At 57.7% G+C, this 92817-nt stretch carries 79 protein-coding genes and 3 pseudogenes (1 of these 82 running past the window's edge); 51 read left to right on the plus strand and 31 right to left on the minus strand.

Annotated features, from left to right (window positions below; translation table 11 throughout):
• Positions 1-502 carry the 3' portion of an efflux RND transporter permease subunit gene (locus tag NL64_RS02350; RefSeq protein WP_034146547.1) on the plus strand. 2687 nt of this gene lie to the left of the window's left edge, so the window shows 502 of its 3189 coding nt (coding positions 2688-3189); its start codon lies off the left edge, out of view; the stop codon is at positions 500-502.
• Positions 502-1923, plus strand: a complete 1422-nt coding sequence (locus NL64_RS02355; protein WP_034146548.1) for an efflux transporter outer membrane subunit — start codon at positions 502-504, stop codon at positions 1921-1923. The genes NL64_RS02350 and NL64_RS02355 overlap by 1 nt, the downstream gene beginning before the upstream one ends.
• Positions 1924-2111: 188 nt before the next feature.
• On the opposite strand, the pseudogene NL64_RS02360 reads toward NL64_RS02355, so the two are convergent.
• From NL64_RS02360 to NL64_RS02370, 3 genes and pseudogenes are all read right to left on the minus strand, one after another.
• Positions 2112-3059: pseudogene (locus tag NL64_RS02360) on the minus strand (HlyD family efflux transporter periplasmic adaptor subunit).
• Between the two features lie 4 nt (positions 3060-3063).
• On the minus strand, positions 3064-3264 hold the full coding sequence (locus NL64_RS02365; protein WP_034146549.1) for a DUF1656 domain-containing protein: 201 nt from the start codon (positions 3262-3264) through the stop codon (positions 3064-3066).
• Entirely contained in the window at positions 3254-5389 is a 2136-nt protein-coding gene (locus NL64_RS02370; protein ID WP_034146550.1) for an FUSC family protein, read from the minus strand. Before NL64_RS02370 ends, NL64_RS02365 begins: the two co-directional genes overlap by 11 nt.
• Before the next feature lie 212 nt (positions 5390-5601).
• Between NL64_RS02370 and NL64_RS02375 the strand changes: the two genes are divergently transcribed.
• The 3 genes from NL64_RS02375 (at position 5602) to NL64_RS02385 (ending at position 10016) form a co-directional block, all read left to right on the plus strand.
• Positions 5602-6657, plus strand: a complete 1056-nt coding sequence (locus tag NL64_RS02375) for a tetratricopeptide repeat protein (protein WP_034146551.1) — start codon at positions 5602-5604, stop codon at positions 6655-6657.
• 189 nt (positions 6658-6846) lie between these two features.
• Positions 6847-8349 (plus strand): ATPase domain-containing protein, encoded by a 1503-nt coding sequence (locus NL64_RS02380; RefSeq protein ID WP_034146552.1) that lies wholly within the window; start codon positions 6847-6849, stop codon positions 8347-8349.
• On the plus strand, positions 8349-10016 hold the full coding sequence (locus NL64_RS02385; protein ID WP_437176904.1) for a response regulator: 1668 nt from the start codon (positions 8349-8351) through the stop codon (positions 10014-10016). Before NL64_RS02380 ends, NL64_RS02385 begins: the two co-directional genes overlap by 1 nt.
• Positions 10017-10118: 102 nt before the next feature.
• Here NL64_RS02385 and NL64_RS02390 read toward each other — a convergent pair whose 3' ends face one another.
• The 5 genes from NL64_RS02390 to NL64_RS02410 all read right to left on the minus strand — a co-directional run bounded on the left by NL64_RS02390 (position 10119) and on the right by NL64_RS02410 (position 16661).
• Positions 10119-10496, minus strand: a complete 378-nt coding sequence (locus NL64_RS02390; protein WP_034146554.1) for a response regulator — start codon at positions 10494-10496, stop codon at positions 10119-10121.
• A gap of 77 nt (positions 10497-10573) precedes the next feature.
• Positions 10574-11755: a hybrid sensor histidine kinase/response regulator gene (locus NL64_RS02395; protein WP_034146555.1), complete on the minus strand. Its 1182-nt coding sequence runs from the start codon at positions 11753-11755 to the stop codon at positions 10574-10576.
• Complete coding sequence (locus tag NL64_RS02400; protein ID WP_034146556.1) at positions 11749-12342, minus strand: chemotaxis protein CheB; 594 nt, start codon at positions 12340-12342, stop codon at positions 11749-11751. Before NL64_RS02400 ends, NL64_RS02395 begins: the two co-directional genes overlap by 7 nt.
• A complete protein-coding gene (locus tag NL64_RS02405; protein WP_034146557.1) occupies positions 12339-13172 on the minus strand; it encodes a CheR family methyltransferase in 834 nt (277 codons plus the stop codon). Before NL64_RS02405 ends, NL64_RS02400 begins: the two co-directional genes overlap by 4 nt.
• A complete protein-coding gene (locus tag NL64_RS02410) occupies positions 13173-16661 on the minus strand; it encodes a response regulator (RefSeq protein WP_034146558.1) in 3489 nt (1162 codons plus the stop codon).
• 250 nt (positions 16662-16911) lie between these two features.
• On the opposite strand from NL64_RS02410, the gene NL64_RS02415 reads away from it, so the two are divergent.
• The 15 genes from NL64_RS02415 (at position 16912) to NL64_RS02480 (ending at position 38314) form a co-directional block, all read left to right on the plus strand.
• A complete protein-coding gene (locus NL64_RS02415) occupies positions 16912-17274 on the plus strand; it encodes a response regulator (RefSeq protein WP_034146559.1) in 363 nt (120 codons plus the stop codon).
• 153 nt (positions 17275-17427) lie between these two features.
• Complete coding sequence (locus NL64_RS02420) at positions 17428-22383, plus strand: hypothetical protein (protein WP_155292706.1); 4956 nt, start codon at positions 17428-17430, stop codon at positions 22381-22383.
• Positions 22384-22548: 165 nt separating this feature from the next.
• Positions 22549-24972 (plus strand): hypothetical protein, encoded by a 2424-nt coding sequence (locus NL64_RS02425; RefSeq protein ID WP_034146561.1) that lies wholly within the window; start codon positions 22549-22551, stop codon positions 24970-24972.
• Positions 24973-25115: 143 nt separating this feature from the next.
• Complete coding sequence (locus NL64_RS02430; protein WP_034146562.1) at positions 25116-26408, plus strand: glycosyltransferase; 1293 nt, start codon at positions 25116-25118, stop codon at positions 26406-26408.
• 164 nt (positions 26409-26572) lie between these two features.
• Positions 26573-26983: a hypothetical protein gene (locus NL64_RS30945; RefSeq protein WP_367379610.1), complete on the plus strand. Its 411-nt coding sequence runs from the start codon at positions 26573-26575 to the stop codon at positions 26981-26983.
• A 23-nt stretch (positions 26984-27006) separates the two neighbouring features.
• Complete coding sequence (locus NL64_RS30950; protein ID WP_367379611.1) at positions 27007-27441, plus strand: hypothetical protein; 435 nt, start codon at positions 27007-27009, stop codon at positions 27439-27441.
• A 173-nt stretch (positions 27442-27614) separates the two neighbouring features.
• Positions 27615-28502, plus strand: coding sequence for a phospholipase (locus NL64_RS02440; protein ID WP_034146563.1), 888 nt, complete (start codon positions 27615-27617; stop codon positions 28500-28502).
• A gap of 81 nt (positions 28503-28583) precedes the next feature.
• Complete coding sequence (locus NL64_RS02445; RefSeq protein ID WP_034146564.1) at positions 28584-29489, plus strand: AraC family transcriptional regulator; 906 nt, start codon at positions 28584-28586, stop codon at positions 29487-29489.
• Between the two features lie 321 nt (positions 29490-29810).
• Entirely contained in the window at positions 29811-31121 is a 1311-nt protein-coding gene (locus NL64_RS02450) for an ABC transporter substrate-binding protein (protein ID WP_034146565.1), read from the plus strand.
• Positions 31122-31229: 108 nt separating this feature from the next.
• The gene (locus NL64_RS02455) at positions 31230-32129 is read left to right on the plus strand and encodes a carbohydrate ABC transporter permease (RefSeq protein ID WP_253277053.1); all 900 of its coding nucleotides are present in this window, start codon (positions 31230-31232) and stop codon (positions 32127-32129) included.
• Between the two features lie 8 nt (positions 32130-32137).
• Positions 32138-32968, plus strand: a complete 831-nt coding sequence (locus tag NL64_RS02460) for a carbohydrate ABC transporter permease (protein WP_034146567.1) — start codon at positions 32138-32140, stop codon at positions 32966-32968.
• 152 nt (positions 32969-33120) lie between these two features.
• Positions 33121-34224 carry an ABC transporter ATP-binding protein gene (locus tag NL64_RS02465; protein ID WP_034146568.1) on the plus strand — a complete coding sequence of 368 codons (1104 nt, stop codon included), beginning with the start codon at positions 33121-33123 and terminating at the stop codon, positions 34222-34224.
• Between the two features lie 15 nt (positions 34225-34239).
• Entirely contained in the window at positions 34240-35712 is a 1473-nt protein-coding gene (locus tag NL64_RS02470) for a mannitol dehydrogenase family protein (protein WP_034146569.1), read from the plus strand.
• Between the two features lie 153 nt (positions 35713-35865).
• Complete coding sequence (gene xylB / locus NL64_RS02475; protein ID WP_034146570.1) at positions 35866-37362, plus strand: xylulokinase; 1497 nt, start codon at positions 35866-35868, stop codon at positions 37360-37362.
• Between the two features lie 13 nt (positions 37363-37375).
• Complete coding sequence (locus NL64_RS02480) at positions 37376-38314, plus strand: carbohydrate kinase family protein (RefSeq protein WP_034146571.1); 939 nt, start codon at positions 37376-37378, stop codon at positions 38312-38314.
• Positions 38315-38412: 98 nt separating this feature from the next.
• Here NL64_RS02480 and NL64_RS02485 read toward each other — a convergent pair whose 3' ends face one another.
• Positions 38413-39714: an OprD family porin gene (locus NL64_RS02485; protein ID WP_034146572.1), complete on the minus strand. Its 1302-nt coding sequence runs from the start codon at positions 39712-39714 to the stop codon at positions 38413-38415.
• A 342-nt stretch (positions 39715-40056) separates the two neighbouring features.
• Between NL64_RS02485 and NL64_RS02490 the strand changes: the two genes are divergently transcribed.
• Entirely contained in the window at positions 40057-40329 is a 273-nt protein-coding gene (locus NL64_RS02490) for a DUF2790 domain-containing protein (RefSeq protein WP_034146573.1), read from the plus strand.
• A 90-nt stretch (positions 40330-40419) separates the two neighbouring features.
• On the plus strand, positions 40420-40815 hold the full coding sequence (locus NL64_RS02495; protein ID WP_034146574.1) for a hypothetical protein: 396 nt from the start codon (positions 40420-40422) through the stop codon (positions 40813-40815).
• Here the strand turns inward: NL64_RS02495 and NL64_RS02500 are convergent.
• Positions 40812-41084 (minus strand): DUF1652 domain-containing protein, encoded by a 273-nt coding sequence (locus NL64_RS02500; protein ID WP_034146575.1) that lies wholly within the window; start codon positions 41082-41084, stop codon positions 40812-40814. The two genes, NL64_RS02495 and NL64_RS02500, sit on opposite strands and share 4 nt — an antisense overlap.
• A 306-nt stretch (positions 41085-41390) precedes the next feature.
• Here NL64_RS02500 and eco point away from each other — a divergent pair, with 306 nt between their 5' ends.
• Positions 41391-41873 carry a serine protease inhibitor ecotin gene (gene eco, locus NL64_RS02505; RefSeq protein ID WP_034146576.1) on the plus strand — a complete coding sequence of 161 codons (483 nt, stop codon included), beginning with the start codon at positions 41391-41393 and terminating at the stop codon, positions 41871-41873.
• A gap of 62 nt (positions 41874-41935) precedes the next feature.
• Here the strand turns inward: eco and ilvA are convergent.
• The 3 genes and pseudogenes from ilvA to NL64_RS02520 form a co-directional block, all read right to left on the minus strand.
• Positions 41936-42931 (minus strand): annotated as a pseudogene (gene ilvA / locus NL64_RS02510) (threonine ammonia-lyase, biosynthetic); the annotation flags it as partial.
• A gap of 463 nt (positions 42932-43394) precedes the next feature.
• On the minus strand, positions 43395-44318 hold the full coding sequence (locus NL64_RS02515; RefSeq protein WP_034146577.1) for a magnesium transporter CorA family protein: 924 nt from the start codon (positions 44316-44318) through the stop codon (positions 43395-43397).
• Between the two features lie 7 nt (positions 44319-44325).
• The gene (locus NL64_RS02520; RefSeq protein ID WP_034146578.1) at positions 44326-45900 is read right to left on the minus strand and encodes a RimK family protein; all 1575 of its coding nucleotides are present in this window, start codon (positions 45898-45900) and stop codon (positions 44326-44328) included.
• A 92-nt stretch (positions 45901-45992) separates the two neighbouring features.
• Here NL64_RS02520 and rimI point away from each other — a divergent pair.
• Positions 45993-46436: pseudogene (rimI, locus tag NL64_RS02525) on the plus strand (ribosomal protein S18-alanine N-acetyltransferase); the annotation flags it as partial.
• A 124-nt stretch (positions 46437-46560) separates the two neighbouring features.
• On the opposite strand, the gene NL64_RS02530 reads toward rimI, so the two are convergent.
• Both NL64_RS02530 and NL64_RS02535 read right to left on the minus strand, forming a co-directional pair.
• Positions 46561-47697, minus strand: a complete 1137-nt coding sequence (locus NL64_RS02530) for a PQQ-dependent sugar dehydrogenase (protein WP_034146580.1) — start codon at positions 47695-47697, stop codon at positions 46561-46563.
• A 50-nt stretch (positions 47698-47747) separates the two neighbouring features.
• Positions 47748-48092, minus strand: a complete 345-nt coding sequence (locus tag NL64_RS02535; RefSeq protein WP_034146581.1) for a hypothetical protein — start codon at positions 48090-48092, stop codon at positions 47748-47750.
• A gap of 193 nt (positions 48093-48285) precedes the next feature.
• Between NL64_RS02535 and NL64_RS02540 the strand changes: the two genes are divergently transcribed.
• On the plus strand, positions 48286-49146 hold the full coding sequence (locus tag NL64_RS02540) for a Ku protein (protein WP_034146582.1): 861 nt from the start codon (positions 48286-48288) through the stop codon (positions 49144-49146).
• A 118-nt stretch (positions 49147-49264) separates the two neighbouring features.
• Here the strand turns inward: NL64_RS02540 and lpxO are convergent, their stop codons facing one another.
• Complete coding sequence (lpxO, locus tag NL64_RS02545; RefSeq protein ID WP_034146583.1) at positions 49265-50164, minus strand: lipid A hydroxylase LpxO; 900 nt, start codon at positions 50162-50164, stop codon at positions 49265-49267.
• Positions 50165-50645: 481 nt separating this feature from the next.
• Between lpxO and NL64_RS02555 the strand changes: the two genes are divergently transcribed.
• Positions 50646-52232, plus strand: coding sequence for an ABC-F family ATPase (locus NL64_RS02555; RefSeq protein ID WP_080757843.1), 1587 nt, complete (start codon positions 50646-50648; stop codon positions 52230-52232).
• Positions 52233-52448: 216 nt separating this feature from the next.
• Entirely contained in the window at positions 52449-53636 is a 1188-nt protein-coding gene (locus NL64_RS02560; protein WP_034146586.1) for an MFS transporter, read from the plus strand.
• A gap of 24 nt (positions 53637-53660) precedes the next feature.
• On the opposite strand, the gene NL64_RS02565 is transcribed toward NL64_RS02560, so the two are convergent.
• A complete protein-coding gene (locus NL64_RS02565) occupies positions 53661-54698 on the minus strand; it encodes an alpha/beta hydrolase family protein (RefSeq protein ID WP_034146587.1) in 1038 nt (345 codons plus the stop codon).
• A 167-nt stretch (positions 54699-54865) separates the two neighbouring features.
• Positions 54866-55477, minus strand: coding sequence for an FMN-dependent NADH-azoreductase (locus NL64_RS02570; RefSeq protein ID WP_034146588.1), 612 nt, complete (start codon positions 55475-55477; stop codon positions 54866-54868).
• A 130-nt stretch (positions 55478-55607) separates the two neighbouring features.
• Between NL64_RS02570 and NL64_RS02575 the strand changes: the two genes are divergently transcribed.
• A complete protein-coding gene (locus tag NL64_RS02575) occupies positions 55608-56516 on the plus strand; it encodes a LysR substrate-binding domain-containing protein (RefSeq protein ID WP_034146589.1) in 909 nt (302 codons plus the stop codon).
• Positions 56513-56872: an MmcQ/YjbR family DNA-binding protein gene (locus tag NL64_RS02580; RefSeq protein ID WP_034146590.1), complete on the plus strand. Its 360-nt coding sequence runs from the start codon at positions 56513-56515 to the stop codon at positions 56870-56872. The genes NL64_RS02575 and NL64_RS02580 overlap by 4 nt, the downstream gene beginning before the upstream one ends.
• Before the next feature lie 113 nt (positions 56873-56985).
• Here NL64_RS02580 and NL64_RS02585 read toward each other — a convergent pair whose 3' ends face one another.
• Together NL64_RS02585 and NL64_RS02590 are read right to left on the minus strand one after the other, a co-directional pair.
• Positions 56986-57414, minus strand: coding sequence for a DUF1294 domain-containing protein (locus NL64_RS02585; RefSeq protein ID WP_034146591.1), 429 nt, complete (start codon positions 57412-57414; stop codon positions 56986-56988).
• Complete coding sequence (locus tag NL64_RS02590) at positions 57411-58241, minus strand: undecaprenyl-diphosphate phosphatase (protein WP_034146592.1); 831 nt, start codon at positions 58239-58241, stop codon at positions 57411-57413. Before NL64_RS02590 ends, NL64_RS02585 begins: the two co-directional genes overlap by 4 nt.
• A gap of 260 nt (positions 58242-58501) precedes the next feature.
• On the opposite strand from NL64_RS02590, the gene NL64_RS02595 reads away from it, so the two are divergent.
• From NL64_RS02595 to NL64_RS02635, 9 genes are all read left to right on the plus strand, one after another.
• Positions 58502-60136: a methyl-accepting chemotaxis protein gene (locus NL64_RS02595; RefSeq protein ID WP_034146593.1), complete on the plus strand. Its 1635-nt coding sequence runs from the start codon at positions 58502-58504 to the stop codon at positions 60134-60136.
• Positions 60137-60236: 100 nt separating this feature from the next.
• Positions 60237-60800 (plus strand): nicotinamide riboside transporter PnuC, encoded by a 564-nt coding sequence (pnuC, locus tag NL64_RS02600; protein ID WP_034146594.1) that lies wholly within the window; start codon positions 60237-60239, stop codon positions 60798-60800.
• Positions 60797-61327: an AAA family ATPase gene (locus tag NL64_RS02605; RefSeq protein ID WP_034146595.1), complete on the plus strand. Its 531-nt coding sequence runs from the start codon at positions 60797-60799 to the stop codon at positions 61325-61327. The genes pnuC and NL64_RS02605 overlap by 4 nt, the downstream gene beginning before the upstream one ends.
• Positions 61328-61679: 352 nt before the next feature.
• A complete protein-coding gene (locus NL64_RS02610) occupies positions 61680-62117 on the plus strand; it encodes a hypothetical protein (protein ID WP_034146596.1) in 438 nt (145 codons plus the stop codon).
• Between the two features lies 1 nt (position 62118).
• Positions 62119-62691, plus strand: a complete 573-nt coding sequence (locus tag NL64_RS02615; protein ID WP_034146597.1) for a hypothetical protein — start codon at positions 62119-62121, stop codon at positions 62689-62691.
• A gap of 51 nt (positions 62692-62742) precedes the next feature.
• On the plus strand, positions 62743-64281 hold the full coding sequence (locus tag NL64_RS02620) for a hypothetical protein (protein ID WP_034146598.1): 1539 nt from the start codon (positions 62743-62745) through the stop codon (positions 64279-64281).
• A 61-nt stretch (positions 64282-64342) separates the two neighbouring features.
• The gene (locus NL64_RS02625; RefSeq protein ID WP_034146599.1) at positions 64343-65023 is read left to right on the plus strand and encodes a C39 family peptidase; all 681 of its coding nucleotides are present in this window, start codon (positions 64343-64345) and stop codon (positions 65021-65023) included.
• A gap of 33 nt (positions 65024-65056) precedes the next feature.
• Entirely contained in the window at positions 65057-65818 is a 762-nt protein-coding gene (locus NL64_RS02630; RefSeq protein WP_034146600.1) for a hypothetical protein, read from the plus strand.
• A gap of 46 nt (positions 65819-65864) precedes the next feature.
• Positions 65865-67145: a hypothetical protein gene (locus tag NL64_RS02635; protein ID WP_034146601.1), complete on the plus strand. Its 1281-nt coding sequence runs from the start codon at positions 65865-65867 to the stop codon at positions 67143-67145.
• A gap of 52 nt (positions 67146-67197) precedes the next feature.
• On the opposite strand, the gene NL64_RS02640 is transcribed toward NL64_RS02635, so the two are convergent.
• Positions 67198-68523, minus strand: coding sequence for a sigma-54 dependent transcriptional regulator (locus NL64_RS02640; RefSeq protein WP_034146602.1), 1326 nt, complete (start codon positions 68521-68523; stop codon positions 67198-67200).
• Between the two features lie 343 nt (positions 68524-68866).
• Here NL64_RS02640 and NL64_RS02645 point away from each other — a divergent pair, with 343 nt between their 5' ends.
• The 3 genes from NL64_RS02645 to nhaB all read left to right on the plus strand — a co-directional run bounded on the left by NL64_RS02645 (position 68867) and on the right by nhaB (position 72286).
• Complete coding sequence (locus NL64_RS02645; RefSeq protein WP_034146603.1) at positions 68867-69133, plus strand: hypothetical protein; 267 nt, start codon at positions 68867-68869, stop codon at positions 69131-69133.
• A 283-nt stretch (positions 69134-69416) separates the two neighbouring features.
• Positions 69417-70730 carry a hypothetical protein gene (locus tag NL64_RS02650; protein ID WP_034146604.1) on the plus strand — a complete coding sequence of 438 codons (1314 nt, stop codon included), beginning with the start codon at positions 69417-69419 and terminating at the stop codon, positions 70728-70730.
• Positions 70731-70783: 53 nt separating this feature from the next.
• Positions 70784-72286, plus strand: coding sequence for a sodium/proton antiporter NhaB (nhaB, locus tag NL64_RS02655; RefSeq protein WP_034146605.1), 1503 nt, complete (start codon positions 70784-70786; stop codon positions 72284-72286).
• A gap of 129 nt (positions 72287-72415) precedes the next feature.
• On the opposite strand, the gene NL64_RS02660 is transcribed toward nhaB, so the two are convergent.
• From NL64_RS02660 to gnd, 3 genes are read right to left on the minus strand one after another with little or no spacing between them, the layout of a single operon-like run.
• Positions 72416-73237 carry a Cof-type HAD-IIB family hydrolase gene (locus tag NL64_RS02660; RefSeq protein WP_034146606.1) on the minus strand — a complete coding sequence of 274 codons (822 nt, stop codon included), beginning with the start codon at positions 73235-73237 and terminating at the stop codon, positions 72416-72418.
• Positions 73234-74757 carry a glucose-6-phosphate dehydrogenase gene (gene zwf / locus NL64_RS02665; protein WP_034146607.1) on the minus strand — a complete coding sequence of 508 codons (1524 nt, stop codon included), beginning with the start codon at positions 74755-74757 and terminating at the stop codon, positions 73234-73236. The genes NL64_RS02660 and zwf overlap by 4 nt, the downstream gene beginning before the upstream one ends.
• Entirely contained in the window at positions 74754-75734 is a 981-nt protein-coding gene (gene gnd / locus NL64_RS02670; RefSeq protein WP_034146608.1) for a phosphogluconate dehydrogenase (NAD(+)-dependent, decarboxylating), read from the minus strand. The genes zwf and gnd overlap by 4 nt, the downstream gene beginning before the upstream one ends.
• A 274-nt stretch (positions 75735-76008) precedes the next feature.
• Between gnd and NL64_RS30315 the strand changes: the two genes are divergently transcribed.
• The 4 genes from NL64_RS30315 (at position 76009) to NL64_RS02685 (ending at position 80927) form a co-directional block, all read left to right on the plus strand.
• Positions 76009-76185: a DUF6026 family protein gene (locus tag NL64_RS30315; RefSeq protein WP_172668634.1), complete on the plus strand. Its 177-nt coding sequence runs from the start codon at positions 76009-76011 to the stop codon at positions 76183-76185.
• Between the two features lie 199 nt (positions 76186-76384).
• Positions 76385-78130: a phosphoethanolamine transferase CptA gene (locus NL64_RS02675; protein WP_034146609.1), complete on the plus strand. Its 1746-nt coding sequence runs from the start codon at positions 76385-76387 to the stop codon at positions 78128-78130.
• A gap of 234 nt (positions 78131-78364) precedes the next feature.
• Positions 78365-80605 carry a TonB-dependent siderophore receptor gene (locus NL64_RS02680; RefSeq protein ID WP_034146610.1) on the plus strand — a complete coding sequence of 747 codons (2241 nt, stop codon included), beginning with the start codon at positions 78365-78367 and terminating at the stop codon, positions 80603-80605.
• A 106-nt stretch (positions 80606-80711) separates the two neighbouring features.
• Positions 80712-80927, plus strand: a complete 216-nt coding sequence (locus NL64_RS02685) for a hypothetical protein (RefSeq protein ID WP_034146611.1) — start codon at positions 80712-80714, stop codon at positions 80925-80927.
• A 131-nt stretch (positions 80928-81058) separates the two neighbouring features.
• Here NL64_RS02685 and NL64_RS02690 read toward each other — a convergent pair whose 3' ends face one another.
• From NL64_RS02690 to zapE, 3 genes are all read right to left on the minus strand, one after another.
• Positions 81059-81550, minus strand: a complete 492-nt coding sequence (locus tag NL64_RS02690) for a GNAT family N-acetyltransferase (protein ID WP_034146612.1) — start codon at positions 81548-81550, stop codon at positions 81059-81061.
• A 163-nt stretch (positions 81551-81713) separates the two neighbouring features.
• Positions 81714-82295: a DinB family protein gene (locus tag NL64_RS02695; RefSeq protein WP_034146613.1), complete on the minus strand. Its 582-nt coding sequence runs from the start codon at positions 82293-82295 to the stop codon at positions 81714-81716.
• Between the two features lie 18 nt (positions 82296-82313).
• Positions 82314-83432 (minus strand): cell division protein ZapE, encoded by a 1119-nt coding sequence (zapE, locus tag NL64_RS02700; protein WP_034146711.1) that lies wholly within the window; start codon positions 83430-83432, stop codon positions 82314-82316.
• A gap of 170 nt (positions 83433-83602) precedes the next feature.
• Here zapE and NL64_RS02705 point away from each other — a divergent pair, with 170 nt between their 5' ends.
• Positions 83603-84655 carry an aldo/keto reductase gene (locus NL64_RS02705; RefSeq protein ID WP_034146614.1) on the plus strand — a complete coding sequence of 351 codons (1053 nt, stop codon included), beginning with the start codon at positions 83603-83605 and terminating at the stop codon, positions 84653-84655.
• Positions 84656-84753: 98 nt separating this feature from the next.
• On the opposite strand, the gene speB is transcribed toward NL64_RS02705, so the two are convergent.
• Positions 84754-85713 (minus strand): agmatinase, encoded by a 960-nt coding sequence (gene speB, locus NL64_RS02710; RefSeq protein WP_034146615.1) that lies wholly within the window; start codon positions 85711-85713, stop codon positions 84754-84756.
• A gap of 13 nt (positions 85714-85726) precedes the next feature.
• Positions 85727-86818, minus strand: a complete 1092-nt coding sequence (locus tag NL64_RS02715) for a polyamine ABC transporter substrate-binding protein (RefSeq protein WP_034146616.1) — start codon at positions 86816-86818, stop codon at positions 85727-85729.
• A 101-nt stretch (positions 86819-86919) separates the two neighbouring features.
• On the opposite strand from NL64_RS02715, the gene NL64_RS02720 reads away from it, so the two are divergent.
• From NL64_RS02720 to NL64_RS02730, 3 genes are all read left to right on the plus strand, one after another.
• A complete protein-coding gene (locus NL64_RS02720) occupies positions 86920-87813 on the plus strand; it encodes a LysR family transcriptional regulator (protein ID WP_034146617.1) in 894 nt (297 codons plus the stop codon).
• A 259-nt stretch (positions 87814-88072) separates the two neighbouring features.
• Positions 88073-89545, plus strand: coding sequence for a nucleobase:cation symporter-2 family protein (locus tag NL64_RS02725; protein ID WP_034146712.1), 1473 nt, complete (start codon positions 88073-88075; stop codon positions 89543-89545).
• 59 nt (positions 89546-89604) lie between these two features.
• A complete protein-coding gene (locus NL64_RS02730) occupies positions 89605-90066 on the plus strand; it encodes an LEA type 2 family protein (RefSeq protein WP_034146618.1) in 462 nt (153 codons plus the stop codon).
• 14 nt (positions 90067-90080) lie between these two features.
• Here NL64_RS02730 and NL64_RS02735 read toward each other — a convergent pair whose 3' ends face one another.
• Positions 90081-91004, minus strand: coding sequence for a carbon-nitrogen hydrolase family protein (locus NL64_RS02735; protein WP_034146619.1), 924 nt, complete (start codon positions 91002-91004; stop codon positions 90081-90083).
• 84 nt (positions 91005-91088) lie between these two features.
• On the opposite strand from NL64_RS02735, the gene NL64_RS02740 reads away from it, so the two are divergent.
• Positions 91089-91997 carry a LysR family transcriptional regulator gene (locus tag NL64_RS02740; protein WP_034146620.1) on the plus strand — a complete coding sequence of 303 codons (909 nt, stop codon included), beginning with the start codon at positions 91089-91091 and terminating at the stop codon, positions 91995-91997.
• Between the two features lie 18 nt (positions 91998-92015).
• Here NL64_RS02740 and NL64_RS02745 read toward each other — a convergent pair whose 3' ends face one another.
• Entirely contained in the window at positions 92016-92270 is a 255-nt protein-coding gene (locus NL64_RS02745) for a hypothetical protein (RefSeq protein WP_034146621.1), read from the minus strand.
• A gap of 163 nt (positions 92271-92433) precedes the next feature.
• On the opposite strand from NL64_RS02745, the gene NL64_RS02750 reads away from it, so the two are divergent.
• Complete coding sequence (locus NL64_RS02750) at positions 92434-92751, plus strand: DUF883 family protein (protein WP_034146622.1); 318 nt, start codon at positions 92434-92436, stop codon at positions 92749-92751.
• Positions 92752-92817: the final 66 nt, after the last annotated feature.

Genomic DNA, 92817 nt, shown 5'->3' on the forward strand with positions numbered 1-92817 from the left:
GCTCGCGGCGCAGTACGAAAGCTGGAGCCTGCCACTGGCAGTGATCCTGATCGTACCGATGACCCTGCTGTCGGCCATCACCGGTGTGATTGCTTCGGGCGGCGACAACAACATCTTCACCCAGATCGGTTTGATCGTACTGGTGGGGCTTGCCTGTAAGAACGCGATTCTGATCGTCGAGTTTGCCAAAGATAAACAGGAAGAAGGCATGAACCCGCTGGCCGCCGTGCTTGAAGCATGCCGCCTGCGTCTGCGGCCGATCCTGATGACCTCCTTCGCGTTCATCATGGGTGTGGTGCCTCTGGTGTTCTCCAGCGGTGCCGGTGCCGAGATGCGTCATGCGATGGGTGTGGCGGTGTTCTCCGGAATGCTCGGGGTGACCTTCTTCGGTCTGTTGCTGACGCCGGTGTTCTACGTACTGATCCGTAACTTCGTCGAACGCGGTGAGGCACGCAAGGCCGCCAAAGCGCTGAAACTGCAAAATCAGCTGGAGTCGCATTGATGAGTTTGAAAGCCTTCCTGCCGAGCCTGCTGGTACTGGCGCTAAGCGCCTGTGCAGTCGGCCCGGACTACAAGACCCCAGCCACTGCCCCGGCGAACATCACCACCGCCACCGATGGTGCGGCCGGCCAGAAAAACTTCGACCGCTCGCGTTTCGAAGGCATTTGGTGGCAGCAGTTCGAAGACCCGACGCTCAACCAATTGGTGAAAGAGTCCCTGAAAGGCAACCGCGATTTGCGCGTAGCCTTCGCTCGCTGGAAAGCGGCACGGGCGATTCGCGATGACGTCAGCAATGACGCCATGCCGACCGTCACCAGCCGTGCCAGCGGTGAATTGGGTAAAAGCCAGATTCCGGGCGAGACCACCAATCGGGTCAATATCGAACGCTACGACCTGGGCCTGGACATGGCGTGGGAGATCGATCTGTTCGGTCGAATCCAGCGCAACCTGGAGTCGGCCAACGCCGAACAGCAAGCGTTCGAAGCGGATCTGTACCAACTGCAAGTCACCATGATTGCTGAACTGGTGGACTCCTATGGCCAACTGCGGGGTGCGCAACTGCGCGAGAAAATCGCCCTGGCCAACCTGCAGAACCAGCAAGAGTCGCGCAAGATCACCATCAGTCTGCGTGATGCGGGTGTTGGCGATCAGCTCGATGTTGAGCGTGCGGATGCGCGTTTGGCCTCTGTTGAAGCCAGCGTCCCGCAACTGCAGGCCGAGCAGGTTCGGCAGAAGAACCGCATCGCCACGCTGCTGGGTGAACGTCCGGACAAGTTGAGCGTGGATCTGAGCCCCAAAAACCTGCCGGCGATTGCCAAGGCTCTGCCGATCGGCGATCCAGGTGAGCTACTGCAACGCCGTCCGGATGTTCTCAGTGCCGAACGGCAATTGGCGTCGGCCACCGCCCGTATCGGCGTGGCCAAGGCTGATCTGTTCCCCAAAGTCAGCTTGAGTGGCTTCCTTGGCTTCACCGCCGGGCGTGGTTCGCAGATCGGTTCTTCGGCGGCTAACGCCTGGGCACTGGGCCCGAGCATCACTTGGGCCGCATTCGACCTTGGCAGCGTGCGCGCCCGTATTCGCGGCGCCGATGCTGACGCCGAAGGCGCGCTGGCGACTTACGAGCAGCAAGTGTTGCTGGCCCTGGAAGAATCGGAAAACGCCTTCAGCGACTACGGCAAACGCCAGCAGCGTCTGATTTCGTTGATTCGTCAAAGCGAGTCCAGCCGATCCGCTGCCGATCTGGCGGAAATCCGCTATCGCGAAGGCACGGTGGACTTCCTCGTCCTGCTCGATGCCCAGCGCGAGCGTCTGGCGGCGGAAGACACCCAGGCCCAGGCAGAAGTCGACCTGTACCGCGGCATCGTCGCGATCTACAAGGCACTCGGCGGTGGCTGGCAGCCAGAGACGGTTGCCAGCAAGTAACGTTTTTTAAAGAGCTCCTTTGGTTGGCCGCAACCAACCAATTCCTTTGCCCCGCGCCTCATTCGGTCGCGGGGCTTTTTTTGCTCACAACACAACTCCCTGTAGGAGCTGCCGAAGGCTGCGATCTTTTGACTTTTCTTTTTTAGATCAAGATCAAAAGATCGCAGCCTTCGGCAGCTCCTACAGGGTTAGCGGTGTTCCTGGACGGTCACGGTTGCCGTAGTTCCAGCCCGCAATTTGTCTTTACCGGCGTAGTCAGCATCGATTTTGATCCGCACCGGCACCCGTTGTGCCAGTTTGACCCATGTATAGCTGGGGTTGATATTGGCCAGTAGCCGCCCGCCGGGCACGTTTTCCCGGTCGGCAATGGCGAAGGCGATGCTTTGCACGGTGCCGCCAAAACGTTCGCCACTCATCAACTCGATGTCGACCCGGTCACCCTCCCTGATTCGCGGCAGCTTGGTTTCTTCGAAGTAGCCGCTGACATAAAACGAGTCAGCGTCCACCAATGCCACCAGCGGACCACCCGCCGTTGCGTAGTCGCCCTGGCGGGTCAGCAGATTGGTGACAAAGCCGCTGATCGGCGATTCGACTCGGGTACGTGCCAGGTCGTGCTCAGCCTCGGCCAGTGCGGCGATGGCCAGTTGCACGTTGGCCTGGGCAAAACCCAGGTTGGCCTGGTTGCGCAGCAAATCAGCCTGGGCCACCGAGACTTCGGTGCTGGATTTCTCCCACTCTTCGCCGGAGATCGCCGAGCGCTCCTTGAGGGTCCGCCGGCGACGTTCTTCGCTTTGACGCTGCCTGAGCAGCGCCTGGCTGGCAACAATGGTGGCCTCGGATTGCCCGAGTGAAGCTTTCGCCACTTCCACCGATCGTTTGGCGTGTTCCACCGCCAGTAGGTAACGCGAGGGATCGATCTCCAGCAACAACTGGCCCTTATCCACGTGCTGGTTGTCGTGCACGCCGAGTTTGACGATGCGTCCCGCGACATCGGCAGACAAGGTCACCACATCGGCCCGCACTCGGGCATCGCGGGTCCACGGCGCGCGGGTGTAATGCTCCCAGGCAAACTAGCCGAGCACAAATGCCAGCGCCACCACCGCCAGCGTCGTAAGTTGCGCAAGGATCTTCTTCACGGCATCAGGCTCCCATCAGCAGGATCAGCGTCGCGCACACGCAGGCGTACAACGCGCCTTCGAACAACGCTTCATGCCAGACAAACTGCAACACGCCGAGGCGCCGAAGGATCCAGTCCAGCACCAGGAAAACCGGCACTCCCAGCAGTAACGCCTGGGCGATGGGCGGCAGGTAGACGCCGCCTATTTCCAGATCAATGGGCAAGCGCAGGCACTCCTTGCAAGTTGACGGATTCGAAGTGTCGACGGTGGCGTTCAAGGAATGACACCACGATCAACAGCGCCACGCGCATGCGGAACACCGACCACAGGTGTTCATGGACGCTGGAATGCAGCGCGTCCAGTTCATCGCCCAATGCGTGCAGTCTGTCGAGCACGCGATCCACCTCAATGTCGGGCCGACCAGCAACCAGCCTCCCGATTTCGCGAACCGTGGCGAACAATCGACTTTGCATCTGCGGGTTGAGCAACGTGTTGTTCTGCGTCTGCTGCCTGAGCTGGTTCAAGGCGATGCCGAGCGCCATGCATCCCAGACTGACGTCGAACAGGTCTCGCGATGGCTTGTCCTGAATGGCGGGCAACAACCCCAGCATCATGGTCAAGCGGTCGACCATGCGACTCTCGAAGGCAAACTGGTTTTCATCGGTGGCCGGGGTTTTCAGCAAGGCGTAGACCTGCTCGCAGTTCTCCTTGTACAACCGGCGAATCCGCAACACCGGCCTGAAGGGGAATATCAGGGCATAGACACTCAATGCCAGCGTGGCCGCGCACACATAAGCGCCGGCAAACTCGAACCACTGGATCGCGCTGTTTTGTCCTGTCCCGGTGTTTTGCGGACCCAACAACAGACACGTCATCAACCCGAGCCCAATGCCCGTGCCGGTTGTGGCCGGGCTGGACAGGCCCACCGCAACCGCATACAGCAATGGTGCCAACAGCAGCGCCAATAGCTCAAAACTACTGATCATCGGCACCAGCGCAAACTGCAGAAAGGACGAAAACACCAACGCCAGCGCAAGCCCCCGGGCAAAGCTCTGGGCAGCCAACAGCGGCCGGGGAAACGTCGCCATCAAGGAACAAAGAATCCCCACCACCACCATCCCGCCCCGGGCACCGTCCCATCCGGTTTCAATCCAGATCAGCCCGGCCACCATCAATGCGCAGTAAGCGCGGATGGCGTTCATCGCCGCCAGGGTGAAATCCAGATGCAACGGGTTGGCCTGACCGCGATAAACACTGCTGGCCTTGCGTCCGCTCTGGATCACATCGCTCAATTCCAGAATCGTTTCCAGCTGCTGCAGCATGCGCGCCTGTTCCCAGCGCAACGACCATGACAGCGAGCGCAAAGTCGCTTTCAAGGGCTCGATCAGTTGCTCCGAACGGTAAGCCAGCGCGTCGAAACGCTTTTGTAACGCAGAAAACTGGCGCCGCTGCTCGCTCGACAGCGCTCGTCCTTCCCGGGCCAGTTCATCGAGAAAGACCAGTTCTTCGGTAAGCAAATGCTGTATTTCACTGGGGATCTCGCCTTCCCAGCGTTCCAGCAACAATTCGCGCTGATGGCGCAACGCGGTGAGCCTTGCCGTCAGCAGCACCAATTGATTGCCAAGCAATTGCACCAGATCGTCTGCACTACGCAACCGCGGCGCGTCGTAATACAAATGCCGGCGTACCCCTTCCAGAGCACTGATTTGCCCAAGCAGCTGCATTTGCCGACGATGAAAGTCGGCCTCGCTTTCCTCGGTACGAATAACGGCGGCGGCATGGGTCGCCAGCAACTTGATCACTTGGTCGATTCTGGCGAAGTAATCCTTGGCTACCGACTCCGGGCGCGCGGTGAGCAGACTGACGACACAGACACAGGCCACCGCCAGCAATGTCTCGGTCACGCGGGTCACGGCCAGCAAGAAGGTGCCATCCTGATCCGGCACCGCCAGCAGCCCCACCACGACCGCCGTATAGCCACTGAGCACAAACGCCTGGGAGCTGGTGTAGCGCAACAAAGTGCCACCGGCAGTGCACAGCGCCAGCCACAACGACAAGGTAATAATGAAAGGCAACGGGGCCTGGGGGAAAATCGCCATGATAATCACGGCAACCGCCGCGCCCACGGTGGTGCCGATGACCTGACCGAAACTGCGAGCCAGCACCATCCCGCCCAATGGCTGACTGATGATGACCACGGCCATGATTGACCACTTGGGCTGGTCGAGGTCGAACACAAAGGCCAGGTACAGCGTCAACAGCCCGGCGGCAATGGTTCTCAACGCGAACAGCAACACCCCGGGACCGGGGTGGATGATCGTCTTGAAGTATTGCAGTAGCGCCTGCATGGGAACGCTCGTGGACCGTTATCCAGAAAGCGTAGTCACAGCATCGGGGTCCCGACAGGTTTCAGTGTCGACGGCACTCGTAGGGCATTTCGTTGATCAATCGGATGGCCGCTTGGCCGGTGAAACCCCCTTAAAGAGGGTCAAGGTTTGACTCACAGCCCTCCCTGACCGAAGCTGACCCCTTTGCAAAAGCTTCCCAGCCCGGATTCTGCATGTTCAAGTCCCGCCGTTATCTACTTATCAGCCTTTGCGTCCTGTTCGCCATCGTCCTTGCATGGACGTTTCTGCGCAGTACTACCCCTGCAATACCGGAGGCCATCAAACGCGGTTACAGCGAAGCATTGACGAAGGCCCGTGCCGGCCAGCCGGGTGCGGCGCGGGTGCTTTACCAGCAACTGGCTCGCCCCGATATTTCACCGAAACGGCGCGTGTGGTTGCATGCCGAACTGCCCAACTACCCCAGTTCCGTGGCCCTGAAACTGGCGGATGCGGACTTGCAGCATGAGGCGCCCGAGGTACGTATTGCGGCGATCAAAAGCATCAGCGGCTTGGTGCCCAGTGGTCAGCGCAGTCTGTTGCTCGGGCCGCTGCTCGATGACAGTGACCAGAATGTGCGCTTTGCTGCGGTCAACGCTTTGCTGGGGCTGTCGCCGGATGATCTCGGCTTGTATTTCGGGCCTCTGGAACAGGCCATCGATGCCTGGCAACAGGTATTGAAAAGCGCCCCGGAAAGCGCTGAAAACCAATATCAGCTGGCCCGCTTGTACCTGCACAACGCCGAATTCAAAGAGGCACAACAGGCTCTGGAACAGACCTTGCGCCTGGCGCCCGACAACCTGCCGGCGCTGGTGATGCAGATTGAAGTGCTGGATAAACTCGGCCAGAACGACGCGGCCCAACAGCTGTTGGCCAAACAACTGAAGGCGCAACCCGACTCGGCGTATCTGCAACACGCACTGGGACTTTGGTTGTTGCATCACGATCAAAGTGAGTTCGCCCTGCTCGGCCTTTCCAAAGCGGTGGAACTTGAGCCTGACAACAAGGATTACCGCTACGACTTGGCCACCACGTTGCACGGAGAACAAGAGCTGGAAGCGGCGCAGAAGCAGTTGCAGGAAATCGTCCAGCGTCATCCGAATGACCGTAAGGCGCGGGTCTTGTTGATCAATTACTGGAAAGAAAGCGGACAACTGCAGAACGTGCAGATTCTGTTGGCGCAGCTTGAGCAGATGAACCCGGATGATCCGGCTTTGCAGCAGGGGCTTTAAAGCAAAGATCGCAGCCTTCGGCAGCTCCTACAGGGGAATACTTTCAACCTGTAGGAGCTGCCGAAGGCTGCGATCTTTTTGCTTACAAAAGGTTGAACGCTCGTCTCGGTCAATGGTCAAGTGAAACAGGCAGTCGATTGCGGCCTTAACGCCCGCAGCCTCGTTCCCCTGGTCAAAAGAGGGCATTTTTTGTCTACATCCAATGAGTTCATCAGTGCAAAAGCCGCCACCGGCATCGAAGGTCTGGATGACATTCTCGATGGCGGATTATCCCGTGGTCATGTGTTTTTGCTGGAGGGTGAGCCGGGTACCGGCAAAACAACCGTCGCGCTGCACTTTCTAATGGCCGGCGCCCGCGCCGGCGAACGCTCTTTGTACATCACCCTGTCCGAAACCGAGCGCGAACTGCGCCAAGGCGCGCGCTCCCATGGCTGGGAACTGGACGAAAGCGTGCATATCTTCGAGCTGACGCCGCCGGAAAGTCTGCTCAATGCCGAGCACCATCAATCGCTTCTGTATTCCTCGGACCTTGAGCTGGGTGAAGCGACAAAGCAGATTTTCGAAGTGGTCGAACGGGTCAAGCCGACCCGCGTGGTGCTGGATAGCCTGTCTGAAATTCGTCTGTTGGCGCAAAGCTCTTTGCGTTACCGCCGGCAGATCCTCGCGATCAAACACTACTTCGTGCGCTATGACGCCACGGTGGTACTGCTTGACGACCTGACCACCGAATCCCTCGATAAAACCGTGCACAGCGTGGCCCACGGGGTGATTCGCCTGGAAGAGCTCACGCCCAACTATGGCGCCGAACGCCGGCGGATCCGCGTGGTGAAGTACCGTGGTCAGAAATACCGTGGCGGCTATCACGACTTCACCATCATGGCCGATGGTGTACACGTGTTCCCGCGCCTGGTGGCTGCCGAACATCGCGGTCGTTATGTGCGCCAGCAGTTGACCAGCGGCATCGCGGAAATGGATGCGCTGCTCGGTGGTGGCATTGAAACCGGTTCGAGCACTTTGATTCTCGGGCCGGCGGGCACCGGCAAATCCCTGATCGCCATGGTCTTCGCTGCAGCCGCTGTAGCGCGGGGTGAAAAAGCGGCGCTGTTCATTTTCGATGAAGAACTCGGCTTGCTGTTCGAACGCATGAAGAACATCGGTATCGACCTCAAGGCCCTGCAAGGCACCGGCAACCTGATGATCGAGCAAGTGGATGCCGCCGAACTCTCCCCTGGCGAGTTCTCTCACCGGGTGCGTCGCTGCGTCGATGAGGGCGAGATCAAAACCGTGGTGATCGACAGCATCAACGGCTATCAGGCGGCCATGCCCGAAGAGAACGCCCTGGTGCTGCACATGCACGAGCTGCTGCTGTACCTCAATCGCAAAGGCGCGGCGACATTCATGACCGTCGCCCAACATGGACTGGTTGGCGATATGCAGGCGCCGGTGGACATTACTTACCTGGCCGACACCGTGATTTTGCTGCGCTACTTCGAAGCGGTAGGCAAGGTACGCCGGGCGATTTCGATCATCAAGAAGCGCACCGGCAGCCATGAATCAACCATTCGCGAATATCGCATCAGTTCCAATGGCATGACCATCGGCGAACCGCTGGATTCATTCCAGGGGGTATTGCGCGGTGTCCCCACCTATATAGGTGCGAGCAATCCGTTGCTCGGGGATGAAGCCCCGTGATGATCCGTGAAGCAACATCAGAACGAGCGATCATCCTGGCTCCACAGGGACGGGACAGTCAGGTTGCACTGATGTTGCTCAATGAGGCCGGGGTCGACGGGATCATCAGTAGTGATTTGCCGAAACTCTGCCGTGAACTGGAAGAAGGTGCCGGTCTTTTACTGATCGCTGCCGAGGCATTGTTGGGCTACGATCTTGAGCCACTTCTTGGTCTGATCGATCAACAACCTGCCTGGTCAGACCTGCCCATCGTCCTGCTGACCCACCACGGCGGTCCGGAACAGAACCCGGCGTCACGTTTCGGCCCGCAACTGGGCAACGTCACCTTCCTCGAACGGCCTTTTCACCCGGAAACCTTGATCAGTCTGGTGAACACCGCACTACGCGGTCGCCGACGACAGTACGAAGCCAGGGACCGGCTGGTCGACTTGAGTCAAAGTGAGCTGCGCCTGCAAAACACCCTCGAAACCCTTGAGCAGCAGGTTGAAGAGCGCACCGCACAGTTGCGGCACAACGAAGAGGTCTTGCGCCAATCGCAGAAAATGGAAGCGGTTGGCCAACTCACCGGCGGCATCGCCCACGACTTCAACAACATGCTGACCGGCATCATCGGCAGCCTGGAACTGTTGCGCCGGCGCCTGGCCCGTGGGCGCACCGAGGATCTGGACAGCCTGATCGACCTCGGCGTGACATCCGCCAATCGCGCGGCGGGACTGACTCATCGTCTGCTGGCGTTTTCCCGCCGCCAGTCACTGGACTCCAAACCGGTGGAGATGAACAATCTGGTGGTGTCCATGGGCGAGTTGCTGCAGCGCAGCATCAACGAAAGCATTCGCCTGGACATGCAGCTGAGCGAGCAACTATGGGTGGCCGAGGCCGATCCCAATCAGCTGGAAAGCGCCCTGCTCAACCTGGTCATCAATGCCCGTGACGCCATGCCCGACGGCGGCAATCTGGTGGTAACCACCGCCAACCGCAAACTGGACGCCGAGTTCACCAAACCCCACAGCAATTTACAGCCCGGCGACTACGTAGTTCTGAGCGTCACCGATAACGGCTGTGGCATGCCGGAAAGCACCATCAATCGTGCTTTCGATCCGTTCTTCACCACCAAGCCTATCGGTCAGGGCACGGGGCTTGGGTTGTCGATGATCTACGGTTTCAGCAAGCAATCGCGCGGGCACGTGGCCATTCAAAGCGAAGTGGGCGAAGGCACCACGGTCAGTTTGTTCCTGCCGCGTTTCGGCGGCGACCTGCCGCAGGACTACCCCGTGGACAATCATCATCCATTGTTCGCTCAGGACGGTGAAACGGTGATGATCGTCGAAGACGATCCGGCGGTGCGGGCGTTGGTCAGCACGGTGCTAAGTGACTTGGGTTACGCCTTTGTCGAGGCCTGCGATGCCGACAGCGCGTTGCCGATCTTCGATTCCACCCAGCGTATCGACCTGTTGATCAGCGACGTCGGGCTACCCGGCATGAATGGCCGGCAGCTGGCAGAAATAGGCCGACAGTATCGGCCGGGACTCAAGGTGTTGTTCATCACCGGCTACGCCGAACATGCGGCGGTGCGCGGTGGTTTCCTCGATTCAGGCATGCAGATGATCACCAAACCGTTCACCTTTGACCTGTTGACGGCGAAAGTGCGAGAAATGATCAGCGTCTGAAACATCCCCCTGTAGGAGCTGCCGAAGGCTGCGATCTTTTGATCTTGATTTAAGAAAGAACAAGATCAAAAGATCGCAGCCTGCGGCTGCTCCTGCACGGAATCAGGACAGCATGTCCTGCATGATTTCCTGCAACACATCCAGATCGAACGGTTTGCCCAGGATCGGCGCCTTGCGCGTGATCGGGCTGTCGGTCTCGCGAATTTCCTGCGGATAGCCGCTGATAAAAATCACCTTCAGTTCCGGTCGCAGTTTTACTGCCGGCTCGGCGATCTGCACGCCGGAGATTCCGCCAGGCAGGCGGAAGTCGGTGATCATCATGTCCAGGTGCGGCTTGCTGGCGAGGATTTCAAAAGCCTGCTCGCCGTTTTCGGCCTGCAGCACCCGGTAACCCTCCCCCGACAGATAGGCCGACAGCACCATCAGAATCGAGGGGTCATCTTCGACGATCAATACGACGTCTTGTGCATCTTCACTCATGGGAAGCCTTTGTTCGGTCAATAGCTGCTGATACGACCGTGGGGTCGTTCAGAGGTTGCGTTTATCTGGCTGTTTTCCTACAGCGGCAGACAAACGCGAAACAGGGCGCCTTCGCCAATCCGGCTTTCGACGGTAATGGTACCGCCATGGGCGGTCACAATCTGTTCGGAAATAAACAATCCGAGACCCAGCCCCGCAACCGCGTGTTTGGCTGTGACGCGCTCGAACTGCTGGAAAATCCGTTGCTGGTTTTCTTCGCTGATGCCAATCCCGAGGTCTCGCACCTCCACCCGGGCCTGATTGTTCTCACTGTACACCTTCACGGTGATCGGACTCTTGGCACCGTACCGCAAGGCGTTGGTCAGCAGGTTGGAAATCACCTGTTCGATGCGGAACTCGTCCCAGTTACCGACCACCGGTTGCTCGGCTTCAAGGGTTACGGAGGACTCGGCGGCATCGATCTGCGCGGCAAAGTTCTGCAACAAATTGCGCACCCGCTCGGACAGATCGAAGCGCGACGGTCGAATCGACAGCTTGCCAGTGCGAATCCGCGAGACGTCAAGCATGTCTTCAATCAGGCGGATCAGGCTCTTGATCTGCCGTTCGTCGCGATCAACCATCGCGTGCATCTTGTCGAGGGTAAACGCCGATGCGTTATCCCGGGCCAAGTGCATTTTGCGCAATTGGGTTTCGAGAATCAGGCCATTGAGCGGCGTACGCACTTCATGGGCAACGATGGACATGAAGTCATCGCGCATGCGCACGGCCTGCTCCAGCTCCAGTTGCGTGCTCTGCAACCGCTGGAGCAACGCCTCTTGCTCGCGGCGGCTCTGCTCCAGCGCTTCGACCTGTTGTTTCATGGCCTTGCTCTGGCGATACAAATCGACGAAGACGTTAACCTTGCTCTTGACCGCGTGGATATCCAGCGGCTTGTGCAGGAAGTCCACGGCGCCGCTTTCATAGCCTTTGAACGCGTAATTCAGTTCGCGGCCCGCGGCACTGACGAACACGATCGGGATGTTTTTGGTTTTTTCCGTGCCGCGCATCAACTCGGCCAGTTCAAAGCCGTTCATGCCGGGCATCTGCACGTCGAGAATGGCCATGGCGAATTCGTGTTGCAGCAACAACGACAAGGCTTCGTCCGCCGACAACGCCTTGTACACGATACGGTCTTCACGCTTGATCAGCGCTTCAAGTGCCAACAGATTTTCCGGCAGATCGTCGACGATCAGCAGTTTGGCCTGGATATTACTTAGCATGCGATTCGTTCCAGCTCGACAAGCAGACGGCCGATGCCGTGGATAGGGAGAATGTGGTCTGGCTGATGAAAGTCCAGTGCAGCCAGCGGCATGGTGGCGACCTGCGCCTCGTCCGGGTCCTGAATAATGGTCAGGCCGCCACGGTGCTTGACCTGCGCCAGACCGTGGGCGCCATCGCGGTTGGCGCCGGTGAGCAACACAGCGGCCAAGGTAGGGCCGTATGCATCCGAGGCGGACTCGAACAGGAAATCGATGGCTGGTCGGGAGTAATGCACGCGGTCTTCCAGGCTCAAGGAAAAACTACGGTCGTGCTCCACCGACAAGTGATACCCAGGCGCCGCAAAGTACAGCGTGCCGGGTTCCACCGGCGTCTTGTCATGGGCTTCCAGTACGGGCAGCGACACTCGCCGGGCGAATACCTCGGCCAAGTGGCTGCGGCGCTCGTCTGGCAAGTGCAGCACAACAATGATTGGCAACCCAAAGCCCTCGCGCAGCGGGGCAAGGATGGTCAGCAACGCCTCTACGCCGCCGGCCGATGCACCGATGACGATGGCTTCAATGGACGGCAAGCCCGTTTCACTGTTCATGATTTGCGGTAAATCCGTTCCTGTTTGACCAACGGTTCGAACTGATTGCCGAAGGCTGAAAAATCCGGGGTTTCCTTGCTGCCAAGCACCAGAAAACCACGGTAGCAAAGAGATTCATGAAACAAGCCGAACGCTCGATCCTGAAGTTTTTTATTGAAGTAAATCAATACGTTGCGACATGAAATTAATTGAGTCTCTGAAAAGACACTGTCGGTCGCCAGACTGTGATCGGCGAACGTCACGTTCTCACACAGCGACTTGTCAAAAATCGCGTAGCCATACGCCGCCGTGTAGTAGTCGGCGAATGAACGCTGGCCACCTGCCTGTTGGTAGTTGGAAGTGTAGGCGCGGACATTCTCCATGGAGAAAATCCCCTGCTTGGCTTTGTCCAGCGAGCGCGGATTGATGTCGGTGGCGTAGATGATGGTCCGATCGAGCAAGCCTTCCTCACGCAGCAAAATCGCCATCGAATAGACTTCTTCGCCGGTGCTGCAACCGGCGATCCAGATCTTGATCGATGGGTAGGTCTTGAGCAGCGGCACCACTTCCCGGCGAATCGCGAGGAAGTGCGACGGGTCGCGAAACATCTCACTGACCGGAATCGTCAGCAATTGCAGCAGCTGCATGAACGCCGTCGGGTCGTGCAGGACCTTTTCCTGCAAGGCCGAAATGGTGTTGCACTCGAACTGGCTCAGCGCGTGGCTCACCCGGCGCTTGATCGATGCGCCGGAGTAATCGCGAAAATCGTAGCTGTACTTGAGGTAGATCGCCTCGATCAACAAGCGCAATTCGATTTCGCTGTTCCGTTCGCCTGAATAATTGCGCTCCACTTAGATACGTTCCATTTTCGGTAACCACACACGAATCAGTGAAAACAGGCGATCCAGGTCGATGGGCTTGGCCAGGTAATCGTTGGCGCCCGCTTGCAGGCAGCGCTCCTGATCGTCCTTCATGGCCTTGGCCGTCACCGCAATGATCGGCAGCTTGCGCCAGCGCGGATCCTTGCGCAGTTCGATGGTGGCTTCAAACCCGTCCATCTCCGGCATCATCACGTCCATCAACACCAGATCGATGTCTTCGATTTCATTCAATCGTTCAATCGCTTCACGACCGTTTCGGCCAATGACCACGACTGCGCCCTTTTGCTCCAGTGCGCTGGTGAGGGCGAAGATGTTGCGTACATCGTCGTCCACCAGCAGCACCTTGCGCCCCTCGAATACCTTGTCGCGACTGCGCGCAGTCTTGAGCATCTTCTGTCGATCATGGGACAACCGCGATTCGACTTTGTGCAGAAAGAGTGTGACCTCATCCAGCAAGCGCTCGGGTGAGCGCGCGCCCTTGATAATGATCGAGCGGGAATACTTGCGCAGTTCGGCCTCTTCGTCCCGGGTCAGGTTGCGCCCGGTGTAGACGATGACCGGCGGGAACGAGCAGATTTCCTCGGTGGACATGCGCTTGAGCAGGTCGTTGCCGAGCATGTCCGGCAACTTGAGGTCGATGATCATGCAGTCGAAGATCGTGGTGCGCAGCAGCTCCAGGGCTTCCTGGGCGAGGCCGACTGCGGTGATCTCAATATCTTCGTCGCCGATCAGTCGGGAAATGCTGTCACGCTGCAAATCGTCGTCTTCCACCAGCAACACGCGTTTGACCTTCTGGGTCAGCTTGGCTTCGAGCCGGGCGAACACGTCTTTGAGTTCTTCACGGGTGGTCGGCTTGACCGCATAACCAATGGCGCCCATGTGCATCGCCGCTTCGACCCGATCTTCGACGGAAATCACATGCACCGGGATATGCCGGGTTTCGCCGTGTTCCTTCAGGCGTTGCAGCACGGTCAACCCGGAATGGTCCGGCAGGCGCATGTCCAGCAGGATGGCGTCTGGAAGGAACTGCCGCGCCAGGTCATAGCCTTCATCGGCGCCGTGGGCCACCAGGCACTGATAACCCAGTTCATGGGCCAGGTCGTAGAGGATGTGCGCGAAATTCGGCTCATCCTCCACCACCAGAATGCAGCGAGTAGTGAACGGTGCCTTGTTGCGGTCATCGTCGAAGCGGGGAATCTCTTCGGTGATCAACGGCGCCAATGCGGCGGGGGCTACGTGAGAGACCGTCGCCACCGCGACGGCGCGCATCGGCGCGGCAGGTTCTTCGCCTTGTTCAACGTACTGTTGCGGCAACACCAGGGTAAACACACTGCCCTGCCCCGGCGTACTGGTCACGCTGATGGAGCCGCCGAGCAACGCCGCCAGATCGCGGGAAATCGACAAGCCCAATCCGGTGCCGCCGTAACGCCGATTGGTGGTGCCATCAGCCTGGCGGAAGGCTTCGAAAATGCTTTCGTGTTGGTCGGCGGCGATGCCAATCCCGGAATCGCGGATGCTGAAGGCAATGCCATCGTTCGGCGCTGCGGCAACGCTCAGGCTGACGCTGCCTTTTTCGGTGAACTTCACCGCGTTGGACAGCAGGTTTTTGATGACCTGTTCCAGGCGCTGGCGGTCGGTGAACATCATTGCCGGTACGCCGTCCTGCAACTCGACGTGGAATTCCAGCTGCTTGTCCGCCGCCAATGGCTGGAACATCCCGCGCAAGCCGTCCACCAGACGCGCAACGCTTGTAGTCTCCGGGCGGATTTCCAGCTTGCCGGCTTCAACCTTGGAAATGTCGAGAATGTCGTTGATCAGGTTGAGCAGGTCATTGCCGGCGGAATAAATCGACTCGGCAAATTTGACCTGTTCGGCGCTGAGGTTTTCCTGGGGGTTTTCCGCGAGCAGCTTGGCCAGGATCAACGAACTGTTCAACGGCGTGCGCAGTTCGTGAGACATGTTGGCGAGGAATTCCGATTTGTACTTGCTGGAGCGTTGCAACTCCTCGGCGCGCTCTTCGAGCTGGGCCTGGGCCTGATTGAGTTCAGTGTTTTTCAGGTCCATGGCATCGCGTTGCTCGGCCAGGATCTCCGCCTGCTCAGCGAGTTGTTCGTTGGTCTGCTCCAACTCGACTTGCTGGGTTTCCAGGTGGGCCTGGGACTCCTTGAGAATTCGCGACTGTTCTTCCAGCTCTTCGTTGGCGGTCTTGAGCTCTTCCTGCTGAACTTGCAGCTCTTCGTTGAGTTGCTGGGTCTCGGCCAAAACTTCCTGCAAGCGTTGGCGATAGCGCGCCGCCTCAATAGAGGTGCCGATGTTGCCGGCAATCAGTTCGAGCAATTCAATGTCACGCTCGTCCAACGGACGCAGGAAACCCAGTTCGATAACCCCGTTGACCCGTTCATCTTCAGTGGTCGGCACCACCAGCACACTGCGTGGCAAACCTTCGCCGAGGCCGGAACTGACCTTGAAGTAGCCGCTCGGCACGTTGTCGAGACGGATCAGCCGCGCCTGATGCGCCACTTGGCCGACGATGCCTTCGTCGCTGTAAATCTGTTGATCGATGGCTTCCTGCTCACGAGAAAACCCGTACGACGCCACTCGCCGCAGACCGCCGTGTTCTTCGCGCACATAAATGGCGGCCACGGCGCTGCCCAGGTACTGCGCACAGAATTGCAGGATGTTGCGACCCAACACATTGAGAGACAGTTGCCCCAAGACTTGCTCGGCCAGTTCGGTCTGGCCATTGCGCAGCCAGGCTTGCTGCTCCAGGCGATGGGCACTGGCCTGCTGTGCCGCCAGCGTCGCGCCGTAGCTTTGCGACAGGCTAACCAAGTCGCGACGGCCGATATACGCCAGCAAGCCACTGATACCAGCGATGAACAACAGGTAAAGGGCGATGCTCCAGATCGTGGTGCGGCGCACTTCTTCATTGCGCGCGGCACGCAACTGTTGCTCCATGTCGATCACGTCTTCGAACTGCTTGCGAACCTCGTCGGTCAGGCGCTTGCCCTTCCCGGTCCGAACCGCACTGCGGTAATCGCCGCTGGTTCGCTGCAAGTCGATCATCGATTGCGCGTAAGCGCCCCACTCCTGTTGCAAGGACTGCAAACGGTGCAGGCGGTCGGTTTGAACCGGATTATCGGCGGTCAATTCAAGCAAGGTATTGAGCACGACTTCGACACGCGGTTTAGCGGTTTCGTAGGGTTCGAGAAACTTGTCGTCGCCACTGAGCAGGAAGCCACGCATTCCGGTTTCCAGGTCGACGGTCAGCTTGACCGCTTCATTGGCGTTATTGATCACCCGATCCGTGTGCTCGACCCACTGGATCGTCGACAACAAATAAGTAATCAGCGACACGAAAAAAACCGCACTGATAGCACCGACGCCCAGCGGCAGGCTGATGTTGCGGCTCAGGATTTTGCGGAATCGTTGCTCATCAACCGAAGACGCAGAGGTCATAGTCAAGCCTTGTCGAACTGGTGAAAACCAAGGAGTTTGCCCCAAAAGTGCCGAATGGATCCATTTTTCTGACGTGTTTTTGCGCAAAGTCCTACATTGAGCTGCTTCCGCGCCAAGGGAGCGGTTATCCTTCTGCTCTACTCTTTTTATATCGCGTTGGGAACTTGTCGGGATCCGCCACTTACTCATGCAAGAGGGCCGGCGATTTCGACCGACCGGCAACCGCCCATCATTTTTTGAGAATCCGACTATGTCCGCTAACGCCTCCATCATCCTTGTCGTCGAAGACGATGCCATCGTGCGCATGCTGATTGTCGACGTGCTGGAGGAGCTGGAGTTCAAAGTGCTTGAAGCGGATGGCAGCGAACAGGCGCTGGAGTTCCTCAACGATGAGGATCAGTACATCGATTTGATGATGACCGACGTAGGACTGCCGGTGATGGATGGCCGTGAGCTGGCCGTTCAAGCGCGGATGCTACGACCTGAGTTACCCATCCTGTTTGCCAGTGGTTATGCCGAAAGTATTGATGTGCCTGAAGGTATGCATGTCATTGGTAAACCATTTTCCATTGATCAGTTGCGGGATAAGGTCAAAGGGATTCTTGGCAGTTAATAAAAGCGTGCCGCCTGACACACGGAACTTTACACATATTCCCATCACTTTTTTAAGAAGCGTTTCGCTTATCTTTCTGCGCTTGATGCCTTGGTCGCCCGATTCCGTGGGGGGCCAGGATTTTCCTCGTCTTGCGAATCGATAAGAGTCCACATGCCTCCCGTTAATGCTAATGCAACAGCCTTCCTTACGGTTCCGAACTCTTTCCAGCCCGCTTTGCCGCCACCGGCCAATAAGCTTTCCGGTGCGCAGGTGCGCAATAGTCCGACGTCTCGAAATATCCAAATACTGCCTGAACGAACCTCTGCCGGGGGTAGTCCAGCACCTCGTGATTCGAAACTACCGATTTCATGCCCGAAATACAAAGGCCTGTTGGGCGCTAAAGATATCCCCGAGAGTTTGAAAGAAGGCTTGATATACGATCAGGAGTCCCTGGAAAAAAGCTGGTCAAAAGTCGTGACGCTGCTCCAAGAAAGGCACGTGTCGGAGAAAGATGTCTACCAGACACTCAAATCCGGTTTTCTGCAAACATCGACCGGAAGAGTACTGGCCCCACTGTTTGTCGAGTCGATCATGCGTTCGATCAGGCCGCTCGGGAACCTCAAGCCAGAAAAATTGCGTGAGTTTGTCGAAGTCATCTGTCTTTTGCCCCCAGCGCGGTGGGCAGATAGCTTCGGAGAAAACGTCAACTTTCCCCGAGGCAAATACGGTGAGGGCGTACATGGAATCATCCAGGATCAACTGACGTCTGCACGGGCGGAACGAGATCAGAAAATCGCCGCTGGCGAGTTGCTCGACGATGACACATGGAAGGTACTGCGTGCTTTCACACAGGAGATGCGTGAACTCATTCTCAATTCAAGTGAGGGTGGGCTTGACGTAACTTTGGAAAAACTCGAAGACCTTATTCATGTAAGGCCATCACCAAAAGAAGCAAAAATGCTGATGGACGATTTAGTCCAGGGCATGAGTGAAATCAACTCGAATGAGTGGGAGGGTTTGCTTTCTTTATTCCCAGCCATGGTGCAGACGCTCAACCATCGTTTAGAGGCGATTGAGATTGTCGATAATCGGCCTGACCGTTCTTGGCTTGAGGAAATAGCTGCGCTGGGCGTATTCAGCCCTATCTCCCCCAAGGACATCGGGGGCGCCGTAAACTCCATGGTGCTAACGGCTCACAATTTTGCCTTTGGCGTTACGCCTGAGCCAGCCTCCGCAGAGAAAACGCAGAGCGCATCACCGTCGCGGTTGCTGTCGACGATGCAAGAGATCGAAAAAAAATCCAGCTTTTATAATGAAGTGGTTACAACAGGGCCGGGCGTCCCCAAAGGTCTTGCGGCTAGAGTGCTGTATGCAGTAGACGCGATGCATACGGTGGGGCTGATGGACGTATTGCCAAATTTACAACTTAACCCACCCGCTACTCCAATAACTGCTCTCGCCATACTGCCAAAGTCAGCAACAGTCCAAACGCCCGTTACGCTGAAGGTGCAGGTGGAGGGACTGGAAGCGGCGGTCAATGAGTTTATAGCAACCATAAAGCCCCAAACGGGAACCGTTTCAGAGGAAAAAGTCAGCAATGACCCGGGGGCTGATCCGTCTCCCGCATCGGCGACACCTATTGAGATGCTGGAACAGTTGGCGCAAGCGGGTAGTGAAGTGATGGGCAAAATCGATCGTTTTCTGAGATTTCCGGAGGTTTCGGCCTCGCCTCCTGAAAGCATACCGTTGAGGGTGCTGGGCTCAAATGGTCCAGCACTCAGCGCCATGGAAGCGGATGAGGAATATGATCCTCTGCACGCTGAGCCAACCTATGCAGATACCGTTAAACCATCCCCATCATGGCGAGAGACCCTTGCCCCTGCAATCAATCAGCTAGTCTCCCAGCTAGCCTCGGTACTCAACACCTTTGGTGGCTACGCTGTCGGGACCGCCGCTTCCGGTTATCAATTGGCCAGGAACAATCCGGCAACAACCGCTGTCGTGGGTTTAGCCGGAGGAGCGTTCCTCACGGCGCTCGGGACTTACCTTACTTTCTTTAAAGAACAACTCCCGGAACAGGCACCCGCTGATACCTCGCCAGCCAATACTCTACCGCCCTCGGAAAACGACGCAGCACCGACCCAACAACAGATTGATGATGAATTGGGGTCGGTTGCAGGCACTTCCGTCGTTACTCCGCCAAGCCTTGTTTCTACGCCCATCGCAATCCCGACTAATGACCGGCAGAAGACCACTGGCGGGTTAAACACGGTTGATACCACCGACTCTACAGAGTCTGGCGAAGAAACAACTCCCATCCAAAGTACGACTCTCCCGCCAGAGCAAGTCGATTCCTTGCCGGACGATGATTTCCCCGTCGTCGAAACCGCTGCGTCGCATCAGCAGCGGATCGATGATGAAATCGAGAGGATTGTGGGCACCCCCGTCGCCAAGGGCCTGCCTCCCCTGTCAGAAGACATCCTCCAACTGATGTACCAGTCACCCGAGCACAATCTGCTCAATGACGTGCAATTGGTTCACAAGGTGGCGCTGCTGCTGGAACAACCCAGCAAAACCGACCCCGACAAAACCTACGTGGAGTTGATCCAGGAGGTCCAGGCACACTCGCCGGCCCAGACTCAACCAACTCAGTCTGAGACGACGACTCAATCCACGCCACGCCCCGCGTTCGCGCCAATAAGAGTCAGGCGTGAAGGGAACTTTGCTGGCCCTCCTGCATTGCCTGCCATGGCGGCAATGAGCGCCGCTAATGATGTTGATACTCCATTCAGTGACGAAGCGCGCCTGGATCAGTACCTGGCAACCATGGCTGCGCTCAAGAGTCTTGAAGTCGCTCCTGGTCAGGTCATCGAAGATGATATCGACACTGCCGCCGACCCCGACCTGGACGTCGCACGCGAGGTGGTCAAGTTGTTGCGTGGCAGACGCAGTGCCGTATGGTCTGACACTTCGCGGGCTGACGGTGACAAGCAACTGTTGTCCAGATACACCACGAAGGTACTCGAGTCCTTGGAGTTCCCGATGACGGCCACCAACATCGATGTGCCGACACACTCCACCTTCGGCCAGTGCTGGTTGAACTATTACAAAGCGTTCAAGAACCCGTTCTTCGCAGAGTGGGCTGACAAGGTCGGACTGGACCTGGCGACGGTGAAGATTCATCTCGACACCAATACCCTATCCGGCATGACCAATTTGCAACGGACGGCATTCACGCTGACGGACAACTCCGGCTGGGCCAGCGTGTGTGGTCCGATACTCAAGGCAGCCCACGTCATCAGCCCCACGCATCACACCGTGGCATACCCCCTTCCCGCTGGAGCCGTGCCATTCCCGCTGGTAGCGGCGTTTCATGGAGAAAACGAAATGCCGGACATGGCCACTGCTCAGCGGCGTGCCAGAGAGCTGGACGCAAACGGGGCATTTTTCCCACTCCCTGCTGATGACCTTTTGAGGCCCGCCGAGCCAAGATCCGAAGCTGCAGTTGAAAGCCAAAAACAACATCTCGGGAATGTTTACAGCAATCACCGTTTAGTCATGGCCTTGAATAGCCTCATTCAAGGGAAATCCGATGATGCCAGCGTGAAACTCGATGATGTTTTAATGGCGCCCTCGTTTGATTCAACGTTCGCACTCAAGCATCCGGCAGAAGCCCAAAGGATGGTCAGTGCGCAGCGCTACATCAGTGCCAGTGGCTGGACAGTGCCGACGAACGTTGCCCAGGCACGTAATCTGGTGGAAGTCTTGAGCACCGCCATTCCCGATAGCCCGAAGACGGGGAACTTCTGGGGGGCGTTTGCTTATCCGCGTCCCTTGACATCCAGCCAACGAAATATCATCGCCAGTGAAACGCGCAGCTTTTTGGGCAGAAGTGCAGTCAACGGGCTACTTGAAAAACTGTTGCAGGACAAGTCATTCACCAACCCTGCCCAGGGCCTGAAGCTCGCGCTGAATTCTGAAGAGGCGAAAACGCTCGGCAGGACGCTGGAGTTGAAACTTAATGCTCTACCAACGCCAGGCAGTACGGCTGAATGGGCGATGGCAGCGCTACTACTTGATCTTGATTCCACCCCAGGCCAGCCGCGCAACCATGTCGCCGGGTACGACTTGACACAACAAGCTAACCTCGGGGCAAAACCCTCAGAGGTGGTCTCAGCACTCGAGCAGTACCTTGTGGCGCAAGGCAAAGTAACCGCCACAACAGCGCCTGCCGCGGCGTATCACTTACTGGCCGGCAGTGCACCTGAGTTTCTGGTTCGAAATATGCCGGATAACCTGATCTGTGGCACACACACCTGGACAATGCTCAGGATCGCTGTATCGCGAATAGAGCAACTGTCCCCGGGTGCGTCTTCCGGGATGAAGTTTGAGGACGTAATGAAATATGGCGATCTGGCGCCTATTACCGTAGGCCAGGAAATCGCTGTTCAATCGCTTTCGGTAAACCCTCTCGTCGATTGGGCTATCGCCAACGGGGTCATCGTAAAAAACGCCAGTGACTCATACTCACCGGAGCAGGTGACGATTGCCAGTGAGAAATTCCAGAGCGTCAGGCAAGAACTCGCCCATGCTCGGGATTATCTGACAACACCGACTCCAACCCGAAAAGCGCTGGCGTTGGCTGAGTTGACGCGTGTTTTTGGTGAGGGTTTGCCATATGAAGATAAATGTTTTAGATATTCCGCTACGGCCATGAACCAACCGACTTATTCGCTATTGGATATTTACATCACAGGTCGATATGAGCTCGGTAAATATTCGTCAACGAATAACAGATTACCCGTTGCTACCGTGGACGCCAAATTTGGGCAACTTAAGAATGTTGCCCAGATGTTTGAGCTTGAATTCAACAAATATTTTGATGATTTACAGACTGGATCGCAGTCAATATTCAAACACCTCGTATCGCAATTGCCGATAGATGACCGCAGGAGCCTTGAGTACGGCACGCAGAAATTTTATTCGGTGCGCAGACAGGCCAAAGTCGACCAAAACAGCCTGACATCCGAGGTAAAGGATAATCATAAAGGTCGACATGGGATCCTGATACGTTCCCAACACGAGGACAAGGTAAGTTACTTTGAGGTGTTCCCTTCGTCTCTGTAAATTCGCAAACGAACGGACTTGCCCGACTCGCTCCCGCTGGGGGGAACTCCTAAAACGGTCAAGTACCCAGGCAATGCCGGCGCCCCCATCGTTATAGAGGGTTCAACACCCCAACGATTCGATTGGAGAGCCTATGGAAGAGGAACGCCACCACGAGAAAACGCAATGTCGATGGTAATCATCGACGAAATAATTCCGCAGACACTACGCATAAAGTCTCCGGGGTTCGGTTATACCTTTGGCGTCGTACCCAATGCATTTGCACCCGGTTCCTGGCTAAGCCATATTGCCTCCGTCGCAGTAAAAGAACACTTTATTACTGGGCGAGAACAATTACGCGAACTGGCAAAAGGCGTGACAACGTGGGAAGCAGAACAACAATATTCCAATGATGTCATGGGTTTTTTTGAAAGTTTGATACCTTTCAAATCATGCGTTGATAACATACAGAGCGGACAAATCGTAGACGCAGCACTTGACTGTACGCTCGATGCTGCAGGCTTTGTTATCCCCGGCTTCGGAGTCGCGGGCAAAATCGCACAAGTCGCAAAGTCCGGCGCCAGATTCATTCCTAAAGTTCTGAAGATCACATGGATCGCTGGCAGCTACATCGTAATCAATGCCAATCCGCTGGACGGTGTTGGCGATCTGTTGAAAGCCGGTGTCAATGTGGTGGGTAAACTGGGAGCGCGAGCTTATAGCGCAGCCAGCAGCGGAATTGAGCAACTCAAAAAACTGTACGGCACGACAAAGGCTGTTGATCCGGTTTTCGTCGCAAAACGGGCCGACATTGCCCAAGGAACTATCGGTGCTGCGCCGATCGGAGGCCAGGCAGAAAAAGTCACAGCCGTGTTCAAGGACGGCAAATGGTATGACTACGACGTCGCCAAAAACCAGGCCTACGGCCCGCCACTCGAAAACTTCAGCCCGGACAGTTCCATCACACTGGAGCGGACAACGTTCAGTGACGGTTCAACTGCACTCACCAACTCCCGGCTGTTCGACGCTGAACCGCATGTAATTCATCGCTCGACACATACCGATGTTGTGGTTGGCGAAAAGGTGTATCGCCTCGATCCTAAAAATCCGGGGGTGCTTAATGACTTGTCATCGCCAGTTTTCTTTAAACAAGTAGAGGGCTTCGAGGACGTATGTAGTCTGGGCCGAATTACCAAACGTACCGGGAATCTCTGTTTCTCGAAAAAGGTTGTGGGAGGACAGTCTCGCCCCTTGAAACGACTGCAATCCATTCAACACAAGCGTCTTTTTCCATCATTATCTGTAAATGGACGTCCCCGCCAGGTAGTTCAGGAGCGACGCTTGTTTACCGTTGCCACTAATAACAACATTCAAACGCTTATTCCCTCCCCCTTGAAAGAACCACTGCAATACAAACTCCATACTACGGGCAAAATTATTCCGGACAAGCACTTTGGCCTACCCAACAAGGAAGTGGATGCCGATCTTGCCAAGCACACCCTCGTAGTCAAACTCGACGGCATCGTCCATGGTGTCGATGACCAACGAGACGCTAGAGGTTTTCTGGTCAATTACGACTACCAGAATACAGGAATGAAAACCTATCTGGTGGTGGAGTCAGACACCGGGCTTTTCTACTACTGTGACTACGGTGCAGCCACTGTCAATAACATCGTATTCAAGAAAATAGACCTCCAATTCTCTGATAGCCTTGACAACGGTCTTATAACGGAACATGACAAACTAAAAGATCAATACCTGACAGCAGCAGGCATATCGATTAACAATGATTTTGTCGCATTGCCTCCATTGGATTCCATTTATATGGATCTGATATTAAAAAAAGGCTTTACGCATAAAAAAATCTCGGATCTGAAAGCGAAAACGGCACTGCTTACGGATGAGAAGAAACGTGAATTCATTCTTGCCGTATGGAACAGAGGCAATATTCAAAGCGTCGAAGTTGCTGCCTCGGCCATCAAAGTCGAACCGATTGCCAAGAGGCCTGGCTTCAATCAACTTTCGGCTACAGAACAAAACAAGGTCTATGCCGAACAAGCGAAATCACAAGTAGATGAACAGTTCAAGGCGACAGGTCTGAGATCGGCCAATCAGGTTATCGCGAATGATCCGACTGATATTCAGCGCCAAGTGCTCTCCAGCCCTGTGGTGATTTGGGTCCAATCCAAGACAGATTCACCAGATTATGCAGATGTGATACTCAGGACAGGCGCAGGAAACTGTGACCAGATGGCCTGGGCCGCCAAAAAAATCATTGATGAGAGTGGAGGCATTGCCGAGATATGGCAAATGCCGGGCCACACCTTCACTGTGGTGGGAGTGCCTAGTGGAACGATTGGCAAGACCGTCGATTTCAGTGAACCCGCGTTCAAAGATGCCTGGGTCGTTGACCCATGGGGTGGGATCAGTTGCCCCGCGAACGAGTTCATCGTTCATCTTGATCTACGAATGTCGGTATGGCAGGCAGAAGGAAAAATGTTGTTGGCGCCTGACGCGCTTAATCCCACCGGCCCCCACATTTGGGAAAGCCCGACGGATCCAGAATGGATCAATGACATTCTAAATGGAGAGAAATTTCCTATGCTCTGAACAAAGGGTAAAAAAGCGGAATATGATTCCGACGCCGCATAAATGGCGCCTCTGACCCAGGGGCGCCAGCTTGTAATAAATGTTTTAATCCCATCCCTTGCCTTCCTTCCTCACACCCCCGTTGTTTCAAGGTACTCCCACTCATGATTCAGCCCCACGCAACCAAAGTCCTGATCATTGGCTACGTCTGGCCCGAGCCCCGTTCTTCGGCAGCAGGCGGACACATGATGCAAATCCTCGAGACGTTTTTGCAGCAAGGCTGGGACATCACCTTCAGCAGTCCGGCCAACAGCGGTGAACACCGGGCCGACCTCACGGTGCTGGGTATTCGCGAAGTACCGATCGAGTTGAACAACAGCAGCTTCGACACTTTCATCAGTGAACTGTCGCCTGACATCGTGCTGTTCGATCGTTTCATGATTGAAGAACAGTTCGGCTGGCGCGTTGAAAAGCACTGTCCTGACGCTCTGCGTGTACTGGAGACTTCCGACCTTCAAAGCTTGCGCGATGCCCGGCACCAGCGGCTGAAGGCGCGTTTGAACGCCAGTAACGACACCAACGACTTCAGTGATTTGTTCGCGCCGGCGTTGCGTGAGGAATTCGAGTTCATGGCAGATACCGATCTGGCCAAACGGGAAATCGCGGCGATTTACCGCTGCGATCTGAACCTGATGATCTCCGAAGTGGAAATCGAGTTGCTGGTCGAACAATTCAAAGTGCCACGCGACTTGCTGCACTGGTGCCCGCTGATGGTCGATTTGCCGGGTACTGCGACCATATCGTTCGAGGATCGTGCTCATTTTCTGCACATCGGCAACTTCCGCCATGCGCCCAACTGGGATGCGGTGCTGTGGTTGAAGACGGCCATTTGGCCGCTGATCCGCGAGCAACTGCCCGCCGCGCAACTGCACATCTACGGCGCTTACACACCTCCCAAAGCCACCGCACTGCACAATGCCGCCCAAGGGTTTCACGTAATGAACTGGGCGGAAGACGCGTTGCAAGTCATGTCCGCGGCCAGGGTATGCCTGGCACCATTACGCTTCGGTGCGGGGATCAAAGGCAAAATCGTCGATGCCATGCTGTGCGGCACGCCTAATGTCACGACGCCCGTGGGGGCGGAAGCTATGCATGGGGAAGAACCATGGCCCGGCTCTGTGACCGGTAGTGCACGTGAAATCGCCGATGCCGCGGTCCGACTTTATAAAGACAAAGAACTATGGTTGTGCGCCCAATCCCATGGGCAGAGCTTATTGGCCGATCGCTATCAGCAGTCGATACATGGTCCGGAATTAATCAGAAAGTTATCGCACTGCAAGCAACATCTGGCGCAACTTAGAGCCAATAATTTCACCGGCAGCATGTTGCGCCACCATCACCACAAGAGCACTCAATATATGGCTCAGTGGATTGAAGCAAAAAACCGCACCCTGTAAATTACAACATAGACAGCGCACAACAAACGAACAAACCGATTACACTCTCGACCAAACTTATTATTGGCAAAAACCTATTTAATCGCTATAAATATCCCGCACTTCGCCACCTTTATAAATCTATAAATGTGGCGCTCTTATTAATTCGATGCAAGGATGCATTAATGAGCAACTTCAATACTTACGAATGGATGAAAGCCACCCCAGACATTGACACTCTATCCCTCGGCGAGATGACACTTCCAGGCACCCACAATGCGGGTTGTGACAAGGAAGCATCCTACGCGCTTGCACCTCCCCGCAAGTATGTAATCTGTCAGGACGTCCCGTTTTTCTCCCAACTTAGCCGTGGATCAAGAGCGCTGGACGTCAGATTGTTTTACGACGCTGACGCAGTAGGACTGGCAAGATTTCGCTTCCACCACAACAACCATTTATCTTCGCGAACTCTCGGAGACCTTGTAAGCGACATCAAGGATTTTCTTGTAAAAAGCAATAATGAATTCATAGTGCTTGCCTTTCATAAATTGAATGACGGGAAGGAGGCGTTTGATTCAAATACTTCAACGCCATGATGCGGGAGCATCTTCGCGAGCAAATGATCCCAACCGCAAACCGCCATTTGAGTCTGGCCAAACTCAAACAAATCAGTCCATTACAGCGGGTGTTGGTAGCTGCTCCGCGGCAAAGAGACTTGGACTACAACTGGTTCTGCGAAAAAATCGAGCATAAATGGATTGGCGAAACCTTTGTCAACCCTGTTGAACTGAACAAATACATTGCCGAAGTCATGAAAAAACCGCCCGTCCAAGGGGAGTTTTGGTCGCTTTCCGCAACCTGTTATGACGCGTTTGGCCCTGAAGAAATTCGAGATCATCTCGATTCCTGGTTTGATACAGAAAAAAGTGACTGGGCAACAAAGTGCAACATTATCAACTTCGACTTCATAAACCACTCAAAAATCGTTTCTTACTGCCGAGTAGCAAACCTGATAAAAGCCGGAAAAAAATACCCAGTAACACCAAGCCATTAATTAGCTATATTTGTGGAAATATTTCCATGACTGGCAATACCGCCACGCACTTCTATGCTGGATCATGAAAGTCTTGTTCTGAGGCGAATACTACGGATGTGGACACCCTCCACATCCGTCACATGGACTTCCTCACCTCACGGATGGGATGAGATCAACGACAAGGAACTGTCATGACCCACGGATCTACAATCACCTTCGACAAGCAGAAATGGATGAGCAACGTGCTGGATATCGATCAGTTGAAGCTGACCGATATCGTCTGGCCCTGTACGCATAATGCCGGCATGGACAAAAAAGCCCCCAGTCAGGATGCAGTGCTCGGCCACTGGACAAGCTGTCAGAACGATTCATTTGCCTGGCAACTTACCAACGGCGCGCGGGCTTTTGATATCCGGCTCGGTTATACGCAAGGTCCGGAACCGGTCTTTTACTTTCATCACAATGGCTTTCGCTCAGAGCGTGTGCTGGAGGAGTTGATCGACGCGGTGTTGGTGTTTCTTGATCGAAACCCGGACGAATTCCTCGTGCTGGACTTTCATCAATTGGGCAATGGCGATGAATTCTTCGATCATAAAAAGCTCAGTGATCGACTGGTGCGCCGTCTCGGGCTGCGCGTCGTCCATCCCTACGACGCCGTGAAGACGGTGGGAGAACTCAAGCGATCCAGCCCGCATCGCCGCATCGTTATGGCCGCGGCGCACACACCAGGTCTGGACGATAACTATTTTTGGCCCCGCATACCGCACAAGTGGCACGACAGCACCTTCACTGACTCGGCCGAACTTCAACGCCACATCGCCAAGACGCTGGAGCATGCACCCTACGAGTCTTTTCTTTGGTCGCTGTCGGCGACCACTTATTCATTGCTGGGCGGGCCGGGAAACATAAAACATCGCATCAACCACTGGTTCGGTACAACCCGTGGCTGGGTAACTCGCTGCAGCATCATCAGTACCGATTTTATTGAAGACTCCGAGATCGTCCGGTATTGCTGGATTGCCAGCAGCTTGAAAGCCGTTTACGGCAGCGCCCTGCATGAACCGCCAGCCGGATTCTAGCTTTTCAGGTCACTGCGAACTGGTATTGGCAACGTTGAAAGAGGCATGATCATCAGGCAATAACAACAAAAGCGCCCCGACATGTCCCGATCCGCCAGAGTCACCGACCCTTCCTACGAATTGATGGACGACCACAACGGGTTGTCCATCATCTATCGTCAGCATGGCTTTCCTTGCCCTTTGGTACGTTGGCATTTTCACAAGGAATACGAGCTGCACCTGATCGTCGCCAGTTCCGGCAAGGTGTTCATTGGCGACTACATCGGCAACTTCTATCCGCAAAGCCTGTTCCTCACCGGCCCCAACCTGCCCCACAACTGGATCAGCCAGGTAGCCGAAGATGAAGTGGTGCCCAAGCGCGACATGCTGGTCAACTTCACCGACGAACTGTTCGACAGCGGTTACCAGGTGTTCACCGAACTCAAGACCCTCGCACCGCTGCTGGAACGTGCGCAGTACGGCATCGAGTTTCGTTGCAAACACACCATTCGCCAGGCGATGGACTTGATGCAGTGCATCGCCGACACCCAGGGCGTGACTCGCCTTGGGCATTTTTTCATTTTGCTGGAGTTGCTGGCGGCTTCTGACGATTTTCAGTTGCTGTCCGGCGCCACCACGCCGCAGTTGGCCGACGAGCACAACATCGACCGCACCAACCGCGCTGTGGATTACATCTTCACCCACTACGCCCGCGAGTTGCCGCTGGAGGAAGTCGCCGAGCATCTGGGCATGAAGCCGACTTATTTCAGCAGGGTATTCAAGCAAGCGACCGGGCGCAATTTCATCGAGTTCGTCAATCGCCTGCGTATCAGCAAGTCCTGCGAGTTGTTGGCTGATGGCGACAAACCGGTGACTGATGTGTGCTTTGAATCCGGATTCAACAATATTTCCAATTTCAATCGGCGCTTTCAGCAACTGAAGGGCATGACGCCGTCGCACTATCGGCGGTTGGTGGTGCAGCGGTTGACTGAGCAAAATCACGGGTAACGTAAAGATCAAAAGATCGCAGCCTTCGGCAGCTCCTACAGGTGTCCGCGCGCCTCTGTAGGAGCTGCCGAAGGCTGCGATCTTTTGCTTTTAGCGGCCTGAATCCTGTACTGATTCGATATCACTTCACCGCCGAAATGCCCTTCCCTGCGTCCACCGCCCTAAAGTCCAGTGCAAAAAAGTATCAATCCAAGTGCGATGGATGATTTGTCTCGCCCTCAATTGAAGGCTGTAATCAGCGCACATTCTTCCCGCCTTCGGAAGACACAAAAACAATAACTGTCCTTCTGTAACCCACCGGGTGCAGAAAAGGAGTGCACGATGCAACCTTCTGTAAAAGCTCTGCTTGCCCTCACCTGCATGACCCTCAGTAGCGTCAGCCTTGGCGCCCAGACCCTGACCATCGCCACCGTCAACAACAGCGACATGATTCGCATGCAGAAGCTCTCGAAAACCTTCGAGGCCGAGCATCCGGACATCAGGCTCAATTGGGTGGTGCTCGAAGAAAACGTCCTGCGTCAGCGCCTGACCACCGACATCGCCACTCAGGGCGGACAGTTCGACGTGTTGACCATCGGCATGTACGAAGCGGCACTGTGGGGCGCAAAAGGTTGGCTGGAGCCGATGAAGGACTTGCCGGCCAGCTACGCCCTCGACGACGTGTTCCCGTCGGTGCGCGAAGGCCTGTCAGTAAAGGGTTCGCTGTACGCCCTGCCGTTCTACGCCGAAAGCTCGATCACTTATTACCGCACCGACCTGTTCAAGGACGCCGGCCTGACCATGCCCGAGCGCCCGACCTGGACGCAGATAGCCGAGTTCGCCGGCAAACTCACCAACAAGGACAAAGAACAGTACGGCACCTGCCTGCGCGGCAAGGCCGGCTGGGGCGAGAACATGGCGCTGATCACCACCGTAGCCAACGCTTTCGGCGCACGGTGGTTCGATGAGAAATGGCAGCCGGAATTCACCGGCCCTGAGTGGAAAAACGCGCTGAATTTCTACGTCGACACCATGAAGAAATCCGGTCCGCCGGGCGCTTCGAGCAACGGTTTCAACGAAAACCTGGCGCTGTTCAACAGCGGCAAATGCGCGATTTGGGTCGATGCCAGCGTTGCCGGCTCGTTCGTTACCGATAAGACCCAGAGCAAAGTCAGCGATCACGTCGGCTTTACCTATGCGCCGCATGAGACCACTGACAAAGGCTCGGCCTGGTTGTATTCCTGGGCCCTCGCCATTCCGACCAGTTCCAAGGCCAAGGACGCGGCGAAAACCTTCAGCGCCTGGGCGACTTCCAGGGAGTACGGTGCGCTGGTCGCGGAAAAAGACGGCATTGCCAACGTGCCGCCAGGTACTCGCGCCTCTACTTACAGCGAGGCCTACATGAGCGCCGCGCCGTTCGCCAAAGTCACGCTCGAATCGCTCAAGGCGGCTGACCCGAGCAAGCCAACGCTGAAACCGGTGCCTTACATCGGTATTCAATTGGTGACCATTCCGGAATTCCAGGGCATCGGCACCCAGGTCGGCAAATCGTTCTCGGCGGCGCTGATCGGCCAGACCACCGTCGACCAGGCGCTGACAGCGGCGCAGCAAACCACCGAACGCGAGATGAAGCGCGCCGGTTATCCCAAATAACCACCGCAACATCCTTCATGTGGCGAGGGAGCTTGCTCCCTCGCCACAGAGAACTCGCCGGACAACGAGCAAGTGATCACCATGAATACTTCAACCGCCAAAGCTCACATGGAAATCCCTCAACCGCTGCGTAAAAGCCGGTTGAGCAACCCTGGCTGGTTTCTGGTCAGTCCTTCGGTGGCATTGTTGCTGCTGTGGATGATCGTGCCGCTGGGCATGACCGTTTACTTTTCACTGATTCGCTACAACCTGCTCAATCCCGGCGAAAACGAGTTCGTCGGGCTGGAGAACTTTACCTACTTCCTCACGGATTCCGGGTTCATGCCCGGCGCCACCAACACCCTGTTGCTGGTAGGCAGTGTGCTGCTGATCAGTGTGGTGTTCGGCGTGTTGATCAGCGCCTTGCTTGAAGCCAGCGATTTTCTCGGGCGCGGCATCGTCCGGGTCATGCTGATCTCGCCGTTCTTCATCATGCCCACGGTCGGGGCGCTGATCTGGAAGAACCTGATTTTCCATCCGGTGTCGGGGATACTCGCCTACGTCTGGAAACTGTTCGGCGCGCAACCGGTGGACTGGCTGGCGCACTACCCGCTGCTGTCGATCATCATCATTGTCTCGTGGCAATGGCTGCCCTTCGCGATCCTGATCCTGATGACCGCCATGCAGTCCCTCGACCAGGAACAGAAAGAAGCCGCACGCCTCGACGGCGCCGGGCCCATCGCAATCTTCTGGCACTTGACCCTGCCTCACCTGGCACGGCCGATTGCGGTGGTGGTGATGATCGAAACCATCTTCCTGCTCTCGGTGTTCGCCGAAATCTTTACCACCACTAACGGCGGCCCCGGCTACGCCTCGACCAACCTCGCCTACCTGATCTACAACCAGGCGCTGGTGCAGTTCGACGTCGGCATGGCATCCGCGGGCGGCTTGATCGCGGTGGTGATTGCCAACGTCGCGGCCATCGTGCTGGTGCGGATGATCGGCAAAAACCTGACAGACAAAGCCTGAGGCCTGCCATGACTCTTCAACAATCCCGTCGCCTGCAAAGCCTGCTGCTCGGCACCTTGGCCTGGGCCGTTGCGATCCTGATTTTCTTCCCGATTTTCTGGATGGTGCTGACCAGTTTCAAAACCGAAATCGATGCCTTCGCCACACCGCCGCAGTTCATCTTCACACCGACGCTGGAGAACTACCTGCACATCAACGAGCGCAGCGATTACTTCAGTTTCGCCTGGAACTCGGTGGTGATTTCCTTCAGCGCGACGGCCCTGTGCCTGTTGATCGCGGTGCCAGCGGCTTACTCGATGGCGTTCTACGAAACCCAGCGTACCAAGGGCACATTGCTGTGGATGCTCTCCACCAAAATGCTGCCGCCAGTAGGCGTACTGATGCCGATCTATCTGCTGGCCAAGAGTTTCGGCCTGCTCGACACGCGCATCGCTCTGATCGTGATCTACACGCTGATCAACCTGCCGATCGTGGTCTGGATGATTTACACCTACTTCAAGGACATTCCGAAAGACATCCTCGAAGCCGCGCGGCTGGACGGTGCCACCCTGTGGCAGGAAATGGTCCGGGTGCTGCTGCCCATCGCCAAGGGTGGTCTGGCGTCCACGGTGCTGTTGTCGCTGATCCTGTGCTGGAACGAAGCCTTCTGGTCGTTGAACCTGACCTCATCCAACGCCGCGCCACTGACCGCGCTGATCGCCTCGTATTCGAGTCCCGAAGGGTTGTTCTGGGCCAAGTTGTCCGCCGTATCGACCCTGGCTTGCGCGCCGATCCTGATCTTCGGCTGGATCAGCCAGAAACAACTGGTGCGCGGCCTGTCCTTCGGCGCCGTGAAATAAAGATCACAACACGATCCCCTGTAGGAGCCGGCTTGCTGGCGATGACGGCCGCAAGTGCGATGCGAATTTCAAGGGCCTCATCGCCAGCAAGCCGGCGCCTACAAAAGCCCATCGGGGCTCAATCGAATAACAACACCCGGAGGCCCATCACCATGGCCAACCTGAAAATCAAGAATCTGCAAAAAGGCTTCGAAGGCTTTTCCATCATCAAGGGCATCGACCTGGAAGTGAGCGACAAGGAATTCGTGGTCTTCGTCGGCCCGTCCGGCTGCGGCAAATCCACCCTGCTGCGTCTGATCGCCGGTCTGGAAGAAGTCAGCGGCGGCACCATCGAACTCGACGGCCGCGACATCACCGAAGTCAGCCCGGCCAAACGTGATCTGGCGATGGTGTTCCAAACCTACGCCTTGTACCCGCACATGAGCGTGCGCAAAAACATGTCGTTTGCCCTCGATCTGGCGGGCGTATCGAAGGCTGAAGTCGGGAAAAAAGTCAGCGAAGCGGCGCGCATTCTTGAGCTGGGGCCGATGCTGGAGCGCAAGCCGAAGCAATTGTCCGGCGGGCAACGTCAGCGGGTTGCGATTGGCCGGGCGATTGTGCGCAACCCAAAAATCTTCCTGTTCGACGAGCCTCTGTCCAACCTCGACGCGGCACTACGGGTGCAGATGCGTCTTGAGCTGTTGCGCCTGCACAAAGAGCTGCAAGCCACCATGATTTATGTGACCCACGACCAGGTGGAAGCCATGACCATGGCCGACAAGGTGGTGGTGCTCAACGGCGGTAAAATCGAGCAGGTCGGCTCACCGCTGGACCTGTATCACCAACCGGCCAATCTGTTCGTCGCCGGTTTTCTCGGCACACCGAAAATGGGTTTCCTCAAAGGTAAAGTCAGCCGTGTCGACAACCAGGGCTGCGAAGTACAACTGGACGCCGGCACCCGCATCAGCCTGCCGCTGAGCGGCGCCAACCTCAGCGTTGGCGGCGCGGTCACTTTGGGCATTCGCCCGGAACACCTCGAACTGGCGAAACCGGGCGACTGCACCTTGCAAGTCACCGCCGATGTCAGCGAACGCCTGGGAAGCGACACCTTCTGCCACGTGCGGACCTCGTCCGGCGAAGCGTTGACCCTGCGGGTTCGCGGCGACCTGGCCAGCCGCTACGGCGAAACCTTGGGCCTGCACCTGGACGCCAACCACTGCCATTTATTCGATGCCGACGGCGTGGCGCTGACCCGCCCGTTGCGCGTCGCTGCCTGATTCAGAGAGCCTGCGATGAAACTCAATCAACAGAATCTGCACCGCCTCGCGCCCGAGGTGGTCCTGCCCGCCTACGCCCTGAGCGACACCCGCCAAGGCATTGCGCACATCGGCGTCGGCGGTTTCCACCGTGCCCATCAGGCGTATTACACCGATGCGTTGATGAACACCGGCGAAGGCCTGGACTGGGCCATCTGCGGCGTCGGCCTGCGTGCCGAAGACCGACGCGCCCGGGACGACCTGAAAGAACAGGACTACCTGTTCACCCTGTTCGAACTCGGAGATACCGACGACAGCGAAGTCCGAGTCATCGGCGCCATCCGCGACATGCTGCTGGCCGAAGACGATGCCCTGGTGCTGATCGACAAACTCGCCAGCCCCGAGATCCGCATCGTCTCGCTGACCATCACCGAAGGCGGCTACTGCATCGACGACAGCAACGGCGAGTTCATGGCCCACCTGCCACAGATCCAGCACGACCTGGCGAACCCCAACGCACCGAAAACCGTATTCGGTTTCCTCTGTGCCGCCCTGGCCAAACGTCGCGGGACCGGCACGCCGGCGTTCACCTTGATGTCCTGCGATAACCTGCCGCACAACGGCGCAGTCACCCGTAAAGCGCTACTAGCCTTCGCCGCCCTGCGCGATGCCAACCTGCGGGACTGGATCGAACAAAACGTAAGTTTCCCCAACGCGATGGTCGACCGCATCACGCCAATGACCAGCACTGAACATCGTCTGCAACTGGCCGACAAACACGCCGTGGACGACGCCTGGCCAGTGGTCTGCGAGCCCTTTGTGCAGTGGGTGCTGGAAGACAAATTCGTCAACGGCCGCCCGGCCTGGGAAAAGGTCGGCGTGCAGTTCACCGATGACGTCACGCCGTACGAAGAAATGAAGATCAAGTTGCTCAACGGCAGTCACCTGGCCCTGACTTATCTCGGTTTCCTCAAGGGATATCGTTTCGTCCACGAGACCATGAACGACCCGCTGTTCGTGCGCTACATGCGGGCTTACATGGACCAGGACGTGACGCCGCAACTGTCGCCGGTGCCGGGGATAGACCTGACCGAATACAAAAACACGCTGGTGGCGCGCTTCTCCAACCAGGCGATTGCCGATCAACTGGAGCGAGTGTGTACGGACGGTTCGTCGAAGTTTCCGAAATTCACCGTGCCGACCATCAATCGCTTAATTGCCGATGGCCGAGAGACCAAGCGTGCGGCGCTGGTGGTGGCGGCTTGGGCCTGGTACTTGAAGGGGGTGGATGAGAATGGCGATACCTACGCCATACCGGACCCTAGGGCGGCGTTTTGTCAGGCGTTGGTGGCGGACGATGTGTTGATTACCCAGCGATTGCTGGCGGTTGAGGAGATTTTCGGCACGACGATTCCTCACTCGCCGGAATTCGTCGCGGCGTTTGAGTGGTGTTGCAACAGTTTGCGCGAGGTTGGGGTGACACGGACGCTGGAGCGGGTGTTGGCCTGAACACTGCGGTGAATTGACTGCCGTTATCGCGAGCAAGCTTGCTCCTACAGTTTGAGCGTCGATCCAGCTTTCAATGAACGACACAAAACCTGTAGGAGCAAGCTTGCTCGCGATTGCCCAACCAAGATCCACCTGACACATCAAGGACCTGCCATGGCAAACCCACAACTCTTCCTCGGCATTGACTGCGGCACCCAAGGCACCAAAGCCGTCATCCTCGATGCTGTTAGCGGCGACGTCCTTGGGCAAGGTGCCGCCGCGCACAAGCAGATCAGCGGCACCAACGGTCGTCGTGAACAAGACACCGCGCAGTGGCTGGACGCATTCACGCTCGCCACCCGTCGAGCGCTAGTGGCAGCCAATGTCGATGGCCAGGACATCCTCGGCATTGGCGTCTCAGGCCAGCAACATGGCTTGGTGCTGCTCGACGATCAAGGCCAGGTGCTGCGCCCGGCCAAGCTCTGGTGCGACACCGAAACCACAGCGGAAAACGATCGACTGCTCAAACACCTGGGCGGCGAAAAAGGCTCGCTGGAACGCCTAGGCGTGGTCATTGCGCCGGGCTACACGGTTTCAAAACTGCTGTGGACCCAGGAACAGCACCCCGACGTATTTGCCCGAATCGCGCGCATCCTGCTGCCCCACGATTACTTGAACTTCTGGCTCACCGGTCGATGCTGCAGCGAATACGGCGATGCTTCCGGCACTGGCTATTTCAACGTGCGCACCCGCCAATGGGACTTGCAGTTGCTGCGTGACATCGATCCCAGCGGGCGCCTGCAAGCGGCGTTGCCGGAGCTGATCAATTCCCATCAGGCCGTCGGCACGTTGCTGCCGGGCATCGCCGAACACCTGGGCATCAATCCCTGCGCGCTGGTGTCCAGCGGTGGTGGCGACAACATGATGGGTGCCATCGGCACCGGCAACATCAAACCGGGCGCAATCACCATGAGCCTCGGATCGTCCGGCACGGTGTACGCCTACTCCGAGCAGCCGAAGGTCAGCGCGGACGCCGCGGTCGCTACGTTCTGTTCCTCCAGCGGCGGCTGGTTGCCGTTGATCTGCACCATGAACCTGACCAATGCCACGGGGATGATTCGCGAATTGTTCGACCTGGATATCGAGTGTTTCAACGCCCTCGTCGCCCAGGCCCCGATCGGCGCGGAAGGCGTGAGCATGCTGCCATTCCTCAACGGTGAACGTGTCCCCGCCCTGCCCCACGCCACCGGCAGCGTGTCGGGCCTGACCATGAGCAACCTGACCCGGGCCAATCTGTGCCGCGCCGTGGTCGAAGGCACAACCTTCGGTTTGCGTTTCGGGCTGGACCTGCTGCACCACAATGGCTTACAAAGCCGCAGCATCTGCCTGATCGGTGGTGGCTCGAAGAGCCCGGTGTGGCGACAGATCGTCGCCGATACCATGAACATGAAAGTCGTCTGCCCCGAGCAAAGCGAAGCCGCTGCCCTTGGCGCGGCGATTCAGGCAGCGTGGTGCAAGTCCTGGGCAAACGGGCATGAGGACAGTCTGGCGCAACTGTGCGAGCGTTGCGTAAAGCTGGACCCGGCCTGTGAAACCTTGCCGATTGCAGAAAACGTGGCGGCCACGCGGTTGGCCTACGAACGCTATCAACAGCATGTCGCAACCCTTTAAAGAGCGATCAACTATGTATCTGGTGTGTGGCGAAGCGCTGTTCGATTTCTTCAGTGAAGACGATGTCAGCGGCCTGGCTTCAAAAGTGAACTTCAAGGCAATTGCCGGTGGCTCGCCGTTCAACGTTGCGCTGGGTTTGCGCCGTTTGGGCGTGGACGCGGCGCTGTTTGCCGGACTCTCGACCGACTACCTCGGCCGACGCTTGCTGCAAGTGCTGCAAGAGGAAGGTGTACGGACGGAGTATCTGGTGGACTTTGCCGCCCCCACCACCCTGGCAATGGTTGCGGTCGGCGCCAATGGCTCGCCGCACTACAGTTTCCGGGGTGAAGGCTGCGCGGATCGACAACTCAAACCCGAACATCTGCCGGAACTGGGACCTGAAGTGCGCGGTTTGCACATCGGTTCGTTCTCGCTGGTGGTGCAGCCGATTGCCGACACGCTGCTGGAATTGGTGCGCCGGGAAAGCGGCACTCGTCTGATCAGCCTTGATCCGAACGTGCGGCTCAATCCGCAACCGAACATTGAGCTGTGGCGTTCGCGGGTGGCGACGCTGGTCGAGCATGCCGATCTGATCAAGGTCAGCGATGAAGATTTGAGTTTGTTGTATCCCGAGCAAGATCCAGCGCGGGTGATTGAGGGCTGGTTGCAACACCGTTGTCAGCTGGCGTTCATGACCCGTGGTGGCGAAGGTGCGACGGTGTTCAGCCGGGTTCACGGTTCGTGGTCGGTGCCGGCCTGCCCGGTGGACATCGCTGATACCGTGGGCGCTGGCGATACCTTCCAGGCTGCGTTGATTACCTGGTTGACCGAGCAACAACTGGATTCGATTGAGGGCGTGCGGCGACTGAGTCGCGAGCAGATCGACGGGATGGCCAGGTTCGCCGTGCAGGCGGCGGCGCTGACATGCGGCAAAACAGGGCCGGATTTGCCGTACCGCCATCAGTTAACCTGACGCCTAACGTGTAGGAGCTGCCGAAGGCTGCGATCTTTTGATTTTGCTTCTCAAGATCAAAAGATCGCAGCCTTCGGCAGCTCCTACAGGGGCCCACCTTAAAAAATCGAGAAGTTGTAGCTGACAATCAACCGCGTCTCATCCACGTCCCGGGCATATTTCTCGTAGTTGGTGCGATAGGTCGCATTGCGCAACCGCAGGCTGACATCCTTGAATGTCCCGCTCTGCACCACGTATTTGAGCTCGCTGTCGCGCTCCCACTCTTTGCCTTCCTGATCGCTGCCCGGCACCTTGATGTGATCGCCGTTCACATAGCGGGTCAGGAAACTCAGCCCGTTGATGCCGATGGCCTTGAAGTCATAGTCGTATCGCAACTGCCACGAGCGTTCCTGCGCGGCGGCGAAGTCGTTGACCTGCACATAGTTGACCAGATACGGATTGCTGCCATCCAGGTACGGCATCGAGTTGTCGCCGTTCATGCGCTGCCAACCGGCGCTGAACGTATGCCCGCTGATGGCGTAAGCGAGCATTCCACTCAAGGCGCGGTTGTCGAGGGAACCGGCACGAGCGTCGCCGCTGTCGGCACTCTTGAGCAAGCGCAAATCGGCCTTGAGCACGCCGCCGCCCAATGGCTGGTTGGCCAGCAAACCGAGGAAGTGCTGACGATAGATATCTTCCAGTTCAGCGTAGTGATACTGGCCAGTCAGCCGTTCGTTGATCTTGTAATCAAAGCCGTACATGTCGAAATGATCGGCTGTGATGTTGCAGGCATAGCGCTTGTTCTTGCAGTGCACGCGGATGTCCTGGGAATCGGTGGAATCCCGGGCGGTGTATTTGTCCAGGCGTGCTGCCATGAAGTTCAGGTCTTTCACTTCTCTGGACGTGAGCATCGCGCCGTTGAACATGGTCGGCAACAAGCGACCGTCGTTGTACTTCAGCAGCGGCACATCCGGGAGCAAGGCTCCGTACTTCAGTACACTTTGCGAGAAGCGGACTTTGGCGGTCAGCCCAAGCTTGGTGTATTCGTCCGCCGAACCGCGCGGGTCATTCCCGCTGGATGGCAGCAGCCCGCTGTTGCTGCTGTCGGGACTTGAATCGAGCTTGAACCCCGCCATGCCCAATGCATCGACACCGAAACCCAGCGCGCCTTCGGTGTAACCCGATTGCAGATTGAGAATGAAACCCTGGGCCGACTCTTCGCGTTTCGAAGCGCCCTGTTCGGTGGAGGTGTGCCCATCACGAAAGTCGCGGTTGAAATACACCGTACGGGATTCGATTTTCGCCGTGGTGTCGTCGATAAAACCGCTCGCTTGAGCCAGCCCGGTAAAACCGGCGCACAGGACTAAAGCGCCGAAGCCAAGTGACTGGCGCGCGGAGAGGAACGGAAAAGGGGGACGCATTAAAAACTCCAACAATGCAGCGTCTGCGCCAGGGCGCAATCAGCCAGAAATAGCCTTCATCCGATCCAATAAACGGGCCGGACTGAAGTGAACAAGCGGGGTGAACGACAATGATGGCAGAAGGCTTTTTCTGACTGCAGACGACTTTAGTCTGAAAAATGACTGTATTTGCCGCCGAACGGTAGTGGCTAAACGACAGGTGGCGTTCAGACGGGTTAACCAATGCTTAATCACGCAGTCCAACACTCTACTGGACCGCACGCCCTCAGAGTCCTCTGACGCCCAGTGCGGCAGGTTCGACGCCACGTCGAGCAAACTTGCGTCTGCACTGGAGATCGCCCCATGAACTCGCGCGCCCTGCTTGTTTCAATCGCCCTTGTCTGCGCCACATCAACCGGCATTGCACAGGCCGATGACACTACCACTTCCGCAAATGTGCCGTCCTATCACTACGGCATGCCGCTGCACGTCGGCAAAGTGATTGACCTCAGCGAACCCGACACACTGGAATGCATAGTGGTAACGGCGAATATGAAGTACATCGACGATCAATCAGGCCAACCCGCAGAAATCGCCTACCGTAAACTTTCTGACGCCTGTCGTTATCAGAACTGACTGAAAAGTCTGAAATAGCACCTTGCGGTATTCGTGGGGCCATTCAGGCGCTATGCTCTAGCGCCTCCCACACTGCCGCAAGGATTCGCCATGCAGTTGTCGTTTCGTACGTTGTCGATTTTTACCGCCATTTTGTGTTTTTTGCTGGCGCTGGCCTGGGGCGTGATGCCCGACTGGTTGCTGGCTTCTTGGGATATTGAATATTCGCTGGCGGCAGGATTGATCGCACGCCGTATCGCCGTGCTGTTCGTGGCGCTGGGCGTGATGTTTTATCTGGTCCGCAATGAGGCGCCATCCGCTACACGCAACGCACTGACCCATGGCTTTGTAGTGGGATGCTGGGGGCTGGCAGTTTTGGGCTTCGGCGAATGGCTCAATGGCCACGTCGGACCGGGCATTCTGCTTGCTGTCGGAGTTGAACTGGCGCTGGGCCTGGCGTTTTTCCAGACCCGGCGCGTGTCGGTGGAATTTGAAACAACCGCTTAAAGTGCCTTGCGCATTCCTTGGCTATGCCCGGGCTCTGCGTAATGGTTCTGAAGATCGGAGCGCAGTACCGCTATCAGTTCGTTAATTTCCCGACAGCCATTGAGTTGCTGGGCATCGATTCCGGTTTTCAACAGATCGAGTTCATCGGTTTCACCATCGGCATACACTTTTACGGTCATCGATAAATCCGGCGACAGCGTGCATTGACAGCGTTTCGGTAGAAAACTGCTTTCAATAATGTTGCGGAGTTCCAAGGCAGAAAGAAACATGGCGACCCTCTCCTTTTTGTGAGATTGCCAAATCAACTATCGACGCTGGCTCATGAGAAATCCCGGTCAGCTTGAGAACATCTACAGCATAAAACATGCCTTGAATTTCGCTGCACAGCTCATCGGTAAATCAAGGGCTTAATGTAAGGGCTTGTAAAAACACTCATGCAAACTGCGAAAAAGGCCGCTGGCAACCCTGCAATTTGCACGCTGAGGCGAAAGGTTTGCATTGGCCGCTGACGCCGTCGAGAATAGCGCTCAGCCGATCCAGTATCCGCTCACCTCACACATACGCAAGGAGGCATCATGGGTTCATCGACCATCAGCACCACCGTTGGGCTGATTGCAATGACGCTGTCGAGCATCGTCAACGCGGCAAAACTCGAAGATGTCGCGCCCTTCCCGAAACCGGAAAGCGGCTTCACCCGCCAGGTCATACACCTCGCCCCGCAACCCCGTGAAGAAGACTTCCAGGTCGAAATCCTCGCCGGCAAGACCCTGGCCGTCGACTGCAATCGACAACGCCTGGGCGGTATCCTCGAAGAGAAAAACCTCGAGGGCTGGGGTTACCCGTTTTACCGTCTGGAAAAAGTCATCGGTCCGATGAGCACGATGATGGCCTGCCCGGAAGGCACCAGCAAACTAGACTTCATGCCGGTGGTCGGTGACGGTTTCATGCTGCGCTACAACAGCAAATTGCCGATCGTGCTCTATGTGCCAAAGGACATTGAGGTTCGCTATCGGGTGTGGTCTGCGTCCAGCAAAGTCGAGAAAGCCGTCGCCGAGTAACCGTGGAGCGGACGTGTACACATCCGCATACCGGCTGACACGCTTCACGCCGGGGCGTCGCACAACGCGGCGCGCTCGGCCACATGCCGCAAACTGTCAAAATTGATATTGGCGCCCGAATCGATGGCCACGAACGTCTGGCCACGGACAGCGCTTTGCGCCACATACTTCTTGATCCCGGCCACCGCCAATGCACCGGAAGGTTCGGTGATCGAGCGGGTATCGTCATAGATGTTCTTGATGGCGGCGCAGAGTTCATCGTTGCTGACGGTGAGCACCTCATCGACGCAAAACCGACACACTTCGTAGCCGTAGGCACCGATCTGCGCAACCGCGACGCCATCGGCGAAGGTGCCAACTTGCGGCAGAACGACGCGCTGATCCGCCTGTAATGCTGCGTGCAGGCAGGCTGAATGCTCGGACTCGACGCCGATGATGCGTATCTCGGGCCGAAGGTATTTGACGTACGCCGCGATGCCAGCGATCAACCCGCCACCGCCCACCGGCACAAAAATCGCATCCAAAGCACCTTGGTGCTGACGCAGGATCTCCATGGCCACGGTGCCCTGCCCCGCAATCACATCCGGGTCGTCAAAGGGCGAAACAAAGGTTTTCCCGGTTTTTTCGGCCAGCTCCAGCGCGTAGGCCAGGGCAAATGGAAAACTCTCCCCGTGCAGCAACGCATCCGCGCCACGACTGCGCACCCCCAGCACTTTCAGTTCCGGTGTGGTGGCGGGCATCACTATCGTCGCGTCGATCCCCAATTCACGCGCCGCCAATGCCACGCCTTGGGCGTGATTACCTGCCGAAGCCGTGACCACGCCCCGGGCCTTTTGCTCAGCGCTCAGTTGCACCAGTTTGTTGTAGGCACCACGAACCTTGAAGGAAAACGTCGGTTGCAAGTCTTCGCGCTTAAGCAGGATTTGATTGCCCAAGGCCAAGGACAGCGCGGGTGCGGATTGCAAGGGTGTGCGCACCGCCAGCTCATAGACCGGCGCGGCAAGGATTTTTTTGACGTAATGCTCAAGCAGGGTTTGTTGTTCGGTCGTGCAATTCATCTCAATCTCCTTATATCCGGATCTCCGATGTGGGAGCTGCCGAAGGCTGCGATCTTTCGATTTTCAAAAGCAAAAGATCGCAGCCTTCGGCAGCTCCTACACGGATATTGCGGTCCGGTAGTTTCAAAACCCAGAAGACAGAAAATGAAAACCCGCCTCTAGGGCGGGTTGGGTGCTGCAGTCGTGAGCTAGCCCGCCAAATGAGGAATGGCGGTAATAATAATGCTTGGCTGGCAGCGCAATACGGTGGAAGTCATGTCCGGAAATTAGCCGGGCGTTGATGGCATGTCAATGGTCAATGTTCTGGAACTCAACAGAGCTGATCCGGCCATTTCGGCTGATCTGGAAATTGCTATCGCCAGCAAGCCGGCTCCTACAGGTATTGCATCAACCCAAATCCCGACACGCTCCCCGATCCGTAGGAGCCGGCTTGCTGGCGATAGCGATTTGTCGGTCGCCCGAATTACTTCGCCAAGCGCTTGAGCCCAAGCACCATCACTCCCGCCCCAATCATCATCGCGGTCAAAAACAACGGATACGAAACCCACCACGGCAATCCCGCCGTCATCATGCTGAATTCCGACATGCCGCCAATGCTCGCGATCAGGTTCAACGGCAAAAACACCACGTTGATCAGCGTCAGTTTGCGCAGCAGGTTGTTCATGCTGTTGTTCATCAGGTTGCCCCGGGCGTCGATCAGACCGGAAAACACCGTCGAATAGATTTCTGCCTGTTTGTAGCATTGGTTGTTTTCGATGATCAGATCGTCGATCAATCCAATCGCATGGGCGCCGAAATGCTCCTTTTCCGCGTGGTTACGCAAACGGGTCAAGACCGCGCCGTTGCTGTGGATGGCATTTATGTAATAGATCAGGCTTTCGCTGAGGTTGAACATCTGGATCAGGTGCTGGTTTTGCATCGACGCGTTGAATTTCTGCTGCAACTCCCGGGCTACCAACTTGATGACTTTGAGGTGGCCCAAGTAGTGATGGATGTTGTTGAACAATAGATCGAGCAGGACATCCAGCGGGGTGTTCAACGCCTGGCGCTTTCCGAGCCCGTTTAAAGGCGCGTCGTCCGTAGCAATCACCAGCAAGCGATCGGGGCAAAACAGTAACCCGCAAGACGACACTTCGAAGGCCAGGCTGCCGGCGCCCGAGTAATTCTCCGGGCGTTTCCAGATCAGGAACAGGTTGTCGGGGTGGAACTCGATGCGTGAGACCTCGTCCGGGTCCAGCGCCGAGGCCAGCGCGTGGTCATCGAGTTTGAAATGGCTGTGCAGCAGGTCGCGCTCGGCCGAATCGGGATTGCTGAACAGCATGACTTCAGCGTCCATCCCATCTACCGCGTGCAGTGCGCCATGGGTCAATTGAAAGCGCTTGATCATCGGCGGTTCACCAGGCCTGGCCGCGACGTTTGAGCTCCAGGCGCCGGATGAACTCTTCCAGCACCAGTGAATACAGATCGTCCTGCAAATAGGCGTCTTCGATGCCCGCGTCCATGTTCGGGTTGTCGTTGACTTCGATCACCACCACTTTGTCGCCAGACTGCTTGAGGTCAACGCCATACAAACCATCACCGATCAGATTGGCCGTTTTCACCGCCAGTTCCACCACTGCCCGTGGTGCTTCGTGAACCGCCAGGGTGCGGCATTCGCCGTTGATGTCCTGGCCCTTGGCCTTGTGGTTGTAAATCTGCCAATGGCCCTTGGACATGAAGTACTGGCAGGCAAAAATCGGCTTGCGATTGAGCACGCCAATGCGCCAGTCGTACTCGGTGTAAAAGAATTCCTGAGCCAGCAACAGCACCGAGTGTTCGAACAGTTCGGCGGTGGCTTCAAGCAAGGCCTGCTGACTTTCAACCTTGATCACGCCCCGGGAGAAACAGCCGTCGGGGATCTTTAACACCAACGGGAAACCCAGCCGCTCGCCGACGCGCTCGAAGTCTTCGGGTCGTTCCTTGTAAAGGATTTCGGTCGCGGGCATGCCCAGTTGATGGCTCCTGAGCAGGTCCGTCAGGTAGACCTTGTTGGTGCAGCGCAGGATCGACGCGGGGTCGTCCATCACCACCAGCCCTTCGCTCTCGGCTTTTTTGGCGAAGCGGTAGGTGTGGTTGTCGACGCTGGTGGTTTCGCGGATCAACAGACCGTCGTATTCGGCAATCCGCGCGTAGTCCTTGCGTTCGATCAACTCGACGTCGATGCCCAGCGTCCTGCCGACCCTGATGAAATTATCCAGCGCCTTGGGGTTTGACGGCGGCAAAGCTTCCTGCGGATCGTGGAGAATGGCCAGGTCGTAACGGGCCAGCCGTTTAGAACGTGGCATTCGCCAGATCTTGCGACTGAAACTGTCCAGCGAGTTGGCGAATTGATCTTCCTGGTCTTCGCGCAACTTATGCAACGCCCCAGACTTGATACCGACTATGTGCCAACCGTTAGTTCGACGAAACTCAACTAACAGAATGGGACAAGCGAATACTTCAAATATCTGTCTCGCCAAATCCTGTAATGGCTCGATATGCGTCTTGCCGAAATACAGGGTCAAGGTGAAGCCTTCGGTGTCACTGTAAATATGATGGCTGAGCGCTTTCCCCAAAGTCTTATCCAGATCATCCAGCGCCAGACCGTACAAGGATTTGCGGGTCAGCTCACTGATGGTCCGGACCGACGGAATGACCTTGTGCCCACGGGCCTCCGCCAGCAGCGAGCAGTAATAGCCGTGGCCCAGGTACTTGTAGCTGCGGCAAAGGTTGATCACCTGAATACGTTTGCCCTGCTCGTTGTCGCGGGTCTGCTCGAGGTATTCCTGGGCCGTGACGATGTCTTCGCTGGGAAAATAGGAAGCCCAGTCTTCCTTGCGTTCGACGATGATAATCAACTGGCTGGAAGTTCTACTCGGCTCATTCAAATACGTTGCCGACGTTAAAGTTTGCTCCGATACTTCGCGCCAATGACCTTGTACCGCTGACATAGTGATGGATCCGTTGGAGAACTAGACCTTTCCTATTAAGCACGAACTTTTTTGAAAGTCTCGTTTCATTACGCAACTTTTACGGGGGTTATATGAGTCTGGTTATTCGGTTGGCGGTGATTGAAGATGTACCGGCACTACTCAAGCTTGAAGAGCAATGTTTCACCACGGACCGGCTCAACCGTCGCAGCTTTCAATGGATGATCACACACGCACACGGGCAACTGCTGGTGGCGCAGCGCGGCGAGCATCTGGTGGGTTACGCCGTGGTGCTGTTCCATCGTGGAACGTCGTTGGCGCGGCTGTATTCGATTGCGATCGATGCCCAGGCTCGGGGCTGCGGATTGGGCAAGCAGTTGCTTGATCGCGTCGAAGCGTGCGCGCAGGAGCACGATTGCGCCTGTTTGCGTTTAGAAGTGCGTATCGATAACCCGGGAGCGATCGCGCTGTATGAACGCAACGGCTATCAGCGCTTCGCGTTGATTCATGACTATTACCAGGACCACACCGACGCACTGCGCCTGGAAAAACGCATCGGGCCTGCCATGGGGTAAACCTGTGGCGAGGGAGCTTGCTCCCGCTCGGCGGCGAAGCCGTCGCAATACCGGAGGGCGCTTCGCACCCCAGCGGGAGCAAGCTCCCTCGCCACAAAAGCGACGGTTACTTCAGGCCTATCTTGTAAAGCCCGCCATCCTCTTCATCGGTCAGCACATACAAATACCCATCCGGCCCCTGCCGCACGTCACGGATACGCTTGTTGAATTCACCCAGCAAGCGTTCTTCGTGAACCACCTTGTCGCCCTCGAATTGCAGGCGAATCAGCTCCTGAGTGACCAACGCGCCGATAAACGCGTTGTGTTGCCAGGCCTTGAAACGGTCGCCGTCGTAGAACGCCAAGCCGCTTAAACCGGGGGACTTTTCCCAGACATGGTGCGGCCCAACGGTGCCTTCTGCGGTTTTGCCGTTGGCTTCCGGGATCGGCAAGCCAGAGTAGTTTTTGCCATGGGTAGCCAGCGGCCAACCGTAATTCTTGCCGCGTTCGATGATGTTGACCTCATCGCCACCCAAGGGACCGTGTTCGTTTTCCCACAGAGTACCGGTCCACGGGTTGAGCGCCGCGCCTTGCGGGTTGCGAACGCCGTAAGCCCATATTTCCGGACGCACGCCGGCCTGGCCGACAAAGGGGTTATCGTTGGGCACCTTGCCGTCCGGATAGATCCTTATGACCTTACCCTGCAGCTTGTCGAGATCCTGTGCGGTGGGTCGGTCGTTGTTTTCCCCCAAGGTCACAAACAGATAGCCGTCCCGGTCAAACACCAGCCGCGAACCGAAATGGTTGCCGGAGGAGAGTTTGGGCTCCTGACGGAGAATCACCCGGAAATCCTTCAGCGTTGTCAGGTCTTCGGACAGCCGTCCGCGTCCCACCGCAGTGCCTGCCTTGTCTCCCTGGCCGCCGCCTTCGGCGTAGCTCAGGTAAACCATCCGGTCCTGCTTGAAGTCGGGTGAAAGCGCCACATCCAGCAATCCGCCCTGCCCCTTGGCCCAGACCTTGGGCACGCCATTGAGCGGCGCGGACAATTTGCCGTCGACCGTTACCACGCGCAGGTTGCCCGGACGCTCAGTGACCAGCATTCCCTGACGATCCGGAAGAAATGCCAATGCCCAAGGGTGCTCCAGACCTGTCGCAATCGGCGTGACTTCAAGCGTGCCCTGCTCGCTCTGCATCTCTACTGCGAGGGCCGGGAATGTGATGATCATTAAGGCGCAGAAAGTAGCCAGAAAGGTTTTACGCAACATGCACGATTCCTTTTGTCATGAGGATGGCGACAGAACGGGAGTCCTGCCGTTCAAGGGCTGCGGGGCGGCGGATTGGGAATGAACTTCGGTGCGCTGGTGGGGGCCGGGCTGCCCTGGGGATAGCGATTGCCAACGCCGCCGTTATCGAGGGTCGGCGGGCGTGGGACCGGCACAGTGTTCGGCCCCCGAATGGCCGGGGCGCTGGGCTGAGTGCCTTGCATGCTGTTGGGATTGGCCCGGCGGGTCGGGCTGTTGTACGGATTGTTATTGGTGCTGCCCGGCAGATTTTGCGCCAGGAGTATCGGTGTGCCTGGCGAGTCGACGTCGGCATGGGCCATTTGACCGAGTACGCCGCTTAATGCCAGCACGATAAGGCCAGGTACGTATCGGTTCATGGGGCAGCCTCCCGAAGAGTGCGTGAATAGAGTCTTCGATAGCACGCTACGCCTGGGGTTCGGATTTGTTAACCCAAACTTTCCCGGCAAGATGTAACACGAAGTTGACGCACCGCCAGGACCGGGCTGCAGGCCGCTGAAACTTTTGTTCCAGGCGGCGGGTCACCTGAACATCACTCTCGGGAAGACGACCATGGCAAGGGCAATCTGGAAAGGCGCAATCAGTTTCGGGCTGGTGCATATTCCTGTGGCGCTGGTTTCGGCGACGTCTTCCCAAGGGGTGGATTTCGACTGGCTCGACAGCCGCAGCATGGACCCGGTGGGCTATAAGCGCGTCAACAAAGTCACGGGTAAGGAAGTGACCAAGGAGCACATCGTCAAAGGCGTGCAGTACGAAAAGGGCCGCTATGTAGTGCTCAGCGAAGAGGAGATCCGCTCAGCGCATCCCCTGTCGACCCAGACCATCGACATTTTTGCTTTCGTCGACAGCGAGCAAATCCCGCTGCAGAACATCGACACGCCCTATTACCTGGCTCCGGATAAACGCGGTGGCAAGGTCTATGCGCTATTGCGCGAAACCCTGACGAAAACCAACAAAGTCGCGCTGGCCCGCGTGGTGCTGCATACCCGTCAGTATCTGGCGGCGCTGATGCCGATGGAATCGGCCATGGTGTTGGTGAAGTTGCGCTGGCCGGCGGAAGTCCGCAGCCTGGATGAGTTGGCGCTGGGCCCAGACGTAACCAAGGCCGAGCTGGCCAAGGGCGAATTGGACATGGCCAAGCGCCTGGTGCAGGACATGACGGTCGAATGGTCGCCGGACGATTACAGGGACGAATTTGAAGACAAGATCATGGCGCTGGTGGACAAGAAGGCCCATGAAGGGAAAATTGAGGATGTTGAGACGGCCACTGGCGAAGAGGAACGCAAGACAGCGGATGTTATTGATTTGACCGAGTTGCTCAAGCGTAGCCTGGGTGGCAAGGGGGCGACCAAGGCAGCTGCCAAGCCCAAGGCTGCGGCCAAGCCGGCGGCGAGGAAGAAAGTCAGTAAGTGATGTTTGGGCTGTGATGGCCTCATCGCTGGCAAGCCAGCTCCCACAGTGGTTGGAGTGAGACAAAGGTTTCATCACACCGAAATACCCTGTAGGAGCTGGCTTGCCAGCGATGGCGTCATCAGACCATGACAAACACCGCCAGCAACCCACCAAAAAACGCCCACTTCTGCAGGTAATAGAGTTTGCGATTACGCTTTTTCAACGCTTTGGCCCGCAGGCGAATCTTGTAGATCTTGCCGAACAGCCGGTTGATACCCCCGACCTTGTCGCCCGCTTCATTGGGCGCACCGGCAGCCGACATCACATTGCGGCTGAACCAGCCATTGAACGCCGCCGCCCAACGATATTTCATCGGTCTCTCCACATCACAGAACAGAATTATGCGGTTTTGCTGGGTGGTGTTTTCCGCGTAATGAATGAACGTCTCGTCGAACATCACCGCTTCACCATCGCGCCAGTGGTAGTTCTGGCCATCGACGTTGATGTAGCAACCGGCATCATTGGGCGTTTCCAGGCCCAGGTGATAACGGTACGAACCGGCATACGGATCGCGGTGGCGAACCAGTTTGGAGCCTGGCGGCAACTCGGCAAACATCGCCGCCTTGATCGAGCCGATGCTTTGCACCAGTTCGGTGGTCCGCGGGCAGAGCTTCATCGCCGAGGGGTGACTGTCGCCATACCACTTGAGGTAGAAGCGCTTCCAGCCGGTCTTGAAGAAGGAGTTGAAGCCGACGTCGTCGTACTGGTCCGAGCGCTTGATTTCCCCGGCCCGCAACAGGTTCTGGCCTTCGGCGCGAATTTCTTCCCAATGGACCTGCAATGGACTCAGGTCGGGGAAATCGGCTGGATTGAGATACGGCTTGTTGGGGATTTTCGAGAACAGATAAAGGAAGCAATTGATTGGCGCCAGAAACGTCGAATGGTCGCTCAGTTGGCGACCCAGCTTGTGGCGCACCTTCCCGCGCAAATGGACGTACGCGATGGATACAACATAGATAGCGGCAATGATGAGTTTCACGGAAATCGTCACATGTCAGAAGTGAACAAGCTGCGCGCCCGACCAGTCAACGGCCCAAGGGTCTTGTGCAGCGTCTGAAAACGAAACAGCGGTCCCGGTAGCCCGTCCTTGAGCCGATGCCGAGGTTCGGCACCCAGTGAAAGATGGCATTTTAGCCACCGTCTGTAACCAATTGTTAGCTTTCAGATGTGAAAATCTGTCCGTTGATACTGGTGCGGCCTTATTGCCCTATCGTTTAAAGAGCCAGACCAGTACAATCGCCGCCAAACTTTACGCGCCCCCCTTGGTTGATGACGGGAACAATCCCGCCTCAGCGCACTTCGACTCGGGCCAAGCGCTCCACATGCTGCTGTCCACTTATTGCCAGATGGATCTTGCGCTGCTGCCCGGGATGTACTTCCCAGGGCCGAACAGCGCGAACGGGTACTGATTCGGTACTGCCGCAACCCTAGCTACTCTGAATGCTTCGCAGGAAAAACCTTTGATTTCTACAGCTAACATCACGATGCAGTTCGGCGCCAAGCCGCTATTCGAAAACGTTTCGGTCAAGTTTGGCGCGGGCAACCGCTACGGCCTGATTGGCGCCAACGGTTGCGGCAAGTCGACCTTCATGAAAATCCTTGGTAGCGACCTTGATCCGTCCGGCGGCCAGGTCATGCTGGAACCGAACGTGCGTCTGGGTAAATTGCGCCAGGACCAGTTCGCCTACGAAGAATTCACCGTGATCGATACCGTGATCATGGGTCACGAAGAGCTGTGGAAGGTCAAAGCCGAGCGCGACCGCATCTACTCGCTGCCGGAAATGACCGAAGAAGACGGCATGGCCGTGGCCGAGCTGGAAACCGAATTCGCCGAAATGGACGGCTACACCGCCGAATCCCGTGCCGGCGAATTGTTGCTGGGCCTGGGTATCGGCATCGAGCAGCACTTCGGCCCGATGAGCGAAGTTTCCCCAGGCTGGAAACTGCGCGTATTGCTGGCTCAGGCGCTGTTCTCCGATCCTGAAGTGCTGTTGCTCGACGAACCGACCAACCACTTGGACATCAACACCATCCGCTGGCTGGAAAACGTGCTGACCCAGCGCTCCAGCCTGATGATCATCATCTCTCACGACCGTCACTTCCTGAACAGCGTGTGCACCCACATGGCTGACCTGGATTACGGCGAGCTGCGCCTGTTCCCAGGCAACTACGACGAGTACATGACCGTGGCGACCCAGTCCCGCGAGCAACTACTGTCGGACAACGCCAAGAAGAAGGCGCAGATTTCGGAACTGCAATCGTTCGTCAGCCGCTTCTCGGCCAACGCCTCGAAAGCCAAGCAGGCAACCTCCCGCGCCAAGGCGATCGACAAGATCCAACTGGCCGAGGTCAAGCCTTCGAGCCGCGTAAGCCCGTTCATCCGTTTCGAGCAAAACAAAAAGCTGCACCGCCAAGCGGTCATCGTCGAGCGCATGGCCAAAGGCTTTGATGGCAAGCCACTGTTCAAAGACTTCAGCTTCCAGGTTGAAGCCGGCGAGCGCGTAGCGATCATCGGCCCGAACGGTATCGGCAAGACCACCCTGCTGCGCACCCTGGTCAACGAACTGACCCCGGATGCCGGTAGCGTCAAGTGGACCGACGCCGCTGAGCTGGGCTACTACGCTCAGGATCACGCGCACGACTTCGAAGACGACGTCACCCTGTTCGACTGGATGGGTCAGTGGACTCAGGGCGAGCAAATGATTCGCGGCACATTGGGCCGCATGCTGTTCTCCAACGACGAGATCCTCAAGTCGGTCAAGGTCATCTCCGGTGGTGAGCAAGGTCGCATGCTGTTCGGCAAGCTGATCCTGCAAAAGCCGAACGTGCTGGTGATGGACGAACCGACCAACCACTTGGACATGGAATCCATCGAGGCGCTGAACCTGGCGCTGGAGAACTACCCGGGTACGCTGATCTTCGTCAGCCACGACCGTGAGTTCGTATCGTCCCTGGCCACTCGCATCATCGAGCTGAGCCCGGATGGCGTGACCGACTTCAGCGGCACTTATGATGACTACCTGCGTAGCCAGGGCGTCGTTTTCTAAGCGTCAGCTGTATCCGAGAAGCCCTGTCTTGTGACGGGGCTTTTTTTGTTTTTGAAGATCAAAAGATCGCAGCCTTCGGCAGCTCCTACAGGGTTTACACCGTCCAACTGTAGGAGCTGCCGAAGGCTGCGATCTTTTGATCGTTAGCCAGCTTCCTTTTATTCCACAGCCGCGCCATCATGCAGTTCTCCCACCGCCGCCCGCGAACGAGTCCTCATGACTGTGCAGCAAGTGCCTCCGCAAAGCTCCATGGCGATTACCCTGCAGATCGTCTCCATCGTTTTTTATACCTTTATTGCCTTCCTCTGCATCGGCCTGCCGATTGCGGTGTTGCCGGGGTACGTTCATGAGCAACTCGGGTTCAGTGCGGTCATTGCGGGGTTGACCATCGGCTCACAATACCTCGCCACCCTGCTCAGCCGCCCCATGGCCGGGCGAATGTCCGACACCATCGGCACCAAGCGCGCCATCATTTACGGCTTGTCGGGGATTGTATTGAGTGGCGCGCTGACGTTGCTCTCAACGTTGTTGCAAAGCTTGCCGCTGTTGAGTCTGTTGATTCTGATCGCTGGCCGCTTGCTGCTGGGGATCGCCCAGGGTTTGATCGGGGTCGGCACCATCAGTTGGTGCATGGGCCAGGTGGGCGCCGAACACACCGCACGTTCGATTTCCTGGAACGGCATAGCCTCTTATGGCGCGATTGCCATCGGCGCGCCGCTGGGCGTGGTGATGGTCGATCAGTTGGGCTTCGCCAGCCTCGGGATTGCCCTGTCAGTGCTGGCCTTTGCGGCGCTGGTGCTGATCCGTAACAAACCTTCGGTGCCGGTGGTTCGTGGTGAGCGCCTGCCGTTCTGGGCGGTGTTCGGACGCATTGCGCCATTCGGTGCGAGCCTGAGCCTGGCGTCCATTGGTTACGGCACCCTGACCACCTTTATTACGTTGTATTACGTCAACCGTGGCTGGACCGGCGCGGCTTACTGCCTGACCGTTTTCGGCGTTTGCTTCATCCTGGCGCGGCTGATGTTCATTTCCAGCATCAGCCGTTTTGGCGGGTTCACCTCGGCCATTGCCTGCATGACCATCGAGACGGTGGGTCTCGTAATGCTGTGGCTGGCGCCGTCGACCGGTTATGCCTTGATCGGTGCCGGACTGACCGGATTCGGCTTATCGCTGGTGTATCCGGCGCTGGGTGTCGAGGCGATCAAGCAGGTGCCCAACTCCAGTCGTGGTGCGGGATTGAGCGCTTATGCGGTGTTTTTTGATCTGGCGCTGGCGATCGCCGGGCCCTTGATGGGCGCGGTGGCGTTGAATCTGGGGTATGCGTGGATATTCTTCAGTGCGGCGATGTTGTCAGTGACTGGCTTGGGCTTGACGTTGTTGCTGAAACACCGCGCCATGGCTTGATGCCTACAGGAATTTGTACAACCTTTATTGATCTGCGGTCTGCATTCCCGCCCGCGTCGACTTGCCCAAGGTGCGGGAGAAAAAGCGCCCGGCTTCGGTGATGAGATTGCGGTGAATGTCTTCGCGGTCAACGCCATCGGCATCAGTGCAAAGAGCCGGCATGATGACGATCTGCTCGTCGTTGCACGGCGCCATGAATACGAAGTGCCCTGCCCCTGCCAGTAACTTGAAATCCGGCGCTGTGGGCAGCTTGCGCGCCAACGCCGCGGCGTTCTTGTCGACGGCCACCAGCTTGTCGCCGTCACCGCTATAAAGCAGAACCGGCACATGCACATCAGCCAGGGTATGGCGACCGAACTTCAGGCTTAACGGCGCCATCAGCATTAAAGCGTGAACGCGCGGATCGGCTACCGGTTGCAGGTCATCACGGTCGACGATCAGTTCGCCCTGCGTGTTGCAGGCGTCGCGGTCATCGGGACGCTCCTGGCAATAGCGCCGCAGGCGATCCAGATCCGGTGTAGCGCCGGACAAAATCAACGCTGTCTCCCCTCCCGCCGAATAACCAATCACGCCGACCTGATCGGCATTGACGAACGGTGCGAGCATGCGGTCGCCCAAAGTCGCGGTGATGGCTTCGGAAATCTGGATCGGCCGCCCGTAAAGGTTACTCAAAGTACCGAGACGGCTGTGGTCCTTGGAGTTGTCACCAGGATGGATTACCGCCACCACCACAAAGCCTTTGCGTGCCAGTGAAGTAGCGAGGTCATGCAGCGCCAGCGGGGTTCCGGTATTGCCGTGGGACAGCATCAGCATCGGGAAACGGCCCATGGCGACTTTGGTGTCTTCACCGGCCTCGACCGTGTAACCCTCAAGCTTGCTGGAATGCTCTTGTTCGCTGGACGGATAAAACGCAATGGCGCGCATCGGCTGCAAGTCCAGCGGATCGAGAAAGCTCATCTCGTGGAAGCCGACGCTCCAGTGAGGGTGCGGCGCAGGCGCGGCGTGCACTGAATTCAGGCTGCTGAGCAGGCAAATCAGTAAAGTTGCACAAAGACGCACCATGGGATGCCCCACCTTGTTACCGGACTAGAGACGTGAACCTTGGCTGCATAACTTGGGCCACAATCTGAAACGACCAGAAACAAAAAACTCCGTACCTGGTACTTGCGTATCCAGAATACAGAGTTTTTTGAGGCTTTGCCTGAACGGCAGATGTCTCTATGCAAGCCTTACGCGGCGGCGAACAACTGCTCGCTGATTTGCGTGTGAGCATCGCTCATGGCTTTGTTGCGCACTTCGTCACCGTAAGCCAGGCCGTGGGCGCGGACGAATTCGATGTCAGTGATGCCGATGAAGCCGAACAGCACCTTCAAGTACTCTTCGTGGGCAACACCGGTCGCCTGGCCAGCATGCAGGCCACCGGAAGTCGAAACGATCACGACTTTCTTGCCACCGCACAGGCCTTCAGGGCCGGCTTCGGTGTAGCGGAAGGTCTGACCGGCAACGGCGATGCGGTCGATCCAGGCTTTCAGTTGGGTCGGGATGGTGAAGTTGTACATCGGTGCTGCAATCACCACGGCATCGGCGGCGAGGAATTCGGCCAGGGTCGATGCGCTCAGGTCTGCTTCGTGCTGTTGAGCGGCGTCACGCAACTCAGCGGTGGTGCCAGCGGCAACCAGCGTGGTCGAAGAGAAATGGCTGATGGCGTCGGCGGCCAAATCGCGGTAGGTCACCACGGCGGACGGCTCGGCGGCTTGCCAGGCTTTTACAACTTCGCCACTGAGCTGACGGGAAGCCGAGTTGTCACCAAGAATGCTCGAATCGATATGCAGCAGTTTCATGTGTGTTCTCCAGGTGAGGATCGCCGCCAGGGCGATCTGATGGAGACAATCCTACAGACGAAACCAATAGCTGATTAGCGTGCAACAATGCGATAGTTTGTCTCACTGATAGAACGATCGAGTCGCACCAATGCAAGATCTGAACGACCTTTATTACTTCGCCAAAGTCGTGGAGGCCGGTGGTTTCGCGGCGGCCGGGCGTTTACTGGGCATTCCCAAGTCGCGCCTGTCGCGGCGCATCGCCGAACTGGAAGAACGCCTCGGTGCGCGTCTGCTGCAACGTACCACCCGCCAACTCAAGCTCACCGCCGTGGGCGAACGGTATCTGCGGCACTGCCAGGCGATGCTGCTGGAAGCGGAAATGGCCGACGAGGCGGTGGCCAGCATGTCCAGCGAACCTCGCGGGCGCTTGCGCGTATCCTCCCCCGTCGGCTTGGCCCACGAGATGCTGCCGGGGGTGATCAGCAACTTTCTGGAGAAATTCCCCCAGGTGCAACTGGAGGTGATGCTGGTCAACCGTCGCGTCGACCTGGTCACCGAAGGTGTGGATGTCGCTTTGCGTGTGCGTGAACCGGGCGACGAAGATCCGCTGCTGGTGACCCGCCGCCTGCGTCAGGCACAGATGCTGGTGGTGGCCAGCCCCGCGTTTCTGAAGGGGCATGAGATCAATCACCCGGATGATCTGAAAGGCCTGCCGGTGCTCGGCGCCCTCGAACCCGATCGCATGGTGCACATCCGCCTGGTGGATCGCCAGGGCAAAAGCCACGATTTGGCCATGGAAGCGCGTCTGGGCATCGACGATTTCATTGTGCGCAAGACCTGTACCCTCGCCGGCCAAGGTTTTACCACGCTGCCGATGATGTACTGCGAGCAGGAACTGGCCGACGGTTCGTTGGTGCAATTGTTGCCGGAATGGTCGCTGCCGGGTGGCTGGCTGCAAGCCGTTTACCCTCATCGACGGGGTGTCATGCCGGCCGTACGGGCCTGGCTCGACCATCTGATCGAAACATTCAATGCCTGCGGGGACCGTTTGATATGAAGGCTGGACGCATGAGCGAAGAGGATGTCGCGGCTTTTTGCCTGGCGCTGCCCGGTGCACGGGAAGATTACAAATGGGGCGGCGTGCGGGTGTTTTCGATTGCTGGCAACAAGATGTTCGCCTTGCAGAACCTGCGAGGTGCATCGCTGGCCTTCAAGGTCGACAAGGACTTGTTTCTCGGCCATTGCGACCGTCCGGGTATTCATCCGGCACCTTATTTGGCGCGGGCCCAGTGGATCATCATGGCGACGCCCTACCCTTTGGGCGCTGAGGAATTGCAGGGCTTGTTGCGACGCTCCCATCAACTGGTCGTCAGCAAGTTGCCCAAAAGAACGCAGATCGGGTTGTTGCTGTAAAACGAATCACCTGTGGCGAGGCTTGCTCCCGCTGGGGCGCGTAGCTGCCCTCTTAAAAAGGGACTGCTGCGCAGTCCAGCGGGAGCAAGCTCCCTCGCCACCGGATTGCACCGTCAGAACAATGCGAGCAGATTTGCGCCGAGAAACAACATGTCGATCCAGAACACCTGGTGCAGCAGCACGATCAACCAGAACACCAGTTGAAAAGAGACTTTGCGAGTCTTGTGCCGAAACACCTGCTGCGCCAGCAACGCGCCCGGCCAGCCACCGGCGAATTCCATTGCATGCAGAACGTTTTCCGGCGTGCGCCAGGTGTCGGCGCGGGCCTTGCGTTTGTCACTCCAGTACAACAAGAACGCCAGCACGCTGACGATGCCGTAGGCCGCCAAGGGAATCAGGGAAACCCCGCGCAGCCATAACGACATCGAACCGAACAGCGGCAGCGCGCACAAGATCGCAAACACCAGCCATTTCAGCCGTGGATTACGGACCCCTCCGCCGGAATCGCCTCCGCGATTATTGCGCGCAGTGCCATCACTCATGGCTTGGCCGCCGTCCAGTCCACCCAGCCAAACTGCCACGTCGCCAGAATCAGCAGGCCAAACGCAATGCGATACCAGGCGAATGCCGCATAGCTGTGGCTGGCGATGAATTTGAGCAGCCCGCGCACGGCAATCATGGCGAAGATGAAGGCGGTCACGAAGCCGATGGCGAACACCGGGAAGTCAGCCGGGACAAACAGCTTGTGGTACTTGTAGCCCGAATACACCGCCGCGCCGACCATGGTCGGCATCGCCAGGAAGAACGAGAACTCGGTGGCTGTCTTGCGCGACAAGCCGAACAGCAGCCCACCGATGATCGTCGAGCCGGAGCGCGAGGTTCCCGGAATCATCGCCAGACACTGGGCGAAGCCGACTTTCAAAGCGTCTTTCCAGGTAATGTCGTCAACGGTTTCGGCATGCACTTCATGCTGGCGCTGTTCGGCCCACAACATGACGATACCGCCCACGACCAATGCGGTGGCGACGGTGACCGGGTTGAACAGGTAATGGTGAATCAGGTCGGCGAATACCACCCCTAATACTACGGCCGGCAAGAACGCGATCAACAGGTTCGCGGTAAAGCGCCGTGCACTGGGCTGGGTCGGCAAGCCGATGACCACGTCGAAAATCTTCCGGCGAAACTCCCACACCACCGCCAGGATTGCCCCGAGCTGGATAATGATGTTGAAGGCCATGGCACGCTCACCACCGAAGTCGAGCAGGTCGGCGACAATAATCTGGTGCCCGGTACTGGAAATCGGCAAAAACTCCGTCAGCCCTTCCACAACCCCAAGAATCAACGCCTGAAAGGCAGTCCAAAGATCCATCAATCCCCCAAAAGGCTATGCGCCGGCGCATGCCCCGTTAATATTTTTCAAAACATTGACTGCGATCAGCATCGCTGAAGTCCCGCGTGCAAATAATCCACACAAACCACTGAAAATCACGTGAAAAATCACTTTGGTCTCAGGTTTTGTCGCGCGGGGCCGAAATCCTATCAGACAAGCCTGATGAGCGCTGCCGCGTAATCGGTACGGTAGAAGGCTGGTGATCATTTATGATAAGAACAAGAACGGAGCACCGCGTTATGAACAGCTTGCGCAATATGTCGATCAGCCGGCGGTTGTGGCTCATCTTGGTCGTGGCCGTCATGATGCTGCTGGCCTTGGGCGTGTTGATGCTCAAGCAGATTCACGACGACTTGTACGTCGCCAAGGCGCAGAAAACCCAGCACGTGGTGCAAACCGCCAGTGGGATTCTCACCTATTACCACGATCTGGAAACCGCCGGCACCCTCACCCGCGACGTCGCGCAGAAGCAGGCGCTGACGGCCATTCGTGGCCTGCGTTACGACCAGAACGATTACTTCTGGATCAATGACCTCACGCCAGTGATGGTCATGCACCCGGCCAACCCGAAACTCGATGGCCAGAACCTCTCGGCGATCCGCGACCCGGACGGTTTTGCGGTGTTCAACGAAATGGTCGCGGTTGCCAAAAGCAAGGGCGCGGGGATCGTCAACTACCGCTGGCCGAAACCGAGCGCAAGCGCGCCGGTGGAAAAAACCTCCTACGTCAAACTGTTCGAGCCCTGGGGCTGGGTGATCGGCTCGGGTGTGTACATCGACGACATGCAAGCCGAGTTCTATGGCCAGGTCTGGAAAGCCTCGGTGATCGGCCTGGCGATCGCGTTGGTCATGGTGGCGTTGGTTTTGCTGATTGCGCGCAGCATCGTCCGTCCGCTTCAGGAAACCGTGAACGCGATGGCCAACATTGCCAGTGGTGAAAGCGACTTGACCCGCAGCCTCGACACCCATGGCCATGATGAAGTCACGCAACTGGCCCGGCACTTCAATGCCTTCACCGCCAAGTTGCGCCAGGTGATCAGTGAGCTACAGCTATCCGCCAGCGCACTCGGCCAGTCGTCCAGCGAACTGGGCAACGACGCCACTCAGGCCCAGCAACGCAGCCAGCAACAATCACAACAGATGGAACTGGTCGCCACTGCTATTAATGAAGTGACCTACGGCGTGCAGGATGTGGCGAAGAACGCCGAACATGCCGCCAGCGAAATGCGCGACGCCGAAGCGCAGGCTCGACAAGGCCAGGTCAATATTGATGGCAGCCTGCAACAGATCGACACCTTGTCTTCCACCATCGATCAAGCCGTGGAAGTGATCCGGACCCTTGCTGCCGAAAGCACTCAAATCGGCAGCGTTCTGGAAGTGATCCGTTCGATCGCCGAGCAAACCAACCTGCTGGCCCTCAATGCGGCCATTGAAGCTGCCCGCGCCGGTGAGCAAGGTCGCGGTTTCGCGGTGGTGGCAGACGAGGTGCGGTTGCTGGCCCAGCGTACGCAGAAGTCGACCGCGGAAATCCAGTCGATGATCGAACGCCTGCAGAGTCATTCCGAAGCCGCGGTCAAGGTGATCGGCGACAGCAGCCGGGCGTCGCAGTTGACCATCGAGCAAGCCGGACTGGCTGGCGCGAGCCTGAATGCCATCGGCCAGGCGTTGCGCAACCTCAACGGGTTGAATGCATCGATTGCCAGCGCGACTTTGCAGCAGGCCCATGTTGTCGAAGACATCAACCAGAACGTCACGCAGGCCGCCGGTCTATCCCACAGCACCGCCCTGGCAGCCGAACAATCCAGCGCGGCGAGTGTGCGACTCAAGGGGTTGAGTGAACAGTTGAACGGGTTGCTCAAGCAGTTCCGGGTTTAACCCGAAAAAGATCGCAGCCTGCGGCAGCTCCTACAGGGCTGCGATCTTTTGATCTTCGGGTACAATCCGCCCCCTCTTCAACTTCCCCCAAGGAACCCCCATGTCCGGGCTCGAACTGTTTGCCGCCGCCCTCGGTGTCATTGCCGTCTGGTTGACGGTCAAACAGAACCCCTGGTGCTGGCCGATCGGCCTGGTCATGGTGCTTATATATAGCTGGATCTTTTTCGAAGTGAAGCTGTATTCGGACATGTTGCTTCAGGTCATTTACGCCGGATTGCAGATCTACGGCTGGCGCCAGTGGACTCGGGCAGGCGTGGCGCAGCAAGGGCGCGAGGTCAGTCGGCTTGGCAGCCAGTCGGTGCTGCTGGGGTTGGCGCTTGGGGCGATAGGCAGTTTGTTGCTGGGTGCTGCAATGGCTCACTGGACCGACGCCGCCCAGCCCTGGCTCGATGCGGCACTGACCGGCTTCAGCCTGGTGGCGCAGGTCTGGATGGCGCAAAAACGCGTTCAATGCTGGCCGCTGTGGATCGCTGTGGATGTGATCTTCGTAGGCCTGTTCGTTTACAAAGAGCTTTATCTGACCGCTGCCTTGTACGGTCTCTTCCTGCTGCTTGCGGTGCAGGGTTGGCGCGAATGGCGCGCGGCCCCGGCGTTGCGCACATGAAAGTCCTGGTGCTGACAGGTCCCGAATCCAGCGGCAAAAGCTGGCTGGCCGCCGAGTTGCAGGCGCATTTTGGCGGGGTTCTGGTGGATGAGTATGTACGCTGGTTCATCGAACAGAATCCACGGGACACCACCCTGGCGGACATTCCTGAAATCGCCCTTGGCCAGCTGACCTGGGAGGACGAAGCTCGCGCCCGAGAACCACAGCTGCTGATCCTCGACACGCATCTGCTGAGCAACATTCTGTGGAGCCAGACCCTTTTCGGCGACTGTCCGACCTGGATCGAACAAGCACTCCTGGCGCGGCAGTACGATCTACACCTGCTGTTGTCGCCGGAAAACGTCGAATGGACCGACGACGGTCAGCGTTGTCAGCCTGAACTCAGTGAGCGCCAGGCGTTTTTCAGCATGACTAAAGCCTGGCTGGAAAAGCATCGGCAACCCGTTCAAATCCTGCAAGGCGACTGGGTCACGCGGCGCACACAGGCGTTCGAGGCGGTAGGCGGGCTCCTCGGCTACAAACCCTGATTTTGGGGGATTTCACCCAGCGCTCACCCTCTTTTGGGTGAAAAGTGTCCATTCCTGAAACAGCCATGCGCCTTCAAACGTCGCATTTGCGGCACTCTCGCCTGCAACACCCTCATTTGTTAAAGCCTTGAAACACTCCCCCACAACCCCCGGTCTAGAGCCTCGCAAGCGTTTTAGACGGTCCCGCGCACGAAGTTTTGTCTCACCGTTGTAACAGCTTGAACGACAAGCTCCCGGACAAAATCTGTAAGCCTCTGATTTAAAAAAAGAATCAAAAACCGGCACACCTTCTGCTCTCTTCCTCGCAACGCTGATAAGGGCCAGCGTTTCATTCACAGAAGGAATTGCCGCCGTGGGGAAAATTGATCAACGCATCTTTAGACTACTGCTGATCGGATGCGCACTGGGCTCAACGTTCTGCCTGCCTGTCCAGGCTGACAACGGCATCATTATCATCACTCGTGATGTCCAGACGCGCAACGCAACGGTTCCGCCACTCGTTCCCGACCCGAACCCCACGACCGTCAATGCCAACCCGTCTCAACAGGTGCTCAAGCAAACGAGCGAGTTGAGCGACGGCGACTTTGCCGGTGTCGCCAGTGGTGCGGGCATCTCCCGCCTGGTCACTCAGAACACCAACAACCTGGGCGGCAATATCAGCACCCAGTCCCAGCTATCCAACCTCCCCGCCGGGCGTTCGGGAAACTCCGGTAGCGGCATCGCCAACATGGTGAATTCAAGCATCCAGCAAGGCATGGGCGCCATGAAAATCCTGACGGGAGACCGTTAAGATGAATCGCAAGCTAGTGCTTATCGCCATGTTTTGCAGTACATCGACTTTCGCCCAATCCCCAGTCATCGATAACGCCACCATCGACAATTCGGGCTCGCAATACCAGGGCAACCTTACGGTCAACCAGGCTGCCGGCGATCTGCAGCAACAGGCCAATGCCCGAGCCATCGCCGTTGGCCGTAGCGCCAACGCGACCACAGAAATACGCCAACGCTTGCGTACGGTGGTCGACCCCCGGATCGACGCTCAATCGAGCATTCAAGGTGACTCCTTCAGCCACGGCAACGGCGCATTGGGCGTCAACCAGAGCTCTGGCGCGATTAACCAGCAAGCCAACGCACTGCGCATCAGCGTCGGTGCTCAGCCGCAAAGTCTCGACGACAGCGTCCTCATGCAACAGAACGTGGCGCTGCTCATCAACTCCGATCCAACTGACTCCGCACCCGGCCATCGCCAGGTCACTACCAGTGACCAGGCTTTCACCGGTAGCCGTGGGGTGATTCAGTTGAATCAGAGCGCCGGGGTGGGAAACCGAATGGCCAACACCTTCAGCGTACGGGTCGTGGATTGACCCAGATAGGTAAAAACAACACTTAACCTAAAATAAGTACGGAGAATCACCATGAAACCTTCGATGGCAATCAAGCCTCTGGTTTTCGCAATTGCTGCGGTCATGGCTGTTGCTGTACAAGCTGCCGATCGTCGTGACGGGAACCACCATGGCAATAATGGTAACGGTAACGGTCCAGGTCAACAAAACCAAACCCCTCCTGCAAGGATGCTTCCTATCTCCGCAACAGCCAATGCGACTGACCGGCAGAACAGTACCGGCAACAGCATCTGGAATGAAGGGACAGAAAACTCGGCCGAGATGAGCAGTTCGGCCGCAGGTGCGAGCGGCAACGTCGGTGTCAACGTGGCGGCCGGTAACGGCAACCAGCAAGACAACGCCGCCGCCATCGCCAACGCCGCCTCCGACAACGCTGCGATTGATAACAGCTTTGTCTTCGGCATGGCCAACGCCACCGCTGACGTGAGGCAAGTCAGCAACGATAACCGCGTCGACAACTTTGGCTCTACCAACTCTGCCGTGATGAGCGGCTCCGGCGGTGGCAGCAGCGGCAACGTGGGTGTCAACATTGCTGGCGGCGATCTGAACCAGCAGAAAAACACCATGGCAATTGCCAACGCCAATGCCCCACTGGGTAGCGCAACCGCCACCGCGTCCGCTGTTCAAAACGGTCCTGGCCTGACAGTGAATAACAACGCTGATCGGACCTACCGTGTGGATACGATCACCGTTACCAACTCGGCCAGCGGCAGCTTCTCCCGCGACAAGTCGTTCGAAGCCAGCGGCAGTCAAAGCGCTTCTTCGAGCTGGGCTAAAGCCGGTTCCAACAACAGCAGTGCAAGCGGTTCTCTGAGCGCCAGCCTGAGCGGGTCCAACAGTAGCAATGCGAGCGGTTCCAACAGCAGCTCTGCGAGCGGTTCCAATAGCAGCACTGCAAGTGGTTCCAACAGCAGCGCTGCGAGCGGGTCCAACAGCAGTAGTGCCAGCGGTTCTTCGAACACTACATTGAGTGCTTCCCTGGACGCTACTTTGGACGCTTCTACGGCGGCTTCCAATTCCTCTACTGTCAATTTTGGCTTCGGCGATCGCACCCGCAGCAGCAGTTCCGAGGCATCGCTTACCGCTTCGCTGGGCGCATCGCTTGACGCATCGGTAGACAAATCGTACGACAGAACTCGTGATTCCTCGTTCGACCGTTCGCGCGAATCCTCGTATGACCGGTCTCGCGACTCCTCATACGACAAGTCGCGTGAATCTGCGTACGACAAATCGCGCGATTCCTCGTTCGAGAAATCGTTCGATAGCTCGTACGAGAAATCCACCGCGTCCTCGTACGATAAATCGGGCAGCAAGTCGTCCGAATCTGCGTATGACAAAGCGAAAAGCTTCAGTGAAAGCAGCTCTTATGATTTGAGCAACACCTACTCCTATCAAGTGCTGACTCCAACTGGCTGGGCCAACCCTGTGACCAACACTGCAACCCTGAGCGGTTCGGTGAATGGCGGCAGCGGCAACCTGGGCGTCAACGTGGCTGCTGGTGTGGGCAACCAACAAAGCAACTCGCTGGCCATCTCCAACCAATCGTTCTAATGCTGTCTATGGAGGCCCCCTTACGGGGGCCTTTTCAAACATAACAATAAGGCATCCCATCATGCGCATTATCGCCTTGGCATTTCTGCTGTGCGTGGCCAGTGTGATCGAGGCTGCACAAATGCCGCTTTCCATCCTGCCGGGCGGAGCGGTGGTGTACAAACCAATCCAGAGCATCCGCGAGCGCAAGTTTGCCGACCTGGTGCAACAAAAAACCGACTTCAGTTGCGGCGCAGCGGCGCTGGCAACCATCTTGCGCCAAGCCTATTGGCTGGACGTGAATGAAGAACAAATCATTGAAGGCATGCTGGCGAACTCCGATCACGACCTCGTCCGAGTCCAGGGTTTCTCCATGCTGGACATGAAGCGTTACGTGGAAAGTATCGGCATGCGGGCCCGTGGCTACCGGGTAGCACAGGACACCTTGAGCGAAATCAAAATTCCGGTAGTGGTATTGATGGATATCCGTGGCTACAAGCATTTTGTGGTCATGCAACGAGTTCATAACGGCTGGGTGTATATCGGTGATCCGGTACTCGGTCATAAACGTTACAAAGTCGACGACTTTGTAAAAGGCTGGAACGGCATCATCTTTGCCGTCATCGGCCAGGGCTACGACAAAACCAACGCGTTGCTCGACCCACCCCTGCCTTTGACCGCCAAGAACCGCGTCAACGCCTTCAGCCCGGTGCAAGACACAGAGTTGATGGATTTCGGATTCATCCAAAGCGACTTCTTCTAATAACAAGGGAGCACGACGCTCCGGGAGCATCTCATGAAGACTCCAATCTGGCTGGCCTTGGTTTGCCTGGCCGCCAGCCTGCCAACGCACGCAGAGACGTTTAAACCGATTGAATTGAATGATCAGGAACTGTCGGTCTTGCGCGGCCGCTTTGTCATGCCAGGACGGATCATCAGTTTCGGCATTGCCATGACCAGTACTTGGGAAAACGCCAAAGGTGAAGTGATCGGGGCAACGTCCTCGATGCAAATTCAACAATCGACCATCAAGCCACAGTTCTACGTGTCGATGATCGACGAAAAAAGTACCGGCTCCTCCCGCTCACAAAATTCCAGCGTCGGCACCGGTACTGTCACCGGTGGCGGCGGACTCAACACCACCGAAGGCGTCACGCAGGTCGTGCGGGCGGCCGGCGACAACAACACGGCCTATAACAATGTTGATATCAACGTCAGCAAAGCCAGCCAGGCGTCAGCACAACCCGTTGCGCAACAGCAGGGCCAGGCTTTGGCCGCAGGCACGACACTGGTCGGCGCCAATGGCGCGGGCTCGCTGAGCGTTTCTTCGACCGGTGCCGGTGTGCAATTCAACATCGTCGCCAATAACAATCAGGGCAGTACCGTACAGCGCCTTGCCCAGGGTGGGCTGATGCAGAACACGACTTTGCTGGGCAGTAGCAACCAGGTCAGGAACCTCACGTCCTTCAATGTCGTGCTGCGTGACAACGTGGCGACAACCGGATCGCTGAACGGCAACCTGGACCAGCTCAGAGGCCTTCGCACTTCGGGATTCTGATCTACGCTCAGTCTCATCAGATGTAGTCAGAAGGGACGGCTAACCCATGCACCGATCTTTAACGTTAAGAACTATCGTTTGTTTGAGTAGCCTGGCCCCGGCCACATTGCTCTACGCAGCACCGGACCCCCAGGTAGAAGCACTAAAACAAGAACTCATGGAGCTGAAACAGCGTTACGAAGCACAGCAGAACGCGTTGATGGTACTTGAGCAACGCGTTCGCCAGGTTGAAGAAGCCCCTGCGACACCGGCCCCCAAACGCCTGACCAAATCCCCCGCCGAAACGCCCAAGGGTGGTCAGACGGTGGCCTCCGGTGCGCCAGGGACTTCAGGCAGTTCATACGGCCAGTCGCTAAAGGACGACTCGGAACCGGCACAAAGCGTGTCCAACCTGTATGACGAAGCCAGCGGCTTCTTCGGTGGCGGCAAGTTCAGCATCGAAACCGGCCTGACCTACACGCACTACGATACTCGTGCGCTGACGCTTAACGGTTTTCTGGCCCTGGACTCGATTTTTCTCGGCAACATCAACCTCGACCGTATCAAGGCGGATAACTGGACCCTCGACCTCACCGCCCGTTACAACGTGGCACAGCGCTGGCAGTTCGACATTAACGTGCCTGTGGTTTATCGCGAATCGACGTATTCTTCCGGTGGCGCAGGTGGCGCCGGCCCGGTGACGTCGGACGCCACCGTTACCCGCGACCCGACTATCGGCGATGTGAACGTTGGCGTTGCCTACAAGTTTCTGGATGAGTCGGCCAACCTGCCCGACGCCGTCGTGACATTGCGCCTCAAGGCCCCCACCGGTGATGACCCGTACGGCATCAAACTGGTCAATGACCCGGGCAACGATAACCTCTCGGTCCCCGAGGACTTGCCGACCGGCAATGGTGTCTGGGCACTCACCCCAGGCATCTCGCTGGTCAAGACCTTCGACCCGGCTGTGCTGTTCGGCAGTCTGTCGTATACCTACAACATGGAGGATTCTTTCAGCGATATCAGCCCACAGGTCAACTCCAAGGTGCCCGGCGACGTAAAACTGGGCGATTCCTGGCAGGTCGGCGGCGGCATTGCATTCGCCTTGAACGAGAAGATGAGTATGTCGTTCTCGTTCACCGATCAGTTCGCCCGCAAGAGCAAGATCAAGCCGGACGGGGGTGAGTGGCAATCGATCACCAACAGCGACTACAACTCGGCCAACTTCAACATCGGCATGACCCTGGCCGCAACAGATAACCTGACGATCGTGCCCAACCTGGCCATTGGCTTGACGGACGACTCGCCAGACTTCTCCTTCAGCCTGAAATTCCCGTACTACTTCTGACCCATAGCAAAGCCCCGTTTCGACGGGGCTTTGTTGTGTAAAGATTTTGCGTTTAGCGTATCTGATGCTTGTGCAACAACCGGTAGAAGGTCGGCCTGGATATCCCCAACACCTTGGCGGCATTGCTCAAATTATCGCTGTGGCGGTTAAGCACATCGCACAAGGCCTGGCGCTCAGCCTGGTGCTTGTAGTCCTCCAGCGTGCCCATCGTCGCGGCAACGACATGATGGTTGATCAGCCCCAGGTCTCGCGCTTCGATCTGACGGCCTTCGGCCAGCACCAACCCGCGACGTACCCTGTTGGCCAGCTCGCGAACATTGCCCGGCCAGTCATGCTTGCCCATGGCAACCAAGGCATCTTCACTGAAGCTACGCGGGCGGCGGCCGGTTTCATGGCTGTAAAAATGAGAAAAATGGTTGGCCAGCATCGACAGATCGCCGTTGCGCTCACGCAGGGGCGCGGTCGCGACCTGCAACACGTTCAGGCGATAGTACAAATCTTCGCGAAAGCGCTTTTTCTCAATCGCCTCCTCAAGATCGACATGGGTCGCGGCCAACACCCGAACATCCACGGGTATCGGCTGACTGCCGCCCACCCGCTCAATGTGCTTTTCCTGGAGGAACCGCAACAGGTTCGCCTGCAGTTCCAGAGGCAGATCACCGATCTCGTCGAGAAACAGTGTGCCGCCGTTAGCCGCTTCGATCCGTCCGACCTTGCGTTGATGGGCACCAGTAAAGGCACCCTTCTCGTGGCCGAACAGCTCGGACTGGATCAAATGCTCGGGGATCGCTCCACAATTGATCGCGACAAAGGGCTTACTGTGACGCAGGGATTGTCGATGCAGCGTGCGGGCGACCAGCTCTTTACCTGTCCCGCTTTCACCGCGAATCAACACCGGCGACTCGGTGGGCGCCAGTTTGCTCAATAGCTTGCGTAATTCGCGTATGGGCTTGCTGTCGCCCAGCAGTTCGTGCTCGAGCTTATCGATATGAACCGTGCCTTGCCCGCGCAAGCGCGCCATGCCGAAAGCTCGGCCCAGTGTGACCTGAACTCTGGAAACGTCGAACGGCAAGGTATGAAAATCGAAAAACCACTCGCAGACAAAATCCCCGACATTCTGTAGCCGAAGGACTTCCTGATTGAGCACGGCGATCCACTCGGTACCGCTGCGGCTGATCACCTCTTTGACCGCATCCGGGTGCTCAAGATGGAACGGTTGTAGTCGTAACAAGCCGACGTCACAGGATCGATCGGCGACGTTATCCAGCGTACAGCTGTCAACGTCCCAACCCACGGAGCGCAATCCCGGTAGCAGGCGATGGCAGTCGTCGCAGGGATCCACCACTAATAGACGTCGTAAGGCAGGAGCTTCGCTCATGACTGTTCCTTGGCGCCAAATTCTAGGAAATTTTATTAAAAACAGTCATTTGGCAGACCTGGCTGTAACGTTAGCAAGAATTTGACGGGGTCTTGTATCGTTTGACTATAGGGCTATTACGTAACTAGTTATAAGAAGGTTGATGGTTAGTTACCTAACGAGTCCAAACCTTTCATTTAGCTTTCAATGCAGGTCGCTACATCGGGCATATCAAAGAAAGTTGAAATTTCTTTTGTTCAGGTGTGACCCGAACCGGGGTTGCGGGCATCAGTACAAGTAACTGCCGAACGGTAAGCCCAACCGTCGGCACATCACTTGATTGGGCATACAGAGAGAACATTCTATGACCGCCCCGCTCCGTATCAACGAAGCTCTTTTGATTGCCGACCGCGCATTCCAGCCTTTCCACTGCGTGGCCTGGGCGCCACAGGACGGCAACGGCGAACTCAGCCTGACCGTTATCGATCGCACAGAAAACAGTATAGGTCGCAAGCTGATCCCGATCAGTGCCTACACCGATCCGGCACAACTTGAACAATTGCTCAAACAGGCCCGTGCAGAATTGAGCCAGGAAGGCTTCAAGCTTGAATCGTGGTCGATGCCGCACTAAACATTTTGCGGATTACTCCGGAGTAATCCGCGCCCTTCCCTGTCATTAGTTGGTTGGCTAACCGTGGCCATTTGTACTTTTGACACACTTCTATTTCAACTAAGCGCGCCTGAATCCTTTGCAGGCTTGCCAATGGTTCGAAAAGACAGTGTTGTGGCACACAGCGACCCTCCGCCTGTTAGTTATGACAGTTGTGCGTACGATCATTCAGGGATTGAATGTTCTCCATATACAGTCGCCACCCCAACATCTGGATCAGGACGACTCGCAAGGAGATGCGTTCATGTCAATCCAGTCGGTTTATATGTTCCCTGCCCCGCTTGATACCGCCGGGAAACTCGATACGAGCTTTGCCACCCATGGCAAGACCCAGGTGTACTTCGCCGGCAGCACTTCGAGCATGGCCAACGGGATAACGCTCGATTCCCAGGGTCGTTTACTCGTGGCCGCCAAGGTCGGAACACCTGGCGGTAGCCGCTTTGGCCTGGCCCGCTTGCTGGAGGACGGTTCGGCGGATCTGCAATTCGGCTATCAAGGGAGTGTCATCGGCCAATTCGAATCCGGTTTCGAAGCCATGGCGGGAAAGGTTCACGTGCTGCCCGACGGAAACATCCTGCTCGCCGGCCTGCACTACGAGAATGCGCACCGCACCCTCCCGGCCCTCGCTCTGTTTGACCAACAAGGTCGCCCGGCGAGACATTTTGGTGACAACGGTCGTTGCGTGGTGCGCCTACCCGGCAATCTGTCCCACGGTGTTCGCGATGCCTGGCTTCCGCCTGGCGTGCCGGGCGCAGAAGCCTGTGATATTGCCGTTCAAGAGGACGGTCGAATCCTGTTGGTGGCCAACCATCACTTCGAACTGGCCGATCACACCGGCATGCTCATACGACTCAAACCAGACGGCAAACTGGACCCCACCTTCAATGGTCGTGGTTTTGTGATGGTCAGGCACTTGCTGTTGAACACCTGGCTCAGCACCCTGCGGTTGCAAAGTGACGGTCGGATCCTGGTCGGCGGCTCAATCAATTTACCGGAAGAAGGTTTGTTGGCCCGCTATCACACAGATGGCAGACTCGACGTCAGTTTTGCCGTGGACGGCTTCATGAGTTTCACGGCTCAGGGGCAAAGCGCGCAAGTCAGCCAAATCGTCCAGCAGGACAATGGCGATGTGCTTTGTTTTGGCAGCAGTCGAAACCCGATGCACTGCCTCGCCCTGAAAGTGCACAGCAACGGCCGCCCGGACCATCACTGCCATAGCGGCCAACCCCGGTTACTTGAAATTGGTAACACTGGCTGCCAGTGGACCGCGGCGCAGACGCAAGCGGACGGCAGCATTCTCACGGTAGGCGCGACGATTGGCGGTGTTGAGGCCGACTTCATTCTGGGTCGATATCGGCCTGACGGGCAGCTCGATCGCAACTTTGGCGACGGCAACGGATGGGTTCGCACTCGCTTGGGTCGCAGCCTGGATACGGCCACTTCAGTGGCGGTGCAGGCTGATGGAAGTGTCGTCGTGGCCGGCTATTCACTGGATGGCAACTATAAAGCGGTGGTCGCACGTTATTTGAATAGTCCAACGTATTTTTCCTGCACTTGATCTTCCGTTCTGCTTACGGCAACTTGCGCGCTTCTTAAGACAAGGAGTAGCCAATGTCCGGCTCCATGGTCCAGGCGTTCGCGCATAACTTTCTCGGTAACTCACCTCGCTGGTACAAGGCCTGTATTGTCGGTTTCCTGATTCTCAATGCCGTGGTGTTGTGGTCCGTAGGTCCGGTGGCAGCCGGGTGGCTGCTGGTACTGGAGTTCATTTTCACCCTGGCCATGGCGCTCAAGTGTTATCCGTTGATGCCTGGTGGTTTGCTGCTGGTCGAAGCCTTGCTGCTGAAGATGACCACACCACAAGCGCTCTATGATGAACTGGTGCACAACTTCCCGGTGATCCTGCTGCTGATGTTCATGGTGGCCGGTATCTACTTCATGAAAGACTTGCTGCTGTTTCTGTTCTCGCGCCTGCTGCTCGGCGTGCGCTCCAAAGCGCTGCTGGCGTTGATGTTCTGCTTTCTGTCGGCGTTTCTCTCGGCCTTTCTCGATGCACTGACCGTCACAGCCGTGATTATCAGTGCCGCCGTCGGGTTTTACTCGGTGTACCACCGCGTTGCCTCGGGCACCGATCCGCGTCAGGACAGCGCGTTCAATGACGACCAGCACCTGCCCAGCCTTCACCATGGCGACCTCGAGCAGTTCCGCGCGTTTTTGCGCAGCCTGCTCATGCACGGCGCGGTGGGTACGGCGTTGGGTGGGGTTTGTACGCTGGTAGGCGAGCCGCAGAATCTGTTGATTGGCCACGAAATGGGCTGGCATTTTTCCGAGTTCTTTCTGAAGGTCGCCCCGGTTTCGCTGCCGGTGTTGGTGGCGGGCCTGGTCACCTGCGTGCTGCTGGAAAAACTGCGCTGGTTCGGTTACGGCACGCTGCTGCCAGACAACGTTCGCGCCGTGCTGGCCAACTTCGCCGCCGAAGACAACGCCGAACGCACTGCGCGCCAGCGTGCAGCGCTTATCGTGCAAGGGCTGGCTGCGCTGATCCTGATCGCCGCGCTGGCGTTTCACATAGCGGAAGTCGGCTTGATTGGTTTGATGGTGATCGTGTTGATCACCGCGTTCACCGGCATCACCGACGAACATCGTCTCGGCAGCGCATTCAAGGACGCCATGCCGTTTACTTCGCTGTTGGTGGTGTTTTTCGCCGTGGTGGCGGTGATTCACGATCAGCAACTGTTCACGCCGTTGATCCAATGGGTATTGGCCCTGCCGGCCAATCAACAACCGGGCATGCTGTTCATCGCCAACGGTTTGCTCTCGGCGATCAGCGACAACGTGTTCGTGGCGACCATTTACATCACGGAAGTGAAGCGAGCGTTCCTCGCCGGGCACATGAGCCGTGAGCATTTCGAAACCCTGGCCATTGCGATCAACACGGGCACCAACTTGCCAAGCGTGGCGACGCCCAATGGCCAGGCGGCGTTTCTGTTTCTGCTGACGTCGGCGATTGCGCCTTTGATTCGGCTGTCGTACGGGCGGATGGTGTGGATGGCGTTGCCTTATACGGTGGTGATGGGTGTGCTCGGCTGGTACGCCGTAAGCTTCTGGCTATAACACCGCTATCCCTGTAGGAGCTGCCGAAGGCTCGGGCCGCGTTCGGACGATCTTTTGATTTTGCTTTTCAAGAACAAGATCAAAAGATCGTCCGAACGCGGCCCGAGCCTGTGGCAGCTCCTACAGAGGTCAGCGTTTGAGGATGTACTGGTCGATGGCCTCGGCAGCGCCGTCTTCGGTGTTGGTACCCGTCACCACATCGGCCTGGCGCTTTACTTCGTCCTCCGCCTGCCCCATAGCAATCGACAACCCGGCGCGATGGAACATGGCCGGGTCGTTACCACCGTCGCCCATGGCGGCTGTCTGCTCCAGCGGCACGCCGAGATATTCGGCCAGTGTGGCCAGCGCCTCACCTTTGTTGGCCTGCATCGCGGTGACGTCCAGATAAACCGGTTGCGAGCGTGAGACCTGGGCCTGCCCTTCCACTTTAGGCAACAGCTGCGCCTCCAGCTCAACCAGCATTTGCGCGTTGTTGCTGGCCGCGACGATTTTGTCGATGCGTGCAAGAAAAGGTTCGAAGCTTTCAACCGTCACCGGCGGGTATCCCAAGCCGTGCTGTTCCCTTGGCACCATCGGGCCGCACGGATCTTTCAGCAGCCAGTCGCCGCCACTGAACACCCAAACCTCGATGCCCGGTTGATCGGCAAACATCGCCAACGTAGTCAGCGCAGCAGTGACGGGCAAGTAATGCGCGACCAGCAGACTGCCATCCGGGTTTACCAGGGTGCCGCCATTAAAGGCGGCTGTCGGCAAATCGACACCCAGCGCTTCGATGGTCTGCAACATGGCTTTGGGTGGCCGGCCGGTAGCCAGGCTGAACAGCACGCCGGCTTCGCGCATCGAACGGACCGAGTCAATGGTGCGCTGGCTGAGGGTGTGATCGGGCAACAATAACGTGCCGTCCATGTCACTGAGCAGCAAGCGAATAGGCAGTTGCTTCAGTTCACTCATCCGAGGCCGTGCCAGACGCGACCGTCGCGAGCCAGCAATTCTTCGGCCGCTTGCGGTCCGTTTTCACCGGCGGCATAGCCCTGCACACTCGCATCCTGCTGCCAGGCGTCGAGGAAAGGTTGCACGGCGCGCCAGCCGTTCTCGATGTTGTCGGCACGCTGGAACAGCGTCTGGTCGCCGGTCAAACAGTCGTAGATCAAGGTTTCATAGCCGGTGGATGGCTGCATCTCGAAGAAGTCTTTATAGGCAAAGCCCAGTTCGATGTTGTCCATCTTCAGGGCCTGGCCAGGCCGTTTGGCCAACAGGTCGAACCACATGCCTTCGTTGGGTTGAATCTGGATGCGCAGATACGTCGGCGCCAATTCATCAACTTCGGTATCCCGGAACTGCGCATACGGCGCCGGTTTAAAGCAGATGACGATCTCGGTGTCGCGCACGCTCATGCGCTTGCCGGTACGCAGGTAAAACGGCACGCCGACCCAGCGCCAGTTGTCGATCATGACTTTCAGGGCGACGTAGGTTTCGGTATTGCTGTCGGGCGCCACCTTGTCTTCCTGGCGATACCCCGGCAGTGGCTTGCCATCGACTTCGCCAGCGGTGTACTGGCCACGAACCGAATTGGCCCGCGCCTCCTCCACCGACCAGGGCCGAATCGCCCCCACGACTTTGGCTTTCTCGCCGCGAACCGCATCGGCACCGAATGCGGCCGGTGGCTCCATGGCGACCATCGCCAGCAACTGGAACAGGTGATTGGGCACCATGTCCCGCAGGGCGCCGGTGTGTTCGTAAAAACTGCCACGGGTTTCCACGCCGACGGTTTCGGCGGCGGTGATTTGTACGTGGTCGATGTAGTGGTTGTTCCAGAACGCTTCGAACAGGCTGTTGGAGAAACGGCTGACCAGAATGTTCTGCACGGTCTCCTTGCCCAGGTAGTGATCGATGCGATAGATCTGCTTTTCCGTCATCACTTTGAGCAAGCAGGCGTTCAAGGCTTCGGCGGTTTGCAGATCAGAGCCGAAAGGCTTTTCGATGACCACCCTGCGGAACGCGTCGGGACTTTCTTCCAGCAAGCCGGACGCGCCGAGACGGCGCACCACTTCACTGAAAAAGCGCGGCGCGGTGGCCAGGTAGAACACCGCATTGCCAGTGCCGCTGTCGGCGATTTTCGCCGCCAGCGCTTGATAAGTGCTGTCGTCCAGGAAGTCGCCCTGGACGTAGCTGATGCCTTTGGCGAGGCTGGCCCACACGTCCGGATCAAGGGACTGATCGCCCTTGCCGACTTTGGCGGCCACCTCGTTGCGGATGAAGTCTTCGAGTTTTTTCGCGAAGCCTTCATCGCTGATGGCGTTGTGGTCAACGCCGATGATCCGCAGTCCATCCCCGAGTAAACCGTCGCGCTTGAGGTTATACAGCGCCGGCATCAGCAGGCGCTTGACCAGATCACCGTGTGCGCCGAACAGAAACAGCGTGGTGGGTGGCGCGGGTTCAGTCTTGGATTTTCTGCGGATCCCATGGGTCATTTTTTCGGAGTCTCCACGTGGCCGCCGAAGCCGAAGCGCTGGGCAGAAAGAACTTTGTCGCCAAAGGTGCCTTGCCCACGCGAACGGTAGCGCGAGAACAACGAGTTGGACAGCACTGGCACCGGAACCGCTTGCTCCATGGCCGCTTCGATGGTCCAGCGCCCTTCACCGCTGTCCGCAACCGATCCGGAGAAGCCGTCGAGTTTCGGATCGCTGGCCAAGGCGTCGGCGGTCAGGTCAAGCAGCCAGGACGAGACCACGCTGCCACGACGCCAGACTTCGGCGATGTCGGCGACGTTCAGGTCGAAACGCTGGTCTGGCGGCAGAATTTCGCTGGACTTGGTTTTCAGGATGTCGAAGCCTTCGGCAAAGGCTTGCATCATTCCGTACTCGATGCCGTTGTGGATCATCTTGACGAAATGCCCGGCGCCCGCAGGACCGGCGTGGATGTAGCCGTGCTCGGCACGATCGTCATCGGATTGGCGGTCCTTGGTGCGCGGAATGTCACCCATGCCCGGCGCCAGGGTCTTGAACAGCGGATCAAGACGAGTAACCGTCTCGGCATCGCCGCCGATCATCATGCAGTAACCGCGCTCCAGGCCCCAGACGCCGCCGGAGGTACCGACGTCGATGTAGTGCAGGCCTTTTTCCGCGAGGGTTTTCGCCCGGCGGATGTCGTCCTTATAGAACGTGTTGCCGCCGTCGATGATGGTATCGCCGGCTTCGAGCAAGGTGCTCAGGGTGTCGATGGTCTCTTCGGTCGGTGCGCCTGCCGGCAGCATGACCCATACCGCACGCGGTTTGGCCAGGCCGGCGACCAGGGCCGGCAAATCGGCAACGCCGGTGGAACCCTCAGCAGACAAGGCTTCGACGAAGGCGGTATTGCGGTCGTACACAACGGTGGTATGCCCGTTGAGCATCAGGCGCCGCGCAATATTACCGCCCATGCGGCCCAGTCCAATAATCCCGAGTTGCATGTGCTGATGCTCCCTACTACAAATAAATGTGTGTCAATGGTTATAGCCCAACGCGACTAATGAGGGTTAGTCCAGAGCGTTGGCATGAAGTTTCCGGGCATTGTGCCCGATCCTGATTGATAACGTCGGGAATCGTGCCGAAGACACAACGACCATGAAAAATAAAAAAGTTCCCTTCGGGGGCAAAAGAAATCAAAATTGGCGCCGATAGTAGATTAGCCTCTGATTTCGGAGGCAGTCCTACAGTTGAGACACGCCATTTGCGAGGTGAGCAATGGGCACAGTACACACCGCACTGCCAGCACAAACCCTTTACGTCACTATCCGTCGCGACGAATTGCGCCAGTTGAAAGACGAGCGCGATCAGTTGAACCAAGAGCTTGCTCAACTGCGCTTGCTGGTCCAGGGCCAACAGCCCTTACCGGTGACCCAACGCGCTCCCCACGCCTGACGCTCCTCGCTTGAATCGGAAGCAGCCGTTCGCTGTTTCCGATACGCCATCGTTCCTTGCCTACGCTACAACTCACAAAGTTTTCACATTCCCTTGTTGATACTCCGGTTCCTTGTGGCCGCTCGGTTTCCGTGCGCCCTCCGTTCGTCGGTGACTTCGGTGGCCTGACGGTGGAAGTGAATATTGGCTGGAGCGTGGAATGGCTTGGTTTAAACGCAGCGAGACGTCTGCGAAGGGTTTCGATTGGGCAGGGTTTCTCTGGTTGTTCCTGTTCTTCTGGTATTTTTCCGGTATCACCCAGCTGCTGATTCAACTGACGGGAACCTCCGGCTTTACCGGATTCCGCCAGGCATTTGTGATGAGTGCTATCTGGCTTGCGCCGATGCTGTTGTTCCCCAAACAAACGCGTGTCATGGCGGCGCTGATCGGCGTGGTGCTGTGGGCTTGCTCCATGGCCAGCCTGGGTTACTTCTTCATCTATCAGCAGGAATTCTCCCAAAGCGTCATCTTCATCATGTTCGAGTCGAACGTGTCTGAAGCGGGCGAGTACATGACCCAGTACTTTGCCTGGTGGATGGTGCTTGCCTTCCTCGCTCACACAGCCTTTGCCTACTTCCTGTGGACACGCTTGCGCCCGGTGTACCTGCCTCGCGGCCAGGCACTGGTGGCTGCAACGGCCATTGTGGTGGCAGTGATCGGTTATCCGCTGGTCAAGCAAACGCTGCGTACCGGCAATTTCGCCGACGGCTTCGAGAAGTTCGAAACCCGCATCGAGCCGGCAGTGCCGTGGCAAATGGCAGTGGCCTATCACCGTTATCTGGACACCCTGGCCGGCATGCAAGACATGCTCGACAGCGCCAGCAAGATCCCGCCGCTGCACAACCTCAAGGACTCGATGGCCAACCAGCCCGCAACCCTGGTGCTGGTGATTGGCGAATCCACCAACCGTCAGCGCATGAGCCTGTACGGCTATCCTCGGCAAACCACCCCGGAACTGGACAAGCTCAAGGATCAACTGTCGGTCTTCGACAACGTCATCACCCCGCGCCCCTACACCATCGAGGCGTTGCAGCAAGTGCTGACGTTCGCCGACGAGGATAATCCCGAGCTGTACCTGTCGACGCCGTCGCTGGTCAGCATGATGAAACAGGCCGGTTACAAGACCTTCTGGATCACCAATCAGCAGACCATGACCAAGCGCAACACCATGTTGACGACCTTCTCCGAGCAGGCCGACGAGCAGGTGTACCTGAACAACAACCGCAACCAGAACGCCGCCCAGTACGATGGCGACGTGATCGAGCCGTTCAACAAGGCGCTGGCCGACGCTGCACCGCGCAAGCTGATCGTCGTGCATTTGCTCGGCACGCACATGAGCTACCAGTACCGCTATCCGTCGACCTTCGACAAGTTCAAGGATCGCAACGGCGTACCGGCGGGGGTGCGTGACGATCAACTGCCGACCTACAACAGCTATGACAATGCGGTGCTGTACAACGACTTCGTGGTCTCGAGCCTGATCAAGGATTACGCCAAGACCGACCCGAACGGCTTCCTGCTGTACCTCTCGGACCATGGCGAAGACGTTTTCGACTCTGCGGGTCATAGCACCCTCGGGCGGAACGAAAACAAACCGACGGCGCCGATGTACACCATTCCGTTCATGGCCTGGGCCTCGCCGAAATGGCGCGAAACCCATGACTGGAGCTTTGCCGGGGATCTGGGGCGGCCGTACAGCAGTTCGCATCTGATCCACACCTGGGCGGACCTGGTGGGCCTGAGTTTCGATGAACTGGATCGCAGCAAGAGCGTGGTCAGCGACAGCTTCAAGCCACGGCCATTGCTGATCGGCAATCCTTACGAGCGTCAGCAGCGGCCATTGATTGATTTCAGCCTGATCAAGCCCAAAGGGGCGCCAGTAGTGTCCGGAGTCGTTCAACAGTAGTTCTGATACAACGCAAAACCTGTGGGAGCGAGCCTGTTCGCGATAGTGGTAGATCAGTCAACATCAATACTGACTGTTCCGACGCTATCGCGAGCAGGCTCGCTCCCTCAGTTGTTTTGGGTTGTAGGAAACTTCGCAAGATAATAATTATTCTCGTTTAAGTCTAAATCCCTCTGCCCTCCTTCGTCTTTGAACAAACGGAATTTTTCCATCGACGACAAGGAGTCGGCTGCGATGTTCGCGCCTATCACCCGTTCCATGACTTTTACCCTCGGCCTGTTCAGTGTCGCTTTCAGCCCGGATTTGCTGGCTGAAACCGATCCTGAAAAAACGACGCTGCCCACCACGCTCATGCTCGGCGCCACCAACGTGACCGCCCGGAATCTGGGCAGCACCACCGAAAACACTGATTCGTACACCACCGGCGCCATGAGCACGGCCACCCGCCTGCCCCTGTCGATCAAAGAAACACCGCAATCGGTGTCCGTCGTCACTCGCCAGCAAATGGACGACTTCAAACTCGGCACGTTGTCCGAAGCCATGAGCCAGACCACCGGGATTGTGGTGCAGCACAACGACTCGGATCGGGTTAGCTATTCCTCCCGCGGTTACACGATCAACAATTTCCAGATCGACGGGATGTTGAATACCTTCAGCTACATGAAGTCCGATTCCGACACCATCATCTACGACCGCATTGAAGTGGTACGCGGGGCCACCGGCCTGACCACGGGCGCGGGCGACCCTTCGGCCACCATCAACATGGTGCGCAAACGACCGACCGCGCAGTGGGACGCCAAGACCGGCGTCAGTGGCGGCAGCTATGACGATTACTACAGCTATCTCGACGTTGGCGGTCCTCTGGCTTTCGATGGGCGCCTGCGCGGGCGCGGCGTGGTGGCCTACCGTGACAGCGATTCCTACCGGGATAAATACCAGCAGCAGCGGGAAGTCGGTTACGGGGTGCTCGAAGCCGACCTGACCGATGACACCGTACTGGCCGTGGGTTACGACTATCAGAACAAGCACGTCCAGGGCACGTCCTGGGGCACCGTGCCGTACTGGAACGCCGACGGCAGCAAGGCCAACCTCGGACGCTCGACCAACATGGCGACGTCCTGGAGTTCCTGGCCGCTCAAGGACAAAACCGCATTCGCCAACATCGATCATCAACTCGGCGGCGGATGGCAGCTCAAAGCCGCGTACACCCATCGCGAGAGCGATACCGACGGCAAGATTTACTACGCCGGTGGCGGCTTTCCGGAAGCTGATCGCAGCGGCATGGTTGCCAACGTCAGCCACATGATCGGCACGCAAAAAATGAAAGCCTATGACTTCAACGTGTCCGGTCCCTACACGCTGTTGGGCCGCGAACACGAAATGATGGTCGGCTATGGCGAAGCCGAACGCAGCGAAGAAAGTCCCTACACGCAAGACGGTCCAAGAGCCGCGGATTACGAAAACGTCCCGGACTGGAAATACATGGGCAACATCGGCAAGTTTCCCGACACCGTCACCCGCCTGACCGGAGCCAAGGACAGCACCCGGCAAAAGGCCGGCTACCTGGCCACGCGCCTGACCCTCACCGATGAGCTTCACGCCGTACTCGGCAGCCGCTACGGCAGCTGGAAAGCGTCGAGCACCACCAACAGCTATGACGACACCCTCCAGTTGAGCGGCGTCGATCACAGCAGCCAGCAACACAACGACATGTGGACGCCTTACGCCGGGCTGCTTTACGACCTGACCCCGGAGTACACCGCTTACGTCAGCTACACCGACATTTTCAAACCGCAAACCAACCGCGACAGCAGTCGCAAATACCTGGAACCGGTGGTGGGCAGTAATTATGAACTGGGTCTCAAGGGCAGCCTGCTGGAGGAACGACTGAACCTCGCCACGGCGCTGTTCTGGAGCAAGCAGGACAATGTCGCGGAACTCGACGACTCGGTGCCGCCGGACCCGGTCACTGGTGAGGAGTTCTACACGTCAGGCGGCAAAGGCAACAAGGTCCAGGGTTTCGAAGCCGAATTGTCCGGCGAGGTTTTAAGCGGCTGGAACATGACGGCCGGCTACACCTACACCCACTCGGTCAACGGCGAGAAGGAACGCACCAACACCAACCAGCCGTTGAACATGTTCCGCTTCTCCACGGCGTATCACCTGCCCGGCGAATGGCAGGCGTTAACCGTGGGTGCCGCAGTGAACTGGCAGAGTGACGTCTTCCGTAGCGCCAACCGCCCAGTGGGGCGTCGCGCCGATGGCAGCGTGATCACCGAACGCACGGACATCAAGCAGGAGGCCTATACCGTGGTCAACCTGATGTCGCGCTACGAATTCGACCGACACCTCTCGGCTTCGCTGAACGTCAACAATCTGTTCGACAAGAAGTATTACGACAACGTCGGTTTCTACAACGGTGTGTATTGGGGCGACCCGCGCACGGTGACCCTGAGTCTGGACTGGAAACTCTAAGGGTTATTCATTCCCATTTAACGGAATCGGCGGATAATGTGCGCTCGACATCGATTCATTGGTTCATGGACGAAAAGCATCCGACCGCTGTAGTGGGAGGCACACCATGAAACGCACCACGTTGATCCTCGCCGTCCTGATGACATTCGGCTCCGCCAGCGCTTTTGCCGAAGGCGGGGCCGAACGCATGCGCTACTACTACGAAACCCTGCGTTACAACCAGCAACTGGCCTTGGGCAACATCACGCAAAGTCAGGCGACGGAATTGCGAGTCCCGGACGACCAAACCGCGCAAATGACCGAATCCTACAGACCGAAATGATGGTTACACCGCTGATTGCCTTTCTGTAGGAGCAAGCCTGCTCGCGATGGACTCAAGGACAACGAGCGGTATCTGATGCCCCGCGTCACCGTTGACCTCCATCGCGAGCAAGCTCGCTCCTACAGTCGGGATTAAAGCGCCTTGATCCAGAACATCATGCGCCCGTGCGCCGGGTCGAACTCGCCCGGGGCAAAGCCGAACTTACCGTAGGACGCCTGCGCCACCGCATTGCCTTCGAGCACTTCCAGGGTGATTTTGCAGCAGCCGCGCTGGCGGGCAATCTCTTCGACTTTCTGCAACATGCGCTGGCTCAGCCCCAGTCCGCGAAACTTCGGCACTACCGCCACATCGTGCACGTTGACCAGCGGCCGGCAGGCGAAGGTCGAAAAGCCTTCGAAGCAATTGACCAGCCCGGCCGGTTCGCCGCCGACGAAGGCCAGCACACTGAACGCATGGGGACGCTTGGCCAGTTCACCCGGCAGGTGCTCCAGCACAGTGGCCGGCAAGGAATGGCCGCCACCCATTGGATCTTCGGCGTAACTGTTCAATACCAGGCCAATGGCCTCGGCATGCACCGGATTGGTGTAGCTGGCCTGAAGCACAAGAATTTCTGCGAAATCCATTTCCATCCTCGATTACACATTAGGTAGCCCCAGTACGTCACTCGCACTGGAAAGCGTGGCGAACATATCGCGGGCGTGGTTGTGCCAACAAGCCTTGAAGATCAAAAGATCGCAGCCTGCGGCAGCTCCTACAGGGGATTTGTGTAGGCGCTGACTTTTGCTCTTAATGCCCCCAAACCAAAGCTTCGGTCCAGCCCAACTCGGCAAAATCCTCTGCCCGCAGCCGCGACTCACCCGCGCAAAAAAACTCGTCCAGTTGCGGCGGCTTGACCGAGGTGCCACTGAGCATCGCGTGGACCTGCCCCCGATGATGGATCTGATGCTCGAACAGGTGCGACAGCAGGCGCAAGCGGCTGTCGTATTGCGGCGTGTCGCGGGCGATGGTCACGACTTTGCCGAGGTCGGCATCGCGCATTTGCTCGCAATAGGCAATCAAGCGTCGGTCCACCTGGGCCTGTTCGCGCTTGAGGTCGATCGCTTGGCTGAACGGCTCATCGTCCTTGAAGAACACGTAACACTCGGGATGCGGATCATCGCCGCGCAACTCGCGCTCAAGGGCATCCACGTAAAACCAGTCGCACGTCAGGATGTGGTTGAGTGTTGCCCTGAGGCTGGGAAAGAAGCTGACTCGAGGCGCTGCCAATTCATCCTGGCTCAACTGACACCAGGCCTTGGCCAGTCGGTGATTGGCCCATGCGTTCTGGTAGGCCATGGTCAACAAATGGTGAGACAGAGGTTGATTCATTTTCACGCCTCCTGGATTTCACGCCTCGGCGAAACGCTGCAACTGCATTTCTTGAAGGCGGCTGAGGGTGCGGCGGAACGGAAATTCCAGGTAGCCCTCGGTGTAGAGCGAATCCATGGGCACCTGCGCTTCGAGGTACAGCGGCACTTTGCGGTCGTAGCACTCGTCGACCAAAGCGATGAAGCGCCGCACTCCGTCGTCATGCACCGACAACTGCGGCAACTCGCGGTCACCGGCGACGACTCGCTCGACCCCGTCTTCAGTGCCCCGAGCGATACGCCCTTGCCGTTTTTGCGCGCTGAGGTTGGGTACGTCACTCAACAGAATAGCGCTGAAGGTGTCGCACAGGGCCATGAAATCCATCGCGGCAAAGGGCTGCTCGCAGAGATCGGCGTAACGACACCACAGCACTTTCTGGCTGGCCTGCAGCACATTGAGCGAACGCAAACCCACCTTGATCGGTTCGCTGGAAACCGCTTGGCCAACGGTCAGCACTTTGAACACGTCATCCAGTGCACTGGGCTGTCCCGGCGCGGCGACCCAGTAACGCTGCAAACCCTGGCCCGGATGCAAACGATGATCTTCCCCGCCGTCCACCGCGATCACCTGCATGTGCTGCTTTATGGCGGCGATCGCCGGCATGAAACGGTCGCGGTTGAAGCCGTCGGCGTACAACTGGTCGGGCGGCAGATTGGAAGTACAAACCACCACCACGCCCTGCTCGAACATCACCTGGAACAGGCGCCCGAGAATGATCGCATCACCAATATCATTGACGAACAACTCATCGAAGCAGAGGACGCGCACTTCTTCGCTCAGTTCGCGAGCCAAGGCCTTTAGCGGGTCGGCGGTACCGGTCAGCTGAAATGAACGTTGGTGCACCCAACCCATGAAATGATGAAAGTGCTGACGCCGGGCCGGCACCCGCAGGTGTTGGTAAAACTGGTCCATCAACCAGGTTTTGCCGCGCCCGACCGGGCCCCAGAGGTAAACGCCCATGAGCGGCGTCCGTCCCTCATGCAGTGCCTCGTGGCACTTCTGCAACGCCCAGACGGCATGTTCCTGAGCCTCGTCCTGGACGAAGCCCTTTTGTTCGATGGCATGTTGCCAAGCGCTGAGTGGGGAGTCGACATTCATGCGCGGCAGTATGCCACCGCTCAACCGTGCCTTTCAGTGAAATGTCCGTCAGTCGCCTGCTTTTCAGCAAAGGGAAAAGCGCCTTGACGCTAGATATTATTGGCATCATATTTAATACATGTTGCCAAACATTTAAATCACGCCTCAGCGTTCCTTTCAGGAGTCATCCCATGCATTACAAAGTCTTTGGCCGTAAAACCGGCTTGCGGGTTTCCGAACTGGCATTGGGCGCCGGCAACTTCGGCACCGGTTGGGGCCATGGCGCTGAGCGTGACGAAGCCAAGCGCATCTTTGACGGCTACCTGGAGGCTGGCGGTAATTTCATTGACACCGCCAACGGTTATCAGGGTGGTCAATCGGAAGCGATGCTCAGCGAGTTCATCACCGCCGAACGCGATCACCTGGTCATCGCCAGCAAATACACCTTGGGCACCACGCCGGCAGCGGGCATCTCCCACACCGGCAACAACCGCAAGAACATGGTTCGCGCCGTGGAAGAGAGCCTGAAACGGTTGAACACTGATCATCTAGACCTGTTCTGGGCGCACATGAGCGATGGCGTGACGCCGATGGAAGAGATTCTTCGCGGTTTCGACGATCTGGTACGCGCCGGCAAAATCCACTACGCCGGATTGTCGAACTTCCCGGCGTGGCGCATTGCTCGCGCCGATCTGCTGGCCGAAGTGCGCGGTTTCGCGCCGATTGCGGCGATTCAGGTCGAGTACAGCCTGGCCGAGCGCACCGCAGAACGCGAACAATTGCCCATGGCCGAAGCGCTGGGCCTGGCCGCGACCTTGTGGTCACCGCTGGGTGGCGGCTTCCTCACCGGCAAATACCGCAACAGCGAAGGCGATAATCGCGCAAGCAAACTGGGGATGCTGGTTCACGCCGAGAAAAGCGCCCGTGAAACCGCCCTCCTCGACACCTTGCTGGCCGTTGCCGCAGAACTGGACGCCAGCCCGACCCACGTGGCCATCGCCTGGCTGCGGGAAAAAGCCAAGCGCTCGACCACAACGCTGATTCCAATCCTTGGCTCGCGGACCCGTGAACAACTGGATGCGACCCTGGGGGCGTTGAATGTGCAATTGGGTGTTGAGCAGTTGGCGCGGCTCGATGGGATCAGCGAAGTGGCGAAAGGCGTGCCGCATGAATCCATTGAAGGCTCGTTTGCGCGGTTTAGCGGGGGTGTAACGCTGGACCTGCCGAAAATCCCTGTCGCCTGAAAAAGCATCGCGGGCAAGCCCGCTCCCACAGGATTGACGCTATCCCTGTAGGAGCGGGCTTGCCCGCGATGGCGTCGTTAGACTCACCGCGATCGGCGTTACCGGTCAACCTTATGCTTCGCCGCATAAAGACACAGCATCTCCATCGCCAATGTCGCCGCCGCCAGCGAAGTGATCTCCGCGCTGTCGTAGGCCGGCGCCACTTCCACCACGTCCATGCCCACCAGATTGATCCCACGCAACCCACCGAGAATTTCCAGCGCTTGCACCGTGCTCAAGCCACCGCACACCGGCGTTCCGGTGCCTGGAGCGAAGGCCGGGTCGAGGCAGTCGATATCAAAGGTCAGGTACACCGGGTTGTCCCCGACCCGTGCGCGAATGGCTTCGACAATCGCATCAATCCCACGCCGATGTACCTGCCGTGCATCCAGCACCTGGAACCCCTGATGATCGTCATTGGTGGTGCGCAAGCCGATCTGCACCGAGCGTGACGGATCGACCAGGCCTTCCTTCGCCGCATGCCAGAACATGGTGCCGTGATCGATGCGCTTGCCCTCTTCGTCCGGCCAGGTGTCGCTGTGGGCGTCGAAGTGAATCAGCGACAATGGACCATATTTACGCGCATGAGCCTTTAGCAGCGGATAGGTGATGAAGTGATCGCCGCCGAAAGTCAGCATCGCGCTGCCGGCATTGAGGATGTGCTCGGCGTGAGCCTCGATACATTCCGGTGTCGACTGCTGCGAACCGTAATCGAAGTCGCAGTCACCGAAGTCGACCACTGCCAGATGATCGAACGGATCGAAGGTCCACGGCCAATGACGCTCCCAGGCGATCCCGGCGGACGCGGCCCGGATACCGCGCGGCCCGAAACGTGCACCGGGGCGGTTGCTGGTGGCGGTGTCGAACGGCACACCGCTCACCGCGACGTCGACACCGCGCAAGTCACGGCTGTAGCGACGGCGCATGAAACTGGTGATACCGGCGTAGGTGCTTTCGGCGGCAGTTCCGTAAAGGCTGTCACGGGTGATGGCTTGATCGTTCTGCATCGGCACGTCCATCTCAGGTTCCTTATTATTGGCGGGTACGGAATGTGGTCCACACGCGGGTGCGCTGGCGCATGTCCTTGAGGCTCATGCTGCGGTCGGCGTACAAGCGGTCACGCACATCGGCGGGTGGGTAAATGTCCGGATCAGTACGCACCGCCTCGTCCACCAGTGGCGTGGCGGCCTGGTTGGCGGTGGCAAAGAACAAAGTGTTGGTCAGTGCCGCAACCGATTCGGGACGCAACATGAACTCGATGAACTGGCGCGCGGCTTCGGGGTGTGGCGCGTCCTTTGGGATCGCCAGGTTGTCCTGCCACACGAGGGTGCCTTCCTTGGGAATCCGGTAGGCAATTTCGTAGGGTTTATTGGCCTTGCGCGCCTGATCCGCGGCCAGGCTCGTATCGCCGTTGTAAGCCAGGGCCAGACAGACGCTGCCGTTGGCCAGATCGTTGATCTGCCGCCCACTGGCGACGTACAGCACCGAAGGCTGCAACTGATGCAACAGCGCTTGCGCCGCGTCGAGATCATTTTTGTCGGTGCTGTAGGGATCCTTGCCCAGATAGTGCAACGCCAGGCCGATTACTTCTTGCGGCGAGTCAATGATCGCAATGCCGCAGTCTTTCAGTTTGCTGGCGTATTCCGGTTTGAACAGCAGATCCAGGCTATTGAGCGGCACGTTCGGCAGACGCTGCTGTACCGCTTCGACATTCAACCCCAGCCCCAGGGTGCCCCACGTGTAAGGCACGCCATATTGATTGCCGGGATCAACGGCCGCGAGTTTCTCCAGCAGGTCCGGGTCCAGATTGGCGTAGCCCTTCAGGCCATCGTGCGGAATGGCTTTCAGCGCACCGGCCGCCAAACCGCGGGCCAGGACACTGGACGACGGCACCACCACGTCATAGCCGCTGCCGCCGGTGAGCAGTTTGGTTTCCAACACTTCCGGTGCATCGAAAGTGTCGTAGCGCACGTGAATGCCGGTTTCCTGCTCGAAACGCTGCAAGGTTTCGGGCGCCACGTAGTCGGCCCAACTGTAGAGGTTGACGACTTTTTCCTCGGCCTGGGCCGTTGCGGCCATGGCAAGGAACAGCGCGGGTAAACACAGCTTGAACGAGGGAGCCATGACGAACACCTGACCAGAGGAAGTGGTGGCAGGATGCGTCGTCGGATACATTGGTGAAATATCAAGTTAATTAACCTGACATTACCCAGGAGTAATGTTTGATGCTCGGTCAACTCCACGATCTGGATCTGCAACTGTTACGGCTGTTTGTCAGCGTCGTGGAATGCGGCGGCTTCAGCGCGGCCCAGGGTGAGCTGGGCCTGAGCCAGTCGAGCATCAGCCAGCAAATGGCCAAGCTCGAAACCCGCCTCGGTTATCGCTTGTGCAGTCGTGGCAAGGGCGGATTCAGGATCACGCCCAAGGGTGAACAATTGCTCAGCGCCACACGTAGCCTGTTCGACTCCATTGAAGCGTTCCGCCATCTATCCAACGGCGTGGCCGGACGCTTGATCGGTGAGGTGCGCCTGGGACTGTCCGAAGCGTTGGACCAATCGGTGTTGCAACAGGTGGCCGAAGCGATCCGGCGCTTTCGCGAGCGCGATCAGTCGGTGCGCATCGAGTTGATCAGCGCCATGCCGGGGGACATGGAACGCTTGCTGTTGCAACAGCGGCTGGATCTGGCCATCGGCTATTTCTCGCAAGTGCAAAGCGCCTTTGACTACCGCGAACTGTTCACCGAAACCCAGCATCTGTATTGCGCCCCCGGCCATCCGCTATTCACCGATGACGCGCCGGATGACCAGGCGCTGCAAGCCTGCGACCGGGTCGATCACCCTTATCGCTTTCTGCGCAGCGACGAACCATTCCAGGGCAAGTTGTGTTCGGCGCGCTCGGAACAGGTGGAAGGCACCCTCGCCTTCATTCTGTCCGGAAAACATGTCGGGTATTTGCCGAATCACTTCGCTCGCAGCTGGGAAGACAAAGGCCTGCTCAGGGCCGTGCGGCTCGACGACATGAGTTTCGACGTTACGTTTCACCTGGCGCGTCATCGCGCCCAGGTGCCGGGGGATGCGCAGAAGGCATTTGAAGAGGATTTGCTAGAAGCATTTTCGTGAACAACCGAGATCTCTGTGGCGAAGGAGCTTGCTCCCGCTCGATTGCGCAGCAGTCGTAAAACGGGTACATGCGGTTTGACTGAAAAGACGTGATTGCAGGTTTTGGGGCCGCTGCGCAGCCCAGCGGGAGCAAGCTCCCTCGCCACAGAGGTTGGTGCGCGTCGATATTGCGCAGTTCCAGACATTGCCCTCAATTCACACTGCTGGCATCCTGCGCCTCCATTTTCTGACCCCGGCCCGCCCTCTGGCCCCCACAACCATGACTGTCTCTGAAAAACCCCCTGCCTCGCGCCACAGTGACCTGATCTACGGCCTCAACGACCGTCCGCATCTCACCGCCACGGTCTTCGCCGCCCTGCAGCATGTACTCGCCAGTTTCGTCGGGATCATCACCCCGACGCTGATCATGGGCAGCGCCCTGGGTCTGCAAAGCGAAATCCCCTACCTCATCAGCATGGCGCTGTTTGTTTCGGGCCTGGGCACCTTCGTACAGGCGCGGCGTTTCGGTCCGGTGGGTTCCGGGTTGCTGTGTCTGCAAGGCACCAGTTTCTCGTTTATCAGCGTGATTCTCAGTGCCGGGTTCATGGTCAAGGCGCGGGGCGGCGGCACTGATGAAATTCTCTCGACGATTTTCGGTGTGTGCTTCTTCGCGGCGTTCATTGAAGTGGTGCTGAGCCAGTTCATCGGCAAGCTGCGGATGCTGATTACCCCGGTGGTCACCGGCACCATCATCACGCTGATGGGCCTGTCGCTGATCAAGGTCGCCATGACCGACATCGCCGGCGGCTTCGGCGCGGTGGACCTCGGCGCAGCCAGTCATCTGGGCCTGGCGGCGCTGGTGCTCGGGACTATCGTGGTGTTGAACCGAGTGGATGTGCCGTTCCTGCGTCTTGGCGCAATTGTCATCGGCCTGACCCTCGGCTACGTGGCGGCCTGGTTGATGGGCCACGTCGACTTCGCCAGCCTGCCCGCCGTGCCACTGATGAGCGTGCCGGTACCCTTCAAGTACGGTTTCTCTTTCGATTGGGTGGCGTTCGTGCCGGTGGCGGTGATTTTCCTGGTATCGCCGCTGGAAGCCGCAGGCGACTTGACTGCCAACTCGATGATTTCCCGGCAGCCGGTCAAAGGCCCGGTCTACATCCGCCGGATCAAATCCGGGTTGTTGGCTGACGGTCTCAACTCGGCCATGGCTGCCGTGTTCAACAGCATGCCAATGGTGACCTTCGCGCAGAACAACGGCGTGATCCAGCTGACCGGCGTGGCCAGCCGCTACGTGGCGTTTTTCATTGCCGGATTGTTAGTGGTGTTGGGCTTGTTCCCGATGATCGGCGCGGTGCTGCAACTGATGCCGAAACCGGTGCTCGGCGGCGCCGAACTGGTGATGTTCGGCACTGTGGCGGTAGCCGGGATCAAGATCCTCGCCGAAGCCGGCCTGCATCGGCGCAACATGCTGATCGTGGCGATTTCCATCGGCATGGGCCTGGGTGTGGCAGCGGTGCCGGAAGTCCTGCGTGAATTGCCGAAGGCGTTGCACAACATTTTCGAGTCGCCCATCACCGTCGGCGCGCTGTGCGCAATCGTTCTGAATATCTTCCTGCCTGAAGAGTTCATTGAGCTGGAAGAAGACGATTTCGATCCGGAAGCCTCGATCCTTCAGGTCATGGAAAACCCGGATGTCCCGACCAAGGGTGAACCCGCGACACCCGTGGCGGTTGCACAATTGAACCGCTAGACCACGCTCAAGGACTGAGCCGCCGGCGGTTCAGTCCTTTTTCCTAAGAGTTCACGCCCATGCGCAGTATCCACGCGGTCATCCTTTCCCTGCTGTTGCTCACCTTGAGCGCCTGTGCGGTATACCCCAACAACGATCCGCTGAACATCAACGTGGTCGACATTCTGCCGCTGCAAAGCCAGGACATGGAAGTACGGTTTGCGGTGAAGATTCGCGTGCAGAACCCCAATGGCACCAGCGTCAACTACAACGGTGTGGCGCTGGACCTTGAGATCAACGGCCATCCCTTTGCCTCCGGTGTCAGCGATCAGTCGGGTTCCATTGGCCGATACTCGGAAACGGTGTTGAGCGTGCCAGTCAGCGTGTCGGCGTTTTCGGTGTTGCGGCAAACCTATGGCCTGACCCAACTGCAGACCCTGAACAACATGCCCTACCTCCTGCGCGGCAAACTGGCGGGAGGGTTGTTCGGTACGCGGCGCTTCATGGACAGTGGCAAGCTGAGCCTGTCGGTGATCAAGTGAACTCCTACAGAGGGTTATTCGGTGAATTTCACGCCGGGTTTGGCGCGTTCATCCACTGTCAATTCGAAGATGTCAGGGCGGGCGTAGTGACCGACGACGTCATAGTCGTATCGCGCGCGAATCAGGTCATCCGTGTCGATTTCAGCCGTGAGCAACCCCACCTCGTCGCGCAACGGTCCGGCCAGAATGTCGCCCATCGGCCCGATGATCACGCTGCCGCCCGCAATCAGCGGTCGCTCGGCCGGCCAGTTGGCGATGTCCACGCCCAAGGCTTGCGGGGAATCCTGGACCTGACAGGCGCTCACCACGAAGCAGCGCCCTTCATGGGCAATGTGGCGCATGCTCACCTGCCACATCTCACGCTCATCCACCGTCGGAGCGCACCACACCTCCACGCCTTTGGCGTACATCGCGGTGCGTAGTAGCGGCATCATGTTTTCCCAACAGACCACCGCACCAATCCGTCCAACTTGACTGTCGATCACTGGCAAAGTCGAGCCATCGCCCTTGCCCCAGATCAAGCGTTCGGTGCCGGTCGGCATCAACTTGCGGTGCTTGCCGACCAGTCCCGCCTGCGGATCGAAATACAGCGCAGTGCAGTACAACGTGCTGCCCGCGCGCTCGATAACACCGAGCACCAGATTGGCGCCGGTGCGCGCGGACAACCCGGCCAATGCTTCGGTTTCCGCACCGGGTACGTCGATGGCGTTGGCGAAATAACGGGCAAAGGCTTCGCGTCCTTCCGGTAACCGATAACCCAATTGCGTGCCGAAACCCTCACCTTTTGGATAGCCGCCGAGCAGCGCTTCAGGCATCACCACCAGTCCGGCGCCGGACTCGATGATCTCGCTTTCATACGACAGGATCTGCTCCAGGGTCTCGGCCTTGCCACCGGGCAAAGCGCCAATTTGCAGGGCTGCAACAATTGACTTGGGCATCGCGGTAACTCCGTTGGCATCAGGTATTGCTCATTCTCAAGCGCCACGGGATCATGAATAAAGCCCCGCCCACTGCTGAATGATATGAACCAAATGAATATCGCCGACATTGACCTCAACCTGCTGAAAGTCCTCGAAGCCCTGCATGAAGAGTCCAGCGCCAGCCGCGCCGCGTTACGTCTGGGCGTGACGCAATCGGCGGTCAGTGCGGCATTGCGGCGGTTGCGCGAAGTGTATGGCGATCAGTTGTTCGTGCGCACTGGGCGTGGGCTCGCGCCAACGCTCAAGGCCAATCAATTGAAACCGGTGGTCAGTGAGGCGCTGAACAAATGCCGGCAGAGCCTGGCGATGGTCGACCCGACTGCCCATCACTACGACGGCCGTTCCGTCACGGTCGGCATGTCGGATGATTTCGAAATTGCCTACGGTCGGCGACTGATCGAAGAAATTGCCAACTGCGCACCGAAGTTGCGGCTGATCTTTCGCCAGACCCACAGCCAGATCGTCGCCCAGGCCTTGATGGAACGCAGCATCGATCTGGCGATCACCGCCGGCGGGTTTGCCGAGCGCTTGCTCAGCCGTCAGGTGCTGGGTGAAGGAAATTACTTGTGTCTGGTCGATCCGCGCAGTCTGTCCGAGGGGCAGCAGACCATCAGCCTTGAGGAGTTTGTCGCCCGTGAGCACATCCTCGTGTCGTCGGGCGGTTTTATCGGTATTACCGACGAGGGCTTGGCGGCAATAGGCTTGAGTCGGCGGGTCTGTGCCTCGACCACACACTTTGCAGCGTTGCCGCATTTGCTCAAGGGCAGTGACGCAGTGGCGACCATTCCGGCGCATGCGGCGCGAAGCATCGCGGCACTCACTGGTTTGGCGCTGCTGCCCTGCCCTCTGGCCTTGCCGCGCTACCCGATCGAACTGGGCTGGCGCACCAGCACCCAGCTCGATCCGGTGGTGTTGAAAGTGCGTGAGGCGATCGTCGCAAGCTTTCTGTAGGAGCTGCCGCAGGGGGATTTATTTGCTGGCGGCCATCAGGCGATTGACTTCACTGCGCACCATGTTCGAGAACTCCGGCGGCGACATGCCATCCAGTTCGGCACGGACCCACTCGGCCCATTTGCCTTTGCGCTTGGCGCGCTCACCAAACAACCGTGCGGCCTCGCCCTTGGCTTTGCCCAGGTTGTTTTGCCAGAGTTCGAACAGACGGGATTTCTCGTCCTCAAGCGCAGCGCGCTCGGCAAGGGGTTTGTCGGCCAGATTGAAGCTCATGGGAATTTCCTGCTGCGTAAAATAGGCGACATCTTACACTGTAGGACGAATCGTCCTGCTCTGGATTTCTTCGGAAGTGGGCCGACGCGCGAAATCGCTGCAACTTTTTCAAGTGCGGCGGACTCCATTGTTCACTGTCCACTTAACTGCAAGGAGTACTTTAATGGCCCGTAGAACCGCCGCACAGGCTGCCGAAGAACAAATCAAGGACCAAGCCTTCAGCGAATTGCAGGCTCTGATCGAAGAGTCGGAAAAACTGCTCAAAAGCAGTGCCTCACTGGTCGGTGAGGAAGCGGAAACACTGCGTGGGCAAATCGCCCTGAAACTCCAGCAAGCCCGGGACTCGGTGACCAGCGTCCGTGACCGTACCAAACCAGCGGTCGAAGCCACTGAGTCGTACATCGGCGGACATCCTTGGCAAACCGTGGCCGTCTCAGCCGGTTTCGGCCTGGTGGTCGGATTGCTGCTGGCACGCCGCTAATCCACACCCACAAATTTGTAGGAGCCGGCTTGCTGGCGATGGCGTTCTTGAGGACGCCATCGCCAG

Origin of the sequence: Pseudomonas fluorescens, from assembly GCF_000802965.1 — a bacterium.
In the GTDB taxonomy this organism is placed as follows: domain Bacteria; phylum Pseudomonadota; class Gammaproteobacteria; order Pseudomonadales; family Pseudomonadaceae; genus Aquipseudomonas; species Aquipseudomonas fluorescens_A.

What these genes read in the sequence shown, in the direction of transcription:
- NL64_RS02355 (WP_034146548.1), top strand. Translation starts at nt 502, where the DNA reads ATGAGTTTGAAAGCCTTCCTGCCGAGCCTGCTGGTACTGGCGCTAAGC.
- NL64_RS02370 (WP_034146550.1), bottom strand. Translation starts at nt 5,389, where the DNA reads ATGCAGGCGCTACTGCAATACTTCAAGACGATCATCCACCCCGGTCCC.
- NL64_RS02375 (WP_034146551.1), top strand. Translation starts at nt 5,602, where the DNA reads ATGTTCAAGTCCCGCCGTTATCTACTTATCAGCCTTTGCGTCCTGTTC.
- NL64_RS02385 (WP_437176904.1), top strand. Translation starts at nt 8,349, where the DNA reads ATGATCCGTGAAGCAACATCAGAACGAGCGATCATCCTGGCTCCACAG.
- NL64_RS02390 (WP_034146554.1), bottom strand. Translation starts at nt 10,496, where the DNA reads ATGAGTGAAGATGCACAAGACGTCGTATTGATCGTCGAAGATGACCCC.
- NL64_RS02395 (WP_034146555.1), bottom strand. Translation starts at nt 11,755, where the DNA reads ATGCTAAGTAATATCCAGGCCAAACTGCTGATCGTCGACGATCTGCCG.
- NL64_RS02400 (WP_034146556.1), bottom strand. Translation starts at nt 12,342, where the DNA reads ATGAACAGTGAAACGGGCTTGCCGTCCATTGAAGCCATCGTCATCGGT.
- NL64_RS02410 (WP_034146558.1), bottom strand. Translation starts at nt 16,661, where the DNA reads ATGACCTCTGCGTCTTCGGTTGATGAGCAACGATTCCGCAAAATCCTG.
- NL64_RS02415 (WP_034146559.1), top strand. Translation starts at nt 16,912, where the DNA reads ATGTCCGCTAACGCCTCCATCATCCTTGTCGTCGAAGACGATGCCATC.
- NL64_RS02420 (WP_155292706.1), top strand. Translation starts at nt 17,428, where the DNA reads ATGCCTCCCGTTAATGCTAATGCAACAGCCTTCCTTACGGTTCCGAAC.
- NL64_RS02425 (WP_034146561.1), top strand. Translation starts at nt 22,549, where the DNA reads ATGTCGATGGTAATCATCGACGAAATAATTCCGCAGACACTACGCATA.
- NL64_RS02430 (WP_034146562.1), top strand. Translation starts at nt 25,116, where the DNA reads ATGATTCAGCCCCACGCAACCAAAGTCCTGATCATTGGCTACGTCTGG.
- NL64_RS30945 (WP_367379610.1), top strand. Translation starts at nt 26,573, where the DNA reads ATGAGCAACTTCAATACTTACGAATGGATGAAAGCCACCCCAGACATT.
- NL64_RS30950 (WP_367379611.1), top strand. Translation starts at nt 27,007, where the DNA reads ATGATCCCAACCGCAAACCGCCATTTGAGTCTGGCCAAACTCAAACAA.
- NL64_RS02440 (WP_034146563.1), top strand. Translation starts at nt 27,615, where the DNA reads ATGACCCACGGATCTACAATCACCTTCGACAAGCAGAAATGGATGAGC.
- NL64_RS02445 (WP_034146564.1), top strand. Translation starts at nt 28,584, where the DNA reads ATGTCCCGATCCGCCAGAGTCACCGACCCTTCCTACGAATTGATGGAC.
- NL64_RS02450 (WP_034146565.1), top strand. Translation starts at nt 29,811, where the DNA reads ATGCAACCTTCTGTAAAAGCTCTGCTTGCCCTCACCTGCATGACCCTC.
- NL64_RS02455 (WP_253277053.1), top strand. Translation starts at nt 31,230, where the DNA reads ATGGAAATCCCTCAACCGCTGCGTAAAAGCCGGTTGAGCAACCCTGGC.
- NL64_RS02460 (WP_034146567.1), top strand. Translation starts at nt 32,138, where the DNA reads ATGACTCTTCAACAATCCCGTCGCCTGCAAAGCCTGCTGCTCGGCACC.
- NL64_RS02465 (WP_034146568.1), top strand. Translation starts at nt 33,121, where the DNA reads ATGGCCAACCTGAAAATCAAGAATCTGCAAAAAGGCTTCGAAGGCTTT.
- NL64_RS02470 (WP_034146569.1), top strand. Translation starts at nt 34,240, where the DNA reads ATGAAACTCAATCAACAGAATCTGCACCGCCTCGCGCCCGAGGTGGTC.
- xylB (WP_034146570.1), top strand. Translation starts at nt 35,866, where the DNA reads ATGGCAAACCCACAACTCTTCCTCGGCATTGACTGCGGCACCCAAGGC.
- NL64_RS02480 (WP_034146571.1), top strand. Translation starts at nt 37,376, where the DNA reads ATGTATCTGGTGTGTGGCGAAGCGCTGTTCGATTTCTTCAGTGAAGAC.
- NL64_RS02485 (WP_034146572.1), bottom strand. Translation starts at nt 39,714, where the DNA reads ATGCGTCCCCCTTTTCCGTTCCTCTCCGCGCGCCAGTCACTTGGCTTC.
- NL64_RS02490 (WP_034146573.1), top strand. Translation starts at nt 40,057, where the DNA reads ATGAACTCGCGCGCCCTGCTTGTTTCAATCGCCCTTGTCTGCGCCACA.
- NL64_RS02495 (WP_034146574.1), top strand. Translation starts at nt 40,420, where the DNA reads ATGCAGTTGTCGTTTCGTACGTTGTCGATTTTTACCGCCATTTTGTGT.
- NL64_RS02500 (WP_034146575.1), bottom strand. Translation starts at nt 41,084, where the DNA reads ATGTTTCTTTCTGCCTTGGAACTCCGCAACATTATTGAAAGCAGTTTT.
- eco (WP_034146576.1), top strand. Translation starts at nt 41,391, where the DNA reads ATGGGTTCATCGACCATCAGCACCACCGTTGGGCTGATTGCAATGACG.
- NL64_RS02515 (WP_034146577.1), bottom strand. Translation starts at nt 44,318, where the DNA reads ATGATCAAGCGCTTTCAATTGACCCATGGCGCACTGCACGCGGTAGAT.
- NL64_RS02520 (WP_034146578.1), bottom strand. Translation starts at nt 45,900, where the DNA reads ATGTCAGCGGTACAAGGTCATTGGCGCGAAGTATCGGAGCAAACTTTA.
- NL64_RS02530 (WP_034146580.1), bottom strand. Translation starts at nt 47,697, where the DNA reads ATGTTGCGTAAAACCTTTCTGGCTACTTTCTGCGCCTTAATGATCATC.
- NL64_RS02535 (WP_034146581.1), bottom strand. Translation starts at nt 48,092, where the DNA reads ATGAACCGATACGTACCTGGCCTTATCGTGCTGGCATTAAGCGGCGTA.
- NL64_RS02540 (WP_034146582.1), top strand. Translation starts at nt 48,286, where the DNA reads ATGGCAAGGGCAATCTGGAAAGGCGCAATCAGTTTCGGGCTGGTGCAT.
- NL64_RS02560 (WP_034146586.1), top strand. Translation starts at nt 52,449, where the DNA reads ATGACTGTGCAGCAAGTGCCTCCGCAAAGCTCCATGGCGATTACCCTG.
- NL64_RS02565 (WP_034146587.1), bottom strand. Translation starts at nt 54,698, where the DNA reads ATGGTGCGTCTTTGTGCAACTTTACTGATTTGCCTGCTCAGCAGCCTG.
- NL64_RS02570 (WP_034146588.1), bottom strand. Translation starts at nt 55,477, where the DNA reads ATGAAACTGCTGCATATCGATTCGAGCATTCTTGGTGACAACTCGGCT.
- NL64_RS02575 (WP_034146589.1), top strand. Translation starts at nt 55,608, where the DNA reads ATGCAAGATCTGAACGACCTTTATTACTTCGCCAAAGTCGTGGAGGCC.
- NL64_RS02580 (WP_034146590.1), top strand. Translation starts at nt 56,513, where the DNA reads ATGAAGGCTGGACGCATGAGCGAAGAGGATGTCGCGGCTTTTTGCCTG.
- NL64_RS02585 (WP_034146591.1), bottom strand. Translation starts at nt 57,414, where the DNA reads ATGAGTGATGGCACTGCGCGCAATAATCGCGGAGGCGATTCCGGCGGA.
- NL64_RS02590 (WP_034146592.1), bottom strand. Translation starts at nt 58,241, where the DNA reads ATGGATCTTTGGACTGCCTTTCAGGCGTTGATTCTTGGGGTTGTGGAA.
- NL64_RS02595 (WP_034146593.1), top strand. Translation starts at nt 58,502, where the DNA reads ATGAACAGCTTGCGCAATATGTCGATCAGCCGGCGGTTGTGGCTCATC.
- pnuC (WP_034146594.1), top strand. Translation starts at nt 60,237, where the DNA reads ATGTCCGGGCTCGAACTGTTTGCCGCCGCCCTCGGTGTCATTGCCGTC.
- NL64_RS02605 (WP_034146595.1), top strand. Translation starts at nt 60,797, where the DNA reads ATGAAAGTCCTGGTGCTGACAGGTCCCGAATCCAGCGGCAAAAGCTGG.
- NL64_RS02615 (WP_034146597.1), top strand. Translation starts at nt 62,119, where the DNA reads ATGAATCGCAAGCTAGTGCTTATCGCCATGTTTTGCAGTACATCGACT.
- NL64_RS02620 (WP_034146598.1), top strand. Translation starts at nt 62,743, where the DNA reads ATGAAACCTTCGATGGCAATCAAGCCTCTGGTTTTCGCAATTGCTGCG.
- NL64_RS02625 (WP_034146599.1), top strand. Translation starts at nt 64,343, where the DNA reads ATGCGCATTATCGCCTTGGCATTTCTGCTGTGCGTGGCCAGTGTGATC.
- NL64_RS02630 (WP_034146600.1), top strand. Translation starts at nt 65,057, where the DNA reads ATGAAGACTCCAATCTGGCTGGCCTTGGTTTGCCTGGCCGCCAGCCTG.
- NL64_RS02635 (WP_034146601.1), top strand. Translation starts at nt 65,865, where the DNA reads ATGCACCGATCTTTAACGTTAAGAACTATCGTTTGTTTGAGTAGCCTG.
- NL64_RS02640 (WP_034146602.1), bottom strand. Translation starts at nt 68,523, where the DNA reads ATGAGCGAAGCTCCTGCCTTACGACGTCTATTAGTGGTGGATCCCTGC.
- NL64_RS02645 (WP_034146603.1), top strand. Translation starts at nt 68,867, where the DNA reads ATGACCGCCCCGCTCCGTATCAACGAAGCTCTTTTGATTGCCGACCGC.
- NL64_RS02650 (WP_034146604.1), top strand. Translation starts at nt 69,417, where the DNA reads ATGTCAATCCAGTCGGTTTATATGTTCCCTGCCCCGCTTGATACCGCC.
- nhaB (WP_034146605.1), top strand. Translation starts at nt 70,784, where the DNA reads ATGTCCGGCTCCATGGTCCAGGCGTTCGCGCATAACTTTCTCGGTAAC.
- NL64_RS02660 (WP_034146606.1), bottom strand. Translation starts at nt 73,237, where the DNA reads ATGAGTGAACTGAAGCAACTGCCTATTCGCTTGCTGCTCAGTGACATG.
- zwf (WP_034146607.1), bottom strand. Translation starts at nt 74,757, where the DNA reads ATGACCCATGGGATCCGCAGAAAATCCAAGACTGAACCCGCGCCACCC.
- gnd (WP_034146608.1), bottom strand. Translation starts at nt 75,734, where the DNA reads ATGCAACTCGGGATTATTGGACTGGGCCGCATGGGCGGTAATATTGCG.
- NL64_RS30315 (WP_172668634.1), top strand. Translation starts at nt 76,009, where the DNA reads ATGGGCACAGTACACACCGCACTGCCAGCACAAACCCTTTACGTCACT.
- NL64_RS02675 (WP_034146609.1), top strand. Translation starts at nt 76,385, where the DNA reads ATGGCTTGGTTTAAACGCAGCGAGACGTCTGCGAAGGGTTTCGATTGG.
- NL64_RS02680 (WP_034146610.1), top strand. Translation starts at nt 78,365, where the DNA reads ATGTTCGCGCCTATCACCCGTTCCATGACTTTTACCCTCGGCCTGTTC.
- NL64_RS02685 (WP_034146611.1), top strand. Translation starts at nt 80,712, where the DNA reads ATGAAACGCACCACGTTGATCCTCGCCGTCCTGATGACATTCGGCTCC.
- NL64_RS02690 (WP_034146612.1), bottom strand. Translation starts at nt 81,550, where the DNA reads ATGGATTTCGCAGAAATTCTTGTGCTTCAGGCCAGCTACACCAATCCG.
- NL64_RS02695 (WP_034146613.1), bottom strand. Translation starts at nt 82,295, where the DNA reads ATGAATCAACCTCTGTCTCACCATTTGTTGACCATGGCCTACCAGAAC.
- zapE (WP_034146711.1), bottom strand. Translation starts at nt 83,432, where the DNA reads ATGAATGTCGACTCCCCACTCAGCGCTTGGCAACATGCCATCGAACAA.
- NL64_RS02705 (WP_034146614.1), top strand. Translation starts at nt 83,603, where the DNA reads ATGCATTACAAAGTCTTTGGCCGTAAAACCGGCTTGCGGGTTTCCGAA.
- speB (WP_034146615.1), bottom strand. Translation starts at nt 85,713, where the DNA reads ATGGACGTGCCGATGCAGAACGATCAAGCCATCACCCGTGACAGCCTT.
- NL64_RS02715 (WP_034146616.1), bottom strand. Translation starts at nt 86,818, where the DNA reads ATGGCTCCCTCGTTCAAGCTGTGTTTACCCGCGCTGTTCCTTGCCATG.
- NL64_RS02720 (WP_034146617.1), top strand. Translation starts at nt 86,920, where the DNA reads ATGCTCGGTCAACTCCACGATCTGGATCTGCAACTGTTACGGCTGTTT.
- NL64_RS02725 (WP_034146712.1), top strand. Translation starts at nt 88,073, where the DNA reads ATGACTGTCTCTGAAAAACCCCCTGCCTCGCGCCACAGTGACCTGATC.
- NL64_RS02730 (WP_034146618.1), top strand. Translation starts at nt 89,605, where the DNA reads ATGCGCAGTATCCACGCGGTCATCCTTTCCCTGCTGTTGCTCACCTTG.
- NL64_RS02735 (WP_034146619.1), bottom strand. Translation starts at nt 91,004, where the DNA reads ATGCCCAAGTCAATTGTTGCAGCCCTGCAAATTGGCGCTTTGCCCGGT.
- NL64_RS02740 (WP_034146620.1), top strand. Translation starts at nt 91,089, where the DNA reads ATGAACCAAATGAATATCGCCGACATTGACCTCAACCTGCTGAAAGTC.
- NL64_RS02745 (WP_034146621.1), bottom strand. Translation starts at nt 92,270, where the DNA reads ATGAGCTTCAATCTGGCCGACAAACCCCTTGCCGAGCGCGCTGCGCTT.
- NL64_RS02750 (WP_034146622.1), top strand. Translation starts at nt 92,434, where the DNA reads ATGGCCCGTAGAACCGCCGCACAGGCTGCCGAAGAACAAATCAAGGAC.